This window comes from Bacillus sp. FH (genome assembly GCF_052216825.1).
Classification (GTDB): domain Bacteria; phylum Bacillota; class Bacilli; order Bacillales; family Bacillaceae_G; genus Bacillus_A; species Bacillus_A paranthracis.
Window position 1 is genome coordinate 922,046 of record NZ_JBQOUU010000001.1, and the last position, 115,343, is coordinate 1,037,388.

Below are 115,343 nucleotides of genomic sequence, written 5' to 3' on the forward strand. Positions count from 1 at the left end.
ACCAAGTACTAACGCAATAGCTACAATATGAACTAAATCAGTTGCTGGACGTAAAAGCAATGCATCTAACTTTAATGTACGTCGCCCTGCACTATAATGTTTATTATTCACTTCTTCAAATTCTTTTCTCATGCGCTTTTCTTGTCTGAACACTTGAACAATATTCATCCCTTGAATGGACTCGTTTAACTTTGCATTTAACACACTTAATTGATTACGGACTTCTAAATAAAAAGCTGCACTTTTCCGGCGATATAATACCATAATCGCAAACATGATCGGAATTAATACGAGAGAAAATAGCGCTAATTTTACATTTAATAAAAACATCGCTACTAAAATCCCTACTAAAAATACGATATTTTTAACAAATGTTGATAATACACTGACATAAAAGTCTTTAATTGCTTCTGTATCATTCGTTATGCGCGATACAAGCGTACCAATCGGCGTACGATCAAAGAAACTTAATGACAACTTTTGAACATGCTCATATACTTCAACACGCATATCTTGAACAATTTTAAAAGCGATATTTTGAAAATATAACAAGTCTAAATAAGTAAATAATACTTTTAATAAGTGAGCAACAATATACACTACAAATAGAGTAACAAGTGCTGATTGATCAAAGTTACGTGGTACTAAGTGTTCATCAAGGAATTGTTTAATTAAAAAAGGACCCATCATTTCTGTTACAGTTGCACCAACTAGAAATAAAAATGCTAATGCTAACAGTCCTTTATATGGCCTCATATAAGACAGTAATCTTCTTAAATCGCTCTGTTTTTTCTCAGCCATCATACGCCTCCTTTCTCGACTAATGCTTCTAACTGCTGGCTCTCATACATTTCTTTATACCAACCATGTTCTTTCATTAGTTGTTCATGTGTACCTCGTTGTACAATTTTACCTTCATCCACAACAAGAATAAGATTGGCATGCTGAATTGCACTTAAACGATGGGCAGTAATAATTGTCGTTTTCCCTGCTCTCTCCCTCTTTAAAGCATTTAAAATCGTTTCTTCTGTTTTTGCATCTACCGCTGATAAACAATCATCTAAAATTAATATTTCAGCATCCGTTAATAAAGCACGCGCAATAGAAATTCTCTGTTTTTGACCTCCAGATAAAGAAACGCCTCTTTCCCCAACTACTGTTTCATATCCTTCTGAAAATTGAAGGATGTCATTGTGAATACAAGCAATCTCTGCAGCACGGGTAATTTCATTATATGTAGCATCCGCCTTTCCAAAGGCAATATTCTCCCCAATACTCGCTGAAAATAAAAAATGATCTTGCGGCACATATGAAATAGCAGAACGGACACCGTAAAGTGTTACATCGCGAATATCCCGCTCTCCAACTTTTAATTCACCATTAAAATGATCATACTCACGGATTAAACATTTTAATAAAGTCGTTTTCCCTGCACCTGTACGTCCTACAATCCCTAACGTTTCCCCTTTCTTCAAATCAAAATGAATATCTGTTAAATGTAACAGTTCATTTTTCTTATACGAAAACGAATCGACCGCAAATGAAACATCACCGCTCGCTACTGTATGCACAGCATTTTCTCTATTTACTACATCTGATTTTTGTGAGAGAATTTTTTCTACACGGTCATACGAAGCACGCCCACGCTCCATAATATTAAACAGCCATCCAAACGCTAACATCGGCCAAACGAGGGTACCTAAATACGTCGTAAATGTAACGAGATCACCTACTGTTAATTCACCTCTCACAACTAATACTGACCCGTAACATACTGCGATTAAAAATGAAAATCCTACGATAAGAGCGATTGTTGGATCAAATAACGAATCAATACGTGCAACTAACATATTTTTATGTACGACATCTTCTGATTTTTTTCGGAACGCTTGCAAATCTTCTTTTTCTTGTCCAAGCGATCGAATTACCTTCATCCCACTCATACTCTCTTGCACTTTATCATTGATTTCCGAAAACGATTGCTGTGCTTTATGAAACCTTTTATGTAATAAAGTGCCGTAATAATTTGTCGATATTGCTACAATCGGCATTGGAATTAAGCTTAACAATGTTAACTTCCAACTAATTGTAAAACCCATTGCTACGAGTACACATCCTCCAACAGCCAATGAATCAACAAGTGTTAAAACACCCGCCCCAGCAGTTTGCTGAATTGCTTGAATATCGTTGGTCGCGTGCGCCATTAAATCACCTGTGCGATTTGACTGATAGAAAGATGGACTCATCTTTGTAAAATGTTCATACAAATTTTTCCGTAATTGGCGAGCTAATTTTAATGAAGATCCGAAAATCATAATACGCCACACGTAACGTAATATGTACATCGTAATACCTACGAGTACTAAGAGTACAACCCATTTTAGTAACTTATCAGTCGTTAATGTTCCCTCATTAATTTCATCTACAACAATCCCAATCACTTTTGGTGCTACAAGTTCTAAAAGTGCAACGCCAAATAATAAAATAATTCCGGTTATGTACGCTCGTTTTTCTTGTTTAAAAAACCACGCTAAATTCATAAACACTTTCATATTTTTCCCCCTCTCTTAAAATGAGCGATGTTTTCAGTTTACCAAAAATACAGAATTTTTAAAAGTTTTAAACTCTGTCCATATCAAAAAGAAAAGACACTCTTAGCGAGTGTCTTTTAGCGCTTATTTCATTTGTTGCTTATTCATCGCGCTCATCATTTGATTGATTTTCTTTTGGGAAGGTTTTTGTCCCATTTGCATCATCATCATTTTTAACATTTGTTCGTTAATTGGTGGATTTTTTTGTAAGTAATTCATCATGTATTTGCGGGCAATGAAAAATCCTAACGCCACGCCTGCTACTAGTGCTACTACGCCCACTAGAATACCTAACCAAATTGGCATATATTTTCCTCCTTCATGTTGTCTACCTTACAGTGTACTAAAACCTTTTCAATAAGACAAGATACAATTCGACATTTTTACACATATGTTCGTACTTGTTTTAGAGGATTCAGCCATCCGTACTTTGTATTTTCATAATCCATAGCTAAAAATGTTAATTCACACTTCCGAAGCACCTCAAAGAAAGTCGTTTCCATAGAAACATTTCCAGAGGTATTCATGCGAATATAGTGTGGTTTCACCATTATTTCGCCATATTCCGCCCCTGTATAAAGTGTATGTGTATGATGTGTTCGATCATATTTACCAAGAACGCGCAAAGCTTGTTCTAATTTATGATGAATTTTCATTACTTGTAATGGCATCGTTATATACATCATTTGTTTATATAACACTTTTTTCTCCGAAAGGGACCCAGATTCTGAAAATCGAGCAAATAAATCAAAAAACAAATATTCACGACCAAAGTAAGATTTCGCAATATCCTCTTGAATTAAATACAATTCATACGTTTTCATCTTTCGCCTCCCAATCTGGACAACCTTTTCTCTTCATTATATAGAAGAAATTTTGCAATGATTGTCTGACTGCGGAGAGAGAAAAAACTTTTTCTGTCGAAAAAACTCATTTACATAGAAAAACCTCTCCATGCCGGAGAGATTTTTCTAAAATCATTAAAGCATTTCTTTTACTTTACGAACAACGTTCTCTACAGTAAATCCATACTCTTCCATAATCTTCTCACCAGGAGCAGAAGCACCGAATGTATCGATACCTAACACATCTCCTTCAAGACCTACGTAACGGTGCCATCCGAATGTAGCACCCATTTCGATTGCGAAACGTTTTGTTACTGCTTTTGGTAATACAGATTCTTTGTACTCAGCAGTTTGAGCTTCAAAGCGATCCATAGATGGCATGCTGACAACAGATGCGTCAACACCGTCTACTGCTAATGCTTTTTGAGCTTCAACAGCTAGACTTACTTCTGATCCAGTTGCAAGTAAGATTACATCAGCTGTTTCTTTCTTGCTTGCAGAAACTACATATGCACCTTTTGCTACTTTTTCATACGTATCGTCTTTTGCACCTTCTAATGTTGGAAGATCTTGACGAGTTAATACTAAAGCAGTTGGTTTGTTTGTAGATTCAAGAGCTAGTCTCCAAGCTGCAACAGATTCGTTACCATCAGCTGGACGGATAACAGATACATTTGGCATCGCACGTAGCGCTGCTAATTGCTCGATTGGTTCATGTGTTGGACCATCTTCACCAACAGCGATACTGTCATGTGTGAACACATATGTTACCGGCAATTGCATTAATGCTGCAAGACGAATTGCTGGACGTAAGTAGTCAGAGAATACGAAGAACGTACCACCGTAAGTTTTTAAACCACCATGTAGTGCAATACCGTTCATTGCTGCACCCATTGCGAACTCACGTACACCGTACCAGATGTTTTTACCGCTGTAATCATCTCTTGTAAAGTCTTTTTCGTTATTCATGTATGTTTTGTTAGAACCAGCAAGGTCAGCAGACCCACCGAAGAATGATGGCACAGACTCTGCAATTGCATTAATTACAGCACCTGAAGAATTACGAGTTGCTGCTTTTGATCCTAATTCATAAGTTGGTAAGTTTTGCTCCCAACCTTCTGGAAGAAGACCATTCATTGCCGCTTGCAGTTCGTTTGCTAATTCTGGGTATGCTTGTGCATATTCACCTAGCATCGTGTTCCACTCAGCTTGCGCAGTTTCACCAACATCTTGTACTGTTTTACGGAAGTTGTCATATACTTCTTCTGCTACATGGAAGTCTTGCTCAGCAGTCCAAGCGTATGCTTCTTTCGTTAACTTTGTTTCTTCTACACCAAGTGGAGAACCATGTGAAGCTGATTTTCCTGATTTGTTTGGAGAACCGAAACCAATTGTCGTTCTTACTTCAATTAGCGTTGGGCGTTTTTCGTCAGCTTTCGCTTCTTCGATTGCTTTCGCGATAGCTTCAATATCGTTTCCATCCTCAACACGGATTACTTGCCATCCGTATGCTTTGTAACGATCTTCTACACTTTCAGAGAATGAACGATTTAAATCGCCATCTAATGAAATATCGTTTGAATCGTAAAGCACAACAAGACGACCTAATTGTAAATGAGCAGCTAATGAAGATGCTTCAGCAGAAACGCCTTCCATTAAATCTCCATCACCACAAATAGCGTATGTATAATGATCTACTACATTATACGCATCACGGTTATATTTAGCAGCTAAATGCCTTTCTGCCATTGCCATACCTACAGCAGTTGCAATACCTTGTCCAAGTGGACCAGTCGTTGCATCTACACCAGCTGTATGACCGTACTCAGGATGTCCTGGAGTTTTGCTTCCCCATTGACGGAAGTTCTTTAAGTCATCCATTGTTACATCATAACCAGATAGGTGAAGTAGGCTGTATAATAACATTGAACCATGACCTGCAGATAATACGAAACGATCACGGTTAAACCACGTTGGGTTATTTGGATTGTGTTTCATAAATTGAGTCCATAATGTATAAGCCATTGGTGCTGCACCCATTGGCATTCCTGGGTGACCAGAGTTTGCTTTTTCAATCGCATCGATGGATAATGTGCGAATCGTGTTGATAGAAAGTTGTTCGATTGAATGTGACATGCTATTCTTCCCTTCGCTTATATTAGTAAACGTTTTATACATTTATATGATAGCTTCCCACGCAAGATTATACAACATGTATCGACAAATATGTTGATGTTTTTTTGATTTTTTATAAAAAAATCAATGATTCCGGGAATGTATGGGCATTCAATATGACATACTTTTTCAATATTTTTATTTTGAAAAGAAAGGGAATTATCTGTATATTTATACAGATATACAAAATTCTTTAATACTAACTTTTTAACCCACTTGCGAACTACCCCCACTTAACATGATTATTATCTACTTTCATTGTTATACCAAACTTTACCTCTTATAAGACTGATTATATCAGGGGTCAAATAAATAGGAAAACCCAATGTTTGGCTACGCCAAACCGAAATTCATCTCCCACCTACCGCTAGACTATCGTCTTTCACACGCCCCAGGAAGGAGATTTCTTTCGGATAATGGGTTAAAAATACAAAAAAGCATCTAAATTCGATGCTTTTCAAATCAGTTAAACAATCCGTTTCCGAATCGAACTTGAAATAAAATCAATGATAATGACCATTAAAATGATGCCCAATAAAATAATTCCCACGCGAGACCAATTACGGGAACTCAGCGCAAAAATTAGGGGCGTACCAATACCACCTGCTCCAATAACACCTAAAATGGCAGCGGATCGCACATTAATTTCGAACCTGTATAATGTATACGATAGAAAATCTGGTAATACTTGTGGCAATACTGCATACCAAAGTATTTGGAACCGGTTTGCACCTGTAGCTATTAACGCCTCTGTCGGCCCCTTATCTATATTTTCAATTCCTTCTGAATATAATTTCCCTAACATTCCAATAGAGTGTAATCCTAAAGCTAGAACGCCGGCAAAAGAGCCTGGTCCAACAGCCTTTATAAATAAAAGGGCCATAACTAATTCAGGAAATGTACGAACAAAACTAAGTACAAATTTCCCAGTTCCTGAAGTTAGTTTTCCACTGCTCATATTCGTCGCCGCCCAAAAAGCAAATGGAACAGATAAAAAGGCAGAAATAAATGTACCCAATATCGCAATTGCCAACGTATCAATTAAACCATGTAATAAATCTTCACCATCTGGCAAAGATACATACGCCCAATCTGGATTCAATACACCTGTCATAATTGCTTTTGTAATTTCTCCTGCCGTATCCTTAATTCCTTCTAGCGGTACTCCTGAAAAAGCCCATACGTAAACAAATGTAAGTGCTATAAAAATAAACAAGCGATACACACTCGGTTTCTTCGGTTTTGGTACGATTATCGTCGTTTTACTCATTATAATTTCTCCCGCAACAATGTACTTACATAATCAATTAACAATACAACAACAAGGGTATAGATAATAATAGATGCAGTTTGCTGATATTGTAAAAATCCAAGTGTACGATCATAGTATAATCCAATACCACCTGCTCCTACTAAACCTAAAACAGCTGCTGCACGTACGTTCACCTCAAATGTATACAGAACATAAGAGACAAAATGCGCTTTCACTTGCGGAATTACTCCATAAACAATCCATTGCACTTTATTTGCTCCTACTGCTGTCATCGCCTCTAAAGGACCTGGATCAATTGATTCAATTGACTCATACAACAATTTCGCCACGAGCCCAATCGAGAAAAAAGTAAGAGCCAGAATACCTGGAAGTGGCCCGATTCCAAAAATCGCCACGAAAATTGCCGCTAATAATAAATCTGGTATCGTTCGGATAAAATTTAAAATCAATCGAGCTGGACTGTATAAAAATGTACTAGTAAATACATTACTTGCCGCAAATAGTGCCAGCGGAATAGCTAAAATCGCACCTAAAGTCGTCCCAATAATCGCCATACGTATTGTATCTAACATTGCTGTTGTAATAACTTGAAAATAACTCCAATCTGGCGGCACCATCTCTTTTAACAAATCCATCATATTAGGAAAACCAGCTACTAGTTTTGACAATGATGCATCGACCTGTACACTACTTCCCCACAACAGTAAAATGACTAGAACAGCCGTTAACATATGTTTCAACTTACTCGGTGGCTTCGGTATCGATTTCGAATATATCGTCACGTCATTCATTTAACTGCCACCTCTAACAATTCACTTTTCTGTACTACGTCACCATAAATTTCAGCAAACTTTTCATCCGTTGCCTCTTCTACTAAACCATCAAAAACAATTTCTCCTGCATGTAATCCAATAATGCGCGTCGCATATTGCCTAGCTAAATCAATAGAATGTAAGTTTACAATTGTTGTAATTCCAAAATCTTCATTAATTTTCTTCAAATCATCTAATACTTGCTTTGTTGTTAGCGGATCTAACGATGCAACAGGTTCATCTGCCAATATGATTTTTGCTTCTTGCGCCAACGCTCTAGCAATCGATACACGTTGCTGTTGTCCTCCTGATAATTCATCAGCACGCGCATATGCTTTTTCTAAAATATTTACTCTTTTTAACGATTGAAAAGCAAGCTCCAAATCTTCTTTCGGAAATAGACCTAACGTTGTACGCAACGTCGAATGATACCCAACACGGCCAGCTAATACGTTCTTTAATACTGTTGATCGCTTTACAAGGTTAAAACTTTGAAAAATCATACCAATATCCCGGCGCATGCGGCGTAATCCTTTTCCTTTCGCAGCCGTAATAGACTCACCTTCAATCATGATTTCTCCTTCTGTAATCTCATGAAGACGATTTACCGATCTTAGAAGTGTAGACTTTCCAGCTCCGGAAAGCCCTACCATTACAACAAACTCACCTTTTTGAATTTTCAAGTTTATATTATTCAATCCTTTTGTACCATTTGGATACACTTTGGAAACATTTCGAAACTCTATCACACATCTTACCTACCTTCTATGTATTCAAAACGGCAAACTAACTGAAAACATACCTTTCCAGCTAGTTGCCATTTCCATATGTATTATTGCGTTTTTACTTTCTTTCCATATTCACGAACGATATCAAATTTACTATCATCAGATTTAACATATCCTTCATGTGAATATACTTCTTTAATGATTTTGTGACCTTCCTCATTCTTTCCAATTTCAATGAAAGCATCCTGTAATTTCTTGCTCCACTCTTCATCTAAATCAGAACGTACCGAAATCGTATCGTTTGGAATTTTCTCCGTAAATTTCACTATTTTCGTTTGATCGAATATATTCGGATAATCTTTTTTTACAATATTACGAGCATCTTGGAATACAACAGCTGCATCTACGTCACCATTTAAAAGAGCAATAAGCGACTGATCGTGACCTTTTAATGTAACAGGTTTCACATCTTTTAACGGATCAACGCCCTCTTTTAATAGTACAGCCGCAGGCCACACATATCCCGCTGATGACGTTACATCTTGATAGCCAATTTTTTTACCTTTTAAATCTTTTACACTATTAATATTTGAATCTTTCTTAACAACAAACTCAGATTTATAAAAGTCTACTAAGTCCTTTGTAGGAGCTCCCGTTTCATCATCTACGCCAAAACGTTGCGCTTGTAAAATTACGTTTGCTGCCTTTTTCTCATGTGCTAACACATACGCTGTTGGGGGTAAAAATCCTACATCTACTTGCTTAGATGCCATCGCTTCTACAATTGTATTATAATTCGTTGAAATACTAACTTTTACTGGAATATTTAACTTATCACTTAATAGCTTCTCAAGTGGTTTTGCCTTCGCCTCTAACGTATCTGCATTTTGAGAAGGAACAAATTGAACATTTAAAGTCTTCGGTACATACCCTTTTTTCGTATCTTCATTTTTACTTGCGCTTGATTCCTTCGTTCCACAGCCACTTAACAAACCCGCTGCTAATACAACTGTTGTGCTCATTGCAAAAACTTTTTTCAACATGTTAATGCCTCCATTTTTCATTGTTATAAAATAACCTTTCATAAACATGAAGAAATATATCACACATTTTTACAAATAATTGATTATTTACAGAATCTTTACACATTCTATACACTCACATTAAAATTCTCTCCATATATTTGATATGCTTAATCAGTAGATAATAATAGAAAAGGTGAATGATATTGAATCAAAATCAAATTGTAACTTTAAACATCCTATTAACAAGTGATATACATGGTACTGTTTATCCAATTCACTACCAAGATAACTCTCCAGCAGAAATTGGTTTAGCTAAGATTTCTACTCTTATAAAAAAAGAACGGTCCCAAAATAAAAACGTTCTTTTAATTGATAACGGTGACTTCATACAAGGAACACCATTTACTTACCATTACGCTACATATGAAAAAGATAAGAAAAACCCAATGTCATTAATAGCAAACTATTTACGTTATGACGCTGCAGTGATTGGGAATCATGAATTTAATTATGGAATGGATGTATTAAACAATGCTATTTCTACTGCAAACTCCCCATATTTATCAGCAAATATTTTAGACAAAAGCAGTAAAAAACCTTATTTCGGGAAACCATATATAATAAAACATATTGAAGCAAATATAAAAATTGCTATTTTAGGGGTGACAACGCATTATATTCCAAATTGGGAACAACCCCATCACATTAAAGACTTGCAATTTGAAGATGCGTTAGAAACAACAAAAAATTGGGTTTCTTACATTCACGAACATGAGAAACCAGATTTACTAGTCGTAGCGTATCATGGGGGATTTGAACGCGATTTACAAACTGGAGAACCGACTGAAGTTTTAACAGGCGAAAACCAAGGGTATGCTATGTGTCATGAAATTGAGGGCATAGATATTTTATTAACAGGCCATCAGCACCGAGAAATGGCTCAAACAGTGGGTAATGATGTAACAATTTTACAGACTGGATGTAACGGACATTCAGTTGGAAAAGTAACTGTAACATTTGAAAAAATGAAACAAGAGTGGGTAAAAAAAGAGAGTTATTCCGAACTATTGACTGTGCAAGAAATCGAGGCAGATCCAGATGTTCTTTACTTGGTAACTGATTATGAAGAGAAAACACAAAAATGGCTTGATCAACCTATTGGAACCATCCACGGTGACATGCAAATTTCAGATGCTATGCAAACTCGTTTGCAAGACCATCCTTTTATTGAATTCATAAATAAAATACAGATGGATATGGCTAATGTTTCTATTTCTTGTACAAGCTTATTCCATAATACATCTCCAGGTTTCCCGACATATGTAACAATGCGTGACATCGTTTCTAATTATATTTATCCAAATACATTAAAAGTAATTAGAATAACTGGAGCTGATATAAAAGATGCTCTCGAACTCTCTGCTTCTTATTTCACATTAAAAGAAGATGGAACCATCATCGTAAACCCTAGCTACATAGAACCAAAACCGCAACACTATAATTACGATATGTGGGAAGGAATTTCGTACGTATTAAACATTTCCAAACCAATTGGCGACAGAGTAGAATCTTTACAGCATAAAGGCACTCCTCTTAATATGAGTGAAGAATATGATGTCGTTATGAATAATTATCGCGCGAGCGGCGGAGGGAACTTCTTTATGTTTCAAAATAAGCCCGTAATAAAAGATATACCAACAGATATGTCTGAACTTATCGCTAACTATATATTGAAGCATAAAAAGATAGAAGCAACAGTTAATAACAACTGGAAAGTTATTAAATAAATAAAAAAAGATGGGCTTCGCCCATCTTTTAGTTTAATTTTGCATTATCTTGCTTTTTTAAAGCTTTTAATTTCGCCGGTGTAACATCAGTACCTTGTTCGTTAACGACTTTAATTCCTTTTAGTTCGTTTAACATATTTTGACGAAATCCTTTTAAATATTGTTCACGTAGCGATTGACGCTCACGTTGTTCTTCTTCAGTTAAACCTTCAGCTTTTGCTTTTTTCGCTAAGAAGTTAATGCGTTCAACGAGTTCGTGACTAAGCATCTCGAATCCCCCTTCTACTCAAAACTGATTATTATCATACAATAGTTACTCTTCTTTATCAAGCAATTGCTTTGTATACTCTACATATCTACGATGTACCGTCGCTTTTGAAACATTATGACCAAAGCCACGTAGTGTTGCTGCAATTTCTTCGAAAGTAAGTTCACTCTTACGTAAACGTACAATTTCCTCAATTGGCACTTCTTTCTTCTCTCGTCCTACACTTAAATGACGATTCTTTAAATTATTTTCTGGACGATAGCCTTTTTCTACTGCTCGTTGCATACCACGTTTAATTTTTAAATTATGAATCTTTCTTTGATACTCTTCAACAATACCAATAATATCTAATACCATTGAATCAGAATCCGACAATTGCAATTCACCATTATGTGTATGCGTATATACTTTTATTCCTTCTTTATGTAAACAGTGCATTAACGCAATCTTTGCATTCCCCCTACCAAGGCGCGTTTCATCTTGTATAAGTAGCACATCAATTTGTTCGTCTCGAATTGTATCTAGCACTTCTAATATGCCATCACGTTCAATTGTATAGCCACTAGCCTGCTCTTCAATCACCTTAGTAACATTCATTTGATAGCGCTCCGCTAAATGCAATAATTCATCTTTTTGACGTAATAATGATGTTTCTTGCGCTTCTTTTGTTGTACTCACACGCGCATAAATAATTGCATTCATTATGAACCCCTCTTTCTCACTATAATTTCCCTTTAGTGTAACATAAATTCGCCTTTTGTTCGAACTTATGTTTGTAGAATGTTTTTTCACATGTTATACTTATTAATAAGAAAAATGAAAGAAAACGAGGTGTTAGAAAACATGGAAAAGTTAACGAAACGCCAGCAAGACATTCTCGACTTTATTAAGCTAAAAGTACAAGAAAAAGGATATCCACCTTCCGTACGTGAAATTGGCCAAGCAGTCGGCCTCGCTTCTAGTTCTACAGTGCACGGACATTTATCAAGATTAGAAGAAAAAGGATACATTCGACGCGATCCAACAAAACCACGCGCAATTGAAATTTTAGGTGAAGACCGAATGGATACAGAAACACAATCTGTTATTCAAGTTCCAATTGTCGGGAAAGTTACTGCTGGATTACCAATTACAGCAGTCGAAAGCGTTGAGGAACACTTCCCTCTTCCAGCTAGCATTGTCGCAGGAGCAGATCAAGTGTTTATGTTACGTATTTCTGGAGATAGTATGATTGAAGCTGGTATTTTCGATGGAGATTTAGTTGTTGTTCGCCAACAACAGTCTGCATATAATGGTGAAATTGTAGTCGCTTTAACAGAAGATAATGAAGCAACTGTTAAACGTTTCTATAAAGAAAAAGACCATTTCCGTCTACAACCGGAAAACTCTTCATTAGAACCTATTATTTTAAAGCAAGTGTCAGTTATCGGTAAAGTAATTGGCGTATATCGTGATTTACATTAAGAATAAAAAAGAAGATAATTACCTTATTTATATAAGGTAATTATCTTCTTTTTTGTATTTTGATAGATTTTCACACATTCTATTTCTTACGAACGCGTTTCAATCGTCACATCGCCCGCAGCTGTTTTACCGCTAATCTTTTTACTCCCATTACCAATCGTTACGTCTTTATTTTCTTCATTAAAAATTATTACATCCCCGGCAGCACTTTGCCCAGTAATTACCGCATCTTTTGGTTTTTCCGATAAAGTAATATTTACATCTCCCGCAGTTGAACTTGCTTCTAGATTGTACTTAGAATCATGATCTAGAATATTTATTTCCCCACTGGTCGTTTTTGCAGTCACTTTCCCTATTACTTTTTTAAAGTTTACTTCACCAGCTTTTGTAGATCCCTCCACATTCTTAGCCGTTACATGTTTCAAATCCACTTCTCCAGTAAGTGTTCTAGCACTTACACGGTCACTTTTCACATCACTTATTTCAATTTGTCCCGCAGATGAATTTACTTTTACATCTTGGTAAGAGCGTTCAGGCACAAGGAGAGTCAATGTAGACGTTTGAAACCTAAAATCGTAAAAAGAAAAATCAAATGAAGCACCTTTTTCTCTTTCCCCAATGATTTTTAATGTGTCACCATCTTCAGTAATATGAATCTCTTGTTTACGCGCATCTCCTAATTGCTTTACATAAAAAGAAGCGTCAGGAGATTTTTGGACAACAATATCCCCGACATCTAACTTAACTTCTATATTTTTTAGTGTTTCGTTTTTAATTATATCTTCTTTGTTTCCTTTTTCTGCAGTTTGCACTGCTTTTTCATATGTTTGTGAAATTCCTATTACTCCAATAATGATACAAGCGATCGCTACTAACAATATTTTTTTCATCATCTACTCCCCTTTTATCATTTTGAAGTTCCATATGACATAACGTACACATAACCTTTTAAACCACTTCGTACTATAATAAGCGATAATACATAACAACAAACCTATCCCAACAAATGTTATACTTACGAATACATCTAACCATATAAATGTGCCCATAAATACTTTTCCAATAACGAAAAATGGTGTCACTACACTAACAATCCCACCGACCCAAAAAGAGAATATAAAAGCGATAATTGCAACTAACGGGCCTAATACAATAATGAAATTAAACAAACTAAGTCCAATCGCTGCCATGACAGCTCTTGTCACATTTGAAGTTGACGGATCTTTTTTCATTTCATCAAATCGATACATCGCAAGTAATTCTTTTGCAATTACTTTCGGAGAGCCAAGACCCTTTATTATTTCCGATTCAGTTTTCCCCTCTTCTATCCCAAACTGAAAATGCTCTTCATAATCAAATAAAATATCTTTCCTCTCTTCGTCCGGTAACTTTCTAAGATGACTTGATAATTCCTTAAGAAACTGTTCTTTACTCATCCCATTCCACCCCTTCAATAATTTCTTGTACACCTTTCGCAAAATCACGCCACTCTGTTACTAACAAATTCAGTTGCGTTTCCCCTTGCTCAGTTAGTTGATAATATTTGCGAGGTGGTCCTTCCGTAGATTCTTTTAAATACGTTTGAAAATATCCTTCCTTCGTTAAACGGCGTAATAAAGGATATACTGACCCTTCCGATATTAAAAATTTATTTGAGATTTGCTGAACAAGTTCATAGCCGTAACAATCCTTACGTTTCACAAGTGCCAGTACACATAGTTCTAACACACCTTTTTTAAACTGAACGTTCAAGGACAATCCCCCTTTCTCATTTCAGTACTGTTCAATACACAGTACCTTCCTTATCCATAATATACCACTTAGTATTGTTTATTGCAAGGTACTATATTTTTAAACACTCGAACTTTAGTATGAAACATATCCAATACCGAACACAACATATCATTCAATTTTTTATATCCATAGATATTACGCATGTTACTTTTACTTATCCACCCTTTTGGAACACAAAACAATTCGAATTTCACCACGTTACATTAAAGTTATGGAATAGAAATTTAAATACCGTCATAATTTTTTCAGACATCTATTCAATTCATTTCAACTAACACCTATATTGCCAACAAATAAAAAAGCCCTGATACCGTAGTATCAGGGCTCCTCACCTCTTAGTAAAGAGACATATATTGATCGCGTTCCCATTGGTGAACTTGCGTACGGAAGATATCCCACTCAATTTCTTTCGCTTCGATGAAGTGCTCAAGTAAGTGATCTCCTAATGCGTTACTAATTACTTCGTTAGATTGTAATGTAACTAAAGCTTGCGCTAATGTTGCTGGTAAGTCAACGATACCTGCTTCTTCGCGCTCTTCTTTTGTCATTACGTAGATGTTACGATCTACTGCAGCTGGTGGAGTTAATTTGTTTTTAATTCCATCAAGACCTGCTGCTAATAATGTAGCCATTACTAAATATGGGTTTGCAGCTGGGTCAACACTACGTACTTCTACGCGTGTACTAATACCACGAGATGCAGGGATACGTACTAATGGACTACGGTTTTGTGCAGACCATGCTACGTAACAAGGAGCTTCGTATCCAGGTACTAAACGCTTGTAAGAGTTTACAGTTGGGTTTGCCACCGCTGTAAATGCTGGTGCGTGTTTTAAAATACCTGCGATGAAGTGACGAGCATCATCACTTAATTGTAAGTCACCGTTTTGATCATAGAATACGTTCTCACCATTTTTGAATAGTGATAAGTTACAGTGCATACCTGAACCGTTCACACCGTATAATGGTTTTGGCATAAATGTTGCGTGTAAACCGTGTTTACGAGCAATTGTTTTTACAACAAGTTTGAATGTTTGAATGTCATCACATGAACGAATTGCATTTGCATATTTGAAGTCAATTTCGTGCTGCCCTGGAGCAACCTCATGGTGAGACGCTTCAATTTCAAAGCCCATTTCTTCAAGTTCAAGAACGATATCACGACGACAGTTTTCCCCTAGATCCATCGGCGCAAGGTCGAAGTATCCACCGTTATCGTTTAATTCTAATGTTGGATTTCCTTTTTCATCTACTTTGAATAGGAAGAATTCTGGCTCTGGTCCAAGATTGAAATCTGAGAATCCTAAAGCTTCCATTTCTTTTAATACACGTTTTAAATTGTTACGTGGATCCCCTTCAAATGGAGTGCCATCTGCATTGTAAATATCACAGATCAATCGAGCTACTTTACCTTTTTCAGCTGTCCAAGGGAAAATCACCCAAGTATCTAAGTCTGGATATAAGTACATATCAGATTCTTCAATACGTACGAAACCTTCAATAGAAGATCCATCAAACATCATTTTGTTATCAAGAGCTTTTGTTAATTGGCTCACTGGAATTTCTACGTTTTTAATTACCCCTAAAAGGTCCGTAAATTGTAAACGTATATACTTTACATTCTCTTCTTTCGCCAAACGGAAAATATCTTCTTTTGTGTACCTAGCCATTATAAATTCCTCCTTAGTCCCTCTAAACACCTTCAGAATCAGTTCTCTTTAGTGAAAAAACCTTGAAATATCACCTTGTCGCAATGAAGTTCGATTAAATCTACCTGTATGTTGTAGTTCGTCTCGAAGTATTTTGCGAAGCTCAGTTTTTGAAATTTCTTTCGTTTCTTCTTTTACTTTCACTGCTTCTGTTTGATTTTCTTTCATTAGTAACACTTGTTTAATACCAGCCATATTCAAGCCTTGATCTAATAAATCTTTAATCTCTAACAACTTATCTACATCGTTAAATGAAAATAATCTACGATTCCCCTTTGTACGGGTTGGAGAAACAAGATTATGCTCTTCATAGTAGCGAATTTGACGTGCAGATAATTGTGTTAAATCCATAACAATACCAATAGGAAACAGCGGGGCAGAACGTCTATCTTCTTTCATCGTTTCAGTTCCTCCTTCGCCTTAACTGCTTCTCATTTTATACCATGTTATGTTTGATGTCAATAGATGTTAGCTTTTCTTACATGATTTTTTTAAAAAGTTTTTTCATTCTTTTTTCTAATGAAATAAATCATTACTTTCACGCGAAAAAAGCTGTCGAAATCGACAGCTTCCCTTTAAGAAATTGTTAATAATTCTTTTTCAATTAATGCATCAATTGCAGAACAAATCGCAATCTTCACATGCGAATAAGTTAGCCCACCTTGTACGTAAGCAACATAAGGCGGACGAATTGGACCATCAGCCGACAATTCAATACTTGCACCTTGAATAAACGTTCCCGCAGCCATAATTACATCATCTTCATACCCCGGCATATAGTTGGCATATGGAGTGAAGTGAGAGTTAATCGGAGATGCATATTGAATTGCTTGGCAGAATGCAATCATGCGATCTTTATCATCAAATTGAACAGATTGAATTAAATCTGTTCTTGGTGCATTCCACGCTGGTGATGTATTCATTCCTAACTTTTCTAAAAATGCAGCTGTAAAAATCGCACCTTTTAGCGCTTGTCCTGCTACATGCGGCGCTAAGAAGAAACCTTGATACATTTCTTGCAGACTGTATAAAGATGCCCCTGCTTCCGCACCGATTCCTGGAGATGTTAAACGATAGGCGCACGCTTCAACATACTGTTCTTTACCAACAATGTAACCACCAGTTTTAACAATTCCCCCGCCCGGGTTTTTAATAAGCGAACCTGCCATTAAATCTGCACCAACATGACATGGCTCTTGTTCTTCAATAAACTCGCCATAACAGTTATCTACAAACACGACAACATCCGGTTTAATTTCTTTAACAAACGCTATCATTTCTTTAATTTGAGAAATAGTAAAAGACGGACGAGTAGCATAACCTTTTGAGCGCTGAATACCGATCATTTTCGTATTACTATGAATGGCAGCCGCAACAGCTCCTAAATCAACAAGCCCCTCTTCAGTAAGCGGAACTGCATTATAACCAATATTATATTCTTTGAATGATCCTACACCTTTTCCGCGTACACCAACGATTTCTTCTAACGTATCATACGGCTTACCAGTGATGTACAATAACTCATCTCCTGGACGTAAAATACCGAATAGCGCTGTAGAAATAGCGTGAGTACCTGAAATAATTTGCGGACGAACAAGACCAGCTTCCGCTCCAAATACATCCGCATACACTTTCTCTAACGTATCACGACCAATATCGTCATAACCGTAACCTGTCGTTGGAATAAAATGTGAATCGCTAATTTTATGTTTACGAAAACTTTCTAACACACGAAACTGATTACTTTCAATTACTTCATCCGCACGTTTATGTACTTCTGTAATTTGGCTCTCTACTTCTTTTACGATTGGAGCAATTTTTTCTCCATTTTTCAAACGATCAAACATTTTTATTTTCTCCTTCTTCCACTAAAAATCTCTTTAATTGTACATTAAGCGATGAATGAGCAAAAATATACCCCGCGCAATCATATACAAATTTATCTTCCAAAAACTCCATTTTTGTTAATAGCGTCTCCGTCTTTAATAGAGTTAATAACTTACCTTCACTCGGAGGAATCTCCACTTGATAACGATTCATTTCTTCCTTCATTTTCGTTTCTATCGCTTCTTTTATATGTAATAGATCCTTTTCTTCAAAAGCACTAGTCATTAAGAAGTCATTTTTCGGAAACGGAATAAAGTTTTGATGTAATTCATCTTTTTTATTATATAACGTAATAATAGGAATATGATTTATTTCGAGTTCTGACAATAATTGTTTTACTGTTTTCTCATGCCCTACATAATTAGGATCTGCAGAATCCACAACATGTAAAATAACATCCGCTTCACCAGCTTCTTCTAACGTCGAACGGAATGCAGCAATTAATGACGTAGGTAAATCTTGTATAAAACCAACTGTATCAGTTAGTAATACTGTATAACCAGAAGGTAGCGGCATCTTCCTTGTTGTCGGGTCTAGTGTTGCAAACAACAAGTTTTCTTCAAACGTATCAGCTTCCGTTAATCTATTAAACAGTGTAGATTTTCCCGCATTCGTATATCCTATTAACGAAACTTGAAATACTTTATTATCTTTTCTTCTCTCACGATATCTTTTTCGATGTTCCACAACAACTGCAAGTTGCTTCTTTATTTCATCAACGCGCGCTCGAATATGACGACGATCAGTCTCAAGTTTCGTTTCACCTGGCCCTCTCGTTCCAATACCACCACCAAGACGTGATAAAGACAATCCTTGCCCCATAAGACGCGGCATTGTATATTGCAACTGAGCTAATTCTACTTGAAGCTTCCCTTCTCTCGACTTCGCACGTTGCGCAAAAATATCTAATATGAGTTGCGTTCGATCAATTACCCTCGCATCTAATACTGCGGATAAATTCCGAATTTGACTCGGTGTTAATTCGTTATTAAATACGATAACATCCGGTTCTAGTTCTTCAGTTAACATTGTAAGCTCTTCTAATTTACCTTTACCTATATAAGTCGCCGGATGAAACTTCGGTCGTTTTTGCGTTGTAGACACTAACAATTCTGCTCGTGCAGTTTTCGCTAATGATGCAAGTTCTTTCATGGAATGCATAAATTTTTCATCATCATCTTGCGGCAATTGACAGCCCACTAATATGACTTTCTCTTTTTCTTCCATCAAATATGTTCACTCATCCTTTTCGAAATTTAAACCTTCTAATATAATAGCAGAGGAAGCACATTTCATCTAGTTAGCGGGGGAGAAAATTCATGGCATGGGAGATTTTTAGCATCATAGGCACAATTGCTTTCGCATTAAGCGGGGCTATTGTTGCAATGGAAGAGGATTATGATATTTTCGGGGTGTATATTTTAGGAATGGCAACCGCATTTGGGGGAGGTGCCCTTCGTAATTTATTAATTGGTTATCCGATTGTCGCATTTTGGCAACAAGACATGTTATTCCAAATCGCACTTTTATCAATGACGATTATTTTTCTTTTTCCAAATAAATTAATTAGACACTGGAAAAAGTGGGAAAACATCACTGATGCTATCGGCTTATCAGCATTTGCCGTACAAGGGGCATTATACGCTCAAAAATTAAATTTACCAATTAGCGCTACAATCGTAGCAGCCGTTTTAACTGGCATTGGAGGCGGTATTATCCGCGATCTTTTAGCCCGTAGAAAACCTCTCGTTCTTCGAGCTGATGTATATGCTTTTTGGACGATTCTGGCAGGTTTCTTAATCGGCGCTCAAATTATTGTTAGCGATTGGGCTCTATACACCTTATTCATTTTAATTGTTTGCTTCCGCATGGTTTCTATTCATTACAAATGGCATTTACCGCATAGACGCATCGACACAAACGAACGTTCAATGCATAAATAGCAATCCAACCTCTTTACAGATCGTAAAGAGGTTTTTCTTTTCTAACGAGTTTTTCCTTACATAATGTTTATACTAATTCTCAAAGCGAGGTGAACACAAATGACAAACCATGTGAATAAAGGGGCTCAAAAAAGCTCAGTAGGTCAAATTGGACATGATCCTAATTCTGCACACGAAAAAAGCGCTAAAATGGAACGTTTCCATAAATCTTATCAAGAAAAAGCAAAAAAATAGTAGAGCACTTATATAAAAAAACAGACGCACAGTTTACGTACTGTGCGTCTCCTCTTCAAGCATCAAATCACTACTTGATATTCCAATCAAATCATATTTATCATACGCATCCTCTTGTAACAACCGCATAGCTTGTGTACGAATTGATTTTTCAACAATATTCCGAACATATCGTCCATTACTAAAGGATGTAATTTGCGATGAGTACTTTACAGCATGTAAATGATCTCTAAATTTCCATTCAGCCTCTTTCGATAACTGATATTCACGTTCTTCATACATCCTCTTCCCTATTTCTAACAGCTGATTTACTGAGTAATCCGCAAACTCAATTATAAACGGAAAACGAGATTGCAGTCCTGGATTCAATGAAAGAAAGTGATTCATCTCTCTGGAATATCCAGCTAAAATCAATACAAAACCGTGTTGTTTATCTTCCATATGTTTTACGAGCGTATCAATTGCTTCTTTTCCAAAATCTTTTTCTCCCCCTCGTGCTAATGAATAAGCCTCATCAATAAACAAAATTCCCCCCATTGCTTTTTTTATTAAATCTCTTGTTTTTTGAGCCGTATGACCGATGTACTCTCCTACAAGATCTGCACGTTCAGCTTCAACTAAGTGCCCTTTTGATAGAATATTCATCTCAAATAACAATTTTCCTATCATTCTAGCAACAGTTGTCTTCCCTGTACCCGGATTGCCTTTAAACAACATATGGAGTACTTGCTTCTCAGACTTCAATCCTATTTCTTGTCTTTTTTTATTCACATAAATCCAAGCATATATTTCTTTTATTATCTTTTTTATATCATCCATCCCAACGAGTTTTCCCATCTCTTCTTCAATTCTTTGCAGCATCTCATGTTTCGTAGTAGTTTCATTTGAAATTACTGTTTTATTTTCTGCAGCCGGTAAAGAAATTTTCTTTCGATGATTTAACACAATGTTAATTTGATTATTATTTTTCTTTCGCATCGATTGTTCCATACAATCACCTCATTTTATCCACTCACCAAATATTATTATTCTTGTCTCCTTTGCAAATGACTATTTTCAGAAAAGTTTGCTATAATAAAAGAAATAATGAAGGTGGTGGGACTATGGAGACAACGGAATTCCATGATACAATACAAGCCTTTTCTATTTTTTTATTGAATAAAGGCCGAAAACCTTCAACCATTAAACGTTATGTTTATGACATTGAAGATTTCGGACATTGGTTAGAAAAAAACAAAAAGCTCCCTTCCAGTAATATATGGGCTACACTTTGTACAAAAGACTACGAAGATTACTTTTCCGACTTAAAAAAGAATCGACATTACTCAGAGAAAACGATGCACCGTGTATTCATTGTATTAAATCGAATGCATCACTTTCTAAATATTCCCAACCCATTAAAGAACATGGAAATTTCTATTCAACCAGACCGCACACTCCGCAATGAAGATTTCATTTCATCTGATGAAGAAAAAAGATTAAAACATATAGTCACTTCATTAGAAGGACTTTCAGAAAAACAACGTCCTGTACGCCCTTTATTGATGGATCGTAATATCGCTATTTTAAATTTATTAATTGACTATGGATTATCCTTACAGGAACTTACAGCATTAACTATGCATCACGTCCACTTTGAAACTAACACATTATCTATACCTGCAACCGCAGGAGTAGAAAGAACAATTACTTTAACTAGCGAAGACAAAAAACAACTATATACTTATTACAAAAGCATCCCCGAACCCGTTCGTCCAAAATATCATAGTAATGACCCATTATTTGTCGCATTCGATTTTAATCGCGGAACATATAGATGGGTATACGAAAATGATGCACCGAAGGGATTAACAGAAATCGCTATCCAAAAAATGATTCGCCTTGAAGTATCCAGAGCTAATTTACGCAAAGGAATCTCAGGACAACACTTTCGTAACACCTATATTTTAAACTTAATAAAAAAAGAAACTCCGGAGTCAGAAATTATAAAGCTAGCTGGCTTCAAATCAAAGATTTCACTAAAACGATATTATCAATACGCAGAAAATAGAAAAAACGCCTTATTATAAGGCGTTTTTTCTATTTTTTCTTCAAACAAACGATTTTACTATGACCATTTAACTAATTTTTGCATCTACTATGATGAGTTTCGTTCATATCCTCATTAGAAAGGAGAGATTTAATGTCTCATTATAACGACAGTCAGAACAAATTCTCCAAACCATGCTTTCCAAGTAGCGCTGGACGAATTCCAAATACTCCATCAATCCCAGTTACTAAGGCACAACTTAGAACATTCCGCGCAATCATTATCGATTTAACAAAAATAATCCCAAAACTTTTCGCAAATCCATCTCCCCAAAATATTGAAGATCTAATTGATACATTGAACCTACTAAGTAAATTTATTTGTTCACTAGATGCTACTTCCTCCCTGAAAGCACAAGGGTTAGCTATTATTAAAAACTTAATAACTATATTAAAAAATCCAACTTTCGTAGCAAGCGCTGTATTTATCGAGCTTCAAAATCTAATTAATTATTTACTATCCATTACAAAACTATTCCGAATTGACCCTTGCACACTTCAAGAGCTTCTTAAATTAATCGCAGCATTACAAACCGCTCTAGTTAATTCTGCTTCATTCATTCAAGGACCTACTGGACCTACTGGGCCAGCAGGGCTACCGGTGCTACTGGCGCTACCGGACCTCGGGGTAATACGGGGGCTACTGGTGCTACTGGACCTCAAGGTAATACGGGGGCTACTGGTGCTACTGGACCTCGAGGTAACACGGGCGCTACTGGCGCCACTGGACCTCAAGGTAACACGGGCGCTACTGGCGCCACTGGACCTCAAGGTAACACAGGCGCTACTGGTGCTACCGGACCTCGAGGTAACACGGGCGCTACTGGCGCCACTGGACCTCAAGGTAACACGGGCGCTACTGGCGCCACTGGACCTCAAGGTAACACAGGCGCTACTGGTGCTACCGGACCTCGAGGTAACACGGGCGCTACTGGCGCTACTGGACCTCAAGGTAACACGGGCGCTACTGGTGCTACCGGACCTCAAGGTAACACAGGACCTGCTGGGGCTACTGGGGCCACTGGACCTCAAGGGCCTCAAGGTAACACGGGCGCTACTGGCGCTACCGGATCTCAAGGACCTGCTGGGGCTACTGGGGCCACTGGACCTCAAGGACCTCAAGGTAATACGGGGGCTACTGGCGCTACCGGATCTCAGGGACCTCAAGGTAATACAGGGGCTACTGGCGCTACCGGTGCTACTGGTATAGGAGTTACAGGACCGACCGGACCTTCTGGTGGGCCTCCTGGACCGACTGGACCTCAAGGGCCGGCGGGTGCTACCGGCGCTACTGGACCTCAAGGACCTCAAGGGCCGGCGGGTGCTACCGGCGCTACTGGACCTCAAGGACCTCAAGGGCCGGCGGGTGCTACCGGCGCTACTGGACCTCAAGGACCTCAAGGGCCGGCGGGTGCTACTGGTGCCACTGGACCTCAAGGCGTTCAAGGTAACACGGGCGCTACCGGCGCTACTGGACCTCAGGGTGCTCAAGGGCCGGCGGGTGCTACTGGTGCCACTGGACCTCAAGGTATTCAAGGGCCGGCGGGCGCTACTGGACCTCAAGGTGCTCAAGGGCCGGCGGGTGCTACTGGTGCCACTGGACCTCAAGGTATTCAAGGTCCGGCGGGCGCTACTGGACCTCAAGGTGCTCAAGGGCCGGCGGGTGCTACTGGACCTCAAGGTATTCAAGGTCCGGCGGGCGCTACCGGCGCTACTGGACCTCAGGGTGCTCAAGGGCCGGCGGGTGCTACTGGTGCTACTGGACCTCAAGGTGCTCAAGGACCGGCGGGTGCTACTGGTGCTACTGGACCTCAAGGCGTTCAAGGGCCGGCGGGCGCTACCGGTGCCACTGGACCTCAAGGTAACACGGGTGCCACTGGACCTCAAGGTGCTCAAGGGCCGGCGGGTGCTACCGGCGCTACTGGACCTCAAGGTATTCAAGGACCGGCGGGCGCTACCGGCGCTACTGGACCTCAAGGTGCTCAAGGGCCGGCGGGTGCTACCGGCGCTACTGGACCTCAAGGTATTCAAGGACCGGCGGGCGCTACCGGCGCTACTGGACCTCAGGGTGCTCAAGGGCCGGCGGGTGCTACTGGTGCTACTGGACCTCAAGGTGCTCAAGGACCGGCGGGTGCTACTGGTGCTACTGGACCTCAAGGCGTTCAAGGGCCGGCGGGCGCTACCGGTGCCACTGGACCTCAGGGTGCTCAAGGGCCGGCGGGTGCTACCGGCGCCACTGGACCTCAAGGCGTTCAAGGTAACACAGGTGCTACTGGACCTCAAGGCGTTCAAGGACCGGCAGGTGCTACTGGTGCCACTGGACCTCAGGGTGCTCAAGGTAACACAGGTGCTACTGGACCTCAAGGCGTTCAAGGACCGGCAGGTGCTACTGGTGCCACTGGACCTCAGGGTGCTCAAGGTAACACAGGTGCTACTGGACCTCAAGGCGTTCAAGGACCGGCAGGTGCTACTGGTGCCACTGGACCTCAGGGTGCTCAAGGGCCGGCGGGTGCTACCGGCGCCACTGGACCTCAAGGCGTTCAAGGACCGGCAGGTGCTACTGGTGCTACTGGACCTCAAGGCGTTCAAGGACCGGCAGGTGCTACTGGTGCTACTGGACCTCAGGGTATTCAAGGACCGGCGGGTGCTACTGGTGCCACTGGGCCTCAAGGCGTTCAAGGTAACACAGGTGCTACCGGCGCTACTGGACCTCAAGGTATTCAAGGACCAGCGGGTGCTACCGGCGCTACTGGACCTCAAGGCGTTCAAGGTAACACAGGTGCTACCGGCGCTACTGGACCTCAAGGTATTCAAGGACCGGCGGGTGCTACTGGTGCCACTGGACCTCAAGGCGTTCAAGGTAACACAGGTGCTACTGGTGCCACTGGACCTCAAGGTGTTCAAGGGCCAACGGGTGCTACTGGTATAGGAGTTACCGGACCTACTGGACCTTCTGGTGGGCCTCCTGGACCTACTGGACCTCAGGGACCTCAAGGTAATACAGGTGCTACCGGACCTCAAGGTATTCAAGGACCGGCGGGTGCTACTGGTGCCACTGGGCCTCAAGGCGTTCAAGGACCGGCGGGTGCTACTGGTGCCACTGGGCCTCAAGGTATTCAAGGACCGGCGGGTGCTACTGGTGCCACTGGACCTCAAGGCGTTCAAGGGCCAACGGGCGCTACTGGTATAGGAGTTACCGGACCTACTGGGCCTACTGGACCTAGCTTCCCTATAGCAACAATTGTTGTAACAAACAACATTCAACAAACAGTACTACAATTTAATAACTTTATCTTCAGTACTGCAATTAACGTAAATAATATTATCTTTAATGGCACAGACACAGTTACAGTTATCAACGGTGGTATTTATGTAATTAGCGTATCCATCTCTACAACTGCACCAGGATGTGCGCCACTCGGAGTAGGAATTTCAATAAATGGAGCAGTCGCAACTGACAACTTCTCTTCAAATTTAATAGGCGACTCACTTTCATTTACTACAATCGAAACATTAGCTGCAGGAGCAAACATTTCTGTCCAATCTACTCTTAACGAGATTACGATCCCTGCAACAGGAAATACTAACATTCGTCTAACTGTATTTAGAATCGCTTAAATTTCACTATTTATCGTTTATGGCAAATAAAAAAAGAGCGAGAAACTCGCTCTTTTTTTGTTATGTACAATAATTCATTACTATTCTAATTCAATTGAAACATTTTTTTGTGGTACAAATGTAGAAATTGCGTGTTTATAAATAAGCTGTTGCTTACCTTCTGTTTCCAGTAGGACTGTAAAATTATCAAATCCTTTAATTAATCCACGAAGCTGGAAACCATTTAATAAGTACAGCGTAACAAACGTATTCTCTTTACGGAGTTGATTTAAAAACTGATCTTGAATATTGATTGATTGCTTCATGTCGAATCCTCCTCTTTTTCTCTACTTACTATTATTCGACTTTAGTTGTAGCTTTCCTTCTATGTATCGTAAAATTTCTGACGTTTTTTCACCGTCTGTAACATCAAACCATGTGACATCCATCTTATTACGGAACCACGTTAATTGACGTTTTGCATAACGACGTGAATTCGTCTTTAATTGTGATACTGCTTCTTCTAAAGAGACACGATCCTCAAAATAATCATATATTTCTTTATACCCAATCGCTTGAATAGATTGACAATCTCGTATCCCTCGATTATACAACCCTTCTACTTCTTCTAATAAACCTTGGTCCATCATTATATCAACTCGTAAGTTAATGCGATCGTATAGCATTTCACGATCCATTGTCAAGCCAATTAAGGAAACATCGTATAATAACTCGTTTTCTTGTTTTTCAAGTTGATCACTCATTTTTTCACCCGTCGTGTGGAAAATTTCTAACGCCCTAATGACACGGCGTACATTATTTGCATGAATACGCTCAGCGCTGTCTGGGTCTACTTCCTGTAATTTCTTATGTACATATTCCACACCACGTTCTAATGCTAACTTTTCCATTTGTTCTCGGTATATAGCATCACCAGCATCATCCGTAAACTGATAATCGAATAAAACAGATTGTATATACAGACCAGTTCCACCAACGATAATCGGCAATTTACCACGCTTTGTAATCTCGCGAATATGCTTACGAACACGTTCTTGAAATTCGGCAACCGAAAATGATTCTTCCGGATTTTTTATATCAACCATATAATGTGGAATTCCGTCCATCTCTTCTTTCGTCACCTTTGCGGTTCCAATATCCATCGTACGATAAATCTGCATGGAATCTCCACTTATAATTTCACCATTTAACGCTTTGGCAAGATCAATACTTAACTTCGTCTTCCCAACAGCAGTTGGTCCAATGATGACAGCAACTTTTTCACGTTGCACTTCTCCCATATCATTCAACTCTCTTTATGTAATGTACTCCATCTATTGATTATATCCAATCTTACCAATTTTAACGGCATGATTGCAAGTTCTTTCATTACGGTACATGAAATTATAAATAAAAAAGAACATAGTTTGTCCAATTCCGCATATACATGATTAAAAATACCTTCGAGAGGATGAGTTAACTATGAAACAATCCACTATCAATTTTTCATCTTTGACAAAAGACCTCATTTTAGCTACTGCTACAAAAGAACACAATTGTTCACAAGAAGAATTATACTTCGCCTTAAATTGTTTACTACGTTCTTTTCATTCTGCTCTCCAAGAAACAACATTACATCTAGAAAATAAAGATACAGAGTATATACAAAACCAATTTTGCAGCGCATATAAAATTATTACAGGTAAAACTATTTATCCTTTTCAATAATCCATAAAAGGCGATTGCTTACATACTTTCAAGCAACCGCCTTTTATATTAATACATATATACTACTCTATAACTTTCACTTTTACAGATTTGCGCCCCCAGCTATTCGCACTATCATCTGAGCCAACTAAAACATCAATACGATTTCCTTTAATCGCACCACCAGTATCTCCAGCAATCGCTTCTCCATATCCTTCTACCCATACTTTTGATCCAAGTGGAATTACTTTAGGATCAACAGCAATTACTTTCATATTTGGATTCGCTGTTAAGTCATGCCCCATTGCAGTTAATACACGACCACCATACGAACCATTCTCACTCGGATCTGCTGTATATGCTGTCGCTTCTACCGTTATTTCACGTCCACTAGTCGGTGCACTTGTTTCATTAGATTTCGCAACTTGTTTCGTAGTTGACTGCTGTTTTGCCACAGGTTTACTTGATTCTACATTCTTAACAGATTCTTTACTCTTAACTACTTTATTACTTTTAACCGGCGTATTTACTCTTTCCGGCGCTTCTTCTTTCGTTGCAACTTCTTTCTTTTCAATCACTGGTGCCGTTCCTGTTAAAAATGGCACATGAACATATCCTGTTTTTCCATTATAGTCAAATTGCAACCATTCATTTTGAACTTGATTTGTCGTTTCAATTACATCATTTTTATTCAGTTTTCCAAGAATTTCTGAGTCAGTATTCGCTCCAGCGCGAACATTTAACACACCCGCCGTCACATAATATGTACTTTTTGTAAATTCAGCACTTACAAATGCTTCTTGACCATTTAATTTAATTTTGGTCCATCCGTTTTCTGTATTTACAACATCTAATTTATTTCCACTTAACATTTTACCTACAAGCTTAGACTCTACAGTTGGGTTTTCTCTAACATTTAATACGTCTGTTGTTACAATCGTTTCCGCTTTCGCAGAACCTGCAAAAATCCCAAGACCAAAAACTGCCGCCGTTGCTATACCTAATAATTTTTTCATGAATAGCCTCCATTTGCTTTGTTTTCGTATTTTTATTATAGCAACGGATTTTTAAGATTTTTAGAAAACACACAATTACAAACCATTCGTAATATACGATTAATGAGCTGTAACATAAATTTCCATATTAATGAATTACATTTCCAATAGAATTCCCAATAGTTTTCATATATTTTCCACATACAAGCACCAGAATTTTTTTCCAGAAAAAATTACAGTATTACTTTTTTGTTACAAAAAAATCATATTTCATTACATCTTTTACCAAAATTCATCATTCTCCAATTATCAACCTCCTTTTTTGTAATAAAAAGGAGCAGCTAATAAAAGCTACTCCCTTTACACGTATTATTTAACTTTCTTTTTCCAAATTCCCATCATAAGAGCAGAAACAACTGCCCCTATCAATATCGAGAAAATATATAACACTGGTTTATTTACTAAAGCGATAACAAACAATCCACCATGCGGTGCTGGTAATGTAATTTGGAATAACATTGATAATGCACCTGCAATACTTGAACCGACAACACAACTGACAATTACCCGAACCGGATCTGCTGCTGCAAATGGAATCGCACCTTCTGTAATAAACGATGCCCCCATAATATAATTTGTTAAACCAGACTTACGTTCCGCTTCTGTAAACTTCGATTTAAAGAAGGTAGTTGCTAACGCAATTGCAAGCGGTGGCACCATACCACCAGCCATAACCGCTGAATGCACTCCAAAGTTCTTCGCTTCTATCGCAGCAATACCAAACGTAAATGCCGCTTTATTAATTGGACCCCCCATATCAATTGCCATCATCGCACCTAAAATAAGGCCTAGTAATATAGCATTTGTACCGTTCAAACCATTTAACCATCCTGTTAACATTTCATTCAATGCTACTACAGGCGGAATTACTACTTTTTGCATAACAACTCCTGTAATCAATAATCCAAAGACCGGATATAACAATACAGGTTTAATTCCTTCTAATTGTACTGGTAGGCCTGAAAATAATTTTTTCAATCCTAAAACAACATATCCGGCTAAGAAACCAGCAATTAATCCACCTAAAAATCCAGCATTCGCATGTGCCGCTAAAAATCCTCCGACAACACCGGGCATAAAACCAGGACGATCAGCAATAGAACTAGCAATAAATCCTGCTAAAATTGGTACAAGGAATAAAAATGCCCCTGTTCCCCCTCCTCCAATAGACATGAACAATTCAGCTAAAGGACCTTCTGCTTTTATACCACCAAACGAAAACGCTAGCGCAATTAAAATCCCGCCACCAACAACGAATGGAAGCATATTACTTACGCCGTTCATTAAATGCTTATAAATTCCTAATCCATTTTCTTTCTCCGTATTTTCTGCCTTTCCATCCTCTTTTACACCTTTAAAGATTGGTGCATCTTGTTTTACAGCCCGATTAAGAAGCGTCTCCGTTTTTCTAATCCCATCAGCGACTGGCACTTGAATAACATGTTTACCAGCAAAACGATTCATTTCTACTTGTTTATCTGCCGCAACAATTATAGCTGTTGCGCGTTCAATATCCTCTTTCGTTAAACCGTTTTTTATACCTGTTGATCCATTCGTTTCAACTTTAATTGCAATTCCTAGCTCTGCTGCTTTTGCCTTCAAGCTATCTGCAGCCATATATGTGTGAGCGATTCCAGTCGGGCAAGCTGTAACAGCTAATACGTACGGTTCATTCCCTTCTGGTTTTGCAACTTCAACCTCTTCTTCTTTTTCATTTTCTTTTTCATCAAATAAACAAAGAAGTTCTTCTTCATCCTTCGCTTCTAACAATTGCTTACGAAACCCTTCATCCATTAATAGTGTAGATAGGCGTGATAACGTTTCTAAATGCGTATTATTCGCCCCTTCACTTGCAGCAATCATAAAAAATAAATGCGCAGGTTGTCCGTCAAGCGATTCATAGTTGATACCGCTTACACTTCTACCAAAACAAATCGCTGGTTGCTTAACCGCTTTTGTTTTCGCATGAGGTATAGCAATCCCTTCACCAATGCCGGTTGTACTTTGTGACTCCCTCTTTAAAATAGCTTCTTTAAATTCAGCTTTGCTATTTAAACGATTTGCCCCGTTTAATTTCTCAACTAACTCATCTATGACAGCTTCTTTATTTGAAGCTGTCAAATTCATAATAACTGTATCCCTTTTTAATAGTTCTGTAATTTTCATATGTTGCTTCCCCCTATCGCTTAGTTACAATTACTTGCGACAATAATTCTTCTACTTTTTCCTTTTCACATAAATCGGCTGAAAATGCTGTTGCACTCCCTGTTGCAACGCCATATTGAAATGCCTTTTCAATATCTTTTGTCTGTTCATATCTTCCTACAAATCCCGCAACGAGAGAATCTCAGCCCCAACCGAATTAATTACAACACCTTTTGGAATAGTTGCTTCATATATACCTTCTGCCGTAAATAATAAAGCTCCATCTCCGGCCATTGATACGATAACGTGCTCTACACCTTGTTCAACTAATTTTCTTCCATATGGTAAAACATCTTCTACTGTGGAAATCTCTACTCCGAATAACTCACCAAGTTCATGATGATTAGGCTTTATTAAAAATGGTTTATTTTTAACTACATGCTGCAAGGCACTACCACTTGCATCTACTACTACACGAATGCCTTTTTCAGCTCCGAACGCTGCGATTGATTCATAAAAGGTAGTTGGGATAGACGCTGGTACACTTCCAGCTAGTACAACACAATCTCCCTTTTGCATACTTTCAATTTGTTTCATTAATTGTTCAAATTGTTCCTTAGTCACACTAGGTCCTTGCCCATTTAATTCTGTTTCTTCTTGCCCTTTTATTTTCACATTAATTCGAGAATCTCCATCTACTTGGACGAAGTTTGTTGTTACACCTTCCGCCTGTAATACATCTTTAATAAATCGACCGGTAAATCCACCAGTAAATCCTAGCGCTACATTTTCAACACCTAAACGATGAAGAACGCGAGAAACATTAATTCCTTTTCCTCCAGGAAACTTCATATCTTTTTCTGCTCGATTTACTGCGCCTAACTCTAAGGAATTAACTTGTACTATATAATCAATAGATGGGTTTAAAGTTACTGTATAGATCATCGTTTATCAGCCTCAATTACATTGGTTTGTCTTTTATATTTTTCTAAATCAATTTCTAAATGGTTTGTAATAATATTCGCCTCTTCAACATTGGCAATTTTCGCAAACGCAACTTCCGAAAACTTACTTTCATCAATTAAGAAATATCCTTCATTTGCTAATGTTAATGCCATTTGCTTTAAAAGTGCCTCTTCCGGATCTGGTGTTGTAAAACCAAGTTGTTCATGTACACCATTCGCTCCTAAAAAACATTTATCAAAACGATACTTCTGCATGCTTTCCTGTGCCATAGCACCGATTAAAGCTTTCGTCCTACTCTTCATCATTCCGCCTAGTAAATATGCACGAATATGATTTTCAACTAAAGCTTCAATATGCATAAGTCCATTCGTAACAACGGTAACATCCTTATTTATTAAAAATGGAATCATTTCAAATGTTGTACTTCCTGCATCTAAATAAATGCAATCACCTTGTTCCACAACGTTAACCGCATACTTCGCAATTTGTTGTTTTATTTGAATGTTTTTGGATGATTTTTCAACCATCGTCGGCTCCTGTCCTTTTCCTGTTAAAACAGCTGCACCACCGTGAACTCTTTTTAATAACCGTTGTTTTTCCAATTGCGCTAAATCACGACGAATTGTTGATTCAGAGCTTTCTGTTCTTTCCACTAATTGTTGTAATTTAACAACCTTCTGCTCTTTTACAAGTTGCAATATCATTTGATGACGTTCAGGAGTTAACATTTTATTCACCTCTTCTTTGATTACAGTATAATGAAAACGATCACAAAAATCAACCATAAACATTCACAAATAACCAAAAACAATCACAAACAGTTATAAACAACAAAAAAGAAACCCATTGGATTGTTATATCAAATGGGTTCCTTTACTCGCTTCACTTATAAGGAAGCTTTATATATGCTTAAAACATCGTCTTTATTTAATTTTTTAAAGTTACCAAATTCGCCATAAGCCATCGCTTTATCCGCCATTACATCAATTTCATTTTCTCCAATAGCGTAATCAGATAACTTTACTGGTGCCTCAATTGAAGTCCAAAATTGACGTAAAGCCTCAATTCCTTCTAACGCAATTTCTCGATCAGTCTTTCCATCTGTTTCTACATCGAATACACGAATAGCGAACTGTTTAAAACGACTTACATTTTCATCTACAACATGCTTCATCCAGTTCGGGAATAAAATCGCAAGGCCACCCCCGTGTGGTATATCATGAACCGCAGAAACTGCATGTTCAATATTATGAGTTGCCCAGTCTCCTTTTACTCCCATCGCTAAAATCCCGTTTAACGCCATAGTACCGCAATATAAAATCGTTTCTCTATGCTCATAATTTTCTAAATCACTTAAAAGCTTAGGAGCTGTCTCAATGACTGTTTTTAAAACAGATTCACAATAACGATCTTGTAATTCTGTATTTGTTCCATGATGGAAATATTGCTCTAATACATGTGACATAATATCTACCATACCGTAAATTGTTTGATCCCTTGGCACAGACGCAGTATGGAGTGGATCTAAAATTGAAAACTGAGGGAAAGTAACTGGGCTACCCCAGCCATATTTTTCATTCGTTTCCCAATTTGTAATGACAGAACCAGCATTCATTTCAGATCCTGTTGCCGCAAGCGTAAGTACAGTACCAAATGGTAATGCCTCATTAGCAAATGCTTTTTTCGTTACAATATCCCATACATCTCCATCATATTTGCTACCAGCTGCAATTGCCTTCGTACAGTCAATTACACTTCCTCCACCAACTGCTAAAATAAATTCAACACCATTCTCTTTACAAATTTGAATTCCTTTCTTTACAGTTGATACACGTGGATTCGGTTCAACACCTGTCAATTCAAATATTTCCGCATTTATATCCTTTAAAATAGAAATTACATTATCATAAATACCGTTTCTTTTAATGCTGCCTCCCCCGTATACGAGAAGAACTTTTTTACCGAACTGTGGAATTTCAGTTTTCAATTGCTCTAATTGACCTTTACCGAAAATAAGTTTCGTTGGATTACGAAATACAAAATTTTGCATATCCCTTTACCATCCCTTCTATATGAAAAGCAACTATACTTTTGTATACCATATTTTTTTCATTTTACAAAAATATTTGCCTAACGAAAAAATCCCAGCCTATAGGCTGGGATTTTTTATTGATAATAAGGTGAAATCATTAAGTAAACAATAACACCAGATAAACTTACATATAACCAGATCGGCATCGTCCAACGTACAATTTTACGATGACGTGTTAATTGATTTGTAAAACCAAATACAAGTGCAAACAATGCAAGTGGTACAATAATTGCTGCAAGGATAATATGTGTAATTAAAATGATGAAATACACATATTTAATGAATCCTTCTCCACCAAAATGTGTTGCCGGCGCTAAGTAATGATACGATAAATAAGAAACACAAAATAGCAATGTCGTCGTAAATGCTGCTAGGATAAAACCACGGTGCATTTTCACATTCTTCTTAATAATAGAGTATAGAGCTGCTAATAAGAATACGAACGTAAAGCTATTAAAAATTGCGTTTAACATTGGTAAAATCGTTACATCAAAATGTACTTCTCCTTCATAGCCAACAGGTCCAAAGAACAAAAATAAAATAATCGCATTTACAATTACAGAAAGCGTTATCACAATAGGAGCATAGCTTTTCTGATTTGTTGATTGATCCACCAAAATGGTCACTCCCTCTTCCTTCAAATATGTATACGTAACCTCACTATTTTAACATACTATTCACAGTGTAAATGTGACAATAGTTTGACACAGCAAGACAAAACAAAGAAAAAATCCTTCTTAATAAAACTTCTTAAGAAGGATTTTATCGCTTTATTATTCAAATAGCAATGCGATTAGTTTTTGTTAAAAAATGTATCGCTATATGCTTGAAAAATTTCAGACACTTGATATCCCATTAAAGAAATTGCTGTTAATGAAAAGAAACCAATCATAAGAAATCGAAACCACATATAAATCTCCTCCTTGTATTTAGCTTAAAGAACATTCGCTATATTACAAGTTGAGTGGCACTCTTCATCGTCACTTTCCTTTTTCTTTACAATTGCTGTAATAAATTGAATCATAAAGAAAAATACAAAAGGAAATTGTTCGTAATTTACCTTGGCATAGTTCAGCAACGGCTCGCGTTGCATATCGAACGGGGATGAGAAGGAATAGAACATACCTTGCTCTTCCATATATACAATTACAATTTTCATACAAAATACGATTCCTAGAAACGAAACAATATCTTGCCATTCTGTCGTATATAGCAGGTTATACAGCTCTAATACGTACTCTTCCATCGTCATCCCCCCTTCCTTTTTTATCATTTTGCTCGCCTTCGCATAAAAAGTCAAGAAAAAAGTTTATATTCACTATGACAATAGTAATTACTCATTTTTATGATTATATATGATTCTTTTATAGCAATGATTGGGTGTAACTCTCTTCGAAAACAAGAAATTAGAATCGAACAGATTCCTCATTCTTACTTGTAGTATTCGATACTGTACTATTTTTATTTCTATTAAAAATAAAATAAGAAAGTATTATAAGAACAGTAACAAGCATCGTCAAAAGTGCTTGTGAACGTAAAGATTCAATTGCAAGCATCGCAACTAAAACAGCTATAATAGCGGCAATTGTAACATACGTTACATACGGGAAAAACCACATTTTCACTTTCAAATTTTGTTGTTCTACTTTCCCCATTTTTTTACGGATCTTTAAATGCGAAACAGCTATAACGAGATAAACGAGTAACGCAATTCCGCCAGATGCATTGACTAAAAATAAAAAGACTTTATCTGGAGATATGTAACTAAAAACAACTCCAATATAAGCGAAGAACGTTCCGAATAAAACGGCCCGAACTGGAACACCACTATTGTTCAATTTCAAAAACGCCTTTGGAGCATCTCCTCTTTCTGCCATCGAAAAAAGCATTCTTGAGTTCGTATATAAACCAGAATTTAAACAAGAAAGTACAGCTGTTAAAACGATAAAATTCATAATTTGTGCTGCCGCTGGTATCCCTATATGTTCCAGTACCGCTACAAACGGACTTTTTAATATGTTCGCTGAATTCCATGGAAGAAGTGTAACAACTACAGCAATCGATCCAATGAAAAATACGAGAATACGCCAAATTACACTATTTGTTGCTGTTTTTACTGCTTTTACAGGTTCAGCAGATTCTCCAGCAGCTACTGCAACAATCTCAGATCCCATAAATGAAAATATAACGACAGTAATTCCAAGTAGCACCGAACTTATACCGTTTGGCATAAATCCTCCTTGTCCTACTAAATTCGAAGTGCCAGGTGCTTCCGTTCCTGGTACAAATCCTAAAATAACAGCTAGTCCAAGACAAAGGAACAAAATAATACTTATTACTTTAATAAAAGAAAACCAATATTCAAACTCTCCAAATGATTTCACCGAAAAAACATTCGTCAATGTTAATAAAATCGTTAATATTAGGCTTAATAACCAAAGTGGGATTTCTGGAATCCAGTATTGAATAATACCAGCACCTGCTGTGGCTTCTATCGCAATAACAATTACCCAGAAAAACCAATATAGCCACCCAATTGTATAACCGGCCCATGGACCAATTGCTTCTCTTGCATATGTTGCAAATGACCCACTTGTCGGGTTAATAGCTGCCATTTCCCCAAGCATTCTCATAACGAAAACGACTAGAAGTCCTGCTAATGCATATGAAACGATAGAACCTGGTCCTGCTGAATGCACAACTGCCCCACTTCCAACAAACAAGCCAGCTCCTATTACGCCGCCAATTGAGATCATTGTAATGTGGCGTATTTTGAGGTCTTTCTTAAGATTTTTATCCAACTCTTATACATCCCCTTCCAAACGTAATTTTGAAATTTATGTAAGAGTATTATGTGAAAACCTTGCCTACACTTTAAAATATATCAAAATATTCTGAATTTAACAATTGTAATGCAAGCTCCTATAAAAATTATTACATTAGGTTTACTAATTTTCCATATACAATTGTTGAGAAAATTATAGCTACCTTACGAAAGAACGAATTTTCAGATATCATTAAATAAACAAGATTATACATCTAGACAACTTTTTGTATAGGAGTGTTGATATGTTAAACAAGTTCAAATTCATTTGTTGTACGTTAGTCATTTTTTTACTGCTACCACTAGCCCCCTTTCAAGCACAAGCAGCAAACAATTTAGGATCAAAACTACTCGTTGGATACTGGCATAACTTTGATAACGGTACTGGCATTATTAAATTAAGAGACGTTTCACCAAAATGGGATGTAATTAATGTATCTTTCGGGGAAACTGGTGGTGATCGTTCTACTGTTGAATTTTCTCCTGTGTATGGTACAGATGCAGAATTCAAATCAGATATTTCTTATTTAAAGAGTAAAGGAAAAAAAGTAGTTCTTTCAATTGGTGGACAAAATGGAGTCGTTTTACTTCCTGACAATGCCGCTAAGCAACGCTTTATTAATTCCATACAATCTCTCATTGATAAATACGGTTTTGATGGAATAGATATTGACCTTGAATCAGGTATTTACTTAAACGGAAATGACACTAATTTCAAAAACCCAACTACTCCTCAAATCGTAAATCTTATTTCGGCTATTCGAACAATCTCAGATCATTACGGTCCCGACTTTCTATTAAGCATGGCTCCTGAAACAGCTTATGTTCAAGGCGGTTATAGTGCATACGGTAGCATCTGGGGTGCATATTTACCGATTATTTACGGAGTGAAAGACAAACTGACATACATTCACGTTCAACACTACAACGCTGGCAGCGGGGTTGGAATGGACGGTAATAACTACAATCAAGGTACTGCAGACTACGAGGTCGCTATGGCAGATATGCTCTTACATGGTTTTCCTGTAGGTGGTAATGCAAATAACATGTTCCCAGCTCTGCGTTCGGATCAAGTAATGATTGGACTTCCTGCAGCACCAGCGGCCGCTCCAAGTGGTGGGTATATTTCTCCAACTGAAATGAAAAAAGCTTTAGATTATATCATTAAGGGAATTCCTTTCGGAGGAAAGTATAAACTTTCAAATGAGAGTGGCTATCCTGCATTCCGCGGCCTAATGTCTTGGTCTATTAATTGGGATGCAAAAAACAACTTTGAATTCTCTAGTAACTATAGAACATATTTCGATGCGATTCCCTTGCAAAAATAATGAAAACAACAATAGGTTTTATATGACCTATTGTTGTTTTTTATTTACCACCAATTAACATCGCTCGTTCATCAAAATCAAATTGAGAATGATGATGTGGAATTGAATACATTAGTTACTCTTTTGCTTCAATACAAATACTGAAAGTTCAGGTACACTCCAAAATCTAACAGGCATTCGGGTTGTCCCAATACCACGATTTACATATAAATATAACGGCTTACTCTTCCCCTCTACTTCATACATACCTTCAACATGACTCTCAGCTAGTTTTGTCGTAATGAATGGACCGATAAAAGGAATTTGAACTTGTCCTCCGTGACTATGGCCTGACATTTGAAAATCAACTGGGTAACGTGCTACTTTGTCTACAACATCCGGCTCATGTACTAATAACATATTGAAATCTTGTTGCCTTACATGTTTTAAAGTTGAGTCTATTTGCGGCTTACCTAATAAAAAATCATCCAAACCTGATATTGTAATATATTTGCCGTTTTCCGCTTTAATTTTCTGCACTTCATTGACTAACACAGCGAAACCAGCTTCCTCCATATATTTTTTATAAAATAAACTACCTCCGCCGCCTCTATCATGATTCCCAAACACTGCATATTTCCCTAAGGGTGCATGTATTTTTTGTAAAATCCCTTTCGCTTCTTCTCTTTCGGCTTTATACGATCCAAACTTATCTATTAAATCCCCTGTGAAAACTACTACATCCGGACTTAATGCATTTATCTTCTCCACCAAATTTTCTAATTGTTTCAGTGTGAATTCTGGCCCTAAATGTACATCTGAGAACTGCAATATTTTTTTATTATGAAACTCTTTAGGAATTGTAGAAGATTCTATTTCATTCCACGTAACTGTTACTAGTTTTCGTTCTATTTCTGTCGCATAGAAATACAAACTTATAGAAATCATTACTACACTTACAAAACTGATTATAGATACCTTGACGATTGATTTTTTTTGTTCTTCTTTTACGTGATACGTATTCATGTTCTCACCTCTAGAAGTACTTTAAAACCTTATTGTTACATGAATGTGACAACACGAACAATGTTAGTTATATTTAATTCCAGCCCTGCTCACTTTGACAAATTTATACAGAAGTCATAACATATTTTTATAATACATAGATTCTTAAAAATGTTCCATTTATTCTTTTATCATTTTATTAAGGAGAGATTATTCATGTCTGTATTTACACCAGAAGAAATTACGGAACTTGCTGCTAATTCCGGAAGAAAAAAAGCTCATTTATCATTACTCCCTATGCTAATTCTCGGTTTTTTTGGCGGTGCTTTCATAGCATTAGGGTATTTACTCGATATTCATGTTATTGGAACAATGCCAAAGGCTTGGGGATCATTTACTAGTTTTCTAGGCGCTGCTGTATTCCCTATCGGTCTTATTCTCGTTATTCTTGCAGGCGGTGAACTAGTAACTGGTAACATGATGACAGTTTCCATGGCCTGGCTTCAAAAGAAAATTACTTTATTTTATTTCATACGAAATTTAATTATTGTTACATTGAGCAATTTCATAGGTGCTGTATTCGTTGCTTATTTTTTCGGTCATATCGTCGGATTAACAGAGGGAGCTTTTTTAGCAAAAACAGTTTCTATTGCGCAAGCTAAACTACAAGATACACCACTACAAGCCTTCATTTCTGCAATCGGATGTAATTGGCTCGTTTGTTTAGCTGTTTGGCTTAGTATGGGAAGTAAAGAATTTATCGGAAAGATTATCGGCATTTGGTTCCCAGTTATGACTTTTGTTGCAATTGGATTTCAACACGTTGTAGCCAATATGTTTGTCATCCCAGCTATAATTTTTGCAGGTCATTTAACTTGGTTTGAATATTTTCCAAACTTCATTTTTGTTTTCTTCGGAAACTTAGTAGGAGGTATGTTATTTGTAGCGTTACCTTATTTCATATCTTATAATAAGAAACTACCTTCTACTAAAGAACAAACGGAATTAAAGAAAAAATCTGTATCCGCTTAAATGGAACGACTATACAGCAATCCTGAAAAATATTACAAATTCCATTTTTTTTATGAATATATGTGCGTACACTTGTTCTCGAATGTTTTATACGTTATAATAACAACTTAAATAGCATTATTTACATATGAGGTGAAAAACATGAACAAAACAGAATTAATCAAAAACGTAGCACAAAATGCTGAGATTTCTCAAAAAGAAGCTACTGTAGTTGTACAAACTGTAGTAGAATCAATCACTAACACTTTAGCTGCTGGTGAAAAAGTACAACTTATCGGATTCGGTACATTCGAAGTTCGCGAAAGAGCTGCTCGTACAGGCCGTAACCCACAAACTGGTGAAGAAATGCAAATCGCAGCTTCTAAAGTACCTGCTTTCAAAGCTGGTAAAGAACTAAAAGAAGCTGTAAAATAATGAAAAATAGCCTTCTCGTTTACGAGAGGGCTATTTTTTTCATTACATAATTAATAAAAATCTGACCATTATGCTCTTTCTTTTGTTCCTTTATGCAAATAAAGCCTTTACTTTCAAAAAAGGGTTTTGCTGTAATACTTGCTTCTGTATAAATCCCCCTATGCCCCAAGTTCACTGCTTCTTGTTCTAACTTTTGTAGTATGTATGAAGCTATCCTTTTCCTTTGATAATCTTTATGTGTAAATAAACGATCTACGTAATGATCCTCATTATAATCCCCAAATCCGACTATCATACCGTTATAATCCGCTACATAACTAATATTCTTTTCTAAAGACTTTAACCAGCTTTCCCTATCTAGTTGATCTGGTGCCCATGCCTGTAGCTGTAACACGTTATAATCTTTTGCATTAATTGTATGAACTGTTTCATAGAACAACTGTAATACTTGTTCTAAATCCTCTTTATGGAATGTTCTAATGATTATATCTTTTAACATATATGAACCTCCTTACTACACTATCATTTAACTTTTCTACCATCTAGTATTCAATATTTCTGCTTTATTATATCTTTTTTCTTTCTATATAAACAAAAAACAATACTTATTTCAAAGTATTGTTTTTTGTTTAAAAGCATATGCAATTACTCTATAGATTTAAAGTTTTATTATTTTAACTTCACTCTTTGCAATCGTAATGCATTTAATACAACTGATACAGAACTAAATGCCATAGCCGCTCCTGCAACCCAAGGTGCTAAGAAACCGAACGCTGCAATCGGGATTCCTAAACCGTTATAAGCTAGTGCCCAGAATAAATTTTGCTTAATATTTCTTATCGTCATCTTACTCATAAAGATTGCATCAGCAATACTATTTAAATCGCCACGAATTAACGTAATATCTGCCGCTTCCATCGCTACATCCGTTCCTGTTCCAATTGCCATACCGATATCCGCCGTAGCAAGTGCTGGAGCATCATTTATTCCGTCTCCAACCATTGCTACTTTCTTACCTTGCGCTTGAAGTTTTTTCACTTCTTCTGCTTTTCCTTCTGGTAATACTTCTGCAATTACATGTTCAATACCAACTTGCCCCGCAATCGCCTGAGCAGTTTGCGTATTATCTCCTGTAATCATCACAACGTCTAGACCCATTTTCTTAAGCCTTGTAATAGCTGCTTTTGAAGTATCTTTTACAGTATCTGCAACAGCCACTATACCAGCATATTCTTTATTAATTGCAATAAGCATTGCTGTTTTACCTTCTCGTTCTAACTCTTCCATCGATTTAGAAACTTCTTCAATATCAATATTGAATTTCTTCATTAATCGGCGTGTACCAATTAATAATTGTTTTCCTTCTACGACTGATTCAATACCGAATCCAGGAATCGCTTCAAACGTTTCTGAACTTGGAATATCAATTTTCTTTTCTTTAATTCCTTCTACAATCGCTTCTGCAAGTGGGTGTTCAGAATTTTTTTCTGCCGCACCTACTAAACGTAATATTTCTTCTTCATTGAATCCATCTGCGACAATTACATCCGTTAACACTGGCTTTCCATTTGTCACAGTACCTGTTTTATCTAGAATAACTGTATCCAATCGATACGTTGCTTCTAAATGCTCTCCGCCTTTAAATAAAATACCATACTCAGCTGATCTTCCTGATCCAGCCATAATAGATGTAGGTGTCGCAAGACCTAATGCACATGGACAAGCGATAACAAGTACTGCTATCATTTTCTCAAGTGCTCCGCCAAAATCACCTGGTGTAACAAATATCATCCACACTGCAAATGTAATAATAGCAATCACAACTACAACCGGTACGAAAATACCTGAAATTTGATCTGCTACCCTTTGAATAGGAGCTTTTGAACCTTGAGCCTCTTCTACTACTTTAATAATTTGAGCTAATGCAGTATCTCTTCCTACCTTAGTTGCTTTCACTTTTAAAAATCCATTTTTATTCATTGTAGAACCGATTACTACATCCCCAATTGTTTTATCAACTGGAATACTTTCACCTGTTAACATCGATTCATCTATTGCTGACTTTCCTTCTACAATCTCACCATCTACCGGAATTTTTTCACCAGGCTTTACATAAACGATATCACCAGCTACTACTTCTTCGATTAAAATTTTCATTTCTGTTCCATCTCGCACAACTGTAGCTGTCTTTGCTTGTAAACCCATCAACTTTTTAATTGCTTCTGATGAACGTCCCTTTGCTTTTGCTTCAAATAATTTACCTAAAATAATTAGTGTAATAAGTACCGCGCTCGTTTCAAAATATAAATCTGTCATGTGTTCCGAAGAACCGATAGATTGAATGCTTAAATATACACTATAGAAATAGGCGGCCGACGTTCCAAGTGCCACAAGAACATCCATGTTAGCACTTTTATTACGTAACGCTTTATAAGCCCCAACATAAAACTGTCCACCAATGATAAATTGAACTGGCGTTGCAAGAGCTAGCTGCACCCAAGGGTTCATAAGCATATCAGGTAAATAAATAAACGATGTAAATGAGAAGTGACTTACCATTGCCCACAGTAACGGGAATGATAAAATAAACGAAATAATAAACTTCTTCTTTTGTCGCTCAATTTCTTGTAAGCGATGATCAGTTGATCCATCTTGCTCATCTGATTTCACTTCCAATTTATATCCTAATTTCGTAATTGCACTCTTCATTTCATTTACATTAATTTCATCAGGATTAAAATCTACTGTAGCTGATTCCAAAGCGAAATTTACTGTCGCCCCGTTCACACCTTCTAACTTATTTAAACGCTTTTCTACTCTATTGGCACATGCTGCGCATGTCATTCCTGAAACAGTAAATTCAGCTTTATCACTTACAATTCCATATCCTAACGATTCAACTTTTTCCTTAAATTGTTGCGGATTTGTTTTTTGGGGATCATATATTATTTTCGTTTTTTCAAGTGCAAAATTTACATTTGCATCATGAACACCTTCTACTTTTTTTAGGCCTTTTTCAATTCTATTTGCACATGCGGCACATGTCATTCCTGATATTTGAAGATTGGCCTCTTTTTGTTCATTCATGTCTCTCACCTCTACATACCCTTATGAGGTATAATTATTAGCAAAATAAATCGTACTTCCTATAAAGTACGATTTATTTCCATATCTAAAAATAATTATTGAACATCGTATCCTTGATCTTCAATTACAGCAACGATATCTTTTAATGTTACAACTGACGAGTCGATAGTAACTTCAACAGTTCCTTCTGCTAATTGAACTTTCACTTGTTCAACACCGTTTAGCTCTTTCACACTGCTTTCGATAGCATTTACACAATGTCCACAAGACATACCTTCAACTTGTAATGTTAACTGTTCCATTTAAAATCCTCCTCTTGTTTATTCATTGTTTGTTAATCACAGTTACATCTTACCATACCCCCCTAAGGTAATCAATGGTTTTTTATCATGATTTTTCAATTATTTTCTAAAAGTTTATTTTACACACACTTTTTCACACCAATACAAGGATAAACAAAAAACAAGCTAGTTACACACTAGCTTGTTTTTACGCTTTTGAAAAACGTTCAAATACTGTCATTAATTCTTCGATTGCTTCGTCACCATTACCATTTTTAATTGCACCTGAAACACAATGACTCGTATGGTTTTTTAATACACCCATTCCTACTTTTTTCATCGCTGCATTAATCGCTGAAATTTGCACTAAAATATCCACGCAATACCGATCATTTTCAATCATATTTTGAATACCCCGAACTTGCCCTTCAATTCTCTTCAATCTATTTATAATTTGCTCTTTTTCTTTTTCTGATCTATGTGTTACTGCTTCATGCTCTTTATGCCCCATATTATCACCTTCTTAAAGTTTCTCTTCATCCAATAAAACAATTACTTTTACGAGTATACCAATTATAGCATTAAATATCTATGCATGATACCCCATATGAGTATATTTCCACTTTATGATTATTCTTAACACATTGTTAGCTTCTCAGTCTTAATTTTCATTATACCCTTTCCTTTTTTCAAAAAACAATAATAAGCGAGGGTTGTCCATCCCCGCTTATTATTCATTCCCAAATATAAAAGCCTCAATCTTCACACATGTAAATTGAGACTTTTTCTTCCTATATATAATTATTGCTGATCACATACTTTTGTATCATTCACTACTGAAGTTCCTTCAACGGTTACCGTATGAAAACAGTCATTTACACGAACTGTCACAACATTATCTTGCCGATCAATGATATGATATTCATTAAAATTTTTATTTAGAGCACTGCGAATTTGTTCTCCTTCATAAATTGGGATACCATGCGATAAAACCCAAATAAGTCCAGCGATAGCGAGAATAGTTTTCATACGATCTACCTCCTTGAGAATATAGTGAACTTTTCATCCGTGCTTTTTCAGCTCTACGAATCATAATTGGAATGAACCAAGCCTTTTCGGAAATAAGTTCATTTCGTCTATTTTATGTTTATGCTAATTGTGAACGAATTGTGACAACTTTTTGTCTCTTTAGACGAAAAATTGAAACAAAACTTTCAAAAAGGACAATTCTACTTACGCAAACAAAAGGCTATGGAGAATTTCCCCATAGCCTTTTGCTTACATTTAATTAGACGATCATTTCATTATGTTTAATAGTAAGTGTTTCAATTTGAATGGTAGCATGTTCAATATGAAACTCTTGTTTTAACATATCAATAATATTTTGAAGTACTTCTTGATCATCCTGTTTTTTATCAATCATTACATGGACGCTTAATGCGTCTAATCCAGATGTAATTGTCCAAATATGAAGATCATGTAAATCACGTACACCTTCTACTCCTCTAATCGCTTGCTTCACTTTCTCTAGTTCAATTGCAACGGGTGTACCCTCCATAAGTATATGAATGGAATGTTTTGTTACTCCCCACGCGCTCTTTAAAATTAATAAAGCAACAACTACTGAAATAATTGGATCTGCTATATACCATGAGAATAACGACATAAGTACCCCAGCTACTAATGCTCCCACTGACCCTAAAGCATCTCCAAGAACATGTAAATACGCGCTACGTAAATTTACATTATTTTTCACATCACCTTGTCTCATCAGTGCCCATGCACTAATTAAATTTGCTAGTAAACCAATTGATGCGATTAACATCATTGGACCACTTGAAACAGTTGGTGGTTCAAAAAACCGACCAATTGCTTCCCATACGATAAGCCCTGCTACAACAAATAACGTAATTCCATTAATTAATGCCGCCAAAATCTCAAAACGATAATATCCATACGTTTTTTTAGAAGTAACCGTTCTAGCTGCTAATCCAATAGCAATTAAACTTAATAATAAGGAACTTGTATCGCTTAACATATGTCCTGAATCAGATAATAAAGCCAAACTATTTGTAACTAGTCCCCCGAAAAATTCAAGGAACATGATAGTTGCTGTAATCACTAAGGCTGTAATTAATCCTTTTCTGTTACCTTTCCTACTTTCCTCAAAATGATGATGGCCATGGGAATGCCCGTGAGCATGCCCATGATGTTGGTGACCGTGATGATGTCCCATATAAATACCTCCTTTTAATTTTGTTTGTCTTTCATAATTCCACTATTAAATTTTTATTTTATTTACAAATGGCTCTTTTCTTATTTGAATCGAACTTGTTGGACAGCCGTCACTTGCCGCCAACATTGCTTGCAAGAAAGTTTTTGGAATACCCATTATTCCTTGGTTATTATCTAATACACCAAATGATTTTCCTCTTCCGTCTACCTGATATATATCAGGTGCTATAGAAATACATAGTCCACATGCCTCACAATTCTTTTTATTTACAACCGTATAATATAACACTATAAATCACCTCCGATATAAATATACAATACGTAGGTAGGGTATATTTATACCAAACTTCCTTCTAAAGTTTCTATTTCTCTAGTTAAATAATAATAGCATATCGGTTTTAAATCGCTATCTAATTCATAAACCAATGGTGTTCCTGTTGGAATGTTCACATTTTCTATATCTTTATCTGAAATTTGATCTAAATGTTTTACTAAAGCACGTATTGTATTGCCGTGTGCTGCTATAATTACTTGTTTACCAGCTTTTACGTTAGGAGCTATCTCTTCATTCCAATAGGAAACAACTCGTTTTTCTGTATCTTCTAGATCTTCTGTAAGAGGAAACTCATAATCTTTTACATCTCTATATTTCGGATGTGCTGCTTCATATCTTTCGTCATCTTTTGTAAGTGCTGGTGGGCGTACATTTGTTGAACGTCTCCATAATGTTACTTGTTCATCGCCATATTTTCTCGCTGTTTCTTCCTTATTTAATCCTTGAAGCGCACCGTAATGTCGCTCATTTAATTTCCATGTTTTATGAACAGGTATCCACATCAAATCCATTTCTTCGAGAGTAATCCATAAAGTACGCATCGCTCTTCTCAAAACAGATGTATATGCGATATCAAACGAGAAACCATTAGCTTTCAGCATTATTCCAGCTTCTCTTGCTTCTTTCATACCTTTCATTGATAAATCAACATCTGTCCAACCTGTAAACCGATTTTCAACATTCCATTCACTTTGTCCATGTCTTATTAATACAAGTTTAACCATACTTATTATCTCCTCTCCTTTGAAAGTTGCATTTTCATAAAGAAGTATCTTTATGAAAATGCATTGTTACATATTTAGTTCTTTTTTCTTTATTTCACTACTATGACTAAACGCTAATTCAATTAATCCATTTACGTGAGAGTCATCTAATGAATAAAAAACAAGTTTCCCCTCTTTACGCTTTTTCGCCAATCCTATCGTTTGTAATAGTCTTAAGTGATGTGAAGCTGTTGCAATACTACTATGAATAATACTTGCGACATCACGTACGCAAAGTTCCTTTTCTGTATACAACGCATAAGCAATTTTTAAACGTGTTTCATCTGCAAGTGCCTTAAACATCTTCGCTACACTACTTATCTTCTCTTTCTCTAGCATATCACTTGCATGTTTTACTTTTTGCTCATCATGATAACAAAGTTCACAATACTCTTCACTCATATATAACACCTCTTATTCAAATATATATTTGATTATGTATGTAGTATACCTTATAAACGAGAAACATTCAAATGTTCATTTGAATGTTTCTCGTTTATATTAAATTACTCGCTTTCTCACTAGCTTTTTAATTGATGGATACGTTGCTTTTAAACAATAATGAAAAAAGGTAAGCAATCGCTCACCTTTTCCCTCTTCTATATGTGACTAACAAACCTCAATCCTTTACTTAAAGAAGTCGGTACAACAGATGCATGGTTCTCCCCTTCCGCCTCATAAAACGTAAATCGAAACTGATCGTGTTTTACTTTGAAAAGGCGCTCTGATAATTCGTTTGCCCCTACAACCATATGCTCTCGTTCAAGTGAACCAACTGTAAGAAATACTCCTGTTTTAACCTTTGCATTGTTTAATTCATTTATAAGATTCCCTTCTTTTTCAAGCACAGATTGGTTATTCCACCAAATAGATGGACTACTAATAAAATAATTTTGAAAGGCATTTATGTTTGTAAATAATATATGTAAAGCAAATAGACCACCTAGTGAATGCCCAAATATTGTTTGCTTTCCTTTATCAATTTCAAAATTCTTTTCAATTTGCGGCTTTAATTCTTCTTCAATAAAAGTAAAGAAATGATGTGCTCCTCCTGTTTTAGGCCAAGGTTTACCATCTGGTTTTAAAGCCGCATCTTTTGAAATTACGCTAGGCGTAAAATCATAACATCTTTCTTCACCTGAAAATGCCCCTTCGATTGGATAACCAATACCTACTATAATGGCTGGTGAAACACCTGTTTTTTCTGCTCTAACTGATTGTATTTTAACCGCTTCATGGAATGTTTGAAAAAAGGCATTACCATCTAATACGTAAATGACAGGATATCCTGAATCCAGTGCTGGTTGCCTCGGCTTTGAAATATGAATTTGATATTCCTTACCATCTAATTTTGAATACATGTTCCACTGTTCAGTATTAGATGTTACAATCTGCTGTTTTTCAATCGTAGTGTTCATCTTATATCCCCCCTTCTTAACTCGTTACATATATTTCTACTTTTTCTTCTTGAAATACAACGCTATCATAACCGAAGCAAACAGGAGACCCATTATACGGATCAATCATGACACGTGCATCAATATGAAATACTTCTTTTAACACTTCATTTGTAATGATTTCTTCTGGGCTACCAGTTGTAACGATTTCTCCTTCCTTCATTGCAATAATTTCATCTGAAAACCTTGCTGCATGGTTAATATCATGTAATACCATAACGACCGTACAATTATGGTCTTTATTTAATTTCTCCACAATTTGTAATACATCTAATTGATGAGACATATCAAGATATGTAGTTGGCTCATCTAATAACAACACTTCTGTCTCTTGTGCCAAAGCCATCGCTAGCCATACCTTTTGTCGTTGACCACCTGATAGATTTGCAATTTGTCTCGTTCGAAATGCAGAAGTTTTCGTTATATCTAATGCCCAGTCAATCATCTCTTTATCTTTTGAAGTTAACTTATTTACATTATTTCGATGTGGATAACGTCCATAAGAAATTAATTCTTCTACCTTAAGCTCTCCTGGTGCAATTGGAGTTTGCGGAAGTAGAGCTAACTGCTTCGCAATTTCTTTCGTTGGAATTGTATGTAAATCCTGTCCTTGCAAATATACTTTACCACTCTTTTGCTTTAAAATTCTTCCCATCGTTTTTAACAGTGTCGATTTACCGCACCCGTTTGGTCCTATAATTGTCGTTACTTTTCCTTCTTGTATTTCCACATTTAAATCGCGAAACACTGTAAGCTTTTCATAACTTGTTTCTAAATTTTTCGCACTTAAAATACTCACTTTTATTCCTCCTCTTACGCTTTCGCCTTATAAAGTAAATATAAGAAATAAGGTACACCGACAATAGAAATAACGATTCCAACTGGTAACTCTACAGGTGTGAAAACTGTTTTTGCGATAAAGTCTGAAGCAATTACAAGAAACATTCCAATTACTCCGCACGTAGGAATGATATGCTTATGCTGAATACCGACAAGTCTTTTCGCTATATGCGGTGCCATTAATCCGATGAAACCAATACTTCCTGAAACTGCAACACATGCGCTTACAAGTCCGATACTACTTAGTAGTAAAATTGATTTCTCTCTTTCTACTGAAACACCTAAACTTGTAATACTCGTTTCTTCCAATTGAAATAAATCTAATAAATAAGCTTTCTTTTGTATAAGTGGAATCAGTATGATAAGCCACGGTAACATTGCAATAATATACTTCCAGTTTGCACTATATATACTGCCTGACACCCAAACTGCAGCCATCTCGAAATCGGTTGACTTCATTTTGAGTGATAAATACATAGAAAAGGCTCCAAATCCTGATCCAATCGCAATCCCTGTTAATAAAAGACGCTGCGAATCTAACTTACCATTTTTCCAAGAAAACAGATAAATGATGATAGCTGCACCTAATCCGCCTACTAAACCAAACATTGGCATCATCATAATAGAAACCCAGTCTGTGCTTTTTAATTGCCCTTGGAAGAAAAACATAAAAATGACGATTGCTGTTCCTGCTCCTGCATTAACTCCTAAAATACCTGGGTCTGCCAATCCATTTCTCGTAATTCCTTGAATAACAGCACCTGCAACACCGAGACCTACCCCTACTAATCCCGCAATTATGATGCGCGGGAGACGAAACTCAAAAATAACTAAATCATGGTCTGGTACTGGATCTATTCTAAGGAGTGTTTTACATACATCTGTAATCGTAATATCAAACGTACCATTCGTTAAACTAATATAAATAGCACATAGTATTAAAAATATACTAATCCCCATCGTCATTCCAAAACGTTGACTTGAACTTTTAAGCATGTCTCTCTCCTCCTCTTGTACGGATTAAATAAAGGAAGAAAGGAATTCCAATTAAGGAGGTAACGACTCCAATCGGTGTTTCAAATGGATAGTTTACAAACCTACTTAAAATATCACATAACGCTAGAAAAACGCCGCCAATAACGCCTGCGCATGGCAAAATCCACTTATAATCTACCCCAATTATAAAGCGAGTAATGTGCGGAATAATTAAACCTACAAAACCAACTTTCCCCACTAAAGCAACTGCCGTTCCTGTTAAAAAGATAACTGATAAAATAGCCATCGCTTTAACTAGTTTTGTACGCTGCCCTAGGTTAATAGAAACTTCTTCTCCTAAAGAAAGAATCGTAATAGATTTTGATATTAACAGCGCTAAAACTATTCCAATTATCCCAAACGGTATCGTAATTTTAATGATATTAGGGTCTACTTGGTCTAATTTTGCATTAAACCAAAAACTAACATTTTGAGAAATTTGGAAGTATGAAGCCATTGCAGCAGACACACTGCTTAAAAATGTTCCAATAACTGTCCCAATAATCGCTAACCGAACTGGCGATAAACCATTTTGAAGGAGCGAACCAAAACCAAATACGATACCGGCTCCTAATGCAGAACCAATCATTGAACATACAACCATACCAATCGATGACATTCCCGGAAGAAAAATCATACAAAGTGTAATAACAAAAGCTGCCCCATCCGTCACACCCATAATAGAAGGGGATGCAAGATAGTTTCTTGTCATCCCCTGCATAAGTGCTCCTGATATGGCTAGAAATGCTCCAACTAAAAGAGCTGCAACTACCCTTGGTAAACGTGAAGTAATAATGATATTATGATTTACATCACTTGAATCAAAATGAAATAACGCGTTCCACACCGTTTCAGCATCAATACTTTTCGCCCCATACAAAATAGAAAGTATAACTGTAAATAAGATGAGTATGGGTGCTATACATAATATAGTTACTGGTACTGCATTTGTTTTCTGCATATCATTCAACGCACCTTACTTATTGTATTATTTAGATAATTTTTTCACTGCTTCTTTTAAGAACGCTGTTTTACTCCAAGCAGTACCACCTTGTGCCATTGGATCAACAACGTTTACAAATACTTTCTTTTCTTTCGCAGCATTCATACTTTGCCAAATTGGATTACTTTCAATTTCTTCTAGCACTTTCGGGTTTTTATTTTCAGTTGTTTCATATTGTAAGAAAATATAATCTGGGTTTAGTTCAGCAAGTTTTTCAAATGAAATTTTCTCTTGTGCTTTTACAGTTTTCAATTGTTCTGGAACAGTTAATCCAAGATCTTTATAAATTACAGGGTTGAAGTATACTCCTTCTGGGTATAGGAATAATTCGTTTGCTCTTAGTCTAATTACAAGGACTTTTTTGTCTTTTAACTTATCTCCTAGTTTTGCTTTTGCTTTTTCAGCGTCCGCATTGTAATCTTTAATAATTTTTTCAGCTTTATCTTTTTTACCAGTTAATTCTCCCATTAACTTTAAGTTATCCTCCCAATTTGTTGAAACATGTGATACCGGGAATGTAGGAGCTACTTTCGTAAACTTTTCAGCTGTTTCTGCTGGGAATTTCGTACTAGATGTAATAACGTCTGGTTTTAATTGAAGTAATGTTTCGAAATTTGGTTGCATTTTCTCACCAACAGATTTCGCACCTTCTAAATCTTTCTCCAGATACTTTGGTAATTTACCACCAACCGTAATCGCACCAACTGGTTTAATTCCAAGTACTGCTGCATCTTCCATTGACTCTAAACTAGCTGTTGCAATTTTATCTACTTTTGCTGGCACTGTATATTCTTTACCTAAATATGTAATTTTTCGTTTTTCGTCTTTTTTCGTCTCACTAGCCTTTGTCTGTTGAGTTTTTTCTCCTGAAGTTTTATCCGCACTATTACATGCTGCTAGTCCTACACTTAAAACTGTTACCATACCTAATGTAAATAACTTCTTATTCATCTTTAAATATCTCCTCTCGAATTTCCAAACTATATTCTCAATAAAATTTAACTATATGAAACTTGTCCTACATATATATTTTATTAGATTAATAATTCTATCCAGAACTCATTCTCGTTCACTTCCCCTAAGCTATAATTCTTTTATACCTCACCCATTGATAATCCTTTTCATTGATAATGATTATCGTTACTAATTATATATTTAATATGCAATTATTTCAAGAAAGATTTGAAAAATTTTAACAAACTGAATTAAAAAAGAAGTATCCGCCTCATGTTAGGTAGATACTTCTTTTTTTAGAAATTTATATGTAATTCAACTGGGCAATGGTCTGACCCCATTACTTCACTATTAATTTTCGCCACTGTTATTTGGTCTTTCATTCTCTCGGAAACAACAAAATAATCTAAACGCCATCCAATATTTTCACCTTTGTAATCTTGCTCTTACATTTATGAATACATACATACACACTTTATTCAGGTTATACTAATTTCAGAGGTGATGTTCTTTGCACAATGAAGGAGTTAAGTTAACAAATGAACATTGGCAAGCAATTATTCATAATGATTCTTCCTATGATAGCAAATTCTTTTATGCCGTGAAATCAACCGGGGTTTTTTGCCGACCGTCATGCAAATCAAGAATACCGAATAAAAACAATGTACGAATTTTTCATCATGCAGAGCAAGCATTAAGTGAAAACTTTCGCCCGTGCAAACGTTGTAAACCAAATGGGCTCACTTTACCTAATGAAGAGTGGGTAGAACAAATTAAAGAGTATATCGAAAAACACTTTGATGAATTATTAACTCTAGACATACTTGCGGAAATGTGCCATGGTAGCCCCTTTCATTTACAACGCACTTTCAAAAAAATGACAGGAATAAGTCCGATAGAATATATACAGCAGTTCAGAATTGTTAAAGCAGCAGAACACCTTTTACACACAAATCAACCCATTAAAGAAATTAGTACTGCCGTCGGGATAGAAAACCCAGAATATTTCGCAACTTTATTTAAAAAGAAAACTGGATTTACCCCTACTGAATATCGAAAAAAGAATGAAATAAAAGAGGGATACAATAATGAATTCTTACAAAAATAATTATATATATTGGACGCTACTTACACATGCAAATTGGAAGTTTCATATTGCTGCAACTGAAACTGGACTATGTTTCATTGGATCACAAAACGAAACCTTTGAAGAAGTAAATATATGGGCTAGAAAAAAACTGCCTCAACATATATTGATCCATAGTCCAGATTACTTACAAGTATATACAAAAGAAATGATCGAGTATTTAGAAAACAAGAGAGAAACCTTTACATCCCCTATCGCTGCTTACGGAACTGCATTTCAATTATCTGTTTGGAGTACGGTACGTGAAATTCCTTATGGAAAAACATATTCTTATACAGAAATTGCAGATAGAATTCAAAAACCTACAGCGGTACGTGCCGTTGCGTCTGCTATTGCTGCCAACCCAATTCTCATTATGATTCCTTGCCACCGTGTTATCGGAAAGAATGGTAAACTAACTGGTTTTAGAGGAGGATTAGAAATGAAGAAAGAATTGCTTGCATTAGAAAAATTACAGGTGGAATTCATATGACAGCCGAATATAGTAACGCATTAACTTTAACAGTTCCAACAGAATTTAGTTTTCAAGAAAATTTACGCTATCTATCCCGTTCTAACAATGAATGTATGTTCCACATTGAAGATAACAAAATTTATAAAGTTATCCCTGTTCACGATGTAAATCCTTTAGTTGAAATTAGTATGAATGCGGATGATACTATTCAAATACGTTTTTTAGGAGAAGCCTATATCTCTGCAAAACCGATACGCGATGCTGTAGCTAACTATGTAACTGAATGGTTTGATTTAACTACTGATTTAGCTCCCTTTTATACATTAGCTAAACATGATGTACTCCTTCAAAGACCAATTGAACAATATTTTGGCCTTCGTACTTTAGGTATTCCAGACTTATTTGAGGCACTTTCCTGGGGAATTATCGGGCAACAAATTAACCTCACTTATGCTTATACACTAAAAAGAAGATTAGTCGAGACATTTGGAAGTTATGTAGAATGGAACGATAGAAAGCATTGGATATTCCCATCACATGAAACAATTGCCAATTTACACGTAGAGGATCTCAAAAATTTAAAAATGACGACTAGAAAATGTGAATATTTAATCGGTATTGCAAAGCTTATTACAGAAGGAAAACTATCAAAAGAATCTTTACTACAAACACAAGATGTAAAGATTGCTGAAAAACAATTAACTGCTATACATGGTATAGGTCCGTGGACTGCTCACTATGTTTTAATGCGCTGTTTACGATTCCCTTCCGCTTTTCCAATTGACGATGTTGGTTTGCACAATGCAATTAAATATATAACAGGTTCTAAAAGTAAACCGACTAAACAGGAAATAAAAGATTTTGCGGCAAATTGGATCAACTGGGAGTCTTACGCAACTTTTTATTTGTGGCGAGTATTATACTAAAAAACCAAGTAGCGTTTTTGCACTACTTGGTTCTTTTTTAAGCTTGTTCTTCAAATCGTCTTGCAATTTCTATAATAACTTGAACAGCTTTTTCCATAACATCTACCGAAACATACTCAAATTTACCGTGATAGTTTTCACCACCTGTGAAAATATTTGGGGTTGGTAATCCCATATACGATAATTGTGATCCATCTGTTCCACCGCGAATCGGATGAATATTTGGTTCGATATTTAAACTTTTCATTGCCTCATATGCAATATCAACAATTTCTCTCACTGGTTCAATCTTTTCAAGCATGTTATAGTATTGATCATTCATTTCTAAAACGACTGCATCTCGTCCATACTTCTCTTGCATTTGCTTCACAATATTTTCAACGTTATGTTTACGCGCTTCAAAATTTTCACGATCAAAATCTCGAATAATATAATACGCTTTACTTTGCTCAACATCACCATTTAAAGAAAGTAAATGATAGAATCCTTCATACCCCTCTGTATATTCTGGTGCCTCTTCTACTGGTAAATAGCTATTAAACTCCATAGCAAGTTTAGTTGCGTTACGCATTTTATTTTTCGCTGTTCCAGGATGTGTATTCGTTCCGTTAAACGTTAACTTAGCACCTGCAGCATTAAAGCTTTCATACTCTAAACCACCTAATGGACCTCCATCCATCGTATAAGCAAATGAAGCGCCAAACGCTTCTACATCAAAATGCGCTGGGCCGCGGCCAATTTCTTCATCCGGCGTAAACGCAACTCTAATTTTCCCATGTTTAATTTGCGGATTATGTATTAAATAATTCATTGCAACCATAATTTCTGTAAGACCAGCTTTATCATCTGCTCCTAACAGTGTTGTACCGTCCGTTGTAATAATCGTATGTCCTTTATAAGACGGTAATTCTGGGAACTGTTCTGGCGTTAATACAACATTAAGCTCTTCATTTAATGTAATTGCGTTCCCGTCAAAGTTTTCATGAATTTGTGGTTTTACATTTTTTCCAGTAAAGTCTGTTGCTGTATCTAAATGTGCTAAAAAGCCGATTACAGGAACATCCTTATCCGTATTAGCCGGAAGTGTTGCCATTACATATCCGTTATCATCCATCGTTACTTCTGTTAACCCAATTTCTTTTAACTCTTCAACTAATAACTTACCAAACTCAATTTGTCCTGGTGTTGTTGGCACTGTATGACTGTCTTCATTTGATTGCGTATCAATCTTTACATATCTCGTAAATCTTTCAATAAGTTCTTGTTTCAAATTCATTCACTCCCTTTTATACTTCTTTCTCTATTATAATCCTTGAGACGAAATATTTTAACTTTTTTGACTGTGAATACATATATTTCATTTGTATTTTAGCTATTTTAAATACCGGCTGAAAAGTCGTAAAATTTGTACATTAAAACCCTTACATGTAATATACATAATTATACAATATGGGAGGTTTTAAAAATGAGGCTAACTCTCTTTCGCTATTTTCTTTTTTTCTTAGGGTTAATCTTCTTTGGGCTTGGAAATGCTCTTGCAGTCAAAGTAAAATTTCTCGGTTTACATCCTTGGGAAGTTTTAAATATGGCTCTCTACCAAAGGTTTGGATGGACGATTGGTACGTGGAGTGTCATATGTGGGTTATGTCTCGTTCTCATTTCTTTACTAGTAGATCGAAAATATATAAATGTGGGAACATTTTTAAATGCACTACTTACCGGTCCCATTATGGACTTTTTCTTACAATCAAATATTCTTCCAAACGCTAGTGATTATTTATGGATAAACTTACTCATTTTATTTTCTGGTATTGCCATTACAGGTATCGGTGGAGGTATGTATGTTGCGGCTGGAATTGGTGCTGGACCTCGTGATGGATTCATGCTTACTATTTCCGACAAAACAGGTCTATCTATTAGCCGTGCTCGAATCATTGTAGAATGCATTGTACTAGTTATTGGATTTATGCTAGGTGGTCCTGTTTTTATCGTAACTTTTCTGTATACCTTTATTCAAAGTCCAATCTTTCAGCAATCATTTAAGGTATTTCAAACACTTTTACATACTCTACATAACAAAAAGAAAATTAGTGAACATGTTTAAAGTACAATTTAATACAAATAAATTCACCCTATTTACGATTCTCACCGCAAATAGGGCGTTTCTTTTTTATTCCATAATTTAAGAAGATATACTAACCATTCACAATAAAAGTATATACATCGTTATAAATACAACCATTTACCCTAATAATGTACTTCCCGGGTTTACTAAAACGAATTGTGTATTTATTTAGCTGAATTGCTTCTTTATCTCCAGAAAGAATATCAATGCTTCTGCCACTTAATACATATAATTCATTTAGATTCATCGATACATCAATTGCATTGAAATTCTCCTCTTTCACTTGCTGTGATTCCGCAGCGCTTATACTTGGTTCTAAAAACAGTAGTCCACTTAATCCAATCGTCCCCGCTAAAGCAACTCCCGCAAACTTTTTAATTTGTTTCATTACAATGACCTCCTTATAGATTTTGCGTAAAGGTGATGTCCTCCCTTACACCACAAAGCCTATATGTAATGAAATAAAAAGTAAACGAGGACAGTAAGACAAACTTCTACATCTTTTTCTCCTATTGAATATAAATCCAACGTTTGGAGTTTTGTCACATTTAAAATTGTTTGCTTAAACCAATTTTTAATTATATTATTCAGAAACTGAATAATTACTTATTGATTTAACATTCTAAAAATAGTTGATAAAAATGCTTTCTATTGAAATAAAAAAGATTTTGCTATAAAAGTAACTTTTACAACAAAATCCATACAACCAACTTTATTCCGCTTTCCATAATCTCTCTACATTCATTAATTGTTCTTCATTAAATTCCATCTTATATATATCTGGTTTTGACGTATTCATTAAAAATTCAAAATCATATTGTTCATCAAAATAGTTCATCATTAATGTCATGACAAGCCCATGTGTACCAATTACAATTTTTTGTCCTTGAAAATCCATTAAGATTTCTCTTAATACTTTCACTACTCTTCTCTGGCAATCCGTATATGACTCTCCTTCCGTTCGTGCAAAATCCGGATTAGAGAACATCTTCTTTACAAGTGGATACACTTCTTTATCTGATATAACCTGATCCTCACTTAAAAACATACACTCTTTGAGATTTTCATATATTAATACTTCTTTTTCATAGAAATTGGCTGCTTTTTCTATCGTTAACACAGCCCTTTTATACGGACTTGAAATAAAAGTATCAATTGCCTCTGCTTTTAATATGTCCGTTACTCTATGAGCGTCTAAACTTCCCTTTTCAGTTAATCCCCGTGTTCTTTCACTCCCTTCTAATTTTGGTGATTCACCATGCCTAACCATATAAATATATGTATTCATACTTCCTCCTTGAAAATATTCATTCGTTTTTTATAAACTTTGCTGATTTGTTCGTCTAATCCATTCTCCTACTAAACTCTCAAATAATTCAGGCTGTTCAATTTGCAAATTATGCCCTGCCATATCTAACACCGCTAATGTCGCTCTTGGGTAATCATCAATAATTTCTATAATATCTTGATAACCTACCGATATATCTTGTCTTCCGGCTAATAACAGAACAGGTTTCTCATATTTCTTACGGTGAAAATCTATAGTAAGAGAGTAATTTTTTTGCAACCTTTCAATAAACTCATAATTAGCAACATCTAACCCCGGCTTAATTTCCTCTTGAAATCGCTTATATGTATATTCATTTGCTACTACTGCTAACTCGCTAAATTCTTCTCTTTCGGTAGAAGTTAACGTATTTAAAAACTCCTTATCTTGTACAATTATCTGTTTATCCGGTAAACATCTTTCTTTTTGCATCGCAACAACCACAGGACATATTAATAATAGTCCATTGACTCTCTCAAACATTTTTGAAAGTATCCCTCTAGCTAAATATCCACCGAAAGACTCTCCTACTAGTAAAAAATCTTCCTTTGGAATGATTTCTTCAATAAACATAGTTAACACTTCTAATATATGATCTGAACTATTTATCCAATCTGGAGCGTTCGACTTTCCCATTCCAGGTAAATCAATATATATTCGCTTATAACCTTCATCTTTTTGAAATACTGATTCCATACATTTCATCATTAACCTATGGTCAGGAGCACAGCCATGTATGATAATGACTGGTTTTCCTTCTCCAACAATTTCATAGTATATTTCTGCATCTTCAATTCGAAATAACATAAAAAATCCTCCCTATTTATACATTCCTTTTGAATGGCAACACTATCAAATTTATAAGAATACACGTTCCCAATTTACATCCCCTACAATTGATTGTCAAATTTAAATTTTCAGACTAAAAATAAATCAGCTTCCTTCTATTTTTATTTCCTAGAAGAAAGCTGATTTATTTTACCCTATCCAATTTGAAACCTTGTTCTTATCAGTTTTGTTACCCCTTATTCTTCTATTTTCATCAACACAATTCTCCAACCATCTGGGTCCTCAATCGTTATCCCCTTATCTTTCCAATATGGATTTTCTGGTTCCACTTCATCGTATCCCAATGCATGCAGCCTTTTACTCACCTTTTTCATTTCACTATCTTCACTCATATAAAATACAAGTAAATTATCTTTTGTCGGAGCTGGACAAGGACTCCCATCAATATGTCTTGTAAATTCTAAATGATACTCTTCATCTGGGAGCCCAAACATGACCCCATCATAACCTTCATGATCGTAAAATTCACCTATACGTTTTAAGCCTAATCCTTTTTCATAGAATGCTATAACCTCTTCAAACTTATTCGTCGGACGTGCAATTCGAAACTTCACCAAATTTTCCATGATTTTCCTCCCATACTAAAAATTTCAAAAATGTGTTACGTATTATTGTACATACGTAACACATTTTTGAAATTACTCATTAGTATAAGAATAAATACATACAAAGGTCTTACTTAAAATAACCTCTATCAGTCAAAAATTAAAATTCAAAAAAGCCTTTATCATTTTATATGCAATTTTGCCTCTCTACTTTCAAATCACTAAAAAACCTTTACAATTCAAAAGATGACTAAATATACAATTTCTATTTAAAATCTTTATACAGTATATACTATCAAATGCAATATTTTTCATTTTTTAGAGCAATTACACTTTTCAAAACTTCCTTATAAACATGATTTTTATAAGGAAATCTGATACAATTCTTAAATAATATTATTATGTATAGATATTACGAATATAGTGCATAATTAAAGAAGGTGATTTTATTGGAATTAAATAAAAATTTACAGCTATGTATATTAATTGGAACATTAATGTGTTATTCAATCTATTTTATGTTTTTCTATCTGTTCCCCACTCATTTTTCAAATTCGGATGTACGCTTTGCTTCCCTTATTGTTGAAGCCATTACATTTGTATCACTCATTTATTCTATATATTCTAAAAAAGTTAGTTCAAATCCGTTTTGGATATGTATCACGATAGCAATTGGTAGTTTTTTATTAGGAAAAATAGTATATACATATCAAGAGAGTTTCTTCAAAATTCCAATACATCGTTTTACTATTTCTGATGTGTTTTATATGCTTTTTCTACTCTTCTGTCTTATCGCTTTCTGCTATAAAATCCTAAAAGAATGCGATAAATGGGAAAAAGCGTTCTTTATTTGTGATATATGCATAGTACTTACTTCCATATTCACATTGGAGTGGTATTTATTTAATCAACCAAATTTAAATATATTCTCTCTTTCACTAGGAGATGTTTTCCTTTCATTTCTATATCCAATTGCAGATTTATTATTTCTTCTACTAGGTGTTAGTCTCTTTTTCCGTCCAACAATTTTTAATTCTAAACGGAAAATTTATATCTTTATTTTTGTATTAATAAGTTCTGCAACTTTTAACTATATTTATTTTTACTTACATAACCATTTATCAACTGAAACGATAACACTATTACGTCTTTTATATAGAATACCTATATTACTTATTGCAATAGCTGGATCTATTTCAGAAGATCGTAATAGTCATAAAAATTATTTCATTGTAAACCCTATAATAGGAAAAAAGGCTTTAGTTGTATTTCCCTATCTTGCTGTTGCAATACTAATCGGGTTTACGTTAAAAGAACAAACAGCATCTTCCATTCTCATTACGGGAAATTGTATTGCTTTTATTTTCGTACTCATTCGTCATTCTATTGTACGTATGCAAAACAATTCTCTAACCAAACGTTTACAAGTATTCAATGCCCAATTGGAAGAAAAAGTTAGATTACGAACTTCAGATTTAGTTCATAAATCAGAGGCTCTATCTCAAAAGCAACAAAAATTCAAATCATTATATGAATATCATCCTGACCCTATTTTTACAATTGATTTAAATGGCGTATTCTTAAATGTAAATAAAGCTGGAAGTATACTACTCGGTGCACCAACGGATGAGTTACTTGGTGAAACTTGTTTTTCGATTATTTTAGATGAAGATAAACATAAACTAGCATCAGCATTAGAAAAAGTGAAACAACAAGAATCGGCATCCATACAACTTAGTTCTCAATATAAAGATGGCTTTACTTATTTTTTATACGTTACCATCGTCCCTATTATGATAGACGGTCAAATTTCAGGAAGCTATATTATGGTGAAAGATATTACTGCACTAAAAAAACAGCAAGAAGAAATTAAATATTTAGCATTCCATGATACTGTAACGAAAATTGGGAACCGTGCCTTTTTCCATAAGAAATTAAAAAAAGTTATAAAAAGTGCTAAAAAAACAGAAAACGAGTTTGCATTATTATATTTAGACTTCGATCGCTTTAAAGCAATCAACGATACACTTGGACATTCGGCCGGAGATTACATATTAGAAGAAGTTGCAAAGCGATTCCAATCATGTCTTCCATCACATACTCATCTGTCAAGAATTGGTGGTGATGAGTTTACAATCTTAATTGAAAATTATACTGACGAATATGCCTTATTCGAGTTATGTAACCAATTATTTGAAAGCATAGAAAAGCCGTTTGTCATACATGAATATACATTAACTTTATCACTGAGTATCGGCATCGCTATTTATCCACATTCTGGAATCGATACCGCTACACTTTTGAAAAACGCTAATGTTGCAATGTATGATGCAAAGGCAAAAGAGCTTAACGCTGTCTCTATTTATGACGATGTAATCGCTAAAAAAATTGAAAGACGATTACGATTAGAGAAAGATTTACCAAATGCAATACAAAATGAAGAATTATTCCTTTTGTATCAACCTCAAGTTAATAGTGAATCTAATAAAATTATCGGTGCAGAAGCTCTAATCAGGTGGAATCATCCCGAATTAGGCGTTATTTCTCCATACGAGTTTATTCCGATTGCAGAAGAAACACTACAAATCATTCCAATAGGAAAATGGACATTAGAGCAGGCTTGTGAGCAAATGAAACGTTGGCACTCACTCGGATATTCACATTTAAAAATAGGTGTGAATTTATCTGCTAAAGAATTTGAACAAGAGGATTTTGTAAAGTCTATTTCTTCTACTTTAGCAAATACAGGTTTACCAGCAAGTTCTCTCGATCTTGAGTTAACAGAGCGAATTGCAATGATGGATGAGCGAGAAACATTGATAAAACTGCGTACACTAAAAAGTTTAGGGATTCACATTTCAATCGACGACTTTGGTACAGGCTATTCTTCGCTAGCTTACTTACCTTTATATCCAATCGATACGTTAAAAATTCCACGAGAATTTATTACAATGTCTGAAACATGTGACGATGGAATGGAAATTATTAAAACAATCATCACATTAGCAAATACATTAGGAATGTCAGTTATCGCTGAAGGTGTAGAAACGAAAAAACACGTGAGTTTCCTTCAAAAAAATAATTGTCAATTGATTCAAGGCTACTACTACAGCAAGCCTATTCATGCTGATTCATTTTCTACTCTTCTCAAAAAAGGTGTTCGTTATAACCATTAGCGCAAATACATACAAGAAAAAGGAAGAAGAGCCCGTCTCCTCTTTCTTTTTTTGTGCTTTGCAACTTTTCATTTCCTTCACATATCATTTATGTAAGTAGTTACTAATATATTTATGATAACAGACTTGAATTGGAGGGAATTACATGCAGCACGACAATCCAAATCATAAACTTTACAAAAACATTCCCCTATCCCTCTTCTCAATAAAAAATGAGCTAAAACAAAAATGCACCAACGCAAATAACTTTCTTTACCCCTTTTCGAAAGAAGAAGAAATATTAATACATACAATTAAAGAAAGAACAAAATTATTAAATCAAAATAATGTGACAAGAACTCGCGCTTACTATCAATTTTACAAAAGGTATCCTGAAATACATTGGGCATTACTTGGACATATGGTTTCGCGTAACGGCGGTTGGAACATGACAGATTTAAAGGGGGATTTATATACGAAGTTGTTATCTGAGAAAGATCAATTTACTTTCTTTTCTTTTTTAGAACGGGGGAATTGGCTTATCTTTCAAGATGTGTATCCACAATTTTTGTTATATGAACAGAGTGTAAAAAAATCCAAAAATCTTTTTTATCTCCTCCCTCATCTCAATGTGTCAACATTTATGGAAACGATATGGAACTTTTTTTGGAAAACCGGAAACAAACAAATATTAGCTATTTCCACTATTATTAATGAACAAAACTACTTAGAAAAAAGAGTAATTCAAAATAAACACTTCAAAAAAAATGTACTAAATAGTATTGGATTCAAACTTTTTGATTTCTTTCAATTTAATCATATCCTCTTCCCTTTCTGCGAAGAAAAGCCTATACAGAAAACAAAATTAATTGGTGATACAATGAAACACTTCACTTCCTTACACGAACGAATTTTGCTCGGAAAAAGATTATATGCACTATTATTTCATGATGAGCATGTTTTAGCTCGTATACTACAATGGGCTGACACTCATCCACACACTGGATCACGAAAAGATTATTGGCCACATTTATTTTCAAGCGTAAATGAATCCTTTTCAAGAGAGTTTTATAAACGAAGAATAAAGAAATGCCAATTAAAAAGTGATGCCTACCGTATATATAGCCCTGCACTTATGTATGCATGGAAAAATATGAAACATGAAGAAGCAGAATATGAAGATTGGTTTAACGACTGGCAAGTCATACATTATTTAACTGATAAGGAGGAAAGGATACATGGACAAATCACAGAAGACTACTGTAAAACACTCGAAAAGATTGAACTGGCCATTCTTGCAAAGAAAAATGTTCTCCTTCGAGAAGAAGAATAACCTTTTCGCATTAGTCGTTACAATCTTACTATCTTCTATTATCGGCACTTGCTTAGATGCTTTCTTTGTTGCGAAACAAATATATTCCTTTCCGGTTAGACCATTCTCATCCATATTTTCAGTTAACATAGGCTTTACTTTGTTTGTACTACCGATTTTAACAACAATTTTCATACACATTTCAAAAAACCTATCTGTATTTTCTAGGATTCTATTTATTCTTACAATAGGTATTTGTGCTAGCATTTTTGAACAGATTGCTGAAAGATTAGGTTTCTTTACTCATAGTGTAGATTGGAATCATACATACTCTTTATTTGGCTATATGATATTCTTTTTTTTTATTTGGAAAGTATATCATTGTATAAAAAAATAAAGAGATCATTATAGATCTCTTCTTAAGCATAATCTTTAGTTATTGCTAATGGTGCACGGGTTTGAAGGCTTTTAGATCGTAAACGATAGGCAACGACTTTCTTCTTATATTGCTTTATTACGTCAACGTGTTCCTCATAGCTGTATAGAGAAAATCTAATCTCTTTATTCCCTTTTTTCGTATCAATGACGATTGGTATTCCTTCTCCGCGCGGTGGAAAATAATGTTTATCTAAAAATAAAGCTTCATTAAATTCATGAATAACTTGTAGTTTCATTTCCCCCTCTATATTTTTTCCATCTATCGATATAGAGGTATTCTCCTCATCAAGTTTTTGATGTAATTCAAATCTACTAATAATAGATTCTACAACTGAAGTTGGCATACTAGAAACGAGTACTTTAAGGGCACCAAAAATAAATAATGTAACTATAAACCATGTTGTCACTTTCATCATCTCCATTACAATTTAAAATATAAATTTCGTTCCATATGGTCTAAATATACTGATGAGTATCCCTGTTACAATCATAGTCACCGAACCGATTGTCGCTTCTTCAAACCACTTTAATGGTAAAATACGAATAGAAAGGAGTAGAAAAAGCATTAACATCCCTATTAAACTTCCTGGCATTGATAGATGGAATACCCCTTGAATCCACGTACCAACTAAGCTAAATACATATAGCACGCCTACTTGAAGTAAAAGCATCACGTACTTCATTTCTTTCCCTCATTTCAATATTACGCATTACTATTATGAAATTTCATTTAACGTTTCCGCAAATCTCGTCATTCCCAGCTGAATTTGTTCGACATTTACTCTCCCAAAAGTAAAACGAACATATTCACTTTTAGTACCTAAAACACTCCCCGGGACAAACGCTACACCATTTCGTATAGATTCACCTAATAAATGATATTCATCAAACGTTCCTTGCACTTTGCACCATAAATGTATTCCACCCTCTGGAACAAAGAATTCAACCTGGTCCCCTAATATTTCTTCAAGCTTTCTAATTAACGCATCTCTTCTTTCCTTCAATTGTCCACGGAGCATTGTAATATGTGCATGAAAATCTTCTGATTCTAAAAATTGATTTGCCACCCACTGCGTAAATACGCTATGGCCAAAATCAACTTGCTGCTTTGCATCCGCTAAACGTTCTATTACACGCATTGGGCCAATTATCCAACCAATACGTAATCCTGATGCAACAATTTTTGATAATGAACTTATATAAAGAACATTGCCGTTTTGATCCATTGATTTTAATGTTGGATTCACTTCTCCATTAAATGAAGTTAAGCTATACGGATCATCTTCTACAATCGGTATACCAAATTCAGAAGACAGTTCTAAAATCTTTTTACGTCTTGCTAATGAAAGCACAGTTCCAGTTGGATTTTGATAATCCGGATTTAAAAATACCATACGAATACGATGCTTTTTATGCAAATCAATTAAGTCTTCTGGATTCATTCCATGCTGATCAACAGGTAAATGGAATATTTTTAAGCCAGCAGATTTAAACATCGGCAGTGAAAAACAATACGAAGGGTCCTCAATTGCAATCGCATCGCCAGGTTTTAATAAGCATTGAACGATAAGATTAAGTGCCTGCTGTGCTCCTGATGTAATAAGGATAGAATTCGAATCTGCTTCAATTTGTTTATATTGCTGAACATGTGCCGCAATTGTTTTTCTCAACATTTCATTTCCAAGTGGATGGTCATAACCGAGGTTTTCCATAAATGTTTTCTCCGACAAAATTGTTCGGAATCTATCACTCGGAATTAATTCTGGTGACAATTCACCACTCGCTAAATTAATTAAGTCTTCTTTTTGTGTTTCCGTTCTAATTTGTTGAACAAGTGGTACGTTAGGTAAGAACGATCCATCCTCAACGTACCTACCCCAGTTCGGTATTCGTTTATGTGAAACACCCCATATGTCTGTATTCACCCGTGTTCCGCTTCCTTTTTGCCGTTCTACTACTCCAAGTGATTTTAATTCTTCATATGCAGCTACTATCGTACTCCTATTTACCTGTAATTCTTTTGCTAACATGCGCTCAGAAGGTAACTTACTGTCAGAAGGAAACTCACCTGAAGAAATACCTCTTTCAATATAATCCGCTATTTGTTTATATACAGGCGTCTTATCTGCACGATTTGGTTTCCATTCCATATAGTTGCCTCCTTTCAAAGCTAACTATCCTCAATTTATTACTAACAGTATTTACCGTAAAAATAGTATTAATTAGTCACATTTTCTCATCCTAAAATGGATATATTAAAATAGCCCCGTTTCTGATTACTCGATAGCTTCTGAAATTCCAGCTTCATACTCTCGTTGCAGTTCTGTTACAAACTATCAAATTATTACCGCATACCACGTTACCCCAACAAGTAGTACGAAAAGAAGGATAATATAAATAGTGGATAAGTTTTTCACATTTCTCTTTGTAGACTTGCCGTAATTCTCCTCCACATTCCGTGCAACTAGTACGGTTCCAAACAGTGATCCAATTACAATAATAACGACTAGTGAAATTGCAAAAATCATTGTATTTTCACCTCTCTAAAGACAATCTATTTTAATAAAGAATTTCCTCTTTAAAATGTTAATAACATACTACCTTTCTTCTCTTATCATAATGGATGTTTGCCAAAAACGGACCAACCACTTTTATGTTTTTTTGCTCATCCACTTTAAAAATAAAAAAACAACTGAACACGTATGATCAGTTGCTTTTTTGCAGGATTATTTATGCTAATTTTCATTTGAAATTAATTTGATTTAAAAGTTTAGCCTTCTCATAATGAAACATCGATTGAGATAACTCAAAAATTGGTCCATTTACAAGATACACTGTTTTTTAATAAGAAGCGACGTATTTTATCGCTTCTTACTCTCATCATCTTTAATCTCTTATTAATGACTTATTCGCTCTTATAACTTCTTGATACAGCAATGGTGACCACTTTTCATTTATGTAGTCTTGAATGATCCAACCTACTCTTGTAGGACTCTTTTGTTTTATATAGTTTGCAATTTCAGGATTTATGTAAGAGGCGTAGTAATATGGACTATTCCATGCTGTACCACCAGAAGACAAGCTTGTAAAATTAATATATAGATGATGTAAGTCCTCACTATTATTCATCGTTTCATTGATCGTATCTTTAATAGATTTTACTTTCTCATCATAACCCACTTTATATTTATCTTGTACCGTTACATTTACGTTTTGATTTACAGTTGTCGTAAACATTTCATTATCTGGCCAATAAAAATTATTATATCCTCCAGATTCATTACTACCGCCATATCTTTTTAGTAGTACAATTTTCCCACGAGCATCTCCAAGTTTTATATTTCCTTCTGTTTTTAAAAAGATAGGATCAACAAAATAATTTTTTTCAAACGTATTACTAAAGGAACCTTCTGCTCCTTTCATATCCTCATACTCTTTTTTTAAAGACATAATAATTGTTTCACTCGGGTTATCTTTTAAAAATTGTTTCGCTTCGTTTATGAATTCGTGTAGGGTTACATAAAGATATAATGGCCCATGATGAAGAACTATCGTATTATCATCTGTTAAACGTCCTCTTATATCAAAAATTCTAGCTCCATGATCCATTTGGTAACGAAAATCATATTCTTGCGTCATTCCCCATACTTGCTTAATCGGATTTTGCAACTTAAACGTTCCACTATCATGTGTTCCTGGAATTGAAATTCGTGCTAACGGGATATTATCAGGTATAGGTTGCATCCATTTTGACCAATTTTCAAGCTCATTAACAGAGCTAGCCGCAACGACTCTCTTCTCATGTAAAGCAAATACAAATGTGATAAATATCGTACTACATATGAATAATTTCAAAATAAATTTCTTACTGCTCATTATTATTCCTCCTTTTTTTGTTTTATATCAAACTTATTGAATATAATATAATCTAGTGAGTAAAAAATAAATATCATTTCATAAGTATGAAATATTGCATAGAAATAAAGTTAAAAAACATTCATATATCCTGAATTAGAAAAATTTAAAGGAACTTCATCTGAAGCTCCTTTCGTTTACTTTATATTCAATACATATGAACCATCTTTATTCTCATACTTATAGACGTATAAATAATATTTACCTGGCTTTGCATTATAAGTTCCTTTCACTACATTTCCTTCATTTTCACCATATGCTACATAGTTATTTAAATCTGATTCATGATGAAGTACCCATGTCATTCCGATATTTTGTTCATTTAGTAGGGATATACCAATATTTTCCATAGAGTCAATTTGGAAAGTAAATACATCTACTCTATCACTATTATGTAACGTTCCTTTCACCGGTGTATGAAAGTTAACTTTATTTGCCTGTATACGTTCATTATTTGGTTCATTTTCTGTTACTTGTAACTCATTCCCACCGTTTGGTTTTCTTTTTCCATACCCTAAGTTAACTAGTATAGACTTCAAATCTGGTAAAACACCAATTCTATCTGAATATGGATCTTTAGATTTTGTTCCTGTGCTCTGGTTGCTTAATATCGCTCTTAGTTCACTCGGTCTATATGGTTGTCCTAAATTTTCTTTCGCAATGCTTTGTACTAAAGTCGCTGCTCCGGCAATAATAGGCGACGCACTCGACGTGCCACTAAAGCTAGATGTATACAGGTTTACAGCACTTCGACTTTGCTCTGCTGTAGTTGTATCTACGTTTTCTCCCCAACCATACACATCAATACGGCTGCCATAATTCGAAAACCACATACGCTCATGAGGGAGAGATGAAGAGCCCGCTCCTACCATAATTGCACCTGAATCTTTAAAATCTTTACTATTACGATTTAAAATTTGTTTACCATTTCTATCTTTAAATTGATCTAAATCATTCCAACCATTTGCTCCAGCTTCTATAATGACAACACCTTTATCTGTACCAGCACGGATCGCATCAAAGATATCTGGTTGTACTTCAACAGGTAAATATTTATCACCATATCCATCGAAAGATGCTTGTGCCTCTAACAATAAAACATCCCCAGCTTCTAACTGATTTACAGCACTTAATATTGCATCAGCTGTATTATACTGTCCGTTATCTCTTATTTGAGAAATCACCTTTGCTTTCGCTTTTGGCGCAATCCCAATATTCCCAACTTCATTGTCCTCAGAGGATACAATTCCTAGTACAGACGTCCCATGACCGACATGTTGATCTATATTTATTCCAGACATTAATTCAATATTTTGATGTACTAAATCCTCATGATTTAATAACCATCCATATTCCATATCAACAAAAGTTATACCGTTTCCTTTACCGCCTTGAACTTCCCAGGCGAAGGGCGCATTAATACCGTATGGTGCTGCTTCTAAATAACCTTGTTGTTTAAATCTAGGATTGTTATTAGGATTAAGAGATACACTTGATGGTTGCACTTCTGGTGGCGTTATTTTTTCTTGTTTCTTCATATACACATCTTCTATTAAAGAAGATTTCTTTAACCTATCTACTAGTTCTTCCTCTTGTTCACCATTTTGAGTTTGAAGAATATAGTAGTTTAATAAACTTGTAGATACATTATTTGGCGCTTTCACTTCAAGGTCTTCTATTTCCTCTGGACTTACAGATGTGAATAAACGCATGAATGTTACATCTGGATATTCTACCAAAAGATCTTCTAGTACTTTATCGTTCGTTTGAGATTGTATTTGTTTTTCAATACCATCTTCATATGGTAATTTCAAATTCGCATTGAATTTTACAATGATTTGCTTATCTGTTTCTTGGTCTATTCCTAATTTACTCTGCTGTTCTATAGAATCAGCATTTACAATATTGACAGTGCCTCCTATTCCTAAAAACATTGAAATGATTACAGCTGAAACAAATATTCTTTTAAATATATTCATTACATCACTTCTCCTATTAATAATATTTAATCATTATATTAATCTATAATAATTTTATTTATATAACATATCCCCCTTCTACTAAATAGATTATAGTAATCAGCAATATGAACTTCAACGGATTTTCATATGCAATATTTCATATTCGGACTCTACACTACATAAATAAGAAACTTATAATGATTATTTATTTTATATGTGCTAATATACTTACATTAAAATATTATATATAGACATTTTGAACTACAGTACTTAACAGCTTCACCTTAATTTTTTCTTAGGAGGATTTACAATGAAATTATTAAAAATAAAACATATAATCCCTTTATCTGCGGCTGCAATTACATTCGTATGTAGTCAAAGTACAGCTGAGGCTTCTACCATTCATACAGTAAAAAAGAATGATACACTTTGGGGCATTAGTAAACGATACGACGTTTCAATACAATCCATTAAACAGGCTAACCATAAAGGAAACGATCAAACTTTCATTGGCGAACAGTTACATATTCCAGGTTCCGTCAACTCAAATGAAACCACTGTTCACCAAAACGCCAAACCTGCGAACATTTCTGAGCAAATTATTTATCAAGTACAACCGGGAGATTCATTGGAAACGATAGCAAAGCGTTACAATGTTACCGTTCAATCTATAAAACAAATTAACAATACAGTCGGAAACAAGCTCTATGCAGGACAACATTTGAAAATCAACTCAAGCATTTCAGAAAAAGAAAAAGACTTAATGGCACGCTTAGTTACCGCTGAAGCAGGTGGAGAATCATATAGAGGAAAAGTTGCTGTAGCGAAAGTTATACTAAACCGTGTAAATGCAAATGGGTTTCCAAATACAATAACAGGCGTTATTTATGAACCTATTACATACGGATATGCATTTACTCCTGTTACAGATGGAAGAATTAATCAACCTGCAAGCGCAGAAGCAAAAATGGCTGTAGAAGAGGCTATCTCCACAAATGGAATACATTCTGATTGGCTTTATTTCTATAATCCGAAAACATCAACAGACAAATGGATTACGACACGTCAAACAGTAGCAGTAATTGGTAACCACGTCTTCGCTAAATAACATTTAAAATCATTAACAGACCTCTTCACTTAAAAGGTCTGTTTTTTTGTATGTAAGAATTTATTTATCATGTGATATAGTGGTCTTTGAAAACTAATTCTTCTTGTAAATAAAGACACTTGTATTTACTTCATCACTCTAAGAAATTAAAAAAGCATCAAGTTCAAAAACTCCCCTTTATTAATAAAATTTATTTCTTACCTTCATAAAATTGTTATACACTAAAAAAATAAAAAACAAACTATTCGTTAGCAGGTGAAAGAATATGTATGATGTTACAATTATCGGCGCTGGAGTAAGTAGCATTTTTCTGGCTTATTCACTAGTTAAAAGTAACAAAAAAGTTTTAATTCTTGATAAAGGTAAAGCGCTAGGAGCTCGCCATTGTCCTTTAGACGAAGGAAAAGCGTGTAATTGTACTACATGTGATAAATATTTCGGATTTGCTGGTTTAGGAAAATCTGAAGGGAAATTTAATTATACAAACGGATTTGGTGGAGAACTTGAGCAAAAAGTTGGTAAAGAGGGCTTTATACAACTTATGGCTGAAGTAGATGAAATTCTATGTCAGTTCGGAGGAAATTCAGTTTCAAAATATTCTACAGAAAATCCAAATCTCAATAAGAGAGCTGAATCGTGTGGTTTACAAATGCTAACAACAGAAGTACGGCATCTTGGTACTACCCTTTCAAAGGAAATTTTTCAGCAACTCTACGAATTTTTACTTACGAAAATAAATATACAATTTCATATAGATGTACAACATATTATGAAACAGAAAGATCATTTTACTATAGATACAAATGAAGGAACATTTCAATCTAGGCAACTAGTATTTGCAACTGGGCGTTCCGGAGCAGATTGGTTAAAGGAGATGTGCACTTCTCTACATATTTCTCAGGAACAAACTCGTGTAGATTTAGGTATTAGAGTAGAGATGAAAGAACACCAATTACGTTCTATATTAAAAGATACATTTGAGACTAAACTTTCTTATGAGCATGAGGATTTCACAGCGACTACGTACTGTATGAATCCAAAAGGACGCATTATTAGAAAGTACGAAGAAGGTTTAGTTATGCCTGACGGTCAAAATTTTCGAGAGAAAGGAACTGGCACACCTAACTTAAATTTCACTTTATTCATCCCGCGCTATTTTCCAACTCTCAAAGAAGCAAATATATATGCAAGTTCAATTATTAAAAACATTAACCAAGGACGAGATCGGATTGTTATACAGCGCTTAGAGGACTTACTAAATAAACAGCCTACAATAGCGAACGACATGAAATATAACCGTATACAACCTACGCTACAAGGAGATTATGGAAATTTGAATACAGAAATTCCTCCGTTATATATTGAAGGACTTAAAGAATTTTTATTACGATTAGAACAATTCATCCAAGAACCGATCGATACAGATACTTTATTATATGGAATTGACGGAAAGTTTTATGCTCCTACGATAAGACTCAATAATCATTTTGAAACGAGTATACATGGTCTATTTTTAGTTGGAGATTGTTCAGGCGTCACTCATTCATTATCTCAAGCTGCTGCAAGTGGGTTATATGTTGGAAAATATTTATCTGACATCTAATTGCATAATTAAGATACCAATCAAATATTTTAAGTTTCACAACGTTTTATTTATGTAGTAATAGCATAAATCACTATCCTCCCTCCGCTAACGATTATCCCACAAGGAATCGAGATTTCATGAGATACATATGTAATATAAACGTGTATATAAAACTATTCAGTTCCACCTTCATTTGTTCGATATTTTGTAACATCATCATAGTGTTTAATATGTTAGGATGTCTATAAGTATTTTTTACTACAACTATGACTTTTTCTGCCTGTTCTAAAAAATAGATTGGCGCTTGAAAATTCCTCATTGTACGTATGTGAATACTTTATATTTTTACCTTTAGAAACCATTAGCTAGTTGATTCATTACACTCTAATAGTTATAAAAATATAATATATAATACAAGTTAAATAAATTATATAAAGAAGGAGTAAAAATGAAAAATAAAATCAATTTACAAATGCAAAATATAAGCTTTGTTTTAATAATTGCTTTAGCAGTATGGTTAAAAACATATCTTATTACAAGATTCAGTTTTGATTTAAAAATTGAATCTTCTACACAAGAGCTTATTTTGTTTATTAGCCCTCTCGCTGCTTCATTAGCTTTTGTCGGATTCGCATTATTTGCAACCGGTGAAAAGCGAAATTATATCGCGCTATGTATTAATTTCTTATTAACAATTGTACTTGTTGGGAATGTAATGTTCTATGATTTTTATAGTGATTTCGTTACGTTACCAGTACTTGGACAAACATCAAACTTTGGCCAATTAGGCGGTAGTATTATAGAAATATTGAACTACAAAATTATACTCGCATTCGCAGACATTATTTTCTTCTTTATTTTATTAAAGAAGAAGGCACTAGTCTTCCAAACGGGGCGCGTAACTCATTCGGCACGCTTGTTATATTTTCTCTTAACGATTGGTGTATTTTTTGCAAATCTACATCTTGCAGAAAAAGAGCGACCTGAATTACTAACGAGATCATTCGACCGAGTCATGCTTGTTAAAAATTTAGGACTATACACGCATCAAGTATATGATTTAACACTACAAGTAAAAGCAGGATCACAAAAGGCACTTGCTGATAGTAGTAAATTACAAGAAACAGAAAACTACGTGAAGGCAAACGAAAGTCAGCCGAATCCTAACATGTTTGGTGTAGCAAAAGGAAAAAACGTAATTGTTGTTACTCTTGAATCCTTACAAACCTTTTTAATAGGCGCAACAGTTAACGGACAAGAAGTTACACCATTTTTGAATGAATTCATAAATGAAAGCTATTACTTTGATAACTTTTTCCACCAAACTGGGCAAGGAAAAACATCCGATTCTGAATTTCTAATTGATACGTCGTTATATCCATTAAATCGAGGAGCTGTATTCTTCACACACGGTAACAATGATTATACTGCGACTCCAGAAATTTTACGTCAGCAAGGTTATTTCACTTCTGTATTCCATGCGAATAACGCAACATTTTGGAATCGTAATATCATGTACTCTGCTCTCGGTTATGATCGTTACTATAATGAACTTGATTACAAAATTACGCCCGAAACTAATTTAAATTGGGGATTAAAAGATATCGAATACTTTGATCAATCAGTAGATATATTAAAAACTGTTGATCAACCATTTTATGCTCGTTTCCTTACTTTAACGAACCATTATCCATTTACGTATGATGAAGATACAAAATTCATTGAACCATATAACTCTGGTAATGGCGTATTTGATCGTTATATCGTAACAGCACGTTACTTAGACGAATCAATTAAAAAATTTATTGAGCGTTTAAAAGCCGAGGGAATGTATGATGATTCTATTATTGTATTATACGGTGATCATTATGGCATTTCTGAAAAACATAATCGTGCAATGGCACAGTTTTTAGAAAAAGATCAAATAACAGAATTTGATACTTTAAATTTACAACGTACACCTTTATATATTCATGTCCCTGGACAAACAGAAGGTCAAACGATTTCAAAGCCTACGGGACAAATCGATATGAAACCTACTATTCTCAATTTATTAGGGATTGATACTACGAACGATATTCGTTTTGGTCATGATATGTTTTCAGATGAATATACCGGTTTTGTTGTTTTACGTGATGGTAGCTTCATTACAGACAAATATGCATACAAAAACAACACTTTCTATGACCGCATAACAGGTGAAATTGTAGATTTACCAAAAAAAGAAGCTCAAGCACTCATTAACCGTGCACAAAATGAATTACGAATGTCTGACAAAATTATTGAAGGAGATTTACTACGTTTCTCAGAAAGTAATAAAATTAAAACTGGCGAAGTACAAACTAAAATTAAAGAAACTGAAAAATAATGTGAATATGCAAAGGGAGCAACTCATTACAGTTGCTCCCTTTTACTCTCTTATAACATGTGATGCAATTTCACATAAAAAATCTTAAATATTTTACTTTTATTCTGCACTTGTTTCTAAAATTACATCTGTATAAGTATGATCATCACCCATATGTAAAATTACTTCACATTGACGTAATCTCAATTCAAAGAGCATGATAGAATCATGATAAACTTCAGGATTTGATTTCATTTTATGTAACATCTCTTGTTTTTCTTGTATTTCTAATTGCATATTTTCTACAGCTTGTTTCAAGGAGTTAAATGGATTCCTAAAGAAGATATGAATATCTCGCTCTTGTGTGTTTTCGAATAGCTCAAATTGCAAGAAAAATTTCTTCATAATAGAATCCGTTACCTCAGTATAATCTTCATTTTCTACATACTGTTTGTATTTGTTATATAACATAGTTTTATTTTTAGGAAGAACTCCAAATAATTTACCGGCACTTTTCAATAAAAATTGTGCTGGCGTAAATCGACGTAAAATATTTACTTCATCCATTTGTATTCTAGTCGTCATTCTGTCAGTATCTCTGCGCCAGTCATCCAACACTTTAAAGTCACATTCTAACTGTATTCGATTTTCTCCAAATAAAGAATTAAGTCCTTCACTAAGTTCTTCTAAGTACGATTGACTTTGAAGGAGCTCATTATGAGAAGTTGCAATCCAATTTTGCATAGAAAGAGCAAGATGAGGTAATACCGTTTGTTCTAAATATTTATGCACTCTTTCATTCATTGCTTTATTTAGTTGCGTATCCATGTGACCGAAATCGCTTTCTTCACTTATTAAATCAGAACAACTCTGTAATACCTTCGGTATATTTTCAGTAAGATCATTCGTAATTTCCGTTTTCATTGTACGATATGACTCTGTAATGAAATGAATTTTTTCCCTCTCAAATGCAGTAAGGTTATTCATGCTACCGTTTAGTTTCACTAGCATATCTTCATTCCACTTAATCGCATCCACTAGATTGTTTTCTTTCTCAACGCGTTTAGCTAAAAGATATGTAATTGTTTTTCGGATGAAGAACAATAGCTTTTCAGTACGTTCTGCATCAATATTTTTATGATTAAAGTTAAAATGAATAAACTCACTTAACTCATTTAATTGTTGACTACTTGTATATAACGAAGAATAAGGAAAAATTCTCGCTTGCGGGAAATATGTGTTTATTCTCGCTGCCGTATCTTGTAATACTCTTTTCACTTCTGCTTCACTGTAAATGTTATCGATTTTATTTAATAAGAAATGAATTTGTAAATTTGGTGTATGTTCTTGAATGCTTAATAGAATATCACGCTCTTTATCAGTAAAAGGTGAATCCGCATTCAATACAAACAATAATTCATCCACGGAATTTAGATATTCAAATACCTCATCCCTAGTGTCGTTATTCCTATTAAAGCCAGGTGTAACTACAAATGTAAGTTTATTTTCACTTAAAAATTTGCATGGTAATTTAAATTCAACACATGCTCTATCTCTATACGTTTGATGGTGTTGAGACATCATATTATGATAATCAGAGATATCTTCCGTTGTTGTAATTGCAGCATCTGTTATGGCGTTAATTTCTGTATGAGCATCATTTTTTAAAACTACTACATTTGAAATTGATTTTTCTAATAGATTTTCTCCTAATATAGAGTTGATAAATGTAGTTTTTCCGTTCCCTGAAGTTCCTGTTACTAAAATACGATTTGTTCTTAAATCTGCAAGTTCGTCAACTAACCATCTAAATCGTTGACCTATTTCTATATTGTTCTTTTGTGCCCACTGTGTAATAGATTCAAAAAGATGTAGACTGTACTCTAAACCATTCACATGATTCATAGAATATAACAGTAGCTTTTCCGCATGTTTTATATTTGATGAATCTATTTGGGTAGGAAAAATTTCATCCCATGCCAATACAGCTGCTGATGGAAATACAGCATAAGACGGATTGACTACTTTTAACCAATTTGTTAAAAGACTTGGAATGATATCGTGTAATTGTTTAAGCGTATATTGCCCTTGAATTAATGCAAAGTACGTTTCTTCGTAAAGAGAAGAAATTTTGTCCCATATATCGGACGACTCTATTTCAATATGTAAGAAAAATTCATTTATTGTGTTAAGCCACAATAAGTAATTTTGTTCATTTTTATAACTGTTCCAAAGTGATGAAACCATTTGCGTAAATTGTACTTGATCTACATTATTTAATGTAACTAATGCATCATAAAAATAATCTGGTGAAATATGTTTAGTAAATCCTTTATCGATATATCCTTTTAACACCTCAAACCACGGATAAGATTCTATTCGAATTAACTCATTCACAGCAAGCTCTACTGCACTATCAAAATCTTGTTGTTCCTCGTAAAAGGAACGGGCAATTTTTGTGACATTCGGATAATCCGGATTTAAAGAAACCGCTTCTTTAATAACAGCGAAAGCTGCTTCAAAATTATTTTGCTCTATGTAAAGAGAAAGTAATTGTAATCTAATTTCTGTCATCAATATTATATTATCAGTAGCAATGGAAGTATAAACATTTTCAGCAACTGCTAATTGATTCAGTTCGAAATAAGCATCCGCAATATTTTTTTGTGCCCATGGTGCTAATTCATTACTAACCTTCTCCCATTTAAAAATAGCTGCTTCAAAATCTTGATGCTGATAATAAAATTCACCTTGCGCAAAACGAATATAAGATCCATCAGAAATCTCATTTTTTTCTTCGTTTACATAAGCTTCTCCAAGCACGTCAAGAGGTGGTTTTGTTACATTCTCCATTAGGAATGTTTCATAATACATTTTTTTTATTAATTGTTTTTCTATTCTCATCTTTTCCCCCACTATATCTTGAAAATACATTTTTAAGATATGTCAACACTTTATTTATGTATGTTTTTTATCTTAACAAAGAATATCTTTTGGAAAATTTCATTTTCCTTTCATTTTTCAAGTTAGATTGAATTTTTATGAGAAAAGTTTCAGTTTTTTTTCAATTCCCTTTCAGTTATGAAACAGCATTAAATGTTCCTAATAACATAATAACACTATAATATTCCGCATTATATTATCAGGAAAAACCTATATGAATCATATTATAAAAACAATTTATAACGAATACATATGCAAAAAACACCTCCCAAAACAAATAACAAAAATCAATATCATATATTTCACAAATTATTTTCCTTTAAAACATTTCAGTAGTTTCGTAATTAAATTCCATTAACCTCTATAAATAACTAGTCCAAAAAAAATCTATATGCATATCATGTTATAGTAAAGAATTCAGGAAATCCTAAAAGGAGGCATTTTCATGTTTGAAGATAAATCTAAAATAAACTACCCATATGAATTTACCGAAACTACAACAATCCCGCTAAAAAATCCTATCAATAAAAATTTCAAAAACGGCTCTGGTACACATACTTTCCCAATTAAGAAGCATTATAAAGAGCAGGTGCTATATACGGAAAAAATTAATAATAATAAAAATAAATAAGCGTATAGGCTCTTATAACAATTAATCAAATAAGAATCTATATTAGACCTTGTATAGTTATAGGTAATATATAAGTTTTTCTTATACAACTCATGTACTTTTAAAAAGTGCTGATATACAGCGCTTTTTTATACATAGATAATAGAAGAACCAAAAAGGTATGGATATTTTCCACACCTTTTTGGTTCTTTACTATTTATAAATAAATTCCACCTTCACTGCTCCTTAGCTAATGCTCCTAGCAGCAAAATTCTACTCGTTGGAGTCATTGAAGAAAGGAGTAGATTTATGATAAATCCCAAAGTTAAAGAAGCACCCATGAATTATATAGGCCATTATTGCTCTATTATATATATTTAAAAATTTACCAAACGTTGTTTCAAAGCTACTTAATTTTCATAAAATATTTTTTGTTTCCGTTGGAACGGATAGGCTTTAATCTCATCTGTATCTAAATTTTCATGAAATAAATGAACAGCTATAATTTGTCTACAATCGTAAGTATGATAATAATATGTTCCGGATTCCATACACATTACGCTTGTATATATGGTATTATCTAATGCACCTTCTTCTGTTATTACTCCACCTTTAGGAACCTCACAATTTGATAAGATATGAAAAAGGGCTGATACTCCCTCTTCTTCGCTATCTATACCTTGAATGTTTTGTTTGCCATATGCTGCCCGCACAAATCTTGAGGGTGGAGTGAAATCCCCTGGAAGTCCCATTGAGCCCGATCCCTGACCAAAAGCACTTAATGGTAAGTTACTCCACTCTGTTGGCGCGAATGGCTGCGATTTAAGACCTATGTATTGTCTTAAATTTTGCAAATGCCAATTAAACTCCGGACTATTCGTCATCACTCCTAGTGGGTTGTCATACATTTTTAATCCTTCATTTGTCGGCTCCAGTACAATACAATCTCCCCATTTATCTGCCAAAATCCAATGTAGTGGTGGCGTAAGTCCTAAATCCGGTAACGGTATATCCAAAAAGGTAAGGCTATCTACAGATTTCTTTAACTCTTTGACAGAATTGAATTGTGTAAGACTCCAAGTCACAAAATCAAATGGAGCTAAATTCGTTTTATTGTCATCTATGCTTTGACTATACGTAGCGAATCCTGGAAAATAGAGTGTTGCACATGTCATACCTGCTTCATTTACTCCGTCCGCCATAATGATCCTTCCTTGATGATTAATTCCCATTCCGACCGTAGCATGTTTCGTATTAATGATTTCACCAGTTATATTATTCCACTGGTAATGTCGAGGAATGATTATTACTTCTTGATTCATATCTAATGTGAAGTCCATCGTTCTTGCAAAAAGATGCTGACCGTTTTTTGTCTCTAATGTCAAACTAGTACACATAAAGAACACCCCATTTTATGGTTTTATCTACACTTTACATAATTCCGATAAGTCTGTAAATTAAAAACCTCTTTCCTTACAAACAAATTAAGAACGTACATATAAATTACAAATAGGTTGAGGTTATCTCTAGTTTATAAATGAATTTTTAACATATAGTTGTAAAAGAAGTATATTAAAAAGGAGCGAATTGTTATAATCTGCCCCCCTCCCTCTACTTCGCTGATATTTCCAAAACAACTTTTGCACCGTACAGCTTTTTCGAATTACTTAAGTAAAGATTTCCACCGTGTTGCTTTGCAAAGCTTTTAGCAATGTATAACCCCATTCCATGGTGATCTTTGGAGTTTCTACTTTTATCTCCCCTATAAAACTGCTCTGTAGCTGAATGCATTTCCTCTTCTGTAAACCCTCTTCCCGAGTCCTCTACAATAAATTGCAGTTTTTCACTAATCATTTCCACTGAGAACATCAAGTCACCCTTTGTCGGAGAATATTCAATTGCATTCATCATTATATTCATAATTGCTCTTTTCAAAGCGGTCTCGTCAATAGGAATAAAATTTGGTATGTCCTGAACATTTTCAATTAGATTTAACTGTTTGCCTAAAACACAAATTGCACTTTCTTCTATAATATTATGAATAAAGTCTCGGAGATCTGTTTGCTTGAATTGAAGTGGAGCGCCTTCCTCACATTTCGTAATATCGAGTAAAGATTTCATATATATTTCCATCTCATCAATACTTTTCAAAATATGCTCATTACATTTCTTCTGATTTGAATCTAGCATTGATTCATTTAATAGCTCTGCATTCCCTCTCAATATCGTTAACGGCGTTTTAATGTCATGTGCCAAAGCAGCAATCTGCTCTCTTCTATTTGTTTCCATATTCCACTGTGTACGTAACGAATGATTTAATTCATCTTTCATTTTTACTAAAGAAGTTAATACTTCATTCACTTCTTTTATTTTAGATTGTTCCACTTGAAAATCTAAATCTTCCTTTTGAATTTTATCTGTTACCTTTCTCAAAATCATCATTTCCTTTGACAATGATTTACCAAAAGAGCGAGATAGAAATATCACTTCGGCAACAAATAGTAGAATAAAAAGAACAATTTCACAAACTTCCGGACTCGGTAAATACTTCTGCAAAATAGGATTTTTAAAAGTAGCGTGTAACGTATATAGAATGACACAAATATCTTTATCGCGTTCTATAATTGCATAGTAGTACGTACTGTCACCTTTTTCATCATTATGTATGTTATTCCATATTTGTCCTGCATAATCTTTATTAATACTCCCTTGTATAACGTTTCCTGAAAAATCATACAGAGCATATTTATATTGTTTTAAAATTTGATCATCTTCCTGTTCCGCTTTAACTATAGCATCTCTTTGCGACTCAATCTGTTTTTCATAATAATTTGCTGGTAAGATTATTTCTGCGTTAACTCCAACTTGGAATAGAATCATAAAAAAAGTCACTAAAGCAATCGTCCCTATTGAAAATGCAAAAATATACTGTATTAAAATCTTACTAAGGTTGACTTGCTTTTTCATTTTCTCCATTTATAACCAATTCCCCATACTGTTTCTATTGGATTCATGCCATACTTAGATAATTTATGACGGATATTTTTAATATGTTCCACAATTACTTGGTTATCACTTTCTCCCTCATAACCAAAAACATTTTCGTAAATCTTTTCTCTTGAAAATACTTGTCCATGATTCAAAGCTAGATATTCGCAAATTCCATACTCACTTTTCGTAAATGCGATAGATGTATCGTCATACCATATTTCTTTACATGACAGATGAAATGTAAGACCTGACAGGAAAAATGCATTTTGCTTTTCTCTATGCTCACGCCTTACATGCGCGGATACCCTCGCACGCAGTTCTCCAATTCCAAAAGGTTTTGTAATATAGTCATCTCCACCGAGACTAAGCCCTGTGATTAGATCCTTCTCCATTGTTTTGGCTGTTAGAAATACAATTGGACTATCAACCAAATCCCGTATTTCCTTACAAAGTGTAAAACCATCTATTTCTGGCATCATGACATCTAACAGAATTAAATCAAAATGACAAAATTTTTCCTTTGGTATAGTAAGAGGATTACTAACGGCTGTTACCTCATGACCTTCTTTCTCTAGAGCACTTTTTATAATGTAAAGGATGCCGTCTTCATCATCAATTGCTAATATTCTTGCCATATAGAATCCCTCCCCACTCTTCCATTATAATACAATTACACTTACATTTCTTTGCGTCCTTCATAAAAGGAAAACCACATAAGAGAAATAACAAATGCAATGATCGTGAAACAAACACAAATCACTGCTCCAGTTGCTGCCTCTACTGCTAAGACACGAATAGAACTAGGACTTAATTTGTATCCCAAAAAATAATTGCATAATCTCGCGCCCCATGCACATGGTATGTATTTCCAAATTACATCCCCCATCCCTGTAAGCATTAAAGCTGCCAACAAGCTTTCTATAATTCCAATCCCAATGGAAACACCTTTACTAAAGCGAAAATTTAAGAACAGATGCCATATATACATAAAGATTTGACAACTAAAAAGAATGAATGAAATTTCAACATACAAAGCAAATGGAATTTCATTTTGTCCTAACAGAAAATGAAAACCTGTCGCAAACCCAACGACTGCCAACATAGTGGAACAAAACCCACATATTAAAAGTAAACATACTTTACTAATTAACGCTTTACGTCTTCCGTATTCCGTTGATAAAAGTTCTTTAAAATTTCCTGCCAAAGCTTCCTGTTCCACGACAGAAGAACACACTATGCTAATTAGCAACGGAAAAGATATCGATAATACTTGTATATAGCCTGAAACTTTATTTATAGAATCAAATTTTGAAAAGGAATAATAACTTAAAAAAAGAGCAATACCGATGATTGGCATCGCTACATGTATCCAGAAAAAAATCGTGTGTTTCATTTTTATAAAATCAGCTCTTAATATCCTCGACAAAACCGCCATATTATTTTGCCTCCTGCTTTTCAAACCACTTTGCCGTCACATAAGTGAATAACAGGAACAACACAACAGAAATTACTATGCCTGGCAAAATCACATCGTAGGAAAGTAGTTCTGGTTTAAACGTTACACTTCCGGTTTCTGCATACAAACCATTTGGTAGTATTTTCAAAATAGGGATCATCAGTCTACTTGGATATGTGTATGGACTAATCATCCAAATATTTTTTGTTGCCAATACAACTCCAAAAATTCCATTTGCCCCTACATTCAACAGAAGCGTCGGAAATAGACCTATTTTGTTACCTAAAAACAAGCAGATTGGAATTTGCCACATAAAAGTAACGATTAAAAGAACGCTTCCTAATAGTGCATTTACCGTAGGAATGATGCGGAAATTCTCTTTATTTACTAGTAAACTAGATAACTCGATTCCACAGAAAAACAGTATGCATGAAAAACTCAAAATCCCTAAAATTAGTAATACTTTAGAAATCCACACTCGTTTTAATGAAACTGGTAACGATAAAATGGAACGATTATTCATTTTTTTATCTTTCTCCGCAAGAAGTACACAACTTAAAGAAACCATTCCCGGAAGCATCGTAATGTACCACCAGTTGTAACTAGATAATTGAAAATAATCCGCCGATAATAAAAAGGCAATTAGTATTGTAGCAAATGGAACTAGCCATATAAGTTTATTCAAAAAAGTATGTCTAATTTTAATTTTTTCAGATGCAATATATAGATTCATTTCTTATGCCTCCCTTCTATACTTTCCAGCCACTTGTACAAATAAATCTTCCAAGTCATCATTCTTATTCAATTTCCCCTGATACCCCAATACACCACCTGATATAATCCCAACATGATCTGCAATTTGACTTACTTCGCTTAAAATATGACTCGATAAAATGACCGTAATTCCTTTTCCAGGAAAGGATAGAATGAGTTTTCTTAATTCCTGAATTCCAAAAGGATCCAGTCCATTCATCGGCTCATCTAATATTAAAAATTTCGGATGGTTCAGCAATGCAATCGCAATTCCCAGTCGTTGCTTCATCCCCATAGAAAAATCCTTCGCTTTTTTCTTATCTGTATTCTCTAGCTCCACAATATGCAATACTTCATCAATCCTTGATTTAGGCAAACCTAAAACAGTCGTACGAACCTGCAGGTTTTCTCTTGCTGTTAAATTTTCATAAAGCGGAGGAGACTCAATTAAAGCACCAATAGAATGTAGATCGTGCCGCGTCCATTTATGACCATCAAAGTAAATCTCACCAGAAGTAGGTGTAAGCATGCCTGTTATCATTTTTAAAGTGGTCGATTTCCCCGCTCCATTAGGACCTAACAATCCATAGATTGAATATTTCGGTACAGAAAGCGAAATATTTTGTACGACACTTTGCTTTCTAAATGTTTTACAAAGATTTTTTGTTTCTAACATAATCTCATTCATCCTAAACTTCCTCCTCGTATATTGTAATTCTAGAATAAATGATAATTATAAGGATTCTATAAGGAAAAGAAAAAACATTGAGAGAAAAAGAAGTTTTTACATGCAACCTGTATGAAAACTATGGATTCATATAATTTTTCTATAATTGGTTACAGATGAAGAATTTATAAAAAAAGAATATCTAAACAAAAAAGAAGCGATTTATTTCATCGCTTCTTTTTATTAAATCATATTATCCCTACATAACCCTCTTAAACATCTTCTCCAACTCATAAGTAGAATGATGCACAAGAATTGGTCTTCCGTGCGGGCATGTGTATGGGTTTGTTGTTGTACGAAGTTCTTCCAGTAAAGCAAATATTTGATCGTTCGTTAAATATTGATTTGCTTTAATTGAAGCTTTACAGCTCATCATGATGGCTGCTTCTTCACGTAATTTTTTAATATCAACTTTTTTTAGTTTAACGACCTGCTCCATCATTTCATCGATAATTTCTGTTTCTTGCCCTTTTGGGAACCACGTTGGATGCGAGCGAACGATAAAGGATTGATGGCCGAATTGCTCCAAAAATAGTCCAACTTTTTTTAGTTCTTCTAGTTGCTCTTCGACACGTAAAAATTCGGTAAGAGATAAATCGATACGGTATGGTACGAGTAGTTCTTGTACTTCTTGTGCTACTCGTCCTACTTTATCACGGAAGTATTCATAATTAATACGTTCCTGCGCGGCATGTTGGTCAATCATATATAAGCCTTTATCATTTTGAGCGAAAATATATGTTCCATGCATTTGTCCAATTGGATAAAGCGGCGGTAAATCATTACCGTTCATTTCGATTTCTTCTATTTCCTGAACTTCTTCTTCTAATTCCTCTAGTTCAAAATCCTCTTCGTTACTGTCCCACGATTTCTCTTCTCGAATCGGTTCTTCCATTATCGGTTTAGTAGATGGCTGCCAACTTTGTTCTTCTCTTACGAGCGATTGTGGTGGTTGCCATTCTTGTTTTGGCGGTTGCCAAAGCTGCGCTGGCTGTTTCACAGCCTGCGGTTCTTCTTGTTTTTCATCCATGCCCGTCGGTAAAACGATCTCCGGCATGGATGGTTCTTTCGGCTTCGCATGCTCAAACTGAAACTGTTCTTGCACACTTTCATCTTTTTCTTTTTTCTTCGTTGTTACACCTGCATCTGGAATGAGCTGTATTTTTTTGAATGCTGCTTGCAATGTTTCTTCGATAAGCTTTAGTAATTCTTGTTCTTTACTAAAACGAACTTCTAATTTCGCAGGATGTACGTTAACGTCAACTAGCATTGGATCCATTTCAATCGATAAGAAGCCGATTGGATATCGTCCGACTGGCAATAATGTATGGTATCCTTGCTGAATAGCTTTCATTAATACGAAATTTCGAACGTAACGACCATTTACGATTGTTGACATATAATTTCGAGATGCTCTCGTTACTTCTGGTAATGTTACATAGCCTTTAATTGTGAAATCTAAAGATTCCGCTTCAATTGGAACAAGCTTCTTTGCAACTTGAATGCTATAAATCGATGCAAGTACTTGTCTTACATCACCATTTCCTGATGTATGAAGCAATTTCTTTTCATTATGAAATAGCTTTAACGATACTTCTGGGTGTGACATTGCAATACGATACACGATATCTGTAATATTCCCAAGCTCTGTATGAATGGTTTTCATATATTTAAGACGCGCTGGTGTATTAAAGAATAAGTTTTGTACTGTAATATCTGTTCCTTTTCGGCTCGCTGTTTTCTCCTGCTTTATAATGTCTCCACCTTTAATAATAAGGTGCGTACCAGGTGCATCACCTGTGCTAGTGATTAATTCTAATTCACTAACTGAGGCAATACTCGGTAATGCCTCGCCGCGGAAACCGAGTGTTCTTATGCGAAACAGATCGTTTTCATCTTTAATTTTGCTCGTCGCATGTCGTTCAAAAGCGACGATACAATCTTCTTCTGCAATGCCGTCCCCATTATCAATGATGCGAATTTTCGATAAACCAGCTTCTTCTAAGTGGATTTCAATAGATGTACTATTCGCATCGATAGAATTTTCCACAAGTTCTTTTACGACTGAGGCAGGGCGCTCTACTACTTCCCCTGCCGCAATTAAGTTAGAGAGTTGATCATCTAGTTTGCGAATTTTACCCATCTACTTACTCATCCTTTCTTTAACTTTTTTTGTAAGCGATACAGTTCGTTCATCGCTTCTAAAGGTGTCATATCAAGTAAATCAATTTTTTTAATTTGCGTCAGTACTGCCGTTTCTTTTGCATCTAAAACTGGCTTGTCTTGTTTTTTCGAAGATTGTTCTCCACCAAAGAATGATAGTTGTGATTCTTCTTCAGTCTCTGCTTTCGTCTCTTCTATTTCTACTGGTTCTTCTTTTACAACTACAGGCTCTGGAATAACTTCTTGCGCCTGCGCTTTCACTTCTACACGCTTTGGAATAATAATTTCTTCCTGTCCTTCAAGTTGCGCTAATACTTCTTTCGCTCGAGCGATTAAGCTATCTGGAAGCTCTGCAAGTTGCGCAACGTGAATTCCGTAACTTTTATCTGCTGCCCCGTCTTGAATTTTATGAAGGAATACTACTTTTCCGTTCTCTTCAATAGCTGAAACGTGTACATTCTTCAGTTGATCTAAACTGTCTTCTAGCACTGTCAATTCATGATAATGTGTAGAGAATAACGTTTTTGCACCAATTTGGTCGTGAATATGTTCAATGATTGCTTGTGCAAGTGCCATACCATCATACGTAGATGTACCGCGTCCAATTTCATCGAATAAAATTAAACTTCTTTCTGATGCATTTGCAATGGCATTTTTCGCTTCTAACATTTCGACCATAAATGTACTTTGACCTGAAATTAAATCATCCGCCGCGCCAATTCTCGTAAAGATTTGGTCAAATACAGGTAATACTGCTTCTGTTGCTGGTACGAAACAACCAATTTGCGACATAACCGTTACAAGTGCTAATTGTCTCATATACGTACTTTTACCAGACATGTTCGGTCCTGTAATTAAAAATACATCCATATTCTCTGGCATAATACAATCATTCGGTACATACAATTTCCCGTTCAATACTTTTTCAACGACAGGATGACGACCATCTTTAATAAAGATTTCGCGCTTCGTTGTTAGTACAGGTTTTACAAACTGTTCTTCTTCACTAACTGTTGCAAAACTTTGCAGTACGTCTAATTCACTAATTACTTTCGCTAAATGCTGTAATTTCGGAATAAATACTTTTACTTCTTCACGAAGCGCTGTAAATAAATCGTATTCTAGTTGTACAATTTTTTCTTCAGCTTCTAAGATTAATGTTTCTTTTTCTTTTAGTTCATCTGTAATGAAACGTTCCGCATTAGCAAGCGTTTGTTTACGCTCGTAGCGGCCTTCTGGTAATGCTCCAAGGTTCGCTTTCGTTACTTCAATGTAGTAACCGAAAATACGGTTGTATCCAATTTTCAACGATTTAATTCCTGTAATATCACGCTCTCGTTTTTCAAGCTCAGCAATCCACGTTTTTCCGTTTTTACTCACATAGCGATATTGATCAAGCTTGTCATTATAACCATCTTTAATAATATCTCCATCTTTAATAGAAAGCGGTGGATTTTCTTGAATACTTCTTCCTAGTAATTCTGTTAAGTTCTCACATGGATCTGCACCTTGAATTAATCTCGCTGCATACGCGTTATCTAACAAACTAATCGCTTCTAAAATAGCTGGTACTTGCAGTAAAGATCGTCTTAACTGTAATAAGTCCCTTGCATTGACATTACCGAATGCAACTTTCCCTGCTAAACGTTCTAAATCATATACTTCTTTTAACTTTTCTTTTAAATCTTCACGCAAGAAGTAATCATTTACAAACGTTTCAACCATTTCTAAACGCTCTTCGATTCGTTCTTTCTGTATAAGTGGACGTTCCATCCACTGTTTTAACATACGACCACCCATAGCAGTCTTCGTCTTATCTAATAGCCATAATAATGATCCTGTTTTTTCTTTCGTTCGAAGTGTTTCTGTCAGCTCTAAATTTCGTTTTGAATGCACATCAATCTTCATAAATTGATTCGTATAATAAATTTCCACAGGCTGCAAATGATCTAATGAACGTTTTTGCGTTCTTATTACATAGTTAAATAAGCGCCCAACTGCTTTAATTAACTTTGCTTGTGAAACATTTTTCACAAGATGTCCTAGCCCTTCAGGAATTGCCGTTGCATCTTCATATGAAATCGTCATTTTTAACGTTTCCGTTAACTTGTTTAGTTCATCTTTAGAAAAGGAAGAATCTACAACAATTTCTTTCGAACCAGTTGCATACACTTCTAATAAAATATCCTCTACTGAACCAGTCAATAACGTTACTGTATTTTGCCCAGTCGTTAAATCGTTACAAGCTAACGCATATGATCCATCTTCAAAATGTGTTAATGCGGCTAAAAAGTTATTTTCTTTCTCATCAATCGTACGCCCTTCCATCATCGTTCCTGGCGTAATTAATTGTACTACTTCACGGCGCACTACACCTTTAGCTGTTTTTGGGTCTTCTACTTGCTCACAAACCGCTACTTTATATCCTTTTTCAACAAGTTGTTCAATATAGTTTTTAGCCGCATGATACGGTACACCGCACATCGGTATACGTTCACTACTACCACCGTCTCGGCTCGTTAATGTAATTTCAAGTTCGTGGGCTGCTTTAACCGCATCCTCAAAGAACATTTCATAAAAATCACCTAAGCGGAAAAATAAAAAGGCATCTTGATAGTCTGCCTTAACTTTTAAATATTGCTGTATCATAGGCGTATATTGCGTCATACTTATCCTCCATAATTCTTACATAATAATCTATATTCATATATGTCACATTTCACGGACACTCTTATCTCCTATTTCAGGAGTCTTTCTTCATTATAGCACATTTCATTAGCAATCATGTTCATCTAAGCACCACTTATGTAAAGTAAAAAGCTAGGAAGAACTTCTCCCTAGCTTTCTATTACTCTTCTTCTGCATCAACGATAAAGTTCGGATCTAACTCTTCAAACTCATCATCTTCAATTTGGAAAGCATCATCTGATTCCACGCAACCTTCAGGGTTTACACTTACACAAATTTTCGTTTCGCCAACTACTTCTGTTACAAATTCACGTTCTACCGTTACAACAATTTTATTACCATTTGGTGATACAAGAGCTTCTAAACAATTTGGTGGCTGAATGACACGAGCAATAATTTCTAAATCATCACCAGAAAAGTTTTTATCACGATATCCAATGCTTACTTCATCTGTGTAGTTTACACGTTCTGTTACAACTTCTGTCTTTGTATTGCCATCGAATGAATACCAAGTATTCACATCATAGAAACCTTCAATTTCCACATGTTTTCCATTCTTTCTTGCTTCGTACGAGTGGTTAATTACCCAGCACCCTAAAATACTTGTTGGCTCATTATTCGATTCACATGTATGCGTTGACTTTGTATACTTACGTCCTTTTCCAACCACTGCTTTTGTAATAATCTCTCTAAATTCGGACATTCGTAACCCTCCTCAATCACTATTCACTTAATCATATGCGTGACAATAGCGGAATGTGTCATTCTTTTTTTGAGAAGAACTTACGTTTAATCCACTAAAAAAAGAGATGTCAATTCGACATCTCTTTAACAACCACAATTTCCTTTTTTACTTTCTACCGCTGCGCCCGTTTCACCCTTCAATACATCGCCATTAGTTGAAATTAATATTTCATCTGTTACGTTGTTAGAAATCGTACTTGCAACTAGCTGTAGTAAGTCATTTACATATGTTTGTGAAGATTTAAATTCTTGTACAACTGGGATACTATCTAACTTATCTTGCAGGGCATCAATTTCAGCTTCTACTTTTTTCAAAGCTTCCCATTTCCCGTAATGTTGCAAGTTTACTGCTTGTTTTTGCAGTGCTTTAATTTCATCAATTGCGCGCTTCACATTTTCATTTTTATGAATTTGTGCCTCTGCTTTCTTAAAGAAATCAACTTCTTCTGTTTCAGAAATCATTTTTGCTAATTCTTTCGCTTGCTCAACAATTTCATCTTTCGAATATACTTTCATCTATTATTCCACCTCAATCGGCTCTTCAACTAATTCTCCGTTAAGAGACCAAGTTTTTGCATCCGTTACTTTTACTTTCACAAGCTGACCAATTAAAGACTTTGGAGCAACAAAGTTTACAAGTTTATTTGTACGAGTATAACCTGCAAGTACTTCTGGATTATTTTTACTCTCTCCATCAACTAACACTTCTACAATTTGACCTTTATAACGATTATTCTTTTCAATTGCCAATTTATTTACTAATGCATTTAAGCGTTGAAGACGTTCTTTCTTTACTTCCATCGGTACATTGTCTTTCATTTTTGCAGCTGGTGTACCTTCACGCGGAGAATAAATAAAGGTAAAGGCAGTATCAAACCCTACTTCACGATATAACGACATCGTTTCTTCAAATTGCTCATCTGTTTCATTCGGGAAACCGACGATAATATCAGTTGTTAATACCGCGTTTGGAATTGCTTCTTTAATTTTTCTTACAAGCTCTAAATAATGCTCACGTGAATATTTACGCGCCATAATTTTTAACATTTCTGTGCTTCCAGATTGAACTGGTAAGTGAATATGTTCTACTAAGTTGCCACCTTTTCCAAGCACTTCAATTAAGTGATCATCGAAATCGCGTGGATGGCTCGTTGTAAAACGAATACGGGCAATATCAACTTTACGGAGCTCGTCCATTAAATCGCCAAGACCGTATTCTATATCTTCAAAGTCTTTACCATATGCATTTACGTTCTGTCCAAGTAACGTAATTTCTTTATAACCATTCGCAGCTAAATGACGAATCTCTTGGATAATGTCTTCTGGACGTCTGCTTCGCTCTTTTCCGCGTGTATACGGTACGATACAATATGTACAGAACTTATCACAGCCATACATAATATTTACCCAAGCTTTAATATCACCACGACGTACTTTCGGAAGGTTTTCAATTACGTCTCCTTCTTTGGACCAAACTTCAACTACCGTCTCCTTCGAGAACATTGCATCTTTTAGAATGTACGGTAATCTATGAATATTATGCGTTCCAAACACCATATCTACATGCTGATTTTTTTGCATAATTTTATTTACAACAGATTCCTCTTGGGACATACAACCACATACACCAATTAAAAGATCAGGATTTCTTCGTTTTAGTGCCTTTAAATGCCCTAGTTCACCGAACACTTTATTTTCAGCATTTTCACGAATAGCACAAGTATTTAATAATACTACATCTGCTTCTTCAGTTGAAAAGGTTGGTTCATATCCAAGTGCAGTGAAAATACCCGCCATTACTTCTGTATCGTGCTCATTCATTTGACAACCATATGTACGAATATAAAACTTTCTTCCTGTACCGAAATTGCGAAACTCTTCAGGTAAGCCAAAATCCCGTTCAATTTTAACTTCTTCTTTCCCTCGCTTTTTCGCGTCTTTTAAGGAAGGTGGTTGGTATACACTTTCAAAGTATTTGCTATAATCTTTCTCTTCTTTTTTCGTAGAGGAATTCACTTGTTGACTTGCTAATCGTTGTTGCTCGTTCATCGGTAATCTCCTTTCACCCTTAACTATACACACTTTATAGTCCATTTTAATGCGCTTAGACCCACCTCAAAAATGGTTAGATAGCTTGAGAGATACTTGTCCTTTGAAACTTGAGTAATCAATCTAATCATCTATAAGAATGAAGTCTTCCCCACACAAATAGACATTCCCTTTTTGTATTTCTTTTGTCCTACTCAAAAGCATATTGCTTTATCCCTATACACATTACCATAGTATGAAGTGTTTCGCCAATTTTTACAAAGAAGAAGGCTTATCCTATTATTACATTTCCTAGTTAATGAACATGCAATTTTCATACAACGATTTATATATTATTTTACCATTCTGAATTTTCCAAGTAAATAAGACTGCTTTATATTTTTACTCATTAAAAAAGGCTGCCAAATGGCAACCTCCTCTTCTTATATTACATAAATTCAGCAACAAGCTCATCAAACATTTTCTGATCCATGTTTAAATCAGATTGCACTAAAGGCTTCTCACTATAGCCTTTTACTAGTTCTTGGTATGAAGGTTGCGCTGTATTTTGATAAATTAACCCTGTTACTAATCCGTTGTTTTCCATTAATGTTTGCATAGCCATCATGCGATTAGACGGATCATATCCCTCTACTGTACTTAGTTTTGTTAAATTCTCTTTAAACCAATCGTAAGTATTTACTTTATTGTAAGTAACACATGGGCTGAATACGTTAATTAATGAAAATCCTTTATGGTTAATACCAGCTTCAATAATTTGTGTTAATTCTTTTAAATCACTTGAAAAGCTTTGTGCCACAAATGTTGCACCAGCTGTTAAAGCCATTTCCATAACATTTAGTGACGGTTCAATTGAACCTTGTGGTGTACTTTTCGTTTTAAATCCAGCTTCACTACGTGGTGAAGTTTGCCCTTTTGTTAATCCGTAAATTTGGTTATCCATTACGATGTACGTAATGTCAATGTTACGACGAATAGAATGGATCGTATGTCCCATACCAATCGCAAATCCATCACCGTCACCACCTGATGCGATAACTGTTAAATCACGGTTTGCCATTTTTACACCTTGTGCAATTGGAAGGGCACGACCATGAATACTATGCACACCATATGAATTAATATAACCTGAAATACGACCTGAACAGCCGATACCAGAAATAACAGCAAGTTCATCTGGATTTAAGCCAACGTTAGCTGCCGCACGTTGAATTGCAGCTTGCACCGAGAAGTCTCCGCAACCTGGGCACCAGTTTGGTTTTACACTGTTACGAAAGTCCTTAAATGTTGCCATTTAATACAACCCCTTTTTTGCATTCGTTGTAAATCTCTTTCGGCAAGAATGGGTTCCCATCATATTTTAAAAGACTAGAAATTTTCTCACCGTTACCAAGATTCATTTTCATAATGTTAGCAAGTTGACCTGTTGCATTGTTTTCTACCACTACAACACGCTTCGCATTTTTCACAAGTGGATCGATTTCAGCTGTTGGGAACGGGTGAATTAAACGCACATGAGCATGGTTTACTTTCATACCCTCTTGTTCTAAGCGCTCCATTGCTTCTTCGATCGCACCACGAGTTGAGTTAAATCCAACAAGCAATACGTCTGCTTCTTCATGCTTAACATTTTTATAAACAGGGGTATTAAACTTCAAGTTCTCCATTTTACGGAAACGTTTGTCCATTTGATCTTTACGGTTTAATGCTGATTCAGATGGTTTACCAGTTTCATCATGTTCTACACCTGTAACATGGTGAACACCATTTTTCATACCAGGTAAAACACGTGGTGAAACGCCATCTTCTGTTACTTCATAACGCTTGAAGTATGCTTTATTTTCACGTTCTGGTAATTCCGCTTCTAAATCAAGCTTACCACGACGAATTTCCACTTTATCTAACTTAAGTGGTTCTACTGTCTGTTTCCCTAAAGAAAGCTGTAAATCTGTTAAGAAAATAACAGGTACTTGATATTCTTCAGATAAGTTAAACGCTTCTACAATATCATAGAAAGCTTCTTCCACTGTACTTGGCGCCATTACGATTTTTGGAATTTCACCGTGCGTACCGTAAATCATTGCCATTAAATCAGACTGCTCTTGTTTCGTTGGTAATCCTGTACTTGGACCACCACGTTGTGTATCAACAATTACTAATGGCGTTTCTGTAATACCTGCTAAACCAATCGCTTCCATCATTAAAGATAGACCTGGACCAGCAGATGCAGTTAATGTACGAACACCAGCATAGTTTGCACCGATTGCCATTGTACAAGCTGCAATTTCATCCTCAGTTTGGATTACTGTTCCGCCGACTTTTGGCAATTTTTTAATTAAGTATTCCATAATTTCAGATGCAGGTGTAATTGGATATGCAGACATAAAGCGAGCACCACCAGCTACTGCACCAAATGCGATCGCATCGTTCCCAATCATAAACATGCGCTTCTGACCATCAGCTTTTTCAAGCTGCATCATGTTTACTTTCTCACCTAGTAACTCTTTCATATATTGAGAGCCGCGCTTAATTGCGTCCATGTTCTTTTGAACGACTTGCTCTCCTTTACGACCAAAGATCTCTTCAACAACATCTAAATAAGCTGTTTCATCTAATCCTAATACCGCACTTGATGCTCCAACAGCAACCATGTTTTTCATTAATGATGTGCCTAATTCTGATGCAATATCTGTAAACGGTATCACATATAGATTTACATCTGTATTGTCAGGTATTGTCGGATTAAATTTCGCATCTGCAACTACAATCCCGCCCGGACGTAGTTCGTGGAAGTTAAAATCAATTGTTTCTTGATCAAAAGCAATTAAAATATCTAAATCATCTGAGATCGCGCGTACTTCTGTTGTACTTACACGAATTTTATTATTTGTATGGCCGCCTTTTATACGTGATGAGAAGTGGCGGTAACCGTATAGGTAATATCCTAATCGGTTTAATGCAATACAGAAGATTTCTCCTGTACTTTCAATTCCTTCACCTTGTTGGCCTCCAACTTTCCATGAAAGTTGACTAATCATCTCCTACACCCCTTTTGGCTGCATTCATTGTAGTGTATTTTTTTACAGTAATAGTTTAGCATTTTTTATGCAAATAAACTACAATGGACGCAAATTATGCCTCTTCTGATTTCCCTGAATCTTTAGTATAAAGCTATTTTGTTTTTCATTCTAGTATTAGGTCTTAAAAAAAGCAATAATATCAAATGAATTAATTCTAATTTTTCTGGATTTTTAAAACAAAAATTTTAAAAGCTTATATGTTCAACAAAATTATCATATAAAAATCGCTCTACAGTAGATGCAGCATAGTGTTTACAAAGCTCGTTCATTACATTTTCATAATCTCGATACGCTGATACATTTACAACTGTTTCTACTATCCCATCAAAATCCGAACCAAACCCTATATTGTTCTCTCCACCTAATGAACAAATATATTCGATATGTCTTACTATATCTGCTACATTCGCTTGTTTTTCATTTGTTAGAAACTGCGGTACAAAAGTGACACCGATCATGCCATTTCGCTTTATAAGAGCTTTAAGTTGTTCATCGTTTAAATTACGTGGGTGCTGACAAAGTTTCATACAATTTGAGTGGGAAGCAATAGGATTTTTTGCAATTTCAATCACATCCCAAAAACTTCTTTCATTCAAATGAGACACATCAGTCCATACATGTAACGCATTCAGTTCTTGTACAACATGTTTACCAGAAGTCGTTAAACCTGCCCCACGTGTCTCTAGCGCACCATCAGCTAATAGATTGGCATAATTCCATGTTAGTCCAAAAGAACGTACTCCTAGGCGATACAACAACCGTAATTTCATTGCATCTTTTCCAATTGCTTCGCATCCTTCTAATGTTAATATCGCTCCAATCTCGTCCTGTTTTAACATGTTCATATCATCTTTTGTCTGAATAAACTTCACACCTGGTAAGGATAAAATTTCATTATAAAAAATATCTACCATTTGCAATGCTACTTCAAATCGGTTTTCATATGCCACTGTTTCTGGCACATATATAGCAAAACATTGTATACTTCCTTTTCTGTTCTTTAACTGTTCAAATGTAATATGTAATTGCGAATCATGTTTAAAATCCTTTCTCCCTTGTGCACTCCATAACTGAAGAAGCACATCACAATGAGCATCAAAAATTTTCATTTTCATTCCTCCATTATAAAAACAACCTGTTTGCATACTGCAAACAGGTTGTTTAAACTTAACGAGGTTCTACAATTAATTTTATTGCTGTACGTTCTTCCCCATCAATCATGATATCCGTAAACGCTGGGATACAAATCAGGTCCAAACCACTAGGCGCTACAAATCCTCTTGCAATTGCTACTGCCTTTACAGCTTGGTTCAATGCACCTGCACCAATGGCTTGAATTTCTGCTGTTCCGCGTTCGCGAATAACACCTGCAAGTGCACCAGCTACAGAATTAGGGACCGACGTTGCTTTAACTTTTAATATTTCCATTCCGCGTTTCCTCCTCGTTTCTATAAAAAGTATTAGCAATTATTTCACTTTAACTTATATTCACGAGGAATGACACGTATTCCTGCTAAATTTCTGTAATTTTTCTAAAAAATTAAAAAATAATAACTTATCTAAATTTTAATAGGAATTACTCAAAAAATGGCTGATCATCATTAATTAAGATACGCTCAATTTTCTTAGCTTTTCCCGTATTAGGGTCCACATCAATTAGCACTGCACTTAATTGTGTTCTACCATTTGTCACTTCAAATCGTACTGGTAAGTTTGTTAAAAACTTCTTCAATACCGCTTCTCGGTCCATACCTAAAATTCCATCGTACGGTCCTGTCATACCAACATCTGTGATATATGCCGTTCCGCTTGGTAAAATACGATTATCTGCTGTAGGAACATGCGTATGTGTACCTACTACCGCTGTAGCACGACCATCTACATACCAACCTAACGCTTGTTTTTCGCTTGTAGTTTCCGCATGGAAATCAACAAAAATAATATTCGTACGTTTTTTCGCAATGCTAATTAATTCATCCACTTTACGGAATGGACAATCAATCGGAGGAAGGAACGTACGTCCTTGTAAGTTAATAACTGCAACTTCTGTTCCATTACAGTTCACAAAAATAAGCCCTTTTCCTGGAGTGCCTTCTGGGAAGTTAGCTGGTCTTGCAAGATATTTTGCATCATCAATAAATTCAAATACTTCACGGTTATCCCAAGCGTGATTTCCAAGTGTAACCGCTTGTGCTCCGCATTCTAAAAAGTTTCGGTATATTTTTTCCGTAATTCCACGTCCACCTGCTGCATTTTCCCCATTAATAATGGTTACTGTAGGTGTATATTTCTTCTTTAATGCCGGTACGTATTGTTGAATCATACCTCTACCAGGAGATCCTACTACATCCCCAACAAATAATATTCTCATATGTCTTACCCTTCCTATGTACTACATTTTTTATTACTATAGCTTCAAGTAATTATCTTACAATATATTTATTATAAGTTTGTTTCACTTGTATGCTAGGTATAACTAATTTCCTTTATTTTAACCAATTCCAACACAAAAAAATAAAGTGGTGTTTCACCACTTTATTTTGCGTATTCCACTGCGCGTGTTTCACGAATAACAGTTACTTTAATATGCCCTGGGTAATCCAGTTCATTTTCAATACGTTTTCGAATATCACGAGCTAAACGATGAGCTTCTAAATCATCAATTGTATCTGGTTTTACCAGAATACGAACTTCTCGTCCTGCTTGAATTGCGAAAGATTTTTCTACGCCTTCATAAGACTCTGAAATCTCTTCTAACTTTTCAAGACGACGAATATAGTTCTCAAGTGTTTCACTACGAGCTCCAGGTCTTGCAGCTGATAATGCATCTGCTGCTGCAACTAAAACTGCAATGATAGAAGTTGGTTCTGTGTCTCCGTGGTGAGATGCAATACTGTTTATAACTACAGGATGCTCTTTATATTTCGTTGCGAGTTCAACACCAATTTCAACGTGGCTACCTTCTACTTCATGGTCAATCGCTTTACCGATATCATGTAATAGACCAGCACGTCTTGCTAGTTTTTCATCCTCACCAAGCTCTGCTGCCATAAGTCCAGTTAAATATGCAACTTCCATAGAGTGTTTTAAGACGTTTTGCCCGTAACTTGTACGGTATTTTAAACGACCTAAAATCTTAATTAAATCTGGATGTAAACCGTGAACACCCACTTCAAACGTTGTTTGCTCTCCGACTTCACGAATATACTCGTCCACTTCACGTCTTGATTTTTCGACCATCTCTTCAATACGCGCTGGGTGAATACGTCCGTCCTGTACTAGTTTATCAAGAGCGATACGAGCTGTTTCACGACGAATTGGGTCGAATCCAGAAAGGATAACCGCTTCTGGTGTATCATCGATAATTAGGTCAATACCTGTTAACGTTTCTAACGTACGAATATTTCGACCTTCACGTCCGATAATACGTCCCTTCATTTCGTCATTTGGAAGATTTACAACCGAAACGGTTGTTTCAGCAACATGATCAGCTGCACATCTCTGCATTGCAAGAGATAAAATCTCTTTTGCTTTCTTATCTGCTTCTTCTTTCGCACGAACTTCACTTTCTTTTACCATTACGGCAATTTCATGAGAAACTTCACTTTCTACTTTACCAAGAATAATTGCTTTCGCTTGTTCGCGTGTCAGATTGGAAATGCGCTCTAATTCTGTTTGTTGCTTTTGAACTAACTCTCCCACTTTGCTTTCCAACTCTTCAATCTGTTGTTGTCTCGCTACAAGAGAATCCTCTTTCTTTTCTAACTGTTGCTCGCGTTTATCGAGCGTTTCGTCTTTACGATCAAGGTTCTCTTCTTTTTGCATTAAACGATTTTCTTGTTTTTGTAATTCGCTTCTACGGTCACGAATTTCTAATTCAGCTTCTGTACGAAGTGTATGAATTTCATCCTTTGCTTCTAAAAGCGCTTCTTTCTTAAGTGCTTCAGCTTCACGATTCGCTTCATCTATAATACGTTTCGCTTCATTAGCTGCACCATTAATCTTCGCTTCAGCAATAGACTTTCGAACAAAAAAGCCAACAACTGCACCGACTGTTGCAAGCAAAATGGAGATGAGTATCCAAACTGCAGTACTACTCATGATTTCACCTCCCCTTGCTATGAATGAAAAAAGACTGTCGGCATGTACATTGAATAACAACATACAGCAAAGACCGTCGTCCCGCTTTTTTAAGGGACTTTCTTCATTTCACAATTAAAATGTCATATTATTATTTCGGCAAGATTTAAGTCTTACTCCGAATATTACTTCTCTTCTTGAGAAGAGTGTTTCGTATATAAGAAAAAATATACATTCTCATTGTATCTATCGCAATTTTCATTGTCAAGCGTTGTCTACTTTTACTTTCTTTACCTTCAGCTCTAATTTATATAGGAATTTAAAAAGCAGAGAGCATATTATCCTGGAAAACCTTAGTAAATTCCAGTTTATTCATGTAAAACAAGCATATATCCCTCTGTACACATACTGTTTTAGATGGATTAAATATTTTATCTCCAACGATATACAACGCTTTCATAATGATACAAAAATAAAAGACACGAAGCCGTGTCTTTTATCCCACTTTAATCAAGAAGACTTGGATCTTCCATATCTTCAGCACCTGAATCTTCGCTAATTCCGTGATGCTCACGAATAAAGAAGGCAATTTCTTCTCTTAAATCCGTATTTTCTTTTAAGAACTGCTTCGAATTTTCACGACCTTGTCCTAAGCGTTCTTCATTATAAGAGTACCAAGCACCGCTCTTTTGAACGATATCAAGTTCAGAAGCCATATCTAAGATTTCACCTTCTCTTGAAATACCTTCTCCGTACATAATATCAACTTCCGCAACACGGAATGGTGGTGCCACTTTATTTTTAACTACTTTTACTTTTGTTTTATTACCAACAATGTCGTTACCTTGTTTTAATTGCTCCGCACGACGTACTTCAAGACGAACAGTTGAATAGAATTTTAACGCACGACCACCTGGAGTTGTTTCTGGGTTTCCGAACATAACCCCAACTTTTTCACGAATTTGGTTAATAAAGATTGCGATTGTTTTTGATTTATTGATTGCACCTGAAAGTTTACGAAGTGCTTGAGACATTAGACGAGCTTGTAAACCTACGTGTGAGTCACCCATGTCTCCTTCAATCTCAGCTTTTGGTACAAGAGCTGCTACAGAGTCAATTACGATAATATCAACCGCACCACTTCGTACAAGTGCTTCTGCGATTTCTAAACCTTGCTCCCCTGTATCAGGTTGTGATAATAGTAATTCATCGATATTAACACCTAATTTTTGTGCATATACAGGATCCATTGCATGCTCCGCATCGATGAATGCTGCTTGTCCACCTTGACGCTGTACCTCTGCAATTGCATGTAATGAAACTGTTGTTTTACCTGAACTCTCAGGTCCATAAATCTCGATAATACGGCCACGTGGGTATCCGCCTACCCCTAATGCCACATCAAGTGCTAAAGAACCACTAGAAACTGTAGAAACTCTACGCTCCGCTTGTTCTCCTAATTTCATAATTGAACCTTTACCGAATTGCTTCTCTATTTGTTTTAACGCCATATCTAATGCCGCTTGACGATCACTCATTCAAAATTCCTCCTTAACTGAATTGCTAATCTTATTATACCTATTTTCAATTCAATTTGCCAACAAAAATCGAACATTTATTCGATTTTTTTATTTTTCATTAAATATAACCACATTTAACCATTAAAAAAAGCTAAAAGAGACTTATATCTCTTCTAGCTTTTTATACAAATGATAAAATCCATATTTTGCTGAGCGTTCCCTAATTTGTTGACGACTTCCGCTTAAATTTAGAGGAAAGACTACAGTTGGTTCATCTTTAATCGCCAATCCAACAAATACAGTTCCCGGCTCTTTATGTTCTGAAGCATCTGGTCCTGCTACCCCAGTGAAACTAATTCCGATATCCGCTTTTAATAATTCTCTAACATTTTCAGCAAGATAACGAGCACATTCTTTACTAACTGCACCGTCAGTAGACAAGACTTCCTCAGGTACATGTAATACATGTTGCTTCACATCATTATGGTAACAAATGACACCGCCTTTAAATACGGAAGACACACCAGCGTTTTCTGTTACTTGATTACCAAAGAGACCACCTGTTAAACTTTCCGCACACGCTAAAGTTAATCCTTTTTTCTTCAATAACTCTATCGCCTTATAATGTAGAAACTCTTGGTCATACCCGTAGAAAAATTCTCCAACTCTTTCTAAAATCAAATCTTCCACATGCTGAATGAGTTTCTCCGCTTCATGAACATTTTGATGTTTAGCCGTTAAACGTAATGTCACTTCTCCATCATTGGCAAGCGGGGCGATTGTCGGATTCGTTTGTCCATCAATTAAATCTTGAACTTTCACCTCTAATTGAGATTCCCCAATTCCGAAAAAGCGAAGCACGCGAGAATAAATGTTTTCTCCTGTTGTAAAGTTACGTAAAAAAGGCTCCACATAACTTACATACATCGGCTTCATTTCTTTCGGTGGTCCTGGTAATAAAATATAAACTTTTCCGTTCTTATTTAATCCCATACCAGGTGCCATACCGTGATCATTTGCAAATACAGTCGCTCCATCCAAAACGAGCGCCTGCTTTTTATTATTCTCCGTGAACTCTCGACCTGTTCGCTTAAAGTAATCGCTTATTGATGCCAATGCCTTTTCATCATATACAAGCTCTTCCGCTAAGCTAGACGCAATTGTTTCCTTCGTCAAATCATCTTTTGTCGGTCCTAATCCACCTGTAAAAATAAGCATGTCCGCACGTTCTTCTGCAACTTCAATCGCCTGCTGTAATCGTTTGTTATTATCTCCAACTACAGTATGGTAGTACACATTAATGCCAATTGAAGCTAACTTTTCAGATAAAAACTGGGCGTTCGTATTTGCAATTTGTCCAAGTAATAATTCTGTTCCAACCGCAATAATTTCAGCATTCATCCCAATTCCCCCATAAACTTCTATTTTGAGTTTACAAAAGCAGCTCTATTTTTCCAGAAATAATCCCATCCTGAAATAACAGTAAAAATTAATGCAATCCATATAAAGATATCAGCAACTGGAATATGGATTAAATTTAAAGGTACATCGTGTAATAAATATGCCGCAATCGCGATGATTTGTGTCCACGTCTTAATTTTCCCTAGCTGATTTGCCGCAACTACTTCCCCTGTTCCAGCAAGTACAAGACGTAAACCAGTGACCGCAAACTCACGGCTTATAATGACAATAACAATCCAAGCAGGTACGTATTGCATCTCAACTAACGTGATAAGTGCCGCTGAAACAAGTAATTTATCAGCTAACGGGTCAAGGAACTTCCCTAAATTCGTTACAAGATTATACTTTCTTGCGTAATGTCCATCAATCCAATCTGTAGCCGAAGCAACAATAAAGATAAGCGCTCCTATTAAATGTTGAATTGGTAAATCAACATCACCAATTGTGTATGAACCCCAATCAAAGGGCGCTAACATAATTACCATAAAAATTGGAATTAAGCAGATTCTAGATATTGTAATTTTATTTGGTAAATTCACAGCTATTCCTCCATCATATCAAAAACATTTGTTCATTGAAAAAAGTCATCGAAGCGATGACTGTTATTGTGCAGGTTGCTCTATCCCTAGATTTTTAATCAAGAATTTTTGATGATAATTCTCTTCTGGATTCAACGGGAATGTAACCACTTGGCCATTTAATTTAAATTCAACATTCGGTGCACTTCCTATATTAAGGTTTACCACTTTCGCTGTTGATAAATCATATTTTTGAGTTTGACCTTCCTCTATTGTTCCACTAAAGATATCATTTCCTGCCTCATTTTTAATACCTACATAACTTGCACCTTTTGTTGTAATTTCTAATTCTAACGTTTTATTGTTATGAATTTCCAAAGTGGACTCCTTACCAGTTGTCCCAACTACTTTGATTTCTTGTTGTCCTGTTGGTTGCGCTGGTTGTTCTTCTTTCTTTGGCTCTTCTTTTTTCGATTCTTCTTTTTTTGGTTCCTCTTTTTTCGGCTCTTCCGCTTTCACTTCATCTTTCTTCGTATCTAACGGAGAATTTTCCGCTTTTTTAACTTCAATTTTCTCACTTTGAGCATTCGGAACCTTCTCATCACCTTTTCCAGTTAACGCTTGGAAAATAAACCAAATTACCACTCCAACTGCGATTACTAGCAGCGCAACTAAGATTTTCGGCATATGATCTGCAATTGGCCATGATGAAGATTTCTGCATTGTTTCTTGTGTTTTTTGTCCGGTTGACACTTGTGGAACGTCGCGTTTTTCAGATTGTGGTATCGTACTCTGATATTCTACAAGCAGTTCCTCTCCATTTAATCCAACCGCATCTGCGTATTGTTTAATGAATGCACGCGCATAAAAAGCTCCTGGCAATACATCATAATTGCCTTCCTCAATTGCTACTAAATGGCGTTTTTGAATTTTTGTAATCTCATGCAGCTGATCAATAGACAAGCCTTTCGTTCCTCTTGCTTCTTTCAGCTTTTGTCCTAATTCTGTCACTACTAACACCTCAATATTTCTTTAAAAGTCAAACATAGAGAAATTATTTTGCGTACCTTGCTCAATTTCATCTACTAAATTATATTGAATTTCTTCATCATAATCGTTACGCAACTCGATAATATAATCAAAATCATCCAATGTGTATTCTGACTGACTCACAAATACGTCAGGATGTTCCACAACTTTCGTTGCAGGCAATCTCATAATTTCACGAACAAGCTGCCAATGCCTTTCGTTAGCACGCTTTGTTGACACGATTCCATCTAAGATGAAAATATTGTCGTCGCTATACTCATCTTCAATCAATTGACTACGAACAGTTTGCTTAATAAGAGTAGACGATACAAATAACCATCTTTTATTTGCACAAACACTTGCGGCAACAATGGATTCTGTTTTTCCAACACGAGGCATTCCTCGTATACCAATTAGCTTATGGCCTTCTTTTTTCATTATTTCAGCCATAAAGTCTACAAGTAACCCTAATTCATCACGCACAAACCGAAATGTCTTCTTATCATCTGCATCTCGTTGTATGTACCTACCATGTCTAACCGCTAGCTTATCTCTTAGCTTTGGCGGACGATATTTCGTTACCGTTATGTTATCCATCGTATTTAAAATTGATTCTAGTCTAGAGATTTGCTCTTGATTATCACACATAAGGAGTAATCCACGCCTTGCATTATCTACACCATTAATTGTGACAATATTAATGCCGAGCATACCGATTAACGAAGAAACGTCACCAAGCAAGCCAGGTCGGTTTTTATGTATTTCATATTCAAAATACCATTCAATCATCCAAGATCACTCCCCTTGCTTACTTTACACCTACGTACTATATTATATGATTTCACCTTAATAGGGAAGCTAAATGTATAATCTATCCCTTTCAATTATTATACAAAAAAAATAGAGAGGAGAATCCCCTCTCTATTTTTTACTTATGTTGTACAAACTTTACCATTAAGTTTGCGATTGTATGTTGCTCTTGTTCGTCAGCAACTTTCCAAAGTTCAGCTAATAATTTCTCTTGATCGTTGCGTGCTTCTACTTCATTTGCTAAATAATCACCAACACGAAATGCCATATCTGATACAGCACCACCATCAAGACCTTTTCCTTGCGCTTGTTCTAAACGTTCTCCTAAAAAGCTCTTCCATTGATCAAAATTATCTAAAACTGACATGTGTAAGCACCTCACTACTTAGTAATAGAATCATGCTTAATTTGTACAGTTTTTCATTTTTTATGTAAGAAATTTTTAGCAATGCCACCCGCCATTTACTCCAATAATTTGTCCAGTTATATAAGATGCACCTGGTGATACGAGAAATGACACAGTTTTTGCTACTTCTTCCGGTAATCCTAATCGTCCTAACGGAATCTCTTCCGCAATTTCATTCTTATCCTCTTCTGAAAATACGTTTAACATTTCCGTTTCAATTGCACCTGGCGCCACCGCGTTCACTCTTATTCCACTTAATGAAACCTCTTTTGCTAAAGCTTTCACATATGAATTTTGCGCACCTTTTACCATCGAGTAAAGAACTTCACATGACGCGCCAATTTGTCCCCATATAGACGAAACAAGTACAATATTACCGCTTCTCCGTTGAATCATAGATGGCAATGCCATCGATAATAATTTATAGATACTCTTCACTTGAAGTTCTACCATATCATTCAATTCATCGTTCGTTACATCTGTTACGAGTCCAAAAATACTCTTCCCAGCTGCATATACGATAACATCAAGAGGATGTTCAATTTGTTTCCACAATTGCTCTGCTCCATCAGTAGAAGCTAAATTTGCTTGAACAGGAATTACTTCACCCCATTCTTTCTGCAACTCATTCACTTTCTCTTCACTGTTATTATAATGAACATATACTGTATATCCATCTTGAATTAATTGTTTCGAAATAGCAGAGCCAATCCCTCCGCTCCCTCCAGTTACTAATGCATACTTTTTCATACAATTCCTCTCTTATCTCAACAAAATCTTTTTTCTACAAATAAATAATACCCTCATCTTACAATTTATCAATGATAAGATGAAGGTATTATTATAAAATCTTTTATTTTTTCGGTAAAACCTGGCAAACACTCATTTTTTCTTCTGATAATAGTAATTTGGCTACTTCTTGTAAATCTTGAACAGTTAAACTTTCTAATACAGTCAATGCATCAAACAGACTCGACTCATTAAACGCATATCGTGTAAATTGATTTGCAATATATTCCGGTGAATTCAAGGAACGTAAAAAGCCACCTATTTTCTTTTTCTTTACTCGTTCTAATGCCGCCTCATCTAATTGATCATAATTTGTATTTAATAAAATACCTTTCAAACGCTCTTCCAGCTCATCAGGTTGCTTCGTATCGCCGCCAACCATTGCAAAACCGAAGTTATTCTCTTCCGTATAATCATACGAGAACGAATCATCAATGAGCCCTTCATTATATAAAGATTCGTAATGAACGGAGCTTTTCCCAAATAAATAATCTAAAAGTAACGTAAGCGCAATTTCTTGTTTTAAAAGGGCTTCCCCTTTTTCTTTTAAGTTTGTCGCTTTAATACCAACTAAACATTTCGGAGTTTGTACAGGCATTGAAATAATTTTCTTCTTTTCATTTACCGCATCTGGTTCTTCTTCAAATGAACGTACTATTTCTGGTTGGTTTTTGTAATCTTTTTTTGCTTGATTTTCACGTATCAAATCCATCGTTTTCTCTGGATCAATTGCACCTACAACAAACATCAACATATTACTTGGATGATAAAATGTTTCATAACATTCATATAGTAGGTCTTTCGTAATTTTACTAATAGACTCGATTGTACCTGCAATATCAATTTTAATCGGGTGCTTTACAAACAAGCTATCAATTAATCCAAAGTATAAGCGCCAATCTGGATTATCTTGATACATTTGAATTTCTTGCCCAATAATACCCTTCTCTTTTTCAACTGTTTTTTCAGAGAAGTAAGGCTCTTGTACGAAATTTAACAATGTATTTAAATTTTGTTCTACATTTGATGTACATGAAAAAAGGTAAGCTGTTCTTGTGAATGATGTGAAAGCATTTGCCGATGCCCCTTGTTTACTAAACAATTGGAAGGCATCGTGATCTTCTTTTTCAAATAGTTTATGCTCAAGAAAATGAGCAATCCCATCCGGCACACGAATCATTTCTTCTTTACCTAGTGGTACGAATGTATTATCCACAGAACCATATTTTGTCGTAAACGTTGCAAATGTTTTATTAAATCCTTGCTTCGGTAAAATATATACATCTAATCCATTAGGAAGTTTTTCATAATAGAGTGTCTCTTTTAATTGCTCATAAACAATTTTCTCCATTTATTCTCCCTCCGTTCCGTGTAAAAAGTAAATTGTATCTAATTCAATATTTTTAGCAACTTTCACAATCTCTTCTTTCGTCACACTTTCAATACCTGTAAGCCATTCTTCAACCGGACGCGTACGATCTGAAATAATACCATGATACAGCATTTCCACAAATCCACGCGGTGTATCAATTGCTTCTAATATTTGATTTCGAATAACACTTTTCGTTTGATGCATCTCTTCTTCAGAAAAATCACCATTTTGCATTGCAAGCATTTGCTCTTTAATAATCTCAACAGCTTTTTCATAATTTTTCGCTTCGATCCCTGACATGACAAATAATAAGCCTTTATGACTTTCAAAGCGGGATGCTGCATAGTACGCTAAACTATTTTTTTCACGAACATTAACGAATAACTTTGAATGAGAAAATCCTCCAAACAATCCATTGAACAATTGCAGTGCAAAATAATCTTCGTCTTTATACGTAATAAATGTACGATAACCAATGTGCAGTTTACTTTGTTTTAATTCTTGTTTTTCCACAACTTCTTTTTCTTCATTATTTCTCTTATGAAGAAGTACATTCCTTTCCCTCACAGGACGCGCTGAAATAGAAAAATACTTACTTACAAGATCAACTGCGTTTTCTGAAATATCACCAATAATGTATAGATCCATTTCATCTTCAGCTAACACTTTTTGATAATATTGATACAAACTTTCATTTGTAATAGAAGAAACACTCTCTTTTTTCCCATTTGCGCTTAAACGATACGGTTCTACTTTGCACATTTCTTCAATTAAACGCTCGTTTGCATAACGCATTTTATCATCATAAGTCGCTTCAATTCGTTGCAAGAGCGCTCTCTTTTCACTTTCTACAATAGAAGGCAGAAAACCATTCCCCTCTGTTGCTGGATGTAAAATGATATCCGATAACATAGAAAGTGCTTTTTCAAATAACGGTGGTGCATCATGTAAATATACTTCATTTGCAATGTCTACATAAATAGAGATGATATGATCTTCTCCTTTTTTACTTACATCTACTGCCAAAGAAGATCCGTATAATTCTTCTAAATATTGACGAAGACGAATTACAGAAGGAAGCTTTTCTGTCGCACTTTGCAATACGTATGGCAATAGGGCACGCTCTGTCACCGTCTCCTCATTTAAAGGTGCTTTAAAACGAAATACAAATGTATTTGTTTTATATTTATCAGTTGGAATAATATGTACTCGTAAACCACCTAACTCATGTAACTGTTGTTCCATCAGTTTCATTTATAGCCCTCCTTTACGTATATAGGAATATTCCTCTTCAATATACAGTTTTTAGAAATGAAAAATCAACTTTTCTTCCTCACTATACTTACATTAGGCCCTTTCTAAAAACGGTAATATGTAAGGAACATAGTAAAATTCCGTATTAAATATAGTCTATGTAAAAAAGCCCGCACTAATGTGCGAGCTTTTTTTATACTTATCGTTTTCCTTTTTCATAAGGAGTTCCTAATGCTTTCGGAGCTTCAGAACGACCTACAAAACCAACAAGTGCTAATATTGTGAATACATACGGCAATATCGTTAAGAATACACTTGGAATTTCTTTTAGTACTGGAATTGTACCGCCTGTTATTCCTAATGATTGAGCAAATCCGAAGAACAGAGCCGCTCCAAGAGCACCGAGTGGATTCCATTTACCGAAAATCATTGCTGCTAACGCCAAGAAACCTTGTCCAGTAATTGTAGCACCTGAGAAGTTACCAGAAATCGACATAGCGAAGACCGCTCCACCAACTCCTGCAAACATTCCAGATATAGCAACTGCAATATAACGCATTTTATATACGTTAATCCCCATCGTATCCGCTGCCATTGGATGCTCACCAACCGCACGAAGACGAAGACCGAACGGCGTTTTATAAATGATATACCAAACGACAAACGCTAAAATAATAGCAATATATGATGTTAACGGTACATTAGAGAAAAAGATTTTTCCGATTACCGGAATATCCGAAAGACCCGGAACATCGATTTTTTCAATGCGGTATTGAATGAAATCAGTTTGTCCTTTGCCAAAGATTTTCTTAATCGCAAATACTGTTAAACCAAGTGCTAAGAAGTTAATTGCTACTCCGCTCACTACTTGATCTGCACGGAATGTAATGGATGCTACTGCGTGAAGAAGTGCAAACAATCCACTACCAATTGCTGCAAATAATAATGCAATCCAAGGAGTCATCGATCCCCACGTATCACCCATTAATAACGTTGTAACAATACCAATAAATGCACCAAATAACATTAAACCTTCTAACGCTATATTTACAACTCCAGAACGTTCACTGAACACTCCACCTAACGCCGTAAAAATAAGTGGCGCTGCCGTATATAACGTACCCGTCACAAGAATGGCTAAAATATCTAAAAAGCTCATTTATTTCCCCTCCTTGCTCATGCGTGTAAGTGCCCAGCGTAAAACATAACTGCACGCTACAAAGAAAATAATACATGCAATAATAACGTTAATTAACTCCGAAGGTACATCTGCTTCGAAATTCATTTGTGGTGCTGCACTTTTCAAACCACCAAACAGTAAAGCTGCTAATAGTATACCAAATGGATTATTTCCGCCTAAAAGTGCTACCGCAATCCCATCAAATCCAATACCAGTAAACGAAGACATTGCTGTCATACTTTGGAATGTCCCTAATCCTTCCATAGCTCCACCAATTCCTGCAAAAGCACCAGCAATTGTCATTGATAATACAACATTACGCGATACTTTCATTCCTGCGTATTGAGAGGCATTTTGGTTAAAACCAACCGATTTTAATTCATACCCTAACGTTGTTCTATCTAATAAGAACCACATTACAATCGCAATGATAATAGCCACAACAATTCCCCAGTGTAAACGAGATCCATCTGTCAATGAAGATAACCAATCAGAAGCTAACGAAGCACTTGCTTGTACGTCATAAGATTTTTCATTACCTTCGTGGATAAAACGTTTAATAAGATCATACGTAACATAAAGTGCAATGTAGTTCATCATAATTGTAACAATTACTTCATTTACTTTAAGTTTCCCTTTTAAATATCCAGGTATAAAGCCCCATAAACCGCCGACAATTGCCGCCACTAAAATAGATAACGGAATATGCAAAATTGCTGGTAACGACACTGCATATCCAAACCAAACAGCAGCGAGCCACCCAACTAATAACTGTCCTTCCACCCCAATATTGAAAAGACCTGTACGAAATGCAAATGCTACTGAAAGACCAGCTAATACAAGCGGAATCATCGTACGCAACGTCTCACCGATAGCTTGTGGATTGCCAACCATCCCTTCCCAAAGCGCGGCATATCCAACAATTGGATCATATCCACTAACTAACATTACAATGGCACCAACAAGTAAACCGAAAACTACGGATAACACAGGTACTAAAATATTAATTGTTCGTTCTGTTAAAAATTTTTTAGCCATTTGTGTTCACCTTCTCTTTCCCTGTCCCGCCGGCCATTAATAATCCAAGCTGTTGTTCATTTGTTTCTTTCGCATCCACAATTGCTACAATTTTCCCTTCATATATAACAGCCACTCGATCGCTTACATTTAAAATTTCATCCAGTTCTAAAGATAAAAGCAATACTCCCTTACCATTATCTCTCTGCTCAATTAATTTTTTATGAATAAATTCAATCGCACCTACATCTAAACCACGTGTCGGCTGTGCTGCAATTAGTAAATCTGGATTACGATCTACCTCACGTGCAATAATTGCCTTTTGTTGGTTTCCACCAGATAGAGCGCGAGCTAACGTTTGTTCACTAGGTGTACGTACATCAAACTGTTCAATAAGTGCTTTCGCTTTTTCTGTAATTTTACTAAAATTTAAAATCCCTTTCTTTGAAAATGGATTTTTATAGTATGTTTGTAAAACAATATTGTCCCGAACAGAAAAATCGAGAACAAGTCCGTGTTTATGACGGTCTTCAGGAATATGACCAATCCCCTCTTCTGTTATTCTTCGAACAGGCCAATTCGTTATTTCTTTTCCTTTAATTGCAATAGAACCTGACTCAACTTTTCGTAAACCAGTAATCGCCTCTATTAATTCACTTTGACCATTTCCATCAATCCCTGCAATCCCAACGATTTCTCCTGCACGAACAGTTAAGTCAAGGCCTTTTACAGCAGGTAACTTGCGCGTATCATGAACAATTAGGTTTGCAATAGATAGTACTTCTTCCATTGGTTTAGCTTCTATTTTTTCTGTTTTAAAATTCACTTGACGTCCGACCATTAACTCTGCAAGTTTATGCTCATCCGTTTCCGCTACATCAACAGTACCAATCCCCTTACCTTTACGAATAATTGTACAACGATCGCAAACTTCCATAATTTCTTTCAACTTATGTGTAATAAGGATAATAGATTTCCCCTCTTGCACAAGCTTTTTCATAATTTGAATCAACTCATGAATTTCTTGAGGAGTTAACACCGCGGTTGGCTCATCAAATATTAAAATCTCAGCACCACGATAAAGAGTCTTTAATATTTCAACCCTTTGCTGCATCCCAACAGAAATATCTTCAATTTTCGCATGTGGATCAACAGCCAAACCATACTGTTCAGATAATTGCTTAATTTCTTTTGCCGCTTCTTCAACAGCAATTTTCCCGTTTTTCTTCGGCTCATTTCCAAGAATAATATTCTCTGTAACTGTAAAATTATGAACAAGCATAAAATGCTGATGGACCATCCCAATACCAAGGTCATTTGCTATATTCGGATTTGTAATTTTTACAGGTTTTCCTTTAATTTTAATTTCACCTTGTTCTGGTTGGTACAAACCAAATAGTACATTCATCAATGTGGATTTCCCTGCACCATTTTCTCCAAGTAAAGCATGTATTTCTCCCTGTTTTACTTGCAGCGTAATATCGTCATTCGCTACAATGCCTGGGAATACTTTTGTAATATTGTTCATCTCAATTACGTATTCCATTTTGTTCCTCCTTTTAGCAGGGAACACTCCCTAATTACACTCTATTAAAAGTATTTTTATATATGCAAAGGTTAGTTCTACGAACTAACCTTTGCTATTTCTCTATTATTATTTCTTTAGAGAAGCTTCATATGTTTTATATTCTTCATCAGTTGCAGGGACTTTAATTTCACCGTCAGTGATTTTCTTCTCAAGCTCTTCTACTTTTGTTAAGATTTCTGGATTTACTTTTTTCACATTGTCAGTAGTTTTCGCAATACCAACACCGTCATCTTTTAATCCGAATTCTTCTACTTTACCGCCTTTTAATTTACCGTCTTTCGCTTCTTGCGCTACTTTTGCTACTGCAATATCAACACGTTTTACCATTGATGTTAAAGTTACGTTTTCAGGCATACCTTCTTGATTTTGGTCACGGTCAACACCGATTACCCAAACGTTTTCACCTTTTTTCTTACGGTTTTTCGCTTCTGTGAATACACCGTTACCAGTTGCACCTGAAGCATGATAAATTACGTCAACTCCACCACCGTACATTGCTGAAGCTAATACAGAGCCTTTTTCTGGTTTATCAAATGCATCAGCATATTGTGATACGATTTCGATATTTGGATTTACTGCTTTTGCACCAGCTTTAAAGCCTGATTCAAATTTTGTAATTAATGGGCTTTTTACACCACCAACAAACCCAACTTTATTTGATTTTGTCGTCATCGCTGCTACAGCACCAACTAGGAATGAACCTTCATGGTCTTTAAATGTAATACTTGTTACGTTTGGCTTCTCTACAACTGTATCTACAATCGCAAATTGCTCTTTTGGATATTGTTCAGCTACCTTTGCAATTGATTTTTCCATTAAGTAACCAATACCAAATGTTGTGTTATAATGATCTTTCGCAAACTTCGTTAAGTTCGGGATATAATCAGCATCTTTACTTGATTGAAGATAACGATATCCTTCATTTTTCTTTAAATTATTGTCTTTACCGAATTTCGTTAAACCTTCCCAAGCTGATTGGTTAAATGATTTGTCATCAACGCCCCCAACATCCGTAACCATACCAACTTTAAACTCTTTTTTGTCGCTACTCGCTTTATCCGAGTTACCACATGCACCTAACACCGCACTTGCTGCTAATGTTAATGATAATAAAAGACCTGTTTTTTTCTTCATACTAGAAACCCCTCCTGAAATGATTTGTCTATTTTTTATACGCTGCTGTCCCTAACTTCTTGCTGTCACCTCCCTAAAAAGGAACCTACCTACATACGTTTTCTTAATACGTGGAAGCTAAACTTATCAGCTCTAAAGTAATTGATAGAATATAAGATTGGCTCATCATTTTGATCATAGTGCATTTGTTTTAATACTAGCAGTGCCGTTTCCGGTTCACATTCCAAAATCGGTGAGATTTTCGGATGATAGCCAATTGGCTCAATATGAGCAACTGCGTATGTGATACGTTTGTGCGTATTGTTATGTATCACTGTAAGCAATGATTCTTCGTTGTATCCCGATAAATCTGGCAAGATTTCTTTTGCAAGTTTATCGATACAATATACAACAGGTTCCCCATCTGCTGTACGCACACGCTCAATCATCACTGCATTAAAACCATCTTCACTATTAAACTTCTCTTTTTCTTCTTCTGTTAAACTTGTTGTAGATGATGATAAAAAGATAGTTCCTGGTGTTTTCCCCACACTAGAAATCATATCTGTAATACTAGAAAGTTGTTCAATCCCAGAAGAAAATAGCGGTTTTGCATTTACAAATGTTCCTACACCATGTCTACGAATGACAACATTTTCTTCTTCTAAAATACGCAGCGCTTCCCTTAAAGTCGCTCTACTTACGCCAAGTTCTTTCGCTAAATCAAACTCTGATGGCAACTTTTGTCTTTCTTTGTAAGCCCCATCTTTAATCTTTTCTTTGATGTGATCAATCACCCGTAAATATAGGTGACGACTATCGGATTTTACTGACATAAGACTCCCCCGCATTTCAATTATTCGACCTCTGATGTAAGACTTCTTTTCTCTTTTTTCAACTTACAACATAATAAAAATTGCTAAATACTAAAAATAAGCATAATTGTCGAATAAATATTAATAATTTTTTTAAAAAAAATTTTCACTCTTTACTGCATAAAAAAAACTTTGCACCATAAACATTCCTCATAGCGAGAAAAAGTTCGGCACAA

105 protein-coding genes and 5 pseudogenes (1 of these 110 cut by a window edge) are annotated in these 115,343 nt (G+C 35.5%); 21 read left to right on the plus strand and 89 right to left on the minus strand.

Annotated features, from left to right (window positions below):
* From ACTT1L_RS04930 to ACTT1L_RS04970, 9 genes are all read right to left on the minus strand, one after another.
* A protein-coding gene (locus ACTT1L_RS04930; protein ID WP_000818391.1) for an ABC transporter ATP-binding protein crosses the window boundary here: on the minus strand, nt 1–801 show its 5' end (the start). 963 nt of this gene lie to the left of the window's left edge; 801 of the gene's 1,764 nt are visible here — the first part of the coding sequence; its start codon is at nt 799–801; its stop codon lies off the left edge, out of view.
* Nucleotides 801–2,552, minus strand: a complete 1,752-nt coding sequence (locus tag ACTT1L_RS04935; protein WP_061131640.1) for an ABC transporter transmembrane domain-containing protein — start codon at nt 2,550–2,552, stop codon at nt 801–803. The genes ACTT1L_RS04930 and ACTT1L_RS04935 overlap by 1 nt, the downstream gene beginning before the upstream one ends.
* A 123-nt stretch (nt 2,553–2,675) precedes the next feature.
* Nucleotides 2,676–2,897 (minus strand): YneF family protein, encoded by a 222-nt coding sequence (locus ACTT1L_RS04940; RefSeq protein WP_001123317.1) that lies wholly within the window; start codon nt 2,895–2,897, stop codon nt 2,676–2,678.
* A gap of 77 nt (nt 2,898–2,974) precedes the next feature.
* Nucleotides 2,975–3,415: a sporulation inhibitor of replication protein SirA gene (gene sirA / locus ACTT1L_RS04945; RefSeq protein WP_061131639.1), complete on the minus strand. Its 441-nt coding sequence runs from the start codon at nt 3,413–3,415 to the stop codon at nt 2,975–2,977.
* Between the two features lie 156 nt (nt 3,416–3,571).
* A complete protein-coding gene (gene tkt / locus ACTT1L_RS04950; RefSeq protein ID WP_000019770.1) occupies nt 3,572–5,572 on the minus strand; it encodes a transketolase in 2,001 nt (666 codons plus the stop codon).
* 505 nt (nt 5,573–6,077) lie between these two features.
* Nucleotides 6,078–6,881 carry a phosphonate ABC transporter, permease protein PhnE gene (gene phnE, locus ACTT1L_RS04955; protein WP_000047890.1) on the minus strand — a complete coding sequence of 268 codons (804 nt, stop codon included), beginning with the start codon at nt 6,879–6,881 and terminating at the stop codon, nt 6,078–6,080.
* Nucleotides 6,881–7,675: a phosphonate ABC transporter, permease protein PhnE gene (phnE, locus tag ACTT1L_RS04960; RefSeq protein WP_061131638.1), complete on the minus strand. Its 795-nt coding sequence runs from the start codon at nt 7,673–7,675 to the stop codon at nt 6,881–6,883. Before phnE (ACTT1L_RS04960) ends, phnE (ACTT1L_RS04955) begins: the two co-directional genes overlap by 1 nt.
* Complete coding sequence (gene phnC, locus ACTT1L_RS04965) at nt 7,672–8,445, minus strand: phosphonate ABC transporter ATP-binding protein (protein ID WP_000569254.1); 774 nt, start codon at nt 8,443–8,445, stop codon at nt 7,672–7,674. The genes phnE (ACTT1L_RS04960) and phnC overlap by 4 nt, the downstream gene beginning before the upstream one ends.
* A gap of 83 nt (nt 8,446–8,528) precedes the next feature.
* Nucleotides 8,529–9,467, minus strand: a complete 939-nt coding sequence (locus ACTT1L_RS04970) for a phosphate/phosphite/phosphonate ABC transporter substrate-binding protein (RefSeq protein WP_000915052.1) — start codon at nt 9,465–9,467, stop codon at nt 8,529–8,531.
* Nucleotides 9,468–9,652: 185 nt separating this feature from the next.
* Here ACTT1L_RS04970 and ACTT1L_RS04975 point away from each other — a divergent pair, with 185 nt between their 5' ends.
* Nucleotides 9,653–11,236 (plus strand): bifunctional metallophosphatase/5'-nucleotidase, encoded by a 1,584-nt coding sequence (locus ACTT1L_RS04975; protein ID WP_001075245.1) that lies wholly within the window; start codon nt 9,653–9,655, stop codon nt 11,234–11,236.
* Between the two features lie 28 nt (nt 11,237–11,264).
* Here ACTT1L_RS04975 and ACTT1L_RS04980 read toward each other — a convergent pair whose 3' ends face one another.
* Both ACTT1L_RS04980 and ACTT1L_RS04985 read right to left on the minus strand, forming a co-directional pair.
* The gene (locus ACTT1L_RS04980; RefSeq protein WP_000948565.1) at nt 11,265–11,504 is read right to left on the minus strand and encodes a DUF896 domain-containing protein; all 240 of its coding nucleotides are present in this window, start codon (nt 11,502–11,504) and stop codon (nt 11,265–11,267) included.
* Nucleotides 11,505–11,549: 45 nt separating this feature from the next.
* Nucleotides 11,550–12,206, minus strand: coding sequence for a YneB family resolvase-like protein (locus ACTT1L_RS04985; protein WP_000991471.1), 657 nt, complete (start codon nt 12,204–12,206; stop codon nt 11,550–11,552).
* Between the two features lie 141 nt (nt 12,207–12,347).
* On the opposite strand from ACTT1L_RS04985, the gene lexA reads away from it, so the two are divergent.
* On the plus strand, nt 12,348–12,968 hold the full coding sequence (gene lexA, locus ACTT1L_RS04990) for a transcriptional repressor LexA (protein WP_000413738.1): 621 nt from the start codon (nt 12,348–12,350) through the stop codon (nt 12,966–12,968).
* An 86-nt stretch (nt 12,969–13,054) separates the two neighbouring features.
* Here the strand turns inward: lexA and ACTT1L_RS04995 are convergent, their stop codons facing one another.
* From ACTT1L_RS04995 to hflX, 7 genes are all read right to left on the minus strand, one after another.
* Nucleotides 13,055–13,861: a DUF4097 family beta strand repeat-containing protein gene (locus tag ACTT1L_RS04995; RefSeq protein WP_442821821.1), complete on the minus strand. Its 807-nt coding sequence runs from the start codon at nt 13,859–13,861 to the stop codon at nt 13,055–13,057.
* Entirely contained in the window at nt 13,862–14,404 is a 543-nt protein-coding gene (locus ACTT1L_RS05000; RefSeq protein ID WP_000032399.1) for a DUF1700 domain-containing protein, read from the minus strand.
* Nucleotides 14,397–14,720, minus strand: a complete 324-nt coding sequence (locus tag ACTT1L_RS05005) for a PadR family transcriptional regulator (protein WP_001102620.1) — start codon at nt 14,718–14,720, stop codon at nt 14,397–14,399. The genes ACTT1L_RS05000 and ACTT1L_RS05005 overlap by 8 nt, the downstream gene beginning before the upstream one ends.
* Nucleotides 14,721–15,097: 377 nt before the next feature.
* Nucleotides 15,098–16,432: a type I glutamate--ammonia ligase gene (glnA, locus tag ACTT1L_RS05010; RefSeq protein WP_000135330.1), complete on the minus strand. Its 1,335-nt coding sequence runs from the start codon at nt 16,430–16,432 to the stop codon at nt 15,098–15,100.
* Nucleotides 16,433–16,480: 48 nt separating this feature from the next.
* The gene (glnR, locus tag ACTT1L_RS05015; RefSeq protein WP_000656783.1) at nt 16,481–16,870 is read right to left on the minus strand and encodes a transcriptional repressor GlnR; all 390 of its coding nucleotides are present in this window, start codon (nt 16,868–16,870) and stop codon (nt 16,481–16,483) included.
* A gap of 176 nt (nt 16,871–17,046) precedes the next feature.
* Nucleotides 17,047–18,318 (minus strand): methionine gamma-lyase family protein, encoded by a 1,272-nt coding sequence (locus tag ACTT1L_RS05020; RefSeq protein ID WP_000460300.1) that lies wholly within the window; start codon nt 18,316–18,318, stop codon nt 17,047–17,049.
* A complete protein-coding gene (gene hflX, locus ACTT1L_RS05025; protein WP_000391389.1) occupies nt 18,311–19,585 on the minus strand; it encodes a GTPase HflX in 1,275 nt (424 codons plus the stop codon). The genes ACTT1L_RS05020 and hflX overlap by 8 nt, the downstream gene beginning before the upstream one ends.
* A 92-nt stretch (nt 19,586–19,677) precedes the next feature.
* On the opposite strand from hflX, the gene ACTT1L_RS05030 reads away from it, so the two are divergent.
* Nucleotides 19,678–20,301, plus strand: a complete 624-nt coding sequence (locus tag ACTT1L_RS05030) for a trimeric intracellular cation channel family protein (protein ID WP_000312265.1) — start codon at nt 19,678–19,680, stop codon at nt 20,299–20,301.
* Between the two features lie 99 nt (nt 20,302–20,400).
* Entirely contained in the window at nt 20,401–20,535 is a 135-nt protein-coding gene (locus ACTT1L_RS05035) for a hypothetical protein (RefSeq protein WP_000181496.1), read from the plus strand.
* Between the two features lie 33 nt (nt 20,536–20,568).
* Here the strand turns inward: ACTT1L_RS05035 and spoVK are convergent, their stop codons facing one another.
* A complete protein-coding gene (spoVK, locus tag ACTT1L_RS05040) occupies nt 20,569–21,525 on the minus strand; it encodes a stage V sporulation protein K (protein WP_000438181.1) in 957 nt (318 codons plus the stop codon).
* Between the two features lie 113 nt (nt 21,526–21,638).
* On the opposite strand from spoVK, the gene ACTT1L_RS05045 reads away from it, so the two are divergent.
* Together ACTT1L_RS05045 and ACTT1L_RS05050 are read left to right on the plus strand one after the other, a co-directional pair.
* Nucleotides 21,639–22,604: a tyrosine-type recombinase/integrase gene (locus ACTT1L_RS05045; RefSeq protein WP_000450313.1), complete on the plus strand. Its 966-nt coding sequence runs from the start codon at nt 21,639–21,641 to the stop codon at nt 22,602–22,604.
* 113 nt (nt 22,605–22,717) lie between these two features.
* Nucleotides 22,718–26,241: pseudogene (locus ACTT1L_RS05050) on the plus strand (Gly-Xaa-Xaa repeat protein).
* An 80-nt stretch (nt 26,242–26,321) separates the two neighbouring features.
* Here the strand turns inward: ACTT1L_RS05050 and hfq are convergent.
* Nucleotides 26,322–26,546, minus strand: a complete 225-nt coding sequence (gene hfq, locus ACTT1L_RS05055; protein ID WP_000813896.1) for an RNA chaperone Hfq — start codon at nt 26,544–26,546, stop codon at nt 26,322–26,324.
* Nucleotides 26,547–26,567: 21 nt separating this feature from the next.
* Complete coding sequence (miaA, locus tag ACTT1L_RS05060) at nt 26,568–27,521, minus strand: tRNA (adenosine(37)-N6)-dimethylallyltransferase MiaA (RefSeq protein WP_071741783.1); 954 nt, start codon at nt 27,519–27,521, stop codon at nt 26,568–26,570.
* A gap of 181 nt (nt 27,522–27,702) precedes the next feature.
* On the opposite strand from miaA, the gene ACTT1L_RS05065 reads away from it, so the two are divergent.
* Nucleotides 27,703–27,948 carry a hypothetical protein gene (locus ACTT1L_RS05065; protein ID WP_000814415.1) on the plus strand — a complete coding sequence of 82 codons (246 nt, stop codon included), beginning with the start codon at nt 27,703–27,705 and terminating at the stop codon, nt 27,946–27,948.
* A 62-nt stretch (nt 27,949–28,010) separates the two neighbouring features.
* On the opposite strand, the gene entD is transcribed toward ACTT1L_RS05065, so the two are convergent.
* The 8 genes and pseudogenes from entD to gabP form a co-directional block, all read right to left on the minus strand.
* A complete protein-coding gene (gene entD, locus ACTT1L_RS05070; protein ID WP_442821822.1) occupies nt 28,011–28,943 on the minus strand; it encodes a cell wall-binding protein EntD in 933 nt (310 codons plus the stop codon).
* 348 nt (nt 28,944–29,291) lie between these two features.
* A complete protein-coding gene (locus ACTT1L_RS05075; protein WP_000704626.1) occupies nt 29,292–31,148 on the minus strand; it encodes a PTS fructose transporter subunit IIABC in 1,857 nt (618 codons plus the stop codon).
* Between the two features lie 13 nt (nt 31,149–31,161).
* Nucleotides 31,162–32,072: pseudogene (gene pfkB / locus ACTT1L_RS05080) on the minus strand (1-phosphofructokinase).
* Nucleotides 32,069–32,821 (minus strand): DeoR/GlpR family DNA-binding transcription regulator, encoded by a 753-nt coding sequence (locus ACTT1L_RS05085; RefSeq protein ID WP_242277002.1) that lies wholly within the window; start codon nt 32,819–32,821, stop codon nt 32,069–32,071. The pseudogene pfkB and the gene ACTT1L_RS05085 overlap by 4 nt, the downstream one beginning before the upstream one ends.
* Nucleotides 32,822–32,979: 158 nt before the next feature.
* On the minus strand, nt 32,980–34,143 hold the full coding sequence (locus ACTT1L_RS05090) for an iron-containing alcohol dehydrogenase (protein ID WP_242277001.1): 1,164 nt from the start codon (nt 34,141–34,143) through the stop codon (nt 32,980–32,982).
* Between the two features lie 116 nt (nt 34,144–34,259).
* Nucleotides 34,260–34,802, minus strand: a complete 543-nt coding sequence (locus ACTT1L_RS05095) for a DUF420 domain-containing protein (RefSeq protein ID WP_000228316.1) — start codon at nt 34,800–34,802, stop codon at nt 34,260–34,262.
* Between the two features lie 317 nt (nt 34,803–35,119).
* The gene (locus ACTT1L_RS05100) at nt 35,120–35,458 is read right to left on the minus strand and encodes a hypothetical protein (RefSeq protein ID WP_442821823.1); all 339 of its coding nucleotides are present in this window, start codon (nt 35,456–35,458) and stop codon (nt 35,120–35,122) included.
* Nucleotides 35,459–35,591: 133 nt separating this feature from the next.
* A complete protein-coding gene (gene gabP / locus ACTT1L_RS05105) occupies nt 35,592–36,986 on the minus strand; it encodes a GABA permease (protein ID WP_171484541.1) in 1,395 nt (464 codons plus the stop codon).
* Between the two features lie 268 nt (nt 36,987–37,254).
* Between gabP and ACTT1L_RS05110 the strand changes: the two genes are divergently transcribed.
* Complete coding sequence (locus ACTT1L_RS05110) at nt 37,255–38,337, plus strand: chitinase (protein ID WP_000932461.1); 1,083 nt, start codon at nt 37,255–37,257, stop codon at nt 38,335–38,337.
* A gap of 111 nt (nt 38,338–38,448) precedes the next feature.
* Here the strand turns inward: ACTT1L_RS05110 and ACTT1L_RS05115 are convergent, their stop codons facing one another.
* Nucleotides 38,449–39,342 carry a metallophosphoesterase gene (locus ACTT1L_RS05115; protein ID WP_001099529.1) on the minus strand — a complete coding sequence of 298 codons (894 nt, stop codon included), beginning with the start codon at nt 39,340–39,342 and terminating at the stop codon, nt 38,449–38,451.
* A gap of 195 nt (nt 39,343–39,537) precedes the next feature.
* On the opposite strand from ACTT1L_RS05115, the gene ACTT1L_RS05120 reads away from it, so the two are divergent.
* Together ACTT1L_RS05120 and ACTT1L_RS05125 are read left to right on the plus strand one after the other, a co-directional pair.
* Nucleotides 39,538–40,353, plus strand: coding sequence for a formate/nitrite transporter family protein (locus tag ACTT1L_RS05120; RefSeq protein WP_000110527.1), 816 nt, complete (start codon nt 39,538–39,540; stop codon nt 40,351–40,353).
* A gap of 141 nt (nt 40,354–40,494) precedes the next feature.
* Nucleotides 40,495–40,767 (plus strand): HU family DNA-binding protein, encoded by a 273-nt coding sequence (locus ACTT1L_RS05125; protein WP_001043904.1) that lies wholly within the window; start codon nt 40,495–40,497, stop codon nt 40,765–40,767.
* 19 nt (nt 40,768–40,786) lie between these two features.
* Here the strand turns inward: ACTT1L_RS05125 and ACTT1L_RS05130 are convergent, their stop codons facing one another.
* The 15 genes and pseudogenes from ACTT1L_RS05130 to ACTT1L_RS05200 all read right to left on the minus strand — a co-directional run.
* The gene (locus ACTT1L_RS05130) at nt 40,787–41,266 is read right to left on the minus strand and encodes a GNAT family N-acetyltransferase (protein WP_324629746.1); all 480 of its coding nucleotides are present in this window, start codon (nt 41,264–41,266) and stop codon (nt 40,787–40,789) included.
* 170 nt (nt 41,267–41,436) lie between these two features.
* Entirely contained in the window at nt 41,437–43,854 is a 2,418-nt protein-coding gene (locus ACTT1L_RS05135) for a heavy metal translocating P-type ATPase (RefSeq protein ID WP_076868380.1), read from the minus strand.
* Between the two features lie 95 nt (nt 43,855–43,949).
* Entirely contained in the window at nt 43,950–44,156 is a 207-nt protein-coding gene (copZ, locus tag ACTT1L_RS05140) for a copper chaperone CopZ (protein ID WP_000436976.1), read from the minus strand.
* 187 nt (nt 44,157–44,343) lie between these two features.
* Nucleotides 44,344–44,646, minus strand: coding sequence for a metal-sensing transcriptional repressor (locus ACTT1L_RS05145; protein WP_000509877.1), 303 nt, complete (start codon nt 44,644–44,646; stop codon nt 44,344–44,346).
* Nucleotides 44,647–44,936: 290 nt separating this feature from the next.
* Nucleotides 44,937–45,164: a hypothetical protein gene (locus ACTT1L_RS05150; RefSeq protein ID WP_000849103.1), complete on the minus strand. Its 228-nt coding sequence runs from the start codon at nt 45,162–45,164 to the stop codon at nt 44,937–44,939.
* 259 nt (nt 45,165–45,423) lie between these two features.
* Nucleotides 45,424–46,371 (minus strand): cation diffusion facilitator family transporter, encoded by a 948-nt coding sequence (locus ACTT1L_RS05155; protein ID WP_074544018.1) that lies wholly within the window; start codon nt 46,369–46,371, stop codon nt 45,424–45,426.
* 45 nt (nt 46,372–46,416) lie between these two features.
* Complete coding sequence (locus ACTT1L_RS05160) at nt 46,417–46,659, minus strand: ferredoxin (protein WP_000967685.1); 243 nt, start codon at nt 46,657–46,659, stop codon at nt 46,417–46,419.
* A gap of 47 nt (nt 46,660–46,706) precedes the next feature.
* Nucleotides 46,707–47,429 (minus strand): 2,3-diphosphoglycerate-dependent phosphoglycerate mutase, encoded by a 723-nt coding sequence (gpmA, locus tag ACTT1L_RS05165; protein WP_000240140.1) that lies wholly within the window; start codon nt 47,427–47,429, stop codon nt 46,707–46,709.
* Between the two features lie 66 nt (nt 47,430–47,495).
* Nucleotides 47,496–47,870: an ArsR/SmtB family transcription factor gene (locus ACTT1L_RS05170; protein ID WP_001288310.1), complete on the minus strand. Its 375-nt coding sequence runs from the start codon at nt 47,868–47,870 to the stop codon at nt 47,496–47,498.
* Between the two features lie 197 nt (nt 47,871–48,067).
* Nucleotides 48,068–48,886 carry an alpha/beta hydrolase gene (locus ACTT1L_RS05175; protein ID WP_074544020.1) on the minus strand — a complete coding sequence of 273 codons (819 nt, stop codon included), beginning with the start codon at nt 48,884–48,886 and terminating at the stop codon, nt 48,068–48,070.
* 16 nt (nt 48,887–48,902) lie between these two features.
* On the minus strand, nt 48,903–49,724 hold the full coding sequence (locus ACTT1L_RS05180; protein ID WP_000025757.1) for an ABC transporter ATP-binding protein: 822 nt from the start codon (nt 49,722–49,724) through the stop codon (nt 48,903–48,905).
* 14 nt (nt 49,725–49,738) lie between these two features.
* Nucleotides 49,739–50,761 (minus strand): FecCD family ABC transporter permease, encoded by a 1,023-nt coding sequence (locus ACTT1L_RS05185; RefSeq protein ID WP_000920465.1) that lies wholly within the window; start codon nt 50,759–50,761, stop codon nt 49,739–49,741.
* Complete coding sequence (locus ACTT1L_RS05190) at nt 50,754–51,761, minus strand: FecCD family ABC transporter permease (protein WP_001173060.1); 1,008 nt, start codon at nt 51,759–51,761, stop codon at nt 50,754–50,756. The genes ACTT1L_RS05185 and ACTT1L_RS05190 overlap by 8 nt, the downstream gene beginning before the upstream one ends.
* Before the next feature lie 27 nt (nt 51,762–51,788).
* The gene (locus ACTT1L_RS05195) at nt 51,789–52,754 is read right to left on the minus strand and encodes an iron-hydroxamate ABC transporter substrate-binding protein (RefSeq protein WP_074544022.1); all 966 of its coding nucleotides are present in this window, start codon (nt 52,752–52,754) and stop codon (nt 51,789–51,791) included.
* A gap of 299 nt (nt 52,755–53,053) precedes the next feature.
* Nucleotides 53,054–53,191 (minus strand): annotated as a pseudogene (locus ACTT1L_RS05200) (exodeoxyribonuclease III); the annotation flags it as partial.
* 77 nt (nt 53,192–53,268) lie between these two features.
* Here ACTT1L_RS05200 and adaA point away from each other — a divergent pair.
* The 3 genes from adaA to alkA are packed head-to-tail and all read left to right on the plus strand — an operon-like array spanning nt 53,269 to nt 55,284.
* Nucleotides 53,269–53,865: a bifunctional transcriptional activator/DNA repair enzyme AdaA gene (gene adaA / locus ACTT1L_RS05205; protein ID WP_074544023.1), complete on the plus strand. Its 597-nt coding sequence runs from the start codon at nt 53,269–53,271 to the stop codon at nt 53,863–53,865.
* Nucleotides 53,846–54,376 (plus strand): methylated-DNA--[protein]-cysteine S-methyltransferase, encoded by a 531-nt coding sequence (locus tag ACTT1L_RS05210; RefSeq protein WP_001089830.1) that lies wholly within the window; start codon nt 53,846–53,848, stop codon nt 54,374–54,376. Before adaA ends, ACTT1L_RS05210 begins: the two co-directional genes overlap by 20 nt.
* Nucleotides 54,373–55,284 (plus strand): DNA-3-methyladenine glycosidase II, encoded by a 912-nt coding sequence (gene alkA, locus ACTT1L_RS05215; protein WP_000123534.1) that lies wholly within the window; start codon nt 54,373–54,375, stop codon nt 55,282–55,284. The genes ACTT1L_RS05210 and alkA overlap by 4 nt, the downstream gene beginning before the upstream one ends.
* 37 nt (nt 55,285–55,321) lie before the next feature.
* Here alkA and pepT read toward each other — a convergent pair whose 3' ends face one another.
* Nucleotides 55,322–56,554, minus strand: a complete 1,233-nt coding sequence (pepT, locus tag ACTT1L_RS05220; RefSeq protein WP_000806991.1) for a peptidase T — start codon at nt 56,552–56,554, stop codon at nt 55,322–55,324.
* Nucleotides 56,555–56,749: 195 nt separating this feature from the next.
* Between pepT and ACTT1L_RS05225 the strand changes: the two genes are divergently transcribed.
* Nucleotides 56,750–57,388, plus strand: coding sequence for a YczE/YyaS/YitT family protein (locus tag ACTT1L_RS05225; protein WP_442821824.1), 639 nt, complete (start codon nt 56,750–56,752; stop codon nt 57,386–57,388).
* A 91-nt stretch (nt 57,389–57,479) separates the two neighbouring features.
* Here the strand turns inward: ACTT1L_RS05225 and ACTT1L_RS05230 are convergent, their stop codons facing one another.
* The 4 genes from ACTT1L_RS05230 to ACTT1L_RS05245 form a co-directional block, all read right to left on the minus strand.
* Nucleotides 57,480–57,797 carry a hypothetical protein gene (locus ACTT1L_RS05230; RefSeq protein WP_000809486.1) on the minus strand — a complete coding sequence of 106 codons (318 nt, stop codon included), beginning with the start codon at nt 57,795–57,797 and terminating at the stop codon, nt 57,480–57,482.
* Between the two features lie 324 nt (nt 57,798–58,121).
* A complete protein-coding gene (locus ACTT1L_RS05235; protein ID WP_001099569.1) occupies nt 58,122–58,697 on the minus strand; it encodes a histidine phosphatase family protein in 576 nt (191 codons plus the stop codon).
* Between the two features lie 30 nt (nt 58,698–58,727).
* Entirely contained in the window at nt 58,728–59,543 is an 816-nt protein-coding gene (locus ACTT1L_RS05240) for an alpha/beta fold hydrolase (protein WP_061131622.1), read from the minus strand.
* Between the two features lie 218 nt (nt 59,544–59,761).
* Nucleotides 59,762–60,151: a VOC family protein gene (locus ACTT1L_RS05245; RefSeq protein WP_431085642.1), complete on the minus strand. Its 390-nt coding sequence runs from the start codon at nt 60,149–60,151 to the stop codon at nt 59,762–59,764.
* Between the two features lie 428 nt (nt 60,152–60,579).
* Between ACTT1L_RS05245 and ACTT1L_RS05250 the strand changes: the two genes are divergently transcribed.
* The 3 genes from ACTT1L_RS05250 (at nt 60,580) to ACTT1L_RS05260 (ending at nt 64,994) form a co-directional block, all read left to right on the plus strand.
* Nucleotides 60,580–63,306, plus strand: coding sequence for a putative bifunctional diguanylate cyclase/phosphodiesterase (locus tag ACTT1L_RS05250; RefSeq protein WP_229132713.1), 2,727 nt, complete (start codon nt 60,580–60,582; stop codon nt 63,304–63,306).
* 145 nt (nt 63,307–63,451) lie between these two features.
* Nucleotides 63,452–64,618: a DUF2515 domain-containing protein gene (locus ACTT1L_RS05255; RefSeq protein WP_074544026.1), complete on the plus strand. Its 1,167-nt coding sequence runs from the start codon at nt 63,452–63,454 to the stop codon at nt 64,616–64,618.
* The gene (locus tag ACTT1L_RS05260; RefSeq protein ID WP_014297950.1) at nt 64,524–64,994 is read left to right on the plus strand and encodes a CBO0543 family protein; all 471 of its coding nucleotides are present in this window, start codon (nt 64,524–64,526) and stop codon (nt 64,992–64,994) included. Before ACTT1L_RS05255 ends, ACTT1L_RS05260 begins: the two co-directional genes overlap by 95 nt.
* A 22-nt stretch (nt 64,995–65,016) precedes the next feature.
* Here ACTT1L_RS05260 and ACTT1L_RS05265 read toward each other — a convergent pair whose 3' ends face one another.
* The 7 genes and pseudogenes from ACTT1L_RS05265 to ACTT1L_RS05295 all read right to left on the minus strand — a co-directional run bounded on the left by ACTT1L_RS05265 (nt 65,017) and on the right by ACTT1L_RS05295 (nt 70,929).
* Nucleotides 65,017–65,442, minus strand: a complete 426-nt coding sequence (locus ACTT1L_RS05265) for a YfmQ family protein (RefSeq protein WP_000214617.1) — start codon at nt 65,440–65,442, stop codon at nt 65,017–65,019.
* Between the two features lie 75 nt (nt 65,443–65,517).
* Nucleotides 65,518–65,718: pseudogene (locus ACTT1L_RS05270) on the minus strand (CidA/LrgA family protein); the annotation flags it as partial.
* Between the two features lie 33 nt (nt 65,719–65,751).
* Nucleotides 65,752–67,185 carry a MocR-like pyridoxine biosynthesis transcription factor PdxR gene (gene pdxR, locus ACTT1L_RS05275; RefSeq protein WP_000454974.1) on the minus strand — a complete coding sequence of 478 codons (1,434 nt, stop codon included), beginning with the start codon at nt 67,183–67,185 and terminating at the stop codon, nt 65,752–65,754.
* 186 nt (nt 67,186–67,371) lie between these two features.
* Nucleotides 67,372–67,563 (minus strand): hypothetical protein, encoded by a 192-nt coding sequence (locus ACTT1L_RS05280; protein ID WP_046198523.1) that lies wholly within the window; start codon nt 67,561–67,563, stop codon nt 67,372–67,374.
* Nucleotides 67,564–67,777: 214 nt separating this feature from the next.
* Nucleotides 67,778–67,873, minus strand: a pseudogene (locus tag ACTT1L_RS05285) (GntR family transcriptional regulator); the annotation flags it as partial.
* A gap of 48 nt (nt 67,874–67,921) precedes the next feature.
* Nucleotides 67,922–68,911 (minus strand): phosphatidylinositol diacylglycerol-lyase, encoded by a 990-nt coding sequence (gene plcA / locus ACTT1L_RS05290; protein WP_076855448.1) that lies wholly within the window; start codon nt 68,909–68,911, stop codon nt 67,922–67,924.
* 176 nt (nt 68,912–69,087) lie between these two features.
* Entirely contained in the window at nt 69,088–70,929 is a 1,842-nt protein-coding gene (locus ACTT1L_RS05295; protein WP_086707500.1) for a S8 family peptidase, read from the minus strand.
* Nucleotides 70,930–71,221: 292 nt separating this feature from the next.
* On the opposite strand from ACTT1L_RS05295, the gene ACTT1L_RS05300 reads away from it, so the two are divergent.
* The 3 genes from ACTT1L_RS05300 to ACTT1L_RS05310 all read left to right on the plus strand — a co-directional run bounded on the left by ACTT1L_RS05300 (nt 71,222) and on the right by ACTT1L_RS05310 (nt 75,972).
* On the plus strand, nt 71,222–72,019 hold the full coding sequence (locus ACTT1L_RS05300) for a cell wall hydrolase (RefSeq protein WP_076873504.1): 798 nt from the start codon (nt 71,222–71,224) through the stop codon (nt 72,017–72,019).
* Between the two features lie 265 nt (nt 72,020–72,284).
* On the plus strand, nt 72,285–73,622 hold the full coding sequence (locus ACTT1L_RS05305) for an NAD(P)/FAD-dependent oxidoreductase (protein WP_048550026.1): 1,338 nt from the start codon (nt 72,285–72,287) through the stop codon (nt 73,620–73,622).
* 430 nt (nt 73,623–74,052) lie between these two features.
* Nucleotides 74,053–75,972 (plus strand): LTA synthase family protein, encoded by a 1,920-nt coding sequence (locus tag ACTT1L_RS05310; RefSeq protein WP_048550030.1) that lies wholly within the window; start codon nt 74,053–74,055, stop codon nt 75,970–75,972.
* A gap of 99 nt (nt 75,973–76,071) precedes the next feature.
* Here the strand turns inward: ACTT1L_RS05310 and ACTT1L_RS05315 are convergent, their stop codons facing one another.
* Nucleotides 76,072–78,885: a dynamin family protein gene (locus ACTT1L_RS05315; protein WP_140394883.1), complete on the minus strand. Its 2,814-nt coding sequence runs from the start codon at nt 78,883–78,885 to the stop codon at nt 76,072–76,074.
* Nucleotides 78,886–79,339: 454 nt separating this feature from the next.
* Between ACTT1L_RS05315 and ACTT1L_RS05320 the strand changes: the two genes are divergently transcribed.
* Nucleotides 79,340–79,525 (plus strand): hypothetical protein, encoded by a 186-nt coding sequence (locus tag ACTT1L_RS05320; RefSeq protein ID WP_000461128.1) that lies wholly within the window; start codon nt 79,340–79,342, stop codon nt 79,523–79,525.
* A gap of 389 nt (nt 79,526–79,914) precedes the next feature.
* Here the strand turns inward: ACTT1L_RS05320 and ACTT1L_RS05325 are convergent, their stop codons facing one another.
* The 31 genes from ACTT1L_RS05325 to ACTT1L_RS05475 all read right to left on the minus strand — a co-directional run bounded on the left by ACTT1L_RS05325 (nt 79,915) and on the right by ACTT1L_RS05475 (nt 115,128).
* Nucleotides 79,915–80,901 carry a choloylglycine hydrolase family protein gene (locus ACTT1L_RS05325; RefSeq protein ID WP_061131611.1) on the minus strand — a complete coding sequence of 329 codons (987 nt, stop codon included), beginning with the start codon at nt 80,899–80,901 and terminating at the stop codon, nt 79,915–79,917.
* 214 nt (nt 80,902–81,115) lie between these two features.
* Nucleotides 81,116–82,480, minus strand: coding sequence for a sensor histidine kinase (locus tag ACTT1L_RS05330; RefSeq protein ID WP_000413918.1), 1,365 nt, complete (start codon nt 82,478–82,480; stop codon nt 81,116–81,118).
* Nucleotides 82,468–83,130, minus strand: coding sequence for a response regulator transcription factor (locus tag ACTT1L_RS05335; protein WP_000101080.1), 663 nt, complete (start codon nt 83,128–83,130; stop codon nt 82,468–82,470). Before ACTT1L_RS05335 ends, ACTT1L_RS05330 begins: the two co-directional genes overlap by 13 nt.
* Before the next feature lie 41 nt (nt 83,131–83,171).
* A complete protein-coding gene (locus ACTT1L_RS05340; RefSeq protein ID WP_000279845.1) occupies nt 83,172–83,930 on the minus strand; it encodes a lantibiotic immunity ABC transporter MutG family permease subunit in 759 nt (252 codons plus the stop codon).
* A 1-nt stretch (nt 83,931) separates the two neighbouring features.
* Nucleotides 83,932–84,684 (minus strand): lantibiotic immunity ABC transporter MutE/EpiE family permease subunit, encoded by a 753-nt coding sequence (locus ACTT1L_RS05345; RefSeq protein ID WP_001055399.1) that lies wholly within the window; start codon nt 84,682–84,684, stop codon nt 83,932–83,934.
* Nucleotides 84,685–84,687: 3 nt separating this feature from the next.
* Nucleotides 84,688–85,392 carry a lantibiotic protection ABC transporter ATP-binding protein gene (locus ACTT1L_RS05350; protein ID WP_001002802.1) on the minus strand — a complete coding sequence of 235 codons (705 nt, stop codon included), beginning with the start codon at nt 85,390–85,392 and terminating at the stop codon, nt 84,688–84,690.
* Nucleotides 85,393–85,630: 238 nt separating this feature from the next.
* Complete coding sequence (mutL, locus tag ACTT1L_RS05355) at nt 85,631–87,574, minus strand: DNA mismatch repair endonuclease MutL (RefSeq protein ID WP_000516472.1); 1,944 nt, start codon at nt 87,572–87,574, stop codon at nt 85,631–85,633.
* 8 nt (nt 87,575–87,582) lie between these two features.
* Complete coding sequence (gene mutS / locus ACTT1L_RS05360; protein WP_442821825.1) at nt 87,583–90,261, minus strand: DNA mismatch repair protein MutS; 2,679 nt, start codon at nt 90,259–90,261, stop codon at nt 87,583–87,585.
* A 181-nt stretch (nt 90,262–90,442) separates the two neighbouring features.
* Nucleotides 90,443–90,985: an outer spore coat protein CotE gene (gene cotE / locus ACTT1L_RS05365; RefSeq protein ID WP_001288798.1), complete on the minus strand. Its 543-nt coding sequence runs from the start codon at nt 90,983–90,985 to the stop codon at nt 90,443–90,445.
* A gap of 125 nt (nt 90,986–91,110) precedes the next feature.
* The gene (locus tag ACTT1L_RS05370; RefSeq protein ID WP_000870462.1) at nt 91,111–91,542 is read right to left on the minus strand and encodes a RicAFT regulatory complex protein RicA family protein; all 432 of its coding nucleotides are present in this window, start codon (nt 91,540–91,542) and stop codon (nt 91,111–91,113) included.
* A 3-nt stretch (nt 91,543–91,545) separates the two neighbouring features.
* Nucleotides 91,546–93,075, minus strand: coding sequence for a tRNA (N6-isopentenyl adenosine(37)-C2)-methylthiotransferase MiaB (miaB, locus tag ACTT1L_RS05375; RefSeq protein WP_001005403.1), 1,530 nt, complete (start codon nt 93,073–93,075; stop codon nt 91,546–91,548).
* Nucleotides 93,076–93,502: 427 nt separating this feature from the next.
* Nucleotides 93,503–94,369: a 2-oxoacid:ferredoxin oxidoreductase subunit beta gene (locus ACTT1L_RS05380; protein ID WP_000190154.1), complete on the minus strand. Its 867-nt coding sequence runs from the start codon at nt 94,367–94,369 to the stop codon at nt 93,503–93,505.
* The gene (locus ACTT1L_RS05385; RefSeq protein ID WP_000625425.1) at nt 94,356–96,113 is read right to left on the minus strand and encodes a 2-oxoacid:acceptor oxidoreductase subunit alpha; all 1,758 of its coding nucleotides are present in this window, start codon (nt 96,111–96,113) and stop codon (nt 94,356–94,358) included. The genes ACTT1L_RS05380 and ACTT1L_RS05385 overlap by 14 nt, the downstream gene beginning before the upstream one ends.
* A gap of 227 nt (nt 96,114–96,340) precedes the next feature.
* Nucleotides 96,341–97,264 (minus strand): dipeptidase, encoded by a 924-nt coding sequence (locus ACTT1L_RS05390; RefSeq protein WP_000688055.1) that lies wholly within the window; start codon nt 97,262–97,264, stop codon nt 96,341–96,343.
* 58 nt (nt 97,265–97,322) lie between these two features.
* The gene (gene spoVS / locus ACTT1L_RS05395; RefSeq protein WP_000404341.1) at nt 97,323–97,583 is read right to left on the minus strand and encodes a stage V sporulation protein SpoVS; all 261 of its coding nucleotides are present in this window, start codon (nt 97,581–97,583) and stop codon (nt 97,323–97,325) included.
* Between the two features lie 148 nt (nt 97,584–97,731).
* Nucleotides 97,732–98,526 (minus strand): TIGR00282 family metallophosphoesterase, encoded by a 795-nt coding sequence (locus ACTT1L_RS05400; protein WP_001221098.1) that lies wholly within the window; start codon nt 98,524–98,526, stop codon nt 97,732–97,734.
* 164 nt (nt 98,527–98,690) lie between these two features.
* Nucleotides 98,691–100,256 carry a ribonuclease Y gene (rny, locus tag ACTT1L_RS05405; protein ID WP_000099355.1) on the minus strand — a complete coding sequence of 522 codons (1,566 nt, stop codon included), beginning with the start codon at nt 100,254–100,256 and terminating at the stop codon, nt 98,691–98,693.
* 485 nt (nt 100,257–100,741) lie between these two features.
* Entirely contained in the window at nt 100,742–101,773 is a 1,032-nt protein-coding gene (gene recA, locus ACTT1L_RS05410; protein ID WP_001283859.1) for a recombinase RecA, read from the minus strand.
* 144 nt (nt 101,774–101,917) lie between these two features.
* On the minus strand, nt 101,918–103,156 hold the full coding sequence (gene cinA / locus ACTT1L_RS05415) for a competence/damage-inducible protein CinA (RefSeq protein ID WP_000990717.1): 1,239 nt from the start codon (nt 103,154–103,156) through the stop codon (nt 101,918–101,920).
* A gap of 20 nt (nt 103,157–103,176) precedes the next feature.
* Nucleotides 103,177–103,755, minus strand: a complete 579-nt coding sequence (gene pgsA / locus ACTT1L_RS05420) for a CDP-diacylglycerol--glycerol-3-phosphate 3-phosphatidyltransferase (protein ID WP_001052963.1) — start codon at nt 103,753–103,755, stop codon at nt 103,177–103,179.
* Nucleotides 103,756–103,818: 63 nt separating this feature from the next.
* Nucleotides 103,819–104,745 carry a helix-turn-helix domain-containing protein gene (locus tag ACTT1L_RS05425; RefSeq protein ID WP_000137486.1) on the minus strand — a complete coding sequence of 309 codons (927 nt, stop codon included), beginning with the start codon at nt 104,743–104,745 and terminating at the stop codon, nt 103,819–103,821.
* Nucleotides 104,746–104,766: 21 nt separating this feature from the next.
* The gene (locus tag ACTT1L_RS05430; RefSeq protein WP_000574107.1) at nt 104,767–105,552 is read right to left on the minus strand and encodes a DUF3388 domain-containing protein; all 786 of its coding nucleotides are present in this window, start codon (nt 105,550–105,552) and stop codon (nt 104,767–104,769) included.
* Between the two features lie 139 nt (nt 105,553–105,691).
* Nucleotides 105,692–105,940, minus strand: coding sequence for a DUF3243 domain-containing protein (locus ACTT1L_RS05435; protein WP_000114454.1), 249 nt, complete (start codon nt 105,938–105,940; stop codon nt 105,692–105,694).
* Between the two features lie 75 nt (nt 105,941–106,015).
* On the minus strand, nt 106,016–106,729 hold the full coding sequence (gene ymfI, locus ACTT1L_RS05440; protein WP_000759622.1) for an elongation factor P 5-aminopentanone reductase: 714 nt from the start codon (nt 106,727–106,729) through the stop codon (nt 106,016–106,018).
* Nucleotides 106,730–106,832: 103 nt separating this feature from the next.
* The gene (yfmH, locus tag ACTT1L_RS05445) at nt 106,833–108,119 is read right to left on the minus strand and encodes an EF-P 5-aminopentanol modification-associated protein YfmH (RefSeq protein ID WP_000411945.1); all 1,287 of its coding nucleotides are present in this window, start codon (nt 108,117–108,119) and stop codon (nt 106,833–106,835) included.
* The gene (yfmF, locus tag ACTT1L_RS05450; protein WP_076874977.1) at nt 108,120–109,394 is read right to left on the minus strand and encodes an EF-P 5-aminopentanol modification-associated protein YfmF; all 1,275 of its coding nucleotides are present in this window, start codon (nt 109,392–109,394) and stop codon (nt 108,120–108,122) included.
* Nucleotides 109,395–109,593: 199 nt separating this feature from the next.
* Nucleotides 109,594–110,553, minus strand: coding sequence for an ABC transporter permease (locus ACTT1L_RS05455; RefSeq protein WP_000008842.1), 960 nt, complete (start codon nt 110,551–110,553; stop codon nt 109,594–109,596).
* Nucleotides 110,554–111,612 (minus strand): ABC transporter permease, encoded by a 1,059-nt coding sequence (locus ACTT1L_RS05460; RefSeq protein ID WP_001074499.1) that lies wholly within the window; start codon nt 111,610–111,612, stop codon nt 110,554–110,556.
* Nucleotides 111,605–113,137 carry an ABC transporter ATP-binding protein gene (locus ACTT1L_RS05465; RefSeq protein ID WP_074544053.1) on the minus strand — a complete coding sequence of 511 codons (1,533 nt, stop codon included), beginning with the start codon at nt 113,135–113,137 and terminating at the stop codon, nt 111,605–111,607. Before ACTT1L_RS05465 ends, ACTT1L_RS05460 begins: the two co-directional genes overlap by 8 nt.
* A 108-nt stretch (nt 113,138–113,245) precedes the next feature.
* Nucleotides 113,246–114,313 carry a BMP family lipoprotein gene (locus ACTT1L_RS05470; RefSeq protein ID WP_000730594.1) on the minus strand — a complete coding sequence of 356 codons (1,068 nt, stop codon included), beginning with the start codon at nt 114,311–114,313 and terminating at the stop codon, nt 113,246–113,248.
* Nucleotides 114,314–114,402: 89 nt separating this feature from the next.
* Entirely contained in the window at nt 114,403–115,128 is a 726-nt protein-coding gene (locus ACTT1L_RS05475) for a GntR family transcriptional regulator (protein WP_000114176.1), read from the minus strand.
* Nucleotides 115,129–115,343: the final 215 nt, after the last annotated feature.

Coding starts and splice junctions, on each gene's coding strand:
- ACTT1L_RS04935 (WP_061131640.1), bottom strand. CDS start 2,552: ATGAAAGTGTTTATGAATTTAGCGTGGTTTTTTAAACAAGAAAAACGA.
- ACTT1L_RS04940 (WP_001123317.1), bottom strand. CDS start 2,897: ATGCCAATTTGGTTAGGTATTCTAGTGGGCGTAGTAGCACTAGTAGCA.
- sirA (WP_061131639.1), bottom strand. CDS start 3,415: ATGAAAACGTATGAATTGTATTTAATTCAAGAGGATATTGCGAAATCT.
- tkt (WP_000019770.1), bottom strand. CDS start 5,572: ATGTCACATTCAATCGAACAACTTTCTATCAACACGATTCGCACATTA.
- phnE (WP_000047890.1), bottom strand. CDS start 6,881: ATGAGTAAAACGACGATAATCGTACCAAAACCGAAGAAACCGAGTGTG.
- phnE (WP_061131638.1), bottom strand. CDS start 7,675: ATGAATGACGTGACGATATATTCGAAATCGATACCGAAGCCACCGAGT.
- ACTT1L_RS04970 (WP_000915052.1), bottom strand. CDS start 9,467: ATGTTGAAAAAAGTTTTTGCAATGAGCACAACAGTTGTATTAGCAGCG.
- ACTT1L_RS04980 (WP_000948565.1), bottom strand. CDS start 11,504: ATGCTTAGTCACGAACTCGTTGAACGCATTAACTTCTTAGCGAAAAAA.
- ACTT1L_RS04985 (WP_000991471.1), bottom strand. CDS start 12,206: ATGAATGCAATTATTTATGCGCGTGTGAGTACAACAAAAGAAGCGCAA.
- lexA (WP_000413738.1), top strand. CDS start 12,348: ATGGAAAAGTTAACGAAACGCCAGCAAGACATTCTCGACTTTATTAAG.
- ACTT1L_RS04995 (WP_442821821.1), bottom strand. CDS start 13,861: ATGATGAAAAAAATATTGTTAGTAGCGATCGCTTGTATCATTATTGGA.
- ACTT1L_RS05000 (WP_000032399.1), bottom strand. CDS start 14,404: ATGAGTAAAGAACAGTTTCTTAAGGAATTATCAAGTCATCTTAGAAAG.
- glnA (WP_000135330.1), bottom strand. CDS start 16,432: ATGGCTAGGTACACAAAAGAAGATATTTTCCGTTTGGCGAAAGAAGAG.
- glnR (WP_000656783.1), bottom strand. CDS start 16,870: ATGAAAGAAGATAGACGTTCTGCCCCGCTGTTTCCTATTGGTATTGTT.
- ACTT1L_RS05020 (WP_000460300.1), bottom strand. CDS start 18,318: ATGTTTGATCGTTTGAAAAATGGAGAAAAAATTGCTCCAATCGTAAAA.
- hflX (WP_000391389.1), bottom strand. CDS start 19,585: ATGGAAGAAAAAGAGAAAGTCATATTAGTGGGCTGTCAATTGCCGCAA.
- ACTT1L_RS05030 (WP_000312265.1), top strand. CDS start 19,678: ATGGCATGGGAGATTTTTAGCATCATAGGCACAATTGCTTTCGCATTA.
- ACTT1L_RS05035 (WP_000181496.1), top strand. CDS start 20,401: ATGACAAACCATGTGAATAAAGGGGCTCAAAAAAGCTCAGTAGGTCAA.
- spoVK (WP_000438181.1), bottom strand. CDS start 21,525: ATGGAACAATCGATGCGAAAGAAAAATAATAATCAAATTAACATTGTG.
- ACTT1L_RS05045 (WP_000450313.1), top strand. CDS start 21,639: ATGGAGACAACGGAATTCCATGATACAATACAAGCCTTTTCTATTTTT.
- hfq (WP_000813896.1), bottom strand. CDS start 26,546: ATGAAGCAATCAATCAATATTCAAGATCAGTTTTTAAATCAACTCCGT.
- miaA (WP_071741783.1), bottom strand. CDS start 27,521: ATGGGAGAAGTGCAACGTGAAAAAGTTGCTGTCATCATTGGACCAACT.
- ACTT1L_RS05065 (WP_000814415.1), top strand. CDS start 27,703: ATGAAACAATCCACTATCAATTTTTCATCTTTGACAAAAGACCTCATT.
- entD (WP_442821822.1), bottom strand. CDS start 28,943: ATGAAAAAATTATTAGGTATAGCAACGGCGGCAGTTTTTGGTCTTGGG.
- ACTT1L_RS05075 (WP_000704626.1), bottom strand. CDS start 31,148: ATGAAAATTACAGAACTATTAAAAAGGGATACAGTTATTATGAATTTG.
- ACTT1L_RS05085 (WP_242277002.1), bottom strand. CDS start 32,821: ATGTTAACTCCTGAACGTCATCAAATGATATTGCAACTTGTAAAAGAG.
- ACTT1L_RS05090 (WP_242277001.1), bottom strand. CDS start 34,143: ATGCAAAATTTTGTATTTCGTAATCCAACGAAACTTATTTTCGGTAAA.
- ACTT1L_RS05100 (WP_442821823.1), bottom strand. CDS start 35,458: ATGATAAAAAAGGAAGGGGGGATGACGATGGAAGAGTACGTATTAGAG.
- ACTT1L_RS05110 (WP_000932461.1), top strand. CDS start 37,255: ATGTTAAACAAGTTCAAATTCATTTGTTGTACGTTAGTCATTTTTTTA.
- ACTT1L_RS05115 (WP_001099529.1), bottom strand. CDS start 39,342: ATGAATACGTATCACGTAAAAGAAGAACAAAAAAAATCAATCGTCAAG.
- ACTT1L_RS05120 (WP_000110527.1), top strand. CDS start 39,538: ATGTCTGTATTTACACCAGAAGAAATTACGGAACTTGCTGCTAATTCC.
- ACTT1L_RS05125 (WP_001043904.1), top strand. CDS start 40,495: ATGAACAAAACAGAATTAATCAAAAACGTAGCACAAAATGCTGAGATT.
- ACTT1L_RS05130 (WP_324629746.1), bottom strand. CDS start 41,266: ATGTTAAAAGATATAATCATTAGAACATTCCATAAAGAGGATTTAGAA.
- ACTT1L_RS05135 (WP_076868380.1), bottom strand. CDS start 43,854: ATGAATGAACAAAAAGAGGCCAATCTTCAAATATCAGGAATGACATGT.
- copZ (WP_000436976.1), bottom strand. CDS start 44,156: ATGGAACAGTTAACATTACAAGTTGAAGGTATGTCTTGTGGACATTGT.
- ACTT1L_RS05145 (WP_000509877.1), bottom strand. CDS start 44,646: ATGGGGCATAAAGAGCATGAAGCAGTAACACATAGATCAGAAAAAGAA.
- ACTT1L_RS05150 (WP_000849103.1), bottom strand. CDS start 45,164: ATGAAAACTATTCTCGCTATCGCTGGACTTATTTGGGTTTTATCGCAT.
- ACTT1L_RS05155 (WP_074544018.1), bottom strand. CDS start 46,371: ATGGGACATCATCACGGTCACCAACATCATGGGCATGCTCACGGGCAT.
- gpmA (WP_000240140.1), bottom strand. CDS start 47,429: ATGGTTAAACTTGTATTAATAAGACATGGACAAAGTGAATGGAATGTT.
- ACTT1L_RS05170 (WP_001288310.1), bottom strand. CDS start 47,870: ATGAGTGAAGAGTATTGTGAACTTTGTTATCATGATGAGCAAAAAGTA.
- ACTT1L_RS05175 (WP_074544020.1), bottom strand. CDS start 48,886: ATGAACACTACGATTGAAAAACAGCAGATTGTAACATCTAATACTGAA.
- ACTT1L_RS05185 (WP_000920465.1), bottom strand. CDS start 50,761: ATGCTTAAAAGTTCAAGTCAACGTTTTGGAATGACGATGGGGATTAGT.
- ACTT1L_RS05190 (WP_001173060.1), bottom strand. CDS start 51,761: ATGCAGAAAACAAATGCAGTACCAGTAACTATATTATGTATAGCACCC.
- ACTT1L_RS05195 (WP_074544022.1), bottom strand. CDS start 52,754: ATGAATAAGAAGTTATTTACATTAGGTATGGTAACAGTTTTAAGTGTA.
- ACTT1L_RS05210 (WP_001089830.1), top strand. CDS start 53,846: ATGAATTCTTACAAAAATAATTATATATATTGGACGCTACTTACACAT.
- alkA (WP_000123534.1), top strand. CDS start 54,373: ATGACAGCCGAATATAGTAACGCATTAACTTTAACAGTTCCAACAGAA.
- ACTT1L_RS05225 (WP_442821824.1), top strand. CDS start 56,750: ATGAGGCTAACTCTCTTTCGCTATTTTCTTTTTTTCTTAGGGTTAATC.
- ACTT1L_RS05230 (WP_000809486.1), bottom strand. CDS start 57,797: ATGAAACAAATTAAAAAGTTTGCGGGAGTTGCTTTAGCGGGGACGATT.
- ACTT1L_RS05235 (WP_001099569.1), bottom strand. CDS start 58,697: ATGAATACATATATTTATATGGTTAGGCATGGTGAATCACCAAAATTA.
- ACTT1L_RS05240 (WP_061131622.1), bottom strand. CDS start 59,543: ATGTTATTTCGAATTGAAGATGCAGAAATATACTATGAAATTGTTGGA.
- ACTT1L_RS05245 (WP_431085642.1), bottom strand. CDS start 60,151: ATGGAAAATTTGGTGAAGTTTCGAATTGCACGTCCGACGAATAAGTTT.
- ACTT1L_RS05255 (WP_074544026.1), top strand. CDS start 63,452: ATGCAGCACGACAATCCAAATCATAAACTTTACAAAAACATTCCCCTA.
- ACTT1L_RS05260 (WP_014297950.1), top strand. CDS start 64,524: ATGGACAAATCACAGAAGACTACTGTAAAACACTCGAAAAGATTGAAC.
- pdxR (WP_000454974.1), bottom strand. CDS start 67,185: ATGGAATGGAAACCAAATCGTGCAGATAAGACGCCTGTATATAAACAA.
- ACTT1L_RS05280 (WP_046198523.1), bottom strand. CDS start 67,563: ATGATTTTTGCAATTTCACTAGTCGTTATTATTGTAATTGGATCACTG.
- plcA (WP_076855448.1), bottom strand. CDS start 68,911: ATGAGCAGTAAGAAATTTATTTTGAAATTATTCATATGTAGTACGATA.
- ACTT1L_RS05295 (WP_086707500.1), bottom strand. CDS start 70,929: ATGAATATATTTAAAAGAATATTTGTTTCAGCTGTAATCATTTCAATG.
- ACTT1L_RS05300 (WP_076873504.1), top strand. CDS start 71,222: ATGAAATTATTAAAAATAAAACATATAATCCCTTTATCTGCGGCTGCA.
- ACTT1L_RS05305 (WP_048550026.1), top strand. CDS start 72,285: ATGTATGATGTTACAATTATCGGCGCTGGAGTAAGTAGCATTTTTCTG.
- ACTT1L_RS05310 (WP_048550030.1), top strand. CDS start 74,053: ATGAAAAATAAAATCAATTTACAAATGCAAAATATAAGCTTTGTTTTA.
- ACTT1L_RS05315 (WP_140394883.1), bottom strand. CDS start 78,885: ATGTATTTTCAAGATATAGTGGGGGAAAAGATGAGAATAGAAAAACAA.
- ACTT1L_RS05320 (WP_000461128.1), top strand. CDS start 79,340: ATGTTTGAAGATAAATCTAAAATAAACTACCCATATGAATTTACCGAA.
- ACTT1L_RS05325 (WP_061131611.1), bottom strand. CDS start 80,901: ATGTGTACTAGTTTGACATTAGAGACAAAAAACGGTCAGCATCTTTTT.
- ACTT1L_RS05330 (WP_000413918.1), bottom strand. CDS start 82,480: ATGGAGAAAATGAAAAAGCAAGTCAACCTTAGTAAGATTTTAATACAG.
- ACTT1L_RS05335 (WP_000101080.1), bottom strand. CDS start 83,130: ATGGCAAGAATATTAGCAATTGATGATGAAGACGGCATCCTTTACATT.
- ACTT1L_RS05340 (WP_000279845.1), bottom strand. CDS start 83,930: ATGGCGGTTTTGTCGAGGATATTAAGAGCTGATTTTATAAAAATGAAA.
- ACTT1L_RS05345 (WP_001055399.1), bottom strand. CDS start 84,684: ATGAATCTATATATTGCATCTGAAAAAATTAAAATTAGACATACTTTT.
- ACTT1L_RS05350 (WP_001002802.1), bottom strand. CDS start 85,392: ATGAATGAGATTATGTTAGAAACAAAAAATCTTTGTAAAACATTTAGA.
- mutL (WP_000516472.1), bottom strand. CDS start 87,574: ATGGGTAAAATTCGCAAACTAGATGATCAACTCTCTAACTTAATTGCG.
- mutS (WP_442821825.1), bottom strand. CDS start 90,261: ATGACGCAATATACGCCTATGATACAGCAATATTTAAAAGTTAAGGCA.
- cotE (WP_001288798.1), bottom strand. CDS start 90,985: ATGTCCGAATTTAGAGAGATTATTACAAAAGCAGTGGTTGGAAAAGGA.
- ACTT1L_RS05370 (WP_000870462.1), bottom strand. CDS start 91,542: ATGAAAGTATATTCGAAAGATGAAATTGTTGAGCAAGCGAAAGAATTA.
- miaB (WP_001005403.1), bottom strand. CDS start 93,075: ATGAACGAGCAACAACGATTAGCAAGTCAACAAGTGAATTCCTCTACG.
- ACTT1L_RS05380 (WP_000190154.1), bottom strand. CDS start 94,369: ATGGCAACATTTAAGGACTTTCGTAACAGTGTAAAACCAAACTGGTGC.
- ACTT1L_RS05385 (WP_000625425.1), bottom strand. CDS start 96,113: ATGATTAGTCAACTTTCATGGAAAGTTGGAGGCCAACAAGGTGAAGGA.
- ACTT1L_RS05390 (WP_000688055.1), bottom strand. CDS start 97,264: ATGAAAATTTTTGATGCTCATTGTGATGTGCTTCTTCAGTTATGGAGT.
- spoVS (WP_000404341.1), bottom strand. CDS start 97,583: ATGGAAATATTAAAAGTTAAAGCAACGTCGGTCCCTAATTCTGTAGCT.
- ACTT1L_RS05400 (WP_001221098.1), bottom strand. CDS start 98,526: ATGAGAATATTATTTGTTGGGGATGTAGTAGGATCTCCTGGTAGAGGT.
- rny (WP_000099355.1), bottom strand. CDS start 100,256: ATGAGTAGTACTGCAGTTTGGATACTCATCTCCATTTTGCTTGCAACA.
- recA (WP_001283859.1), bottom strand. CDS start 101,773: ATGAGTGATCGTCAAGCGGCATTAGATATGGCGTTAAAACAAATAGAG.
- cinA (WP_000990717.1), bottom strand. CDS start 103,156: ATGAATGCTGAAATTATTGCGGTTGGAACAGAATTATTACTTGGACAA.
- ACTT1L_RS05430 (WP_000574107.1), bottom strand. CDS start 105,552: ATGATTGAATGGTATTTTGAATATGAAATACATAAAAACCGACCTGGC.
- ACTT1L_RS05435 (WP_000114454.1), bottom strand. CDS start 105,940: ATGTCAGTTTTAGATAATTTTGATCAATGGAAGAGCTTTTTAGGAGAA.
- ymfI (WP_000759622.1), bottom strand. CDS start 106,729: ATGAAAAAGTATGCATTAGTAACTGGAGGGAGCGGAGGGATTGGCTCT.
- yfmH (WP_000411945.1), bottom strand. CDS start 108,119: ATGGAGAAAATTGTTTATGAGCAATTAAAAGAGACACTCTATTATGAA.
- yfmF (WP_076874977.1), bottom strand. CDS start 109,394: ATGAAACTGATGGAACAACAGTTACATGAGTTAGGTGGTTTACGAGTA.
- ACTT1L_RS05455 (WP_000008842.1), bottom strand. CDS start 110,553: ATGAGCTTTTTAGATATTTTAGCCATTCTTGTGACGGGTACGTTATAT.
- ACTT1L_RS05460 (WP_001074499.1), bottom strand. CDS start 111,612: ATGGCTAAAAAATTTTTAACAGAACGAACAATTAATATTTTAGTACCT.
- ACTT1L_RS05465 (WP_074544053.1), bottom strand. CDS start 113,137: ATGGAATACGTAATTGAGATGAACAATATTACAAAAGTATTCCCAGGC.
- ACTT1L_RS05470 (WP_000730594.1), bottom strand. CDS start 114,313: ATGAAGAAAAAAACAGGTCTTTTATTATCATTAACATTAGCAGCAAGT.
- ACTT1L_RS05475 (WP_000114176.1), bottom strand. CDS start 115,128: ATGTCAGTAAAATCCGATAGTCGTCACCTATATTTACGGGTGATTGAT.